We start from the raw sequence: 115,343 nt of genomic DNA, 5'->3' as shown, positions 1-115,343 counted from the left end.
TTTGTTCAACATATGGATAAGTTAGGTCAGAAAGCTGGATTCGTGTTACCAAAAGGCGCAGGATCTCAAGTTGATGTTGCAGCAGCTCGGTTAATTAAGAGCAAAGGAGCCGATTGCTTACCTGAGTTTGTAAAACTTCATTTTGCCAACACGGATAAAGCGATGAAATTGGCGAAGAAGGGCTAAATACGGGTTAGTAGTGAAAAAGGAGTTTGCGAGTACTTACTAGAAGTGTAGCGCAAACTTCTTAGCATTTAGACAGCGATGGCCTAATTGATGACCTAGGTATTTTCTATTTCCTCCAGATAGGGCATCTATTCACCTGATTGGTGACCTTTCTCTTCTGCTTTCCCTCCACTTAGGGTACCTATACAACCGATTGGTTACCTTTCTCTTCTGCTTTCTCTCCACTTAGGGCACCTATACAACCGATTGGTTACCTTTCTCTTCTGCTTTCCCTCCACTTAGGGCACCTATACAACCGATTGGTTACCTTTCTCTTCTGCTTTCCCTCCACTTAGGGCATCTATACAACCGATTTGTTACCTTTCTCCTCTTTTCCCCTCCAGTAAGGGGACCAAAGATATTCTCTGTAATCCCATAGTATTAAGAAGTAATCTAAGATCTAAATACTTAACACTAATTCATTTACCTCCCCCCAAAAAAAGAAGAGGAAAACCCAAATAGTATCTTTAAAACACTACTAGGATTTCCCTCTATTCTTAACCCCTCAATACTGCTCCAGCCTGTTCTTCAACAGCTTTTAACACTTTTTCATGGGTTTTGGTTACATCTTCATCTGTCAATGTTCTTTCAGGATCGAAGTATTTCAATGAGAAGGCAATGGATTTCTTACCTACTTCCATTCTCTCTCCTTCATACAAGTCAAACACATAAACATCTTTCAACAGTTTGCCGCCTGTTTCTACAATGATTGATTGTAGCTCAGCTGCGGATTTATTTTTATCGACCACAAGTGCGATGTCTCTTGTGATTGATGGGAAACGTGGAATTGACTCATACTGAAGTGGCGCAGTGCCTGCTTCTAAAACCGTCTTTAAGTTCAGCTCAAACACATAGGTTTCTTTTAAATCCATGTCTTTTTGAACGGTAGGATGAACTTGACCTACAAAACCAATTGCTGCTCCATTAAGGGTTACCTCAGCTGTACGTCCAGGATGCATGCCTTCTTTTTCTGCAGCACTGAAACTAATTTTATCCGCCAAGCCTAGTTTCGCGAAAAGTCCTTCGAGAATACCTTTAATAACGTAAAAATCAACCGGCTTCTTTTCGCCTTGCCACTGATGGTTTTCCCAAAGACCAGTGATTGCTGCAGCTAAATGCTCTTCTTCTTCAGGAAGATCTTCACCATCGTTTTTCAAGAACACAGCACCTGTTTCATAAACAGCTAAGCTATCATTCTGGCGTGCTGTATTGTACTTTAACACCTCAAGCAATTGTGGAACAATACTTAGGCGAAGAAGGCTACGATCCTCACTCATCGGCATCGCCAATTCAACTGGCTGACGCTTCTCCAAGGCAAATTGAGTTGCTTTCTCTTGGTTTGTCAGGGAATACGTAATTGCTTGGTATAAACCTGCTCCTTCAAGATAGCGGCGAACGAGACGACGCTTCAGCTGGTACTCAGACAAACGACCAGGTGTAGCAGCTCCTTGCGGCAATGTTTTTGGTACATTGTCGTAGCCAAAAAGACGAGCAACTTCCTCTATTAAATCTTCTTCAATTGTAATATCACCACGGCGTGTAGGGACCGTTACCGTAATGGTGTCGTTATCGACTGTTGATTTAAACTGAAGACGCGTAAAAATAGCTTCTACTTCCTGCATCGTTAACTCTGTTCCAATGACGGAGTTAATCTTCTCAAGCGTAACAGAAACAACTGCTGGCTCTAGCGTTAAGCTATCTGCTGTAGCTGTGCCGTCTAGAACCTCTCCACCAGCATATAAAGCCATCAGCTCTGCTGCTCTTTCAGCTGCTGGGCGCACGCGTGCAGGATCAACGCCTTTTTCATAACGAGAGCTTGCTTCGCTTCGTAATCCATGGTCCTTCGATGCTTTACGAATCACTGGTCCAGTGAAATAAGCGGATTCAAGTAATACGGTTGTTGTATCTGCGTTCACCTCGGAGTTTGCTCCACCCATTACTCCAGCTAAAGCGACAGGTACACTGCCGTTTGTAATCACAAGATGATCTTCAGTCAACGTACGCTTCGCATCATCAAGAGTCGTAATTTCTTCGCCTTGTTTCGCACGGCGGACAAGAATTTCTTTTGAACCTAGTAGATCATAATCAAACGCATGGAGAGGCTGACCATATTCAAGCAAGATGTAGTTGGTAATATCAACCACATTATTATGTGGACGAATTCCCGCTGCCATTAATCTTGTTTGCATCCAAAGTGGGGATGGCCCGATTTTCACATTTTTAATCACTTTAGCTGTGTAAAGTGGGTTATCCTCTTTTGCTTCGACACTTACTTTGATGTAGTCTTCAGCCTTTTCAGTGGCAGAAGCTGTCTTGGGCTCAGGTAATTTCACATCCCGCTCAAGAATCGCGGCTACTTCATAGCCAACACCAAGCATGCTTAGGCAATCCGCACGGTTCGGTGTTAAGCCCAGCTCAAGAATCTGATCGTCTCTTCCAAGCAAAGCTAAGGCATCTTGACCAACCTCAGTATCTTCAGGGAAATTAAAAATTCCTTCAGAGAATTCTTTTGCAACTAATTTCGCTTCAATCCCAAGTTCTTGGAGTGAGCAAATCATTCCGTTCGATGCTTCACCGCGAAGCTTTGCTTTTTTAATTTTAAAATTGCCAGGTAGGACTGCTCCGACAGTTGCAACTGCAACCTTTTGTCCTTTAGCCACATTTGGCGCACCGCAAATGATTTGAACAGGCTCTTCCCCACCAATATCCACAAGTGTTTTGTTAAGCTTTTCTGCGTTTGGATGTTTTTCACATTCCAACACATGGCCGACAACAATTCCTTTTAGACCTTCGTTTAGTGTTTCGACGCCTTCAACTTCAATCCCGCTTTTAGTAATTTTCTCTCCCAATTCTTCTGCTGATACGCCGGTTAAATCGACATACTCCTGTAGCCATTTATATGATACAAGCATTGTTATTCCTCCTAATCCCTATTCAGTTACCGAAAATTGCTTTAAGAAACGGATGTCATTTGTATAGAAGTGGCGAATATCATCGACGCCGTATTTTAGCATCGCAATTCGTTCAGGTCCCATTCCAAATGCAAACCCTGTATATTTTTTTGAATCATAACCAGCCATTTCCAATACATTTGGATGAACCATTCCCGCACCAAGAATTTCAATCCAGCCTGTTCCTTTACATGTGCTACAGCCGTGTCCGCCACACATTTTACAAGAGATATCCATTTCTACAGATGGTTCTGTGAAAGGGAAGAAACTTGGGCGAAGGCGAATCTCACGATCAGCTCCGAACATTTTCTTTGCGAAAACATCAAGTGTTCCTTTTAGGTCACTTAAGCGAATGTTCTCATCAATCACAAGACCTTCAATTTGTGTAAACTGATGGGAATGCGTTGCATCGTCATTATCGCGGCGATACACCTTGCCCGGACAAATGATTTTAATTGGTCCTTTTCCTTGCTTTTGTTCCATTGTTCTCGCCTGTACAGGGGAAGTATGGGTACGAAGCAAAATTTCCTCGGTAATATAGAAAGAGTCCTGCATATCACGAGCTGGATGACCTTTTGGAAGGTTCAACGCTTCGAAATTATAGTAGTCCTTCTCTACCTCTGGTCCTTCAGCAACTGTATAGCCCATGCCGATAAACAGATCTTCAATTTCCTCGATGATTCTTGTTAGTGGGTGATGATTCCCTTCTCTAACAGGTCGACCTGGTAAAGTAACATCAATTTTTTCAGCAGCAAGTTTTTGCTCAACAGCTGCTTTTTCTAACGCAATTTGCTTTTCTTCAATTGCTCCGGTAATCATATCTCGAACTTCATTCGCAAGCGCACCCATTTTGGGTCTTTCTTCAGGAGATAATTTTCCCATCCCCTTTAACACTTCCGTAATCGGACCTTTTTTCCCAAGATAGGAAACGCGAATATCGTTTAGTTCTTTCAAGTCCGCAGCTTGGGTAACTTTTTCAAGTGCTTCAGCCTGCAGTTCTTTTAATCGCTCCTGCATGTTTAAATCCTCCTTCAATTTTAGGCAAAATAAAAAGACTCCATCCCTATAAAGGGACGAAGTCTGGTTTCGCGGTACCACCCTTTTTAACAGGCAATACAAATATGTACGGTCTGCTCACTTCATTCGGATAACGGCATATGCCGGTGCATCTTTACATTCGATTTGAATGGTCCCGATGCCAGCTCTGGAGGTGAATTCACGTATCTATACCATAAAAATGCTTTCAGTCTAACGGCATTTTCTCCCTTTAATGGCCTTTTGACAGCTACTCTTCTCCGTCAACGCTTTTAATCATTTTTGCGTTTATTATAGTATATTCTTTCCATTGTGGCAAACCCATTCTAAAAAAATGTTCGATTTAGGCGATTTTTAGATAATAAAGCAATATCCCCGTAGCAACCGCAACGTTTAAGGATTCACTTTTACCGAGAATAGGGATGTAAAGGTTTTGGTTCGTCTTTGCCAATAAATCTGGGCTCACTCCGCTCCCTTCATTTCCGACAAGCAGAGCAAATCTACCACCTGCTTGGACCTCCTTAAAAGTCGTTGCGTTTTCTAGCGCAGTCCCATAAATTGGTGTGGCTTGTTCCTTGAGTTTATCCACCCACACATGAAGGTCATCACTGATTACTGGTAAATGAAAATGACTTCCCTGTGCGGAACGAAGCACTTTAGGATTGTAGATATCCACGCTGCCTTTTCCTACGATGACAGCATCAACTCCAGCGGCATCGGCGGTCCGAATCATCGTACCAAGATTGCCTGGGTCCTGAGCAGAATCAATTAATAAAAAGGTCTTCCCTTCAGGATTTACAGACGATGGCTGCTGACATACAGCAAACACCCCCTGAGTTGTTTCCGTATCTGCTAGTGAGCGGACGATTTCATCTGTCACTTTAACGAGTGGAACGGAACCGTAATCAAGCCCAGGAGGCAGGTCCACATTTTCCGCTAAGATGATGGTTTCAATCTCTGCTTTATTTTTCAACGCCTCTTCAACAAGATGAAAACCTTCTATAATAAATGTTTTCGATTTGTCTCTTTCTTTTTTAGTTAAAAGCTTCTTCCATTGTTTTACCTGTGGGTTTGTTGCCGACTGGATATATTTCAACCAATGACACTCCTCTTCTTGTTCATCAATTTTTTTATTATAACGCAAATTTTTTACATAATAAAAGCAAATTTGTTCATCCTATATTTAGATTAAGGTTTTGAAAGGAGTTTTTATACATGAATTTGAATTTACGTAATGCGATTATCCAAAATGTTACCGGTAATACACAAGATGAGCTTAAAGATACAATTGTTGATGCGATTCAAAACGGGGAAGAAAAGATGCTTCCTGGCCTAGGTGTTCTGTTTGAAGTCATCTGGCAAAATGCATCTCCTGAGGACCAACAGGAAATGCTGTCAACGTTGGAGAATGGGTTAAAAAGATAGTTTGATGCTTTCACTTCCCTCGACTTATTGCCGGGGGTTTTTTGTTGGCTAATGTTGGTTAAACGCGGTAGTTATTTCCGCTCCAATCAACGGTATATGATTCAAAACGAACATCATTGCATACTAAAAGGGAGCCTACACGAAGCTCCCTTTCCCCTATTAATCAAATGTAATTTTATCGACTGTATCCTGGTCCAAACGTTTAATAACTTCTACGATCAGCTTTACGGCATTTTCATAATCATCACGGTGAAGAATCGCTGCATGAGAGTGAATATAACGAGTTGCGATTGTAATAGATAGGGACGGCACTCCACGATGAGTCGTGTGAATTGCACCGGAGTCTGTTCCACCACCTGGGATTGCATCAAATTGATAAGGAATGTTAAGTTCATCGGCAACATTTGTTACAAACTCACGTAACCCTTTATGGGATACCATACTTGCATCATACAGAATGATTTGTGGACCATCACCCATTTTACTATTTGCTTCTTTTTCAGAGATTCCTGGAGTGTCACCAGCAATTCCGACATCAACTCCAAATGCAATATCCGGCTGAATTGCTTGTGCAGAAGTACGAGCTCCGCGAAGACCGACTTCCTCTTGAATGGTTCCAACTCCATAAACCGTGTTATTTATGTTCTCATCTTTTAACTGTTTCATCACATCGATAGCAATCGCACATCCGATACGGTTATCCCAAGCTTTTGCTAGGAGCATTTTCTCATTGTTCAGAACCGTAAATTCAAAGTAAGGAACAACCATGTCTCCAGGAGATACGCCCCAGCTCTCTGCTTCTGCACGACTTGTTGCACCGATATCGATAAACATATCTTTAATTTCTACCGGCTTTTTGCGCGCCTCAGGAGATAGGATATGTGGCGGCTTGGATCCAATCACACCTGTAACGTCTCCTTTGCTTGTCACGATGGTCACGCGTTGTGCCAGCATTACCTGTGACCACCAGCCTCCTACTGTCTGAAAGCGAACAAATCCTTTGTCATCAATCCTAGTGACCATAAAGCCTACTTCGTCTAAATGGCCTGCAACCATGATTTTTGGACCTGTTTGCCCCTTCCTAGCAATTAAGCTCCCTAGACCGTCAACGGTTAATTCATCTGCGTATGGTGCTATGTATTTGCTCATAACCTCGCGAACTTCGCGCTCGTTGCCGGGGATCCCTCTGGCGTCGGTTAAATCTTTTAGCATTGTTAATGTTTCATCTAATTTAGCCATTATTTCGACTCCCTCAATATGTAGTTTCGATTTTAATTATACAGAAACATGAAGGTAAAGTACAAAAGAAGCTCTAATACCCTTTTTGTTGCCTTTCATAATTTACTTCATTTTTCTCAATATATGCCTGCTCTATTTCATTTTCAGTAAAACCAAGCATATCTGCTAAATCTAAATAATCTCTAAACAATTTTGTGTACACTTGAGAAGTCTTATTTGTTCGAAACTCATGAATGGTTCCATATATTTTTAAAAATTGTTCAGTCACGCTGCTTTCATGAGTTTTTTCGTACTGGTCACCTTTATACCGAAACCCCGATTCAAGCCCTAACGATAGAATAAAGTGAACTCCATCAACGAATTCTTCTAAAATAACCTCTTTATCGGAAGCGGGCTTAAGGCTCCAAAATTTAAAACTTCTTGTTTCATTCGCGAGTTCGCCAAGTTCCACTAATAAAGCAAGCATTTTGCGATCAAATAAATCCTCTTCTTTTAAACCATGTTTTACTTCGATATGTGTATCAAGACCGGCCTGCATACTATAAAGCTTTTCTACATTCATAATGTTCCTCCTTTTTATAAAAAAATTATATAGGAAATTTGCATTTAAATGAAACTATTCTACATGTAAATACGTAAATAAGGAAAATGAGTAGTGGAGGAACATTCTATGTTATGGATTTTTCGACTTCTTCTATTTGCCGCAATTATTTTCCTTCTATATAGTACAGTTCGGTACTTGGTGAATCCAAAGAGGAAATTAGAGCTTGCGCATGAGCAAAAGCGCTTTTATTTCCATGATGATACCGAAAATGTCAGGAAAAACTTTCATATCACCTACAAGGGCGTTTTATTTGAAGGTGAAAAATATTTAGGAACAACAGAATATGCCTTTGAAGTCGTTTCGATTCACCTTTGGCCAAAGAGTAACAATGCCTTGAAGGGCTTGGCCTACGAAGATTTTATATTTATCGAGGATCAAATCCTTGAGGTATACCCGAATGCAGAAATTAACTGGAAAAGCCCTGTGAAGGAATTCATGAACAAAAAGCCAGATATGGATTAAAAAAGCCAACGCAAAAACCGTCTAGCATTTTGAGCTGACGGTTTTTTATCGCTATTGAGTTACAAATACTATCCCTATTATATGAATTAATACAATTAAAGGTAATCCATACTTAAATTGTAGATGTTTAGTTTTATGACGAAAGTACAGCATCCCGACTGTTACCCCAACTGAGCCACCAAAAATGGCCATCATCCATAGTGTTCTTTCACTAATGCGATACTGCCTCTTTCTCGCCTTGCTTTTATCTACTCCCATGAGTATAAATCCTACTAAATTCATAACTAATAGGAAGAACACAAACTCAATCCTCATCGCACTCATTCCCTCCATGAGAAAAAGCCATCCCAGATGGAATGGCTTTTACATTCTTACTTGTTGTATTGAGCTTTTGCAACATCAGCTAATTGAGCAAATGCTTTTTCATCAGAAATAGCAAGCTCAGCTAGCATTTTGCGGTTTACTTCAACACCTGCAAGCTTAAGTCCGTGCATTAAACGGCTATAAGAAAGACCGTTCAAACGAGCAGCTGCATTGATACGAGTAATCCATAGCTTACGGAAATCGCGCTTCTTCTGGCGACGATCACGATAAGCATATTGTAATGATTTCATTACCTGCTGATTTGCAACTTTATATAATGTATGTTTTGAACCGTAATAACCTTTTGCTAATTTAAGAACCTTTTTACGACGCTTGCGCGTAACTGTACCGCCTTTAACACGTGGCATGTAATTTCCCTCCTATATAAATCGAGCTGTCTCGATGATTACTTAATGTTGTCTAATAGGTGACGGATACGCTTGAAATCACCTTTTGAAACCATTGCACCCTTGCGAAGCTTACGCTTTTGCTTTTGGGATTTGTTTGCGAACATATGGCTAGTGAAAGCGTGAGAACGCTTCAGTTTGCCTGATCCTGTCTTCTTGAAACGCTTTGCAGCGCCACGGTGAGTTTTCATTTTTGGCATTAGGGACTTCCTCCTTGTTACTTTTCGTTTTTAGGGGCTAAAACCAGAAACATGCTGCGTCCGTCCATCTTTGGATGGGACTCGACTGTAGCAACATCCTTGCATGCTTGAGAGAAACGATCTAAAACACGCTGACCAATTTCTTTGTGAGTAATCGCACGACCTTTGAATCGAATCGAAGCTTTTACTTTGTCGCCTTTTTCCAAGAATTTGATAGCATTACGTAACTTTGTGTTAAAGTCATGCTCATCAATTGTTGGGCTCAGACGCACTTCTTTAGTTGTGATGATTTTTTGATTTTTACGTGCTTCTTTCTCTTTCTTTTGTTGCTCGAATTTAAATTTACCATAGTCCATGATCCGGGCTACAGGTGGTTTTGCATTCGGTGCCACAAGGACAACATCAAGATTCACACGAGAAGCAATTTCGAGTGCTTCAATTTTGGTTTTAATTCCTAGCTGATCGCCATTTTGGTCAATAAGACGAAGTTCACGGGCACGGATGCCCTCGTTTAACAGCATATCTTTGCTAATAGTTAGCCACCTCCAGGTTTTATCGGAATACATAGTTTGGGCAAAGAAATAATCGCAAGGGCTATAGTCAGGCTCCAACCGCTAACCGACTGCAGCATTTTCGCAAATAAAAAAGTGCGGGCGATACACCCACACTTTACGAAATCATACTTAATGACAGTTGTTAACGTAAAACCTGTCAACTGCCTCATTAGCGTCAATCAGGTGAGAAGCGGGTGCTTCTTCTTTCCACAAACCGTATTCAATTTTACCTTTGTAACTATATCATAACGTTGATAGTGTGTCAACGAATTGCTAGTTATTGTTGCAACGTTTAGTATTGTATCAAATTAAATCATGTGATGCAATCCTTTTTTGCTTAAAACCTTTTTGCTTCTTGTCGGAAAGCATCTAAGAATGCTTCAAAGCTGATTGTTTCTGACTTCTGTTCTCCATATTTACGAACATTAACGGCATTTTCTTCGATTTCTTTATCACCGACAACGAGCATATATGGAATTTTTTGCATTTGAGCTTCGCGGATTTTATAACCGATTTTTTCTTCACGGGCATCTAATTCAACGCGGAATCCTTCTGCCTTTAATTTTTCTTGAACTTGCTTCGCATAATCGAAATGAACGTCTGGAGAAACCGGAATCACTTGTGCCTGGATTGGTGCAAGCCATGTTGGGAATGCTCCTTTGTATTCTTCAATCAAGAAGGCAACAAAGCGCTCCATTGTGGATACAACCCCACGGTGAATAACTACTGGACGATGATGCTTGCCATCTTCTCCGATATAAGTTAAATCAAAGCGCTCAGGAAGTAAGAAGTCTAGCTGTACAGTGGAAAGAGTTTCCTCTTTTCCAAGTGCAGTTTTTACCTGAACATCAAGCTTAGGTCCGTAGAATGCTGCTTCACCTTCAGCTTCATAATAGTCATGACCCATCTCGTCCATCGCTTCTTTCAGCATGCTCTGTGCTTTTTCCCACATCTCATCATCATCGAAATATTTCTCTGTATCTTGTGGGTCACGGTAAGATAATCGGAAGGAATAGTCATTTAGATCGAAATCCTTATAAACCGCAAGAATTAATTCCACAACGCGCTTGAATTCTTCCTTAATTTGGTCTGGACGAACAAATACATGGGCATCATTTAATGTCATTCCACGCACACGCTGTAGACCTGATAATGCTCCTGACATCTCATAACGGTGCATTGTCCCTAGCTCAGCAATTCGGATTGGCAATTCGCGATAGCTGTGCATGCTGTTTTTATAAACCATCATATGGTGCGGGCAGTTCATCGGTCTAAGAACTAACTGCTCGTTGTCCATATCCATTGTCGGGAACATATCTTCTTGGTAATGATCCCAGTGACCGGAAGTTTTATAAAGCTCAACGTTTGCCATGATTGGAGTATATACATGGTCATAACCAAGGCTTACTTCTTTATCGACAATATAGCGCTCGATAATGCGGCGAATGGTTGCTCCTTTTGGTAACCAAAGTGGAAGACCTTGACCGACTTTTTGCGAGTTTGTAAACAAGCCTAACTCTTTTCCTAGTTTGCGGTGATCACGTTCTTTCGCTTCTTCTAAAAGACGTAAGTGTTCAGCAAGGTCTTCTTTTTTGAAGAATGCTGTTCCATAAATACGCTGAAGCATTTTATTATCGCTGTCACCACGCCAGTATGCTCCGGCGATGCTTAGAAGCTTAAACTCTTTCAATTTACCAGTCGATGGAACATGAACACCACGACAAAGGTCAAAGAAATCACCTTGTTCATAGATTGTAACAGTCTCATCAGCAGGAATAGCCTCAATCAATTCAAGCTTATATTCGTCCCCAATTTCTTTGTAGCGCTGAATGGCTTCGTCGCGACTAACCTCATTTCGAACAATTTCAATATTCTCATTGATGATTTTTTTCATTTCTTTTTCAATTAAAGGCAAATCTTCAGGAGTTAAGGATTCCTCAAGATCCATATCGTAGTAAAAGCCACCATCAATAACAGGACCAACGCCAAGCTTAACATTTTTATATAAACGCTTGATTGCCTGAGCCATTAAATGCGCTGTACTATGTCGAAGAACTTCAAGCGCCTCGTCACGATCTGGAGTGATGATTTCAATTGGTCCATCGGTTTCAATTGGACGTCTTAAATCATACATTTCACCGTTTACTTTACCGGCAATCGCTTTTTTCTTAAGTCCCGGACTAATGGAAGCTGCAACATCTTCAATTGTCGTACCGGCAGAAAACTCCTTTACTGCTCCATCTGGGAATGTCAATTTAATCATGTCTGCCATAATGTTTTACCTCCTGATTTTTATTTGCAAAAGCTCTAACAGTTTCCATTTTCTTCCACTTAATAAAAATAAAAAAACCCATCCCTATAAAAAAAGGGACGAGTTTGATATCGTGGTTCCACCCATTTTCCCGTTCATGGCATATATACCCAAAAACGGCTCTGGTTTAGATAACGGCTACTACCGTCAGAAACTACTAACATATGCGTTCGTAACTGAAGTTCAGAGGTGGTAAGCTCTTTCTTTTGTGTTAGGAAGGTTTCAGCCCTTGCCTTCCCTCTCTGGAAACCATTAAAGATAAGCCCATGTCCTCATCGATACTTTTGCTTTGATTCATATTATGTAGGTTATTATAGATTGTAATCTTTTTAAAATCAAGAGGACTACTGGACTTTTTCGTTTTCTACCTGTTTATTTTTCAAAAATGAGTTAACTGGACTGATTATTACGCGTTCTTCAAAGATATTTCTAATCGTTCGAACCAACGGTTGCTCTGGTTGGTTTGTATAGAGATAAATCCTCGTTGGCGCCATTGACAGTAAAGGGGCAATCGTGACGGAATCAACATAGATTGGATGATTGCCAAGAAGCTTACGGTCGATTCCTTTAATAAGCTCATTCCGTTTCATTTCAATAAATTCATGATTATAAAAGGCTGTTTCCTCATCAAGAATCAAGTGAATCGTCTCTTGCTGAGCAGGTCTACCTAACAAGAAATCCCTTAGGGTTTGTACAAACATTTGGTAATCCTGCTCTAATTTGTATTCATCAATGGCCACTTCAACATAGTTCTGCAACTTATCAAGAAATGGTTTCAAACGAAAGACAACAAAGGAATCAAATGAAAAGCTTACACTCCCTTTAAAGAAGTCATCAATGGCTTGGAATACATATTGCTTTTCATCTGTGTCTTGCAAAAAGTGGGCTAGGTCCTCCCTACTTCCCTCTATCACCGAATAAATGATTTCAAGAATCTGCTCTTGTTCATTGGGATCTGTGTAAAAAAACCGTTGAGATAAAATCTCTCTGAACCAATCGTCACGCTTTTTTAATGCGATAAATTCATAGACGCTTTCCTTAATACTATGAAAAGCCGTTTTTGGCATATTTTTTGTAAGAATTTTAATTATTTTTCTGTCTTTATCTATTTGGATTATTCCATTTTCATGTTGGACTTCTGGTAATTGTCCAGTTATGTGCCCATACATCCGCTGGGCATCTTGATCTTTTTGGAAGATGATTTCAATCAACCATATCCCCCCTTTTGTTAAAATCTCCTGATTTAATATATGGGGGACATGTTCAATTTAGAAGCATCTAAATGAACCCAATGCATATTTCCATTGTTTTTTTTGGAAAAGTCGTTGTTCTTGAGTTAACTGGGGAGGAATTGCCTAGTTGGTGACCTTCCTCTTCATCTTTAACCCCGCTTAGGTCACCAATAGCACCGATTCATGACCTTTCTCTTCTACTCTCATCTCACTTAGGGCATCAATATCACCGGTTCGTGACCTTTCTCTTCTACTCTCTCCTCACTTAGGGCGCCAATAGCACCGATTCGCGACCTTTCTCTTCTACTCTCTCCCCACTTAGGGCACCAATAGCACCGATTCATGACCCTTCTCTTCTACTCTCTCCTCACTTAGGGCGCCAATAGCACCGATCGTTGGCCTTTCTGCTTCCGTTCTTCATACTTAGGGCACTCCATAAACTATAAAAAAAAGAAACCACAATCTATGTGGTTTCCATCATAACAAGCAGCCTATACCCGTCGATTTTTCCCTTCCACTCGCACTGGAGCAGCTAGGTATCGAATTCTTTCAATAATCCTTGCCGCCTTCAATTGCTCGACTTCCCCACGTTGACTGTAGGTTAGATGATGAGCTAGCCCTTCAATATCAAAATTAGAGGTAAAGAAGGTCGGGAGGTTTTCAGACATTCTAAATTGGAGAATCGGTCCTAAAATCTCATCACGTGCCCAGCTACTCATCGTCTCAGCTCCGATATCATCGAGCATCAGGATAGGAGCTTTTTTTATGACCTCAAGCTTTTCATTAACGGAGTTATCCCCGATTGAGTTTTTCATTTCACGGAAAAGTTCAGGCACGTAGACCAGCATTGAACTAATATGCCTGTTAGCAAGTTCATTCGCAATTGCACCAAGCAAGTACGACTTTCCCGTACCAAATGGGCCATGCAGATAGAGGCCTTTTTGCTTTTCACCAGTATGATAATTTTTTATAAAGTCCTTTGCCATTTTTATCGCCATTAACCGTCCGGGATCATCAAGGTCAATATCACCAAGTGAGGCTTTTAGTATTTCCTTAGGCACATAAAGACTAGAAATCAAACGCTCATTTTTCTTCTTTTCATCACTCATGATTTTTTTCTGACAGCGATCATACGTAACATCAATAAACTTACCATTGAATACAAGCGTTGGTTCATAGCCTTGAATCATATTTTTACAATTCTCAAGACTGCTACACTCACTACAGCCTTTACTTTGATTGATAAATTCATGTAGCTTCATCAAACTTTTATCAACGATATCTCTTGTGATTTCCCCTTGATGTTGCCGTAAAAAATCCTTTACGAGAGGGTCACTCAACACTTCATTTTTAAGCGCATCATAACGTTGTTGAAAGTTCTGGTTATTGGCAAGCTTTCGCAATGAATCATTAATGTTTTGCACACCTCTCACCTCCCTGATTTAAATTCCTTTAGTTCTTCTTCGAGTAGTTTCTTTTCCTTTTCAAAATCAAAGTCTTCTTGTTTCTTATCTATTTTACCTTCTTGATTTCCTTCAAACCAGTCTGGCAGCACTTCTTTTCGTATTGTTTTCTTCTGCTGAGTCTGAGCAGGACGAGATTTTTTCTCTTCTGCCCAATCCATGTATTGCTTGTGTTCTTTCTTCGCTAAATCCATGGCGTCTTTGACACTTTTGATTTGCTTCCGTGCCCAATGACCGGCGATTTTTTCCATATAAGCCTTGTTTAGCTTCATATCCGTCCTGAGCATAACATACTCAATTAAAACATTCACCACACCCGGCTGGAGTTTTTGTTTAAACATAATGTCTTCAATGATTTGTAAATCTGCTTTTGATGGTGTGGCACCAGCTGAAATTTGAATCAATAGTTCTCTTGGAGAGGTGCCTTCAAAATATTGCATAAGCTTGTCTTCCTGCGTGACTGGATTACGAATCCCAGATTGAAACTCAGCAGGTTGCTTTCGATCAAGCAGTTGTGGCAATTGGTCTTGATTCTCGAACTGATACCAGTCTCTTGCAGCTTTGCGAAGCTCCTCAATATCAATTTCATTATCTGGCGTCAGTGCACTTAGAATAATATTCTTCATTTGTATGGAGTCAATCCCATATAAAAAGGCAAGATTGCTAATGGCTTCTTTGACTTTATTTGTTAACGCCTGCTTCGGAACAAGTGATTCTTTCAAACCTGCAGTCAGAAGGTCAAAGTCAAAGGTGGCTTGATCAATCTGAATTCCGACCGAATCTTGACGACCAATAAACTGCTGGTCCTCTTGAGGTTCAAGCTCTCCGGGCGAAGCACTATGATACCGAAGTGCGTCTGGCGAAACTGAAACAAAGACATCCTGAAACGCTCGAGTTACATCCGAATACTGTTCTTGTTTGCTCACCGCTTTGTCTGTGAAAAACCGTTTCAATCTAAAAAATTGGTTTTTGCCTATTTTACGATATAAATAAATATTTAAAAGACCATCCAAAAAGAATTGCTCAGCTGTTAATGGTGGTTGTAGTTCGTAAATAAATGAACGTTCTTCATCCTCATTTTTAACATAAGTCTTTAAAAGGCCGATTCCCTCAAGCTTTAGACGCGCCTGATAAATATCATTTAAATTTAAACCGAGAAGACTCATCAAACCATGATGTGAGGATGTTGCCGACCAGAGACGATTTTCCTCTAGCTCTGCCCAGAGCGTCATATATAAACTGAGACAAACCGGTCCAATTAAAGGCTGATATAAGAAAGTCAGCACTTTCCGGTCATGTTCATGCAACAACCCGTTCGACGCCACGACGTATTGGTCAACAGGCAATAACTCTTGCCAATGTTGTGCCATATCCATCCCTCCCTGATGATAAAAAAAGAGCCAAGGATTCCCCTCCAGCTCAGGTTATGACTGTTCTTTCTTAATGAGTTCCTTCAACTCATCTATAAAGACATTGATATCTTTAAATTGACGGTAAACGGATGCAAATCTGACATAGGCTACCTCATCCACTTTAGCTAACCGATCCATTACCATTTCTCCAACTAGTTCACTTTTCACCTCTGAAACTCCATTGCTCCGAAGTTCTTTTTCAACCTCTGAAACAAGGTCTTCCAATTGTTTTAAAGCAACAGGGCGCTTTTCACAGGCTTTGATTAATCCTCTTAATAGCTTGTCTCTATTAAATTCTTCTCGAGTTCCCTCTTTTTTGACGACAATCAATGGGGATTCCTCTACTTTTTCAAAGGTAGTAAATCGATATGAACAAGCTTCGCATTCCCTTCGTCGACGAATGGACTTCCCCTCGTCAACCGGACGGGAATCAAGGACACGACTATTATTATTGTGGCAGGCTGGACATTTCATACCAATCTCAACTCCGGATTTCAAATATGTAATCACGTATCATTATGCTTTAATTATATCTTAAAAGAAGGAAAATGTCTGTACAACTCATTTATTCGATTTCTTGGATAAGTTGTATCAAGGTTTACCTTACTTAGGAGGTGTGCACCTCCACCTCTAAGCTATTTTATATCTATTATCGTGCATTCACCTGATTCTGCTTTATTTATACAGGTTCCCTCCCACCGTGGAAGGTTAGTCCAGAGAGAATCCTACCCCTTTAGGTAGTTAATCTTCCCCTTAATGATTAAGTTCACATGACTAGTATACTTTGAATGTATTGGCAACTGAGGAAACACATCATTCACGCCGTATTTTTATTTTCACCCTGTAAATAAGCACAATTAGCTAGGGATTTTTATAAGATAATAGGTGCCTTCCACAAGGGAAAAAGCCTGCCACATTTGTTGGCAGGCCTCTCTTGTAAACCCAATTAAGGTTCAGCTGACTTTCATTTTTGATGATTGATGTAACTCTTTAGCAACGTAGTTTGCAAGGTCAACCACTCGGCAAGAATAACCCCATTCATTGTCGTACCATGCTAGTACCTTTACTTTATTGGCACCTATCACCATCGTTGAAAGTCCATCAATTATTGCGGAGTGGTCATTTGTATTAAAATCAATGGAAACAAGTGGTTCATCTGTAAATTCAAGAATGCCTTTTAATGATCCTCGTGAGGCACACACAAATGCTTCATTGATCTCATCTATCGTAACTTCTCGCTTTAAATCAACCACAAGATCAACAAGGGAAACATTTGGAGTTGGGACTCTTAAAGCCATCCCATGGAGTTTTCCCTTTAATTGCGGAAGAACAAGCGAAAGCGCTTTAGCTGCACCTGTCGATGTTGGAATAATCGACTGGCCACACGATCGAGCGCGGCGCAAATCCTTATGCGGATTATCGATGTTCTTTTGATCATTCGTATAGGAATGTATGGTGGTCATTAAGCCATTTTCAATGCCGAATTCGGAATCTAATACCTTGGCAACTGGCGCTAGACAATTTGTTGTACAGGATGCATTTGAAATCACATCATGTTTTTCAAGATTTAACTCCCCTTCATTTACCCCCATTACAATCGTAATATCCTCATTTTTCCCAGGTGCTGTTAAGATGACCTTTTTAGCTCCCGCGTCAAGATGTAGGCTTGCTTTATCTCTGGAATTAAATTTACCTGTAGCTTCTATGACTATATCAATCTCTAATTCTTTCCAAGGTAATAGTTCTGGATTACGGTTGCTTAAGAGCTTAATTCGCTTGCCATTAACGATTAATGCATCGTCTTCTGCTTTTACATCTGCTTCAAATTTCCCGTGATTAGAATCATATTTAATTAAGTGCGCCAATGTTTCTGCCGGATAGCTGGCATTAACCGCCACAACTTCTAGATTATGATCAAGAACGGCCTTCCTAAACACCATTCTTCCAATTCTCCCGAAACCATTAATTGCAATTTTAGCCTTCATTCTACGGCTCCTTCCACATTAATGTTATACTTTAATACCCCTTATTTGCTAATAGTATAACATATTTATTTCTTTTTGTGATAATTAAAAGCGTACATTTTAAAATATCATATAACTCTTAAAAGTATTCCTTAGAAAATAAGAAAACAAAGTAGAATTACCTGGGGGGATGCTCCATTTTTTTCATAAGCCCTTGCTGTTGATTTCTTGTACCAGGCACTTAGCTTCTACACATATAAAAAAAAGGAAACCTATTTAGGTTTCCTTAAATTCCCCATTGCGCTAATATCTCTTCTAATTGTTGCTTTGTTTCGGCAATCGTTCCATTATTATCAATAACCTTATCGGCATGTTGAACTTTTTCTCCAATAGGCATTTGCGATTTAATCCTCGCTAGCGCTTCTTCTTCACTATATTGATTACGTTCCATTAATCTCTGAAGCTGTGTTTCTTCATTTACGTAAACAAGTAAAATTTTATCAGCCATATATTGTAGGTTCCCTTCAATTAAAAGAGGGATATCAAGAACAATCGCTATTTCACCGTTCTGTTTCGCTTTTTCAGCCTTAGAAAGCATCCTCTTGCGTACCGCAGGATGCACGAAAGAGTTTAGGGCCTTTCGCTTTTCTTCATCACGGAAGACGATTGAGCCAAGCTTTTCTCTGTTTATGTTCCCATCTTGGTTGAGGATTTCATCCCCAAAATAACGGACAATGTCATTATAAGCTGCTTCTCCTTTTTCAACTGCAAGCCTAGCTTCGATGTCTGCATCAATGACTGGAATTCCCATATCTGTCAGCATCTTTGACACCGTGCTTTTTCCACTTGCAATACCACCAGTTAATCCGATTGTTAACGACATATTTTAAAGTCCTTTCTAGTCTAGAGTTTAAAAATTCCAACAATTATTAACAGCAGTCCAGGTAGAAAACTAATTTTCTGTACCCAGCTATACCCTGATAAAAAGATTCCCGCTCTCATCCCCGCGAACACAAAGGTAGAACTCATCACAGCTGCCGCTACCGCAAGGGCAAAAGGAGAAAAACCGAGCATTGCTGCTCCTATTCCGGCTCCAAACGCGTCCAATGATAAAGCCATCCCAAGCATAAGGGCTTCAATTCCAGTTATCGTCCCCGAACGGTCGAAGTCGGCTGACATCGGCTTTTTCAAAATATTGATGACGATTCCCAGAGATTGAATCTCCAAATTAATTAAAGTTTTCTCATCGTCATCTGGTGATTCTATTTGTTCTGGGCGAAAGAATTGATATAAAATCCACGCACCCAGCAGGATTAAAATAAAACCGCCAAGCTTCCCTGCTATTTCTTCTGGGAGAACCTCCCCTAGAGCTTCACCAATCGTCATAGCCACAATCAAGACACCAGCGGAACATATGGCAATGGTGATAATTGACTTTAAAGGAATCTTCACGTTTCTTAATCCATAAGTAAATCCTACACTAAAACTGTCAAGACTGACAGCGAAAGCAAGCAAAAGTAATGAGACAATCTGAACCATGGAAAAGCCTCCTCCTGTCAATCGCTACCTTAGTATATGGAGTAGGCTAATCCAAGGTTAAACTTAAACTGAATATGGGACGTTACAAAAAAAACACCCCTATAATAAGATAAGTCACTTTCCATTAAGTTTTTGGCAGTTTGGACAAAAATGAGTCCCTCGTCCACCGACCACTGTTTTTTCCAGTAGAGTCCCACATTTTTTACAAGGTTCATTTTGGCGTCCATACACATATAATTCAAGCTGAAACATCCCAATCTGCCCTTGGGAATTAATATAAGAACGAATGGTACTGCCGCCTTTTTCGACCGCCTCAGCTAATGTTTGAATGATTTCTTGATGAAGAGTCTCGATTTCTTTCTCAGATAATGAAGAAGCGATTCGTTCAGGGTGAATATTTGAGCGAAACAGCGCTTCATCCACATAGATATTGCCGAGACCAACTAGAACCTTTTGATCAAGCAAAGCGGGCTTAATTTTACGAGATGTCTTCGCTAATTTTTCTTTTAATCCGTCAAGGGTAAACTCCTCTGAAAATGGCTCCGGTCCCAGTCCAATTAAAGGAGGTTCTTTAAACTCCGAACCCTTGAGATAAAGATGAAAAGTACCAAATTTCCGTACATCCTTATATCGCATTTCACTTCCATCAGTAAAAGAAAAAATGGCGTGTGTATGCTTTTCCACGGGCAATTCACTAGAATATACTCCGTATTTGCCTTCCATCCTCAGATGGGAAATCATCGCGAAATCCTCAGTATAGAAAATAAGGAACTTTCCTCTTCTCCCAATTTCTAAAATATGTTGTCCATGAAGAGCATCAGTAAACTGTTCGACCTCAACAGGGTGCTTGACCATTTTCGGCCAATAAATGGACACCTTACTGATTTCTTTTCCAATCACGAGTGATTCTAATGTCTTTCTAACTGTTTCTACTTCTGGAAGCTCTGGCAAGTCATTTTCCCTCCGTTATTACTTTGCATCAAACCAGGTTGGACCGTAAGCATAATCCACTTTCAAAGGAACTTTCAATTCAACAGCATTCTCCATGACATCTGGTACAATCTTCTTTAAAATTTCTACTTCTTCTACCGGTGCTTCAAAGATCAGTTCATCGTGTACCTGTAACAATAAACGCGATTGAAGTTTTTCTTTTTTAAGACGAACCGCCATTTCAATCATCGCTTTCTTTATGATATCAGCCGCGCTCCCTTGGATTGGTGTGTTCATTGCGGTCCGTTCAGCAAAGCTTCTAATATTAAAATTACGGCTTGTAATTTCAGGCAAATATCTTCGACGATGAAGCAGGGTTGTTACATATCCCTTTTCTTTAGCATCAAGGACAATCTCGTCCATATACTCTTTAACACCAGGATAACTTGTTAAATAGCGATCAATAAATTGACCTGCCTCTTTCCTGGTAATTCCGAGACTTTGTGATAAACCGTAATCACTAATACCATAAACAATTCCAAAATTGACAGCTTTCGCGTGACGTCGCATATTATCTGTTACTTCATCGGCCTCAACATGGAAAACTTCCATTGCGGTCTTTGTATGGATATCATGGCCTTCTTTGAATGCTTCAATAAGCTTTTCATCCCCAGCTATATGAGCCAGCACTCTCAATTCAATTTGTGAATAGTCCGCCGCAAACATCACCCAGCCTTTCTCAGATGGAACAAAAGCCTGGCGGATTTTTCTTCCTTCCTCTAAACGAATAGGGATATTTTGTAAGTTAGGGTCTGTCGAGCTTAGACGGCCTGTTTGAGTGAGTGCTTGGTTAAACCGGGTATGAACCTTTTCCGTTTTTTTATTTACAACCTTTTGTAGTCCTTCGATATACGTTGACTGCAGCTTGCCAAGTTGACGATAGTGAAGGATTTCCTGAATAATCTCGTGCTTTGGAGCCAATTGTTCTAGGACATCTGCACTGGTTGAGTAACCCGTCTTTGTTTTCTTCAACGGTGGAAGACCAAGCTTTTCAAATAGAATAACCCCTAGTTGTTTAGGTGAGTTAATATTAAAAGCTTCGCCAGCATGACGGAATACTTCTTTTTCAAGCTCATCTAGCTTCTGCCCGATTTCTAGTCCCATATTCGTAAGGCGCTCCATATCAAGCTTAACACCTTGATATTCCATGTCAGCTAAAACGAGGGATAGTGGCATTTCAAGGCCATTAAAAAGCTCATCTTGTTCGTTTTGATGGAGCTCTTTCACAAGTCGCCCTTTTAGTTCGAGAATTGCCTCGGCCTTACGTGCTAAATGTTCAGACAAGTTAGCCTCATCTGGAATTCCTCGTTTCGCACCTTTGCCATAAACAACAGTGTCTGGCTGTACATGAGGGTAGCCATGGAGCTTTGCCACAGCTGCTAGGTCATCAGCTGACTCTGATGGGTTAATCAGATAAGAAGCAAGGAAAAGATCAAACTCCACTCCAACTAGATGAATGCCATGGTGTCGTAACGAGACCTCTGATCTTTTTGCATCAAAAACAGCCTTTTTCTTCGTTTCATCTTCTGCCCACTTCTTAAACACTTCCGACTGAATTGCCTTTTCTGCTGGAAAATAAAAACTTCCATTTTCATTGGCAATTGAAAAGCCAATAATGTCTGCATAATGGTAATTATCCTCGAGGATTTCAACATAAAAGGCATTGTCCTCAGCAAATAAGTCGTCCGTTATTTCTTCAGGAATGGTAAATTCAATATCCATCAGTTCAGTGCTTTCCGGTACATCTTCACCACCGACTTTTTCTATTAAAGAATTAAATCCTAACTCTTTGAATAGTTTCACTAACTCTTCTGTTTGAAATCCTTCATATTCAAGCTCGGAAAGCTCTAGCTTAACTGGAGCCTCCTTTGTAATTGTTGCTAGTTGCTTACTCATGACAGCCTGATCCTTGAATTCTTGAAGCTTTTCTTGAAGCTTCTTTCCACTAACCTGTTCAATCGACTCTAACAAATTTTCCAACGAGTGGAACTCTTTAAGCAGTTTAATGGCGGTCTTTTCACCAACTCCAGGAACACCTGGAATGTTGTCAGAGGCATCGCCCATCAAGCCTTTCATATCGACAATTTGCTCAGCAGTCAGACCGTACTTCTCCTTAATATGTTGAGGTGTATACTCCTCAATTTCTGTAATCCCTTTTTTCGTAATGCTTACAGTCGTTTTATCTGAGCTGAGTTGGGTTAAGTCTTTGTCCCCTGAAATGATTTTCACTTCAAACCCATCTTGCTCTGCAACAGTTGACATCGTGCCGATAATATCATCCGCTTCATAATTCTCAAGCTCATATTGTGGAATGCTATAAGCCTTTAATAATTCACGAATAAACGGGAACTGTTCGGATAACTCAGGTGGTGTCTTTTGTCTGCCACCCTTATATTCAGTAAAGGTTGAGTGCCTAAATGTTGTCTTTCCTGCATCAAATGCAACTAAAATATGTGAAGGCTTCTCGTCTTCGAGAATCCTCATTAACATCATCGTGAAGCCATAAACGGCATTCGTATGTATCCCTTTATCATTATTAAGTAATGGAAGCGCAAAAAAAGCGCGATAGGCAATGCTGTTACCATCAATAAGGACCAGCTTCTTGGCCATAATTCCTCCTCCTTCTCTAACCGTCAAAACGGTATGAAAATCATCATGTGTCCTTCACTTGAGCCTCAAAAAAGAAGGCCGTTATTTTCTTTCTTTATTCTATCATGAGCTAGAATAGAAAGAAAAATAACGGCCTTTCAATCTTAAGAAAAGGGTACTATTTGATTTTTTTAATCGATATATCCTGTTAGAATCCTCGCATATGGTGAGTCAGATGGAAGGATAATGACGGTATCCTCTCCGATTGTTTTCTTGTAAGATTCTAGAGTTCGATAAAGTGAATAGAACTCAGGGTCTTTTGAAAAGGCATTATTATAGACCTTAGCTGCTTCTGCTTCACCCTCACTTCGAATCTCCTCTGCATCGGCTTTTGCTTTCGCAAGCATTTCATTTACTTCTTTATCTGTTTCTGCCTCAATAATGTTTTTTCTAGCATCACCTTGTGACAAATAATCTTGAGCAGTTGAGTGACGCTCAGAAATCATACGAGTAAAAACAGAGAGTTCGTTTTCTTCAGGCAGGTCGGTACGCTTCATCCTAACGTCCGTCACGCTAATCCCGTAATTATCTTTTACTAGAAGCTCATTTACCTGCTCTGTAATGCGGTCGTTCAAGGAACCCCTTGATGATTTTTCATCATTAATGATTTCATCATAGTTCAATTGCCCAAGTTCCGTTCTAGTTACAGAATAGATAAATTCTTCCATCCGTGATTCGGCTGCTTCCAGCGTACGAGCATTGGATATCATTTTCTTTGGATCCTCAATTCTCCAAACTGCATAATTATCTATTAGAATACGTTTTTTATCCTTCGTATTAATTTCCGCTTGAGAGACGTCATACGTCATTTGATATTTTGGTAGCGATGTTACACTTTGAATAAATGGGATTTTATAAGCCAATCCTGGACTGCTCTCAATCCTTACAACTTCACCGAACTGACGAATGACCTTATATTCTCCCTCTTTGACGACAAATAAGTTATTAAAAATAAAGATCAACAACGCTAGCAAAAGGACAATAAAAAGACCAAACTTTGTATACTTATTCCACCCATTCATTTTTCCTGGGCGTTCGTTCATATCAATGATATTATCATCAGCCATTGTTCTCTTCGCTCCCTTCTACTGCGGGCTTCGGCTGTTCTCCTTCAAGTGGACGTAACGGGAAATACTTTAGCGTATTGCCATCATCATTCATAATATATATCTCAGCCCCTGGAAGTACCTGTTCAAGGGTTTCAATCACTAGACGTTCTCTTGTAATTTCGGGATCCCCTTTATATTCACCATATAGAGCATTGAATACCGCAACGTCTCCACGTGCTCTCTCAATTCTAGCAGCTTTTTCCCCTTCTGCTCTTGAAATGAGAGCATCCTTTTCCCCTTTAGCTTCATTCACTTTTTGATTTCGGTATTTATTTGCTTCATTGATTTTAGTATTCATGGTTTCACGTGCATCTGTTACATCTGTAAAGGCTTTTCGAACATCATCATTAGGTAGTTCGACATCTTGGAGCTTAACTGCAAGAATTGAAACACCTATATCATATTTTTCTATCAGACTAGACAAAAGGTCGCGAACCTCTGCTTCAATTTCCGCTTTTCCGGATGTTAATGCATCGTCTATTTTTGAGTTTCCGATGATACTCCTAACCGATGCAGACGTTGCATCATATAAAACTTCTTTTGGAGAATCAGCATTGAATAAGTACTTTTCCGGATCGGTAATTTTCCATTGCACGACTAGGTCTGCAAGGACAATATTTTCATCCCCAGTAATCATTTTGGTTTCATCAGGAAAGTCTTGGATCTCTCCATTCTTTTCCTCATAACCAAATTGTAAACTGAATGTTTCCTTCGATAAGGTTTCAACTGATTGAATCGGCCAAGGTAATTTGAAATGAAGACCTGGTTCACTAATTCCTTCTTCGACTTCTCCAAATGTTAAGATAACTGCTTGTTCTGATTCATCTACCGTATACCAGCTTGTTATAGCAACAAGAATAAGCAACGCAGCAAGAATCACAGCACCGGTCGTTATATATAGTTTCCTTAAGCTCACCTATCTCTCCCCCTTCTTTTTCTATAATTGTTATTACGGTTCTAAGAACGATTAGGTTTCATTTTTCGCCTTCAAAACTTATCCATTTCTTTTTTGAATTTAAGGGTGAACATTGTTCCTTTGCCTACTTCGCTTTGTACTTCAATTGCGCCCTTATGAGCTTCCATGATATGCTTTACAATTGCCAGGCCAAGACCAGTCCCTCCTGAGTTCCTGCTTCTCGCTTTATCTACGCGATAAAACCTCTCAAAAATCCTTGGAATTTCACTACTGTCCATACCAATTCCAGTGTCTCTTACATGAACAATCGCATTCCCTGGTTGATTGATTATTTCAACCGAAACGGCACCACCACTTGGTGTATATGCAATCGCATTGGTCAATAAATTAATGAATACTTGTTTCAGCCTATTTCCATCTCCTGGAATCATGGTACTAGAACGATCAGCTTTCAATTCAAGAGTTATCTTTTTCTCTGAAGCCCTCGCTTCTACCATCGTAACCGCTTCTGAGATGTGTTTATTTAAATCTAGATTTTCTATATTTAAATTAAAACCATGCTGTTCTATTCTAGAAAGTTCTAATAAATCCTCTACAAGCATCTGCAGTCGATCACTTTCTTTTAAGATAATGTTTATAAATGCTTCGAGAGTCTGCTTATCTTCCATTGCTCCGTCAAGCAAGGTTTCAGAAAAACCTTTAATAGAAGTGATTGGTGTTTTTAACTCATGAGAAACATTCGCAACAAAATCTTTCCGGACTTGTTCCAATTTCTTGAGCTCTGTTATTTCATGAAAAACCAGTAAAACGCCCTTCCATACATTATGTGAACTAATAATTGGTACTCCGTAGACTTCAAAGTAGCGCCTTTCGATACTAAGTGGAAGCACCACTTGTTTTTTTATCTTTTTTTCAGTCATAAAGATTTCTTCTACAAGGGAACTAATTTCTTTATGCTCAATTACCTCATGATAAAGCCTGTAAAGGTATTCTCCCGGGTCAACCTGAAAGGTTTCTTTGTATGTTTTATTAATTAAATTGATATACCCCCGTTTATCAATGAGAATAAGACCGCTTCCCATATTTTCAATTAATGTACTAAGTCTGTCCTGCTGCATTTCTTGTGACTTCATTAATTCCTGTAAGTTGCGAGCTAATACATTAATAGAGGCACTTAGCATACCTGTTTCGTCAATATGATCTTCATAGGTTCTTGCACGATAATTTCCCTTAGCTAACTCAATTGCCACATTTGTCGCTGATTCGATTGGCTTTGTGTACCTTGAAGTGATTTTGGAACCAAGCAAAATAATCACTAATAATGCTAAGCCAAGACTAACACTTAAAACCCACCACAAATGATTATAGACGTCTCTCATTTCGTTAACCTTTGTTGAAAGGAATAGATATCCTTCTATTTGTCCATTACGTTCAATGGTTTTCCAAAAATACTGTACCTGGGAGCCATAAGAATATTTCCCTTCCCTCTCTTTTTGCCCTTTACCTGAGAGAACCTCTTCAATAATCTCGACGTGTTTGGACATCCTTGTTTTATCCGATTCTGTATCAAATAGAATCACACCATGATCATCTACAATGGTAACCCGAGTTTTTAACACTTCTCCAATCTCATCAATCTCTTGTACTTTGAGAGAAGAAATCCCACCTTTATCCTCTATAAAGTATGAAACAATATTAATTTCATTTGTAAGACGGTCATTAAAATTATTGAAGTAATCATTTTTATAAAGCTGCCCCAAAACAATTCCCAAGCCAAGTAAAACAACGATGATAAGAGTAATTAGAGCAATGAGAAGTCTGGATCGATATTTCGTCATGCCTTCTTTGGTTCCTCAAGCTTGTAGCCTAATCCACGAATGGTTTTAATATAGACCGGTTTCTTTGTGTTTTTTTCGATTTTATCCCTTAAATGACTGATATGTACATCTACGATTCGTGAATCACCAGCAAAATCATATTTCCAAACTGCACTCAATAACTGATCTCTTGTTAGGACTCGTCCCTTATTCTTCGCTAGATAAACAAGTAATTCAAACTCTTTAGGAGTTAACTCAAGAAGATTTCCCAGAAAGTATGCTTCATAGTTTTCTACCAGGATTTTTAAGTCTCCTATGCGAATTTGATCCTTATCTTCCTCCAGATCCCTCTGTGTCTCTGGCATCAACTTTGACCTACGTAAAATTGCTTTTACTCGTGCCACAACTTCTCGCGGACTAAAAGGTTTTGTCATGTAATCGTCTGCACCTAGTTCAAGACCAAGAATCTTATCAAATTCATCATCCTTAGCTGTCAGCATTAAAATTGGGGTCATCACCCTTTGCTGACGCAGCCGTTTACACACTTCAATACCATCTAATTTTGGTAACATTAAATCAAGAATAATTAACTCAGGCTCTTTCTCCAATGCCAAAAGTTCCCCCGCTTCTCCATCCATTGCGGTTAACACTTCATATCCTGATTGCTCAAGATTATATTGAAGCAATGTTAAGATTGATTGTTCATCATCCACTACAAGTACCCTTGTCATATTATCCTCCAATATAAAAAAATTTAGAATCTTATACAATTATAAACCTAATAAAACAACTTCTTAAAGAGAAATCCCTATTTTGTGAAAAAAAGAGCAATAAAAAAAGATGCATCTATTGCATCTTTAGAAATTTTCCAGCGCTTGACCCTCATCTTGTTGTGGAGGATAAGGAGGACATACAGTTAATTTTCCTTTTAATACCTCCACCTCTTCTTCATTTGTAGCATTGACCGTTATTTCCACCGTGTGGCTATCTCGGTTAACCAGTGTAACCTCAAATAAAAACTGAACTGTACTGTAATGATACACTGGAGATACATACTCCATTTCTTGTTTTAAAATATAACTACCTGGACCTGGTAGATATTTTGATACTGCTGATGTGATAATCCCATTTAACATAATAGCAGGTACAACCGGTTTCTTGTGTGGGGTCTGAGATGCGTAGTCATGCTGAATGTATAAAGGATTTGAATCATTTGTTAGACCTAAAAACAACAAAAGATCTTTATCCTCAATTTTTTCTGTTAAGGTAAGTTTTTCCCCTACAGAAATATCTTCAATCGTTCTCCCAAGCTTTCGTTTTTTTCCTAGCAACATAGCAGTTCCTCCCCCCAAAAAAATCAATATAGCTATTATTATTTGCAAAAAAATCGGGGAGCATCCCCGATTTTTCTTTTAGGTCTGTAAGACGATGATGTTAATTTCCGCTCTAATCAACCGTATGAAACCAATAATGGCCATAACATTAGTAATTAACTAAGCTAATACTTTCATTACATTGCGAACGGCATCCGCGGACTTATCAAGGGCCGCTTTTTCATCGGACGTAAGTTCTAACTCAATCACCTGTTCAATTCCATTGGCACCCAGAATAGTTGGTACACCTAAGTAAATTCCATCATAACCATATTCTCCTTCTAGATAGGCGATTGAAGGAAGTACTCGGCGTTGATCTTTTACAATGGCTTCAACCATCTCAACAAGTGAAGCTGCTGGTGCATAATAGGCACTGCCGTTTCCGAGAAGATTAACGATTTCCCCACCACCCTTACGAGTGCGTTCAACAATTGCTTCTAGGCGATCTTTAGGTATTAATGTCTCGAGGGGAATACCACCAGCATAGGAGTAACGCACGAGGGGAACCATGTCGTCACCATGCCCACCTAACACGAAACCAGTGATGTCTTTTACAGAAAGGTTTAGTTCTTGAGCAACAAATGTACGGAAACGAGCTGTATCAAGAACACCAGACTGACCGATTACTCGATTTTTAGGAAAACCAGATTCCTTAAATACAGTGTATGTCATTGCATCAACGGGGTTTGTTAATACAAGGATATGACAGTTAGGAGAATATTTTACTATTTCTCTTGTTACTGCTTTCATAACCTTTTGATTTGTTTGCACCAAATCATCACGACTCATCCCTGGCTTACGTGCGATTCCAGCCGTAATTACAACAACGTCAGATTCCTTTGTATCTTCATAATTAGATGTCCCGGTAATGTTTGCATCAAAGCCTTGTACTGGACTAGCCTCCAACATATCTAACGCCTTACCCTTTGTAGGATTCTCAGCTTGTGGAATGTCGACCAACACAACATCCCCCAGCTCTTTTTGAGCAAGAATGAATGCAGTAGTAGCTCCCGTAAATCCCGCACCAATTACAGATATCTTTTTACGTTTTAAAGACATAAACAAACCTCCCAGAAACATTATTTTGAATCTTCTAACTCTTTTATTTATTTTTAAAGAGGGGTTTCTGCTAGAATCCCCTCTTTAATTGCCTTGCTTATTCCATATTCTTGATTAGCTCATCGCCAAACTCAGAGCATTTCACTTCAGTAGCTCCGTCCATCAAACGAGCGAAGTCATATGTTACTACTTTAGAAGCGATTGTGTTTTCCATTGATTTTAAAATCATGCTAGCTGCTTCAGTCCATCCCAAATGCTCAAGCATTAGTACACCTGAAAGGATAACAGAAGAAGGGTTAACCTTATCTAATCCAGCATATTTTGGAGCTGTACCATGTGTTGCTTCAAAGATTGCATGTCCTGTTTCATAGTTGATGTTTGCTCCAGGAGCAATACCAATACCACCTACTTGTGCAGCAAGTGCATCAGAAATATAATCTCCGTTAAGGTTCATTGTTGCAACAACATCAAATTCTTTTGGACGAGTAAGGATTTGTTGTAGGAAGATATCAGCGATAGCATCTTTAACGATGATTTTTCCAGCAGCTTCAGCATCAGATTGAGCCTTGTTCGCCGCGTCAACACCTTGCTCATCTTTAATACGGTCGTACTCGGCCCAAGTGAACACCTTATCACCGTATTCTCTTTCAGCAAGCTCATAACCCCAGTTCTTGAATGCACCTTCAGTGAACTTCATGATATTGCCTTTATGTACCAAAGTTAGCGATTTACGTCCTTCTTTGATTGCATATTCAATAGCGGCACGTACTAAACGGCTTGTACCTTCTTCAGATACTGGCTTAATTCCAAGACCAGAAGTCTCAGGAAAACGAATTTTATTTACTCCAAGTTCGTCTTGAAGGAAGGAAATTAATTTCTTTACTTCATCAGAACCTTTTTGATATTCAATACCTGCATAGATATCCTCAGTGTTTTCACGGAAAATAACCATATCTGTATCTTGAGGACGTTTTACTGGAGAAGGTACTCCTTCAAACCAGCGAACTGGACGTAAGCATACGAATAAATCAAGCTCTTGGCGCAATGCTACGTTAAGGGAACGAATTCCACCACCGATTGGAGTTGTTAGTGGTCCTTTAATCGCAATTAGATACTCATCAATTGCATCTAGAGTTGCTTGTGGTAGCCACTCTCCAGTTTGATTGAACGCTTTCTCACCTGCTAAAACTTCTTTCCAAACAAGTTTGCGCTCTCCTTTGTATGCTTTCTCAACAGCTGCATCTAAAACTCTACTAGCAGATGCCCAAATGTCAGGACCTGTGCCGTCTCCTTCAATAAATGGAACAATTGGATTGTTTGGTACGTTTAGTACTCCGTCTTTAACTACGATTTTTTCACCTTGTTGTGTCATGTTATAAATCTCCCTCCAAATTATTCGCTAGAATAGAAGGCTTTTATGCCCCCTATTCTATTTTAAAGAAAAGCAACTAACTATTCTCTCTATTGCTACTTTTCTTTCTTCACCCTTATTATTAGAACAATTTTCAGCTAATAAGTAAATACTAACCTCTAAGTTCAATTGAAACATATTTTTGCATACCAGGTCCAGTGTACTCAGCACGTGGACGAATCAAGCGGTTGTTTGAGTACTGCTCAAGAATATGTGCTAACCATCCTGAAACGCGGCTCACAGCAAAAATTGGCGTGAACAAATCATGGTCAATTCCAAGGCTGTGGTAAACAGAAGCAGAGTAGAAGTCCACGTTAGGTGGTAATTTTTTCTCGCCCGTTACAATTTTTTCGATTTGAGTAGACATTTGATACCAATGTGGCTCACCTGTTAATTCTGTTAACTTGGCAGACATTTCACGAAGATGCTTCGCACGTGGGTCACCTTGACGGTAAACACGATGTCCGAATCCCATGATTTTTTCTTTATTTTCTAGTTTTTGACGGATAGCAGGCTCAACGTTTTCTAGAGTCCCGATTTCTGTCAACATTTTCATAACAGCCTCATTGGCTCCACCATGAAGTGGTCCTTTTAAGGCGCCGATTGCTGCAGTGACTCCTGAATAAACATCAGACAAAGTAGCCACACATACGCGCGCTGTAAAAGTCGATGCATTTAACTCATGATCAGCATGCAAAACAAGTGCCTTATTAAAAGCTTCGATTGCAATTGGCTCTGGTTCTTTTCCACTTAGCATATATAAAAAGTTTGCCGCAAAGCTCAAATCTGTTCGAGGAGCTACCGGCTCTAAGCCTTTACGAATTCGTGCAAAAGCAGTAACAATTGCTGGCATTTTCGCTTGAAGACGGATTGCCTTACGGTAGTTTGCTTCTTCGTCCATCACATCTGATTCTTCATCGTGCAAGCCTAAAAGCGAAACCGCTGTTCGAAGCGCACCCATCGGATGAATTTTATCAATTGGATACAATTCGAAATGTTCTAACACTTCTTTTGGCAATGCCATATTTTCTGCTAATTGTTTTTTCAACTCATCAAGTTCGGGAGCCAACGGCAGTCTACCATGCCATAATAAATAAATAACTTCCTCAAAACTTGCATTATCAGCAAGATCATCAATGTTGTATCCTACATAAGTAAGTGTGTCATCAATAATAGAACTGATGGAAGATGTTGTTGCCACTACCCCTTCAAGACCACGTGTTACTGTCATACTGAATCTCTCCTTCTCTTGGTAATTTTCCCCACATCGTATTTGTCTTTAATTTACCTACTGGAGTTATAGAATGATAGCTTTCAGATAAAAGAAATTTCCCTAACACCTGGCAAATACACAGTCAGCCTTTCCATTCTCCAGTATCACTATAGACCGAGCGCTTGCTCAGAAATAGACCAAAAAAGAAAATGCTTACATTATCCTTTAATGAAAAACCCATTTAAATGGGCTTTGCGACAATGAAAGGAAGAGCAAGTATAATTACAAGTCCTATTATAAACAATTCTCTGACTTTTGTGAACGAAAAGTACTTAAATCGTTGAAAATTTGTTATTTCACAAAGTCTGTTTTCGGAAGTAATCTGCTAATATCCTAAAGCCAATTTTAACGAAAGATAAGTTATTTGGAGCGTTTTTGTAAGTTTGCAAGCCCTTTCCTCATGATTCGAAATCTATTTTCACTGTGAAGTTAAGCTTACTAATCATGGTTCCTACACAATAAATACCAAAATTTGAGAAAAGAGCCCTTACAAAAACTATTTAAAAAACTCAAAGAATCTCATCGCTGCGTAAGCAATCCCAGCACCAATTAAAGGTCCAACCGCGACACCTTTAAAAATTGATACAGCCAAAATAGTTCCGAGAACTAGTGCTGTCGTAATATGCGGATCTGCAGCAAGTAACGTTACCCCTCCTTTGGCAAGTAGAGCCACAAGGATTCCAGAAATAAGCGCAATCCAAGCATATGGAGTTTTGAACGCACCTGTTAAATCTTTAAAGCCGATTTCCCCACTTGCTATTGGAGCTAATACTGCGATTGTTATAATGGTTACTCCCCAGTTAATGCCTTTTCCTTGAATATATGAAAAAATCTTTGAATCAAACCCTAAAATTTTCAGGACAAACAGGACACTGACAGCGATAATCAAAGATTGGTTTTTCGCAACCAAGGCAATGACTAGCAGTAATCCTAAAAAGAGAAATGGTTCAACTACCATTTATTCCGCCCCTTCCGAGGTATTTACTATTGTAACATAGTTTATTCAGTTTCATCAAAATTTTCTTTTTTCTTTGGTCTTCACCTTTATCCCTTTCCAAACAGAGGAGGAATTCCCATACATTTGGCGAACTCTTTGTATAAACAAATTGTGAGAGGGGATATTCTTGAATCCAATCTATGTAAATAGAACCCTAAGATTTTTATTCGTTGCCGTACTTTTTATTGTCTTCCTTTTCACTTTCTATTATGTATCCAAAGTCACCTATCCATTTATTATCGGATTGCTCATTGCTTTTTTTCTCAACCCTATCGTTAATTTTTTCGAAAAAAAAGCAAGGCTGCCAAGAGGATTCGCAGTACTATTGTCACTGTTACTAATTTTTTCTGTATTCGCTGGATTAATCACGTTGTTAGTCGTTGAAATTGTTGCAGGAGCTGAATACCTCTCTAAGGTGGTACCAAATCATGTTCAAACATTAATTACCTATATCGAGATATTCTTTGCTGCCCAAGTGATTCCACTATACAATCAGCTTTCAGGCCTTTTTATGAACCTTGAGACCGGGCAGCAGGATACCATTCTCGAGAATATCCAAAATGTCGGGACACAAGTTGGTACGACCTTAGGAAACTTCATCCAAGGATTTTTTGAAAATATCCCCGCCATTATAGGTTGGTTCCCAAGTGCAGCTACAGTCATCATTTTTTCTCTCCTCGGGACCTTTTTTATCAGCAAGGATTGGTACAGACTTTCTACAATGGGTAATCGCTTTTTACCAAAAAAAGCTAAGGCAAGCGGGAAAACGGTTTTTGCTGATTTAAAACGTGCACTATTCGGGTTTGTTACAGCACAAGTAACCCTTATTTCTATCACTGCCATTACCATATTAATTGGTCTATTAATCTTAAAGGTCGATTACGCCATTACCATTGCCCTTGTTACTGGTCTCGTGGATATTGTTCCTTATTTAGGAACAGGAGCCATCTTTGTACCTTGGATTATTTTTGAAGCAGTGGCTGGCGAGATGCACCTCGCAATCGGTCTAGGGATATTATATTTAGTGGTTTTAGTACAGAGGCAGCTTATGGAGCCAAAAGTTCTTTCATCCAATATTGGGATAGATCCATTAGCTACGTTAATCGCTCTATTTGTTGGCTATAAACTAATGGGCTTTGTCGGTTTAATTGTTGGTCCTGTAGTACTTGTAATCATTAATACACTTCACCGAGCTAATGTGTTTCACGACCTTTGGGCTTTCATCAAAGGGGATGAAAGCCACAATGTGTAACCATTATTAAGGGAAGTAAATTAACGAATAATCGTAATCGTCCGTCTGTCCATTCTATTTTTAAAGAATTTCATTAGCCACATTTTGAAGTATTTTCTTGGTGCTGGGATTAACAATAAAAGTCCAGTTAAGTCTGTCACAAAACCTGGAGTAAGCAAAAGTGTGCCACCTACTAGAATACACACCCCATCCAAAAGTGCGTCTCCAGGCATATTTCCTCTTTGCAAGCGTTCTTGAAAATCTCGAATGGTAGCCAAACCCTGTTGTTTCGCTAAGTATGCACCTACTATCCCTGTGAAGATAATTAATGCAATGGTAGGAAAGATTCCTATCGTTTGTCCGGCTAGCAATAGAATAGCTATCTCAATCGCAGGAACCAAAACGATAACTAAAAAAAGATACCTCATAAATTTCTCCTCTCCATGCTTGTCTGTTTCTCTATTATATGCATAAAATATCGCATATACACAACCTTACAACGACCAGGGATTGCAAAAAGGAACGGGCTTTTTTTTAGCCCGTTCCTCTATTTATGTTTATTACAGTACGTTAGCATGTCCGTTATAGACAACGCCTCTTTGTGCATCTACAGTAATTTCTTGACCTTCTTTAAAGATTTCCATTACGTTCTCAACACCAACAATTACTGGAATCCCTACATTCAAGCCTACAACAGCTGCATGGCTCGTTAGTCCACCCTCTTGAGTGATGAGTGCTGCACATTTTTCAATTGCTGGAACCATTTCACGATCAGAACCGACCGTTACAAGGATACTGCCTTCTTGGACCTTGTTTAAAGCTTCTTTGGCATTATTTGCAAGAACCACTTTTCCATAAGCAGTTTTTCGTCCAATTCCTTGCGCCTTAACAAGAACATCTCCGACAACATGAATTCTCATTAAGTTTGTTGTACCTGACTCACCAACTGGGACACCAGCAGTAATGACAACTAAGTCACTATTCTTTACTAATCCGCTATTCTTGCTATCCTCAACAGCATTGGTAAGCATCTCGTCTGTTGTACTTGCCTTTTTCCCAAGTTGTGGATATACACCCCATACTAGAGCAAGACGGCGCTGTACGTAATCATTAGAAGTCACAGCAACAATCGGTGCTTTTGTACGATATTTTGAAATCATTCTTGCTGTATGACCACTTTCAGTCGGAGTAATGATGGCCTTAACATCAAGATTTAAAGCAGTATGAGCAACAGATTGTCCGATTGCATCCGTAATACTGTGCTCATTCGTTTTACTACGAAGTGAAAGAAGATTTTTATGATTTAAAGCTGTTTCCGCGCGAGAAGCAATATTGTGCATCGTTTGAACAGCTTCAATTGGATATTGCCCTGCAGCTGTCTCACCAGAGAGCATGATTGCATCCGTACCATCAAAGATTGCATTTGCAACATCACTTGCTTCTGCACGTGTAGGTCTAGGATTTCTTTGCATGGAATCAAGCATTTGTGTAGCTGTGATAACAGGCTTTCCAAGGGTGTTACATTTCTTGATTAGTTCTTTTTGTACCAATGGAACTTCTTCCGCAGGAATTTCTACCCCTAAATCTCCACGTGCAACCATAAGACCGTCAGAAACTGCAAGAATTTCATCGATATTATCGACACCTTCTTGGTTTTCAATTTTAGGAATGATGTTAATATATGTAGCATTATTTTCTTTCAGTAATTCACGAATTTCTAGTACATCAGAACCTCTACGCACAAAGGAAGCTGCGATAAAATCAACACCTTGTTCAATTCCGAACAAAATATCCTTAGCATCTTTTTCTGTGATACCAGGAAGCTGAACTGATACACCTGGAACATTTACACCTTTTTTGTTTTTTAATGTACCACTATTTAAAATCTTTGTTTTGATTTCGCCATTTGCCCTATCTAGTTCAAGGACTTCAAGTCCGATTAAACCGTCATCTAATAAAATTTTATCGCCAGGTTTTACATCATGAATCAATTGTTCGTAAGTAATTGAAAATTTCTCAGTAGTACCAAGAACCTCGGTCATTGAAACAATAATTTCTTTCCCTGCCTCAAGTTCAAGAGCCCCGTCAGTCATATTGTTTGTCCGAATTTCTGGACCTTTCGTATCAAGAAGGATTGCAACATTTTTCCCTGTTTTTTTAGCTGCTTCGCGGATGTTTTTAATTCTTGCACCATGTTCTTCAAAATCTCCATGAGAAAAGTTAAGCCTAGCGACATTCATGCCCGCTTCCATTAAACTTGTTAAATTTTCAATACTTTCACTAGCCGGTCCAATGGTACATACAATCTTAGTTTTACGCATAAATAATGTGACCTCCTGATTTAACTGTTGCTTTTATATTGATAGTTCTTTAGAGAGCTTATACAAATTCATATCAAGATTATGAGGCTTAGATAGTGCCTCAATGATATCATAATCAACCAACTCATTCTTTTCGATACCAACAGCTCGACCGCCTTTATTTTCCAATAAAAGCTCAACTGCCCTTGCTCCAAGTCTACTAGCCAGTACGCGGTCTGTCACGGTAGGAGACCCTCCACGTTGGACATGACCTAATACAGTTACCCTTGTATCCATGTCTGTTTCCTGCTTGATTTGTTTACCTGCCTCATAGCCACTCATTACACCTTCAGCTACAATAATAATACTGTGTTTCTTTCCGCGCTCCTGACCGCTTTTCAGACGCTGAGCAATTTCCTTGATGTCTTGCTCTGCTTCCGGAATCAAAATCGTCTCAGCACCACCTGCTAGCCCTGACCATAAAGCGATATCTCCAGCATTTCTGCCCATCACTTCAATGATAAACGTTCTTTCATGGGAGGAAGCGGTATCTCTAATTTTATCGATCGCGTCAATAACAGTATTCAATGCCGTATCGAACCCTATTGTAAATTCAGTTCCTGAAATATCGTTATCGATGGTACCTGGAACCCCAACACAAGGGAAGCCCTGTTCAGTCAAAGCCTTTGCGCCTCTATATGATCCATCTCCGCCAATCACTACGAGACCATCAATGCCATGTTTCTTTAATTGTTCAATTCCTTTTTGTTGCCCTTCTCTGGTCTTAAATTCTTCACTTCGGGCGGATTGTAGGAATGTTCCGCCACGATGGATAATATCTCCCACCGAACCTAGTTCTAGCTGTTTAATGTTTCCACTCATCAAGCCTGCATACCCACCAATAACGCCATATACTTCTATATTATGGTAAATAGCTTTTCTGACTACTGCACGTACTGCGGCATTCATTCCAGGGGCATCTCCGCCACTTGTTAAGACACCAATTCGTTTCATAGTCTATCACCTCTTTACTTTTATGTATTTATAACTGTGAATCATTACCAATTTAGCCCTAGGTTGGTTTCAATTCACAACATCAATATTTTTAAAATACCATGAAGAATAGCCTATCACAACATTTGACGTAAAATACTCATAAAGACAGAATAATAAATTTAATGGAAACGCTTAATATACAAAAAACTCTTTCGATACAGCTTTTTAAAAGGAAAAAGAACGTGCCGTTGCACGTTCTTAATTTACCCCGATATACTCATTTAATGACGTATATTCTCCAATCAATTTATACTTTTTATAACGGTGGTCTACTAACTCTTCTTCTGATAGACAAGAAAGTTCTTTCAATGAAGCTTTCAGCACCCTATTGATTTCCCCTGCCTGCTGATTTACATCCCGATGTGCACCACCCCGGGCTTCAGATATTATCTCATCAATAATCCCTAACTCCTTTAAATCTGGCGCAGTAATTTTCATGGACTCAGCTGCTTTTTTTGCAAGCGAAGCATCGCGCCAAAGAATAGAAGCTGCACCTTCGGGGGAAATTACAGAGTAAGTAGAGTTCTCGAGCATATGAACATGGTTTCCTACTCCAAGGGCAAGTGCTCCCCCACTTCCTCCTTCACCAATCACAATACAAATAACCGGCACTTTCAGTCCTGCCATCTCAAATAGATTACGAGCGATAGCCTCACTTTGTCCTCTTTCTTCAGCAGCTTTCCCTGGATATGCGCCCTTGGTATCAATAAAGCAAATAATTGGGCGTTTAAATTTTTCAGCTTGCTTCATAAGCCTTAATGCTTTTCGGTATCCCTCTGGATGGGGCATCCCAAAGTTTCGTCGAATATTTTCCTTTGTATCTTTTCCCCGCTGGTGGCCAATCACTGTGATGGGTAAACCGTGAAACTTCGCAATCCCACCGACAATTGCCTCATCATCTCCAAATAATCGATCCCCATGACACTCGAAAAAATCAGTGAAAAGGAGTGAAATATAATCAAGTGTTGTTGGACGCTCTGGGTGTCGAGCGATTGAAACACGGTCCCAGGGTTTTATATTTTCATATATTTCCTTTTCTACTTTCTCTAAACGGGCCTCAAGTTTTTCAATCTCTGAAGACAAATCCATCTCTGTATTCTTTGTATATTCTCTTAACTCATTAATTTTTTTCTTTAACTCTATGACTGGTTTTTCAAACTCTAGATCTCCTGCCAACTGATACTCCCTCCCGGCTGATGAATTTCCAAAATGGATATGATCCTATCTCTTAACTCCTGCCTTGTAATAACGGCATCAAGTTGACCGTGCTTTAAAAGAAATTCTGCTGTTTGGAAATCTTCGGGCAGGTCTTCTCTTATCGTTTGTTCAATAATGCGTCTACCTGCAAATCCAATCAATGCTCCCGGTTCTGCAAAATTATAATCACCTAGAGATGCAAAACTTGCTGATACCCCACCAGTAGTCGGATGGGTCATGATTGAAATAATTAACCCCCCGTGATCACTAAACCTTTTTAGAGCAACGCTTGTTTTCGCCATTTGCATTAGACTTAATACGCCTTCTTGCATTCTGGCACCACCTGAAGCAGTGAAGATGATAAATGGCACCTTGAGCTCGTCTGCTTTTTCAATTGCCAAAGTGATTTTTTCACCGACAACAGAGCCCATGCTCCCCATACGGAAAGAGGCATCCATGATTGCCACAACAACTCCCATGCCACCTATCTCAGCGACCCCTGTTACAACTGCTTCGTTTAAGTGTGTTTTTTTTCGATCCTTTTCAAGTTTCTCTTCATAAACAGGAAAGTTTAAGGGATTCCCGGAAACCATTCCTTTATTTAATTCCTGAAAACTTCCTGAATCTACAAAGCTTTGTATCCGCTCCTTGGAATTCATTTGGTGATGGTATCCGCAATGAAAACACACCTTTAGGGTTTTCACTAGTTCCTTCGTGTACATGATCTTCTTACAGTTTGGACACTTGGTCATAATCCCTTCAGGGACGTCCTGTTTTGCTGTTTCCGAAGGGATGGTAGCATATTTCTTTTTCTTTGTTTTCGTAAATAATTCTTTCAGCAAGGTGATACCTCCCTTATTTTTAAAGGCTTAAACTGTTAATCACGTTCCAATCAACAGCAGAAAAATTCAAGATAATCCTTGAAAACAGCCCTTTTTAAATGACTGACCGTTTCAAGAAAAGTGGCCAGACCACTAGAGAATACATAAACATGCCCGAAATCCCGTTTTATAAGTCTGTCCTTTACTATAAAACACCCGGGAGGTGAATTCTGTTGAATATTGTCATGATTCATCCGACAAATTACGTAATATCCTGTATGCATTGAGGACCCATTCCTCATCGCCCTTTTCCAATGCTTCAGCTAGTTCAAGATATCGCTCTTTTGTCGGCTTATGGAAATCATTTCTATTTAGAGAACGATAGTAGTCTACTAATATTTTCCAAATTCTATATATTAGATGATTATCTGCTAAGTCAACAATTCTTGTAAAAAAATCAATATCCTCAACGTTATGTTCAATCGTCCACTGTTTTAAACGTTGAAAATCATTTTTAGAACGTTTAGAGAGTGCAAGCTGAAGGCAGTCGAGTTCAATCATATGCTTGGTTTCAACTACGTCCTGAATCGCTTTTTTATCTTGCAATATAAAGGTACTTAGTAACTGAACAAGTTGATTGCCGCGAAAATCCCTAATATATGTCCCTTCGCCGCGTCTTGTTTCAATTAATCCTAGCAACTCCAATGCTCGCAATGCCTCCCGAACAGAGGAGCGTCCCGCATTGAGACGCTCCGATAATTCCCGTTCAGAAGGAATTTTGTCACCAGCCTTTAATCCATCTTTCTCAATGATTTCTCGAAGCTGTCTGACAATTTCTATATATACTTTTTTAGACTGCTCATTTGGGCTCATCAACATCTATCACTCACTTTTTTCAATGATTGAGAGCCTTCTTGTCCGTTGTTTCACTTCATCAGGATCAATCTTTATCCTCGCCACACCTGTTTCCATCGCAGCCCTTGCTACAGCAGAAGCAACTTCCGGCGCAACTCTCGGGTCAAAAGGTCCAGGTATGACATATTCACTTGACAACTCTTCTTCGCTAATCAATCCTGCTATCGCTTCGACAGCAGCAACCTTCATCTTTTCATTGATATGAGTTGCGCGGGCATCTAAAGCTCCGCGGAAAATCCCGGGAAAAGCTAGGACATTATTTACTTGGTTAGGGAAGTCAGAACGACCTGTTCCAATTACTTTAACTCCTGCAGCCTTCGCCTCATCTGGCATAATCTCCGGATTTGGATTCGCCATAGCAAATACAATTGGATCTGAGTTCATGGTCTTTATCATTTCAGCTGTTAAGGCTCCAGCAGCTGAAACGCCGATAAATACATCAGCTCCAACAATTGCGTCTGAAAGACTTCCTTGCACATTATTTCTGTTTGTATATTTAGCTACTTCGGCTTTAATGTTATTCATGCCTGTAGGACGCCCCTCGTAGATTGCTCCCTTAGTGTCACACATAATAATGTCGCGAACACCATAGGAATAAAGAAGCTTAATAATCGCAATTCCTGCAGCACCTGCACCATTGGCTACTACCTTAATTTCGGTCATTTTCTTGCCAACAATCTTTAATGCATTGACAAGACCGGCTACCGTAACAATGGCTGTCCCATGCTGGTCATCATGAAATACAGGTATATTGGTTTCCTTCTTTAACCGTTCTTCTATTTCAAAACAGTTTGGGGCGGCAATATCTTCAAGATTTACCCCTCCGAAAGTCGGCTCCAGCAATTTGACAGTCTCTACAATTTTGTCAATGTCCGTTGTGTTAAGGCAGATTGGGAATGCGTCTACCCCAGCAAAACTTTTAAATAATACAGCTTTTCCTTCCATGACTGGTAGTGAAGCTTCCGGTCCAATATTACCTAATCCTAGCACTGCTGTTCCATCTGATACGATGGCAACCATATTCCCCTTCATCGTATAGTCATATACGGTTTCAGGCTTATCATAGATTTCCTTACATGGTTCTGCTACTCCAGGAGAATAAGCAAGGCTTAAATCTCTTGCCGTTTTAACAGGAACCTTCGACTTTGATTCTAGCTTCCCTTTGTTCTCTCTGTGCATATGCAGTGCTTCTTCTCTTAAATTCAACTAAGTCCACTCCCTTTTCTAATTAAAAGAGGTCCTCATTGTGCAAGTCAAAAATCTTTAGGTGGTCAGACCACATTTTCTTTTTACCAATATAACACATTCCAGAGACTTGTAAAGGTCTATTTCTTTAGGACTACCTTTTTTTCTCCTAGAAAAATCAGAAGATCATTTAAACAACTTTCTGTCCCATTCACCTTATATTCTTTACTCAATAGTACTGTCTTTTCTAACTCAGCATAGTGTAGGATGACTGGAATAGTTCCAGGATGTTTTTTAAGGATTTCTTTTAGCTCATTCAACCTGTCTGTTTTTTGATCATTGGCATCAATCTTTAAAAATAAGGTTGCTGACCTTTGCCTTTTTTCCTTAATAGCCATTTGGATATCAAGGACATTTTGAATAATGAATTGGCTCTTCCCGTCTCGTTCTTCCATTTTGCCATCAAGTAGTACAACTTCACCTTGATTCAAGAGGTGACCAGAGCGTTTATATACTAATGGAAATGCAACTGCCTCTATTTCTCCGCTAGGATCACTTAGAGTTAAAAACGCCATGGCTTCACCTTTTTTTGTCCGAATCATTTTTGTATCGGTGATGTAGACACCTACTCTAGCTTTTTCTCCCGCCCGATAGCTCGCCATCAGACGAGCTCCTGCTTCGGTTAGCTCTTTCTTTTTTACCGATATGGGGTGCGTGGAAAGGTAGATGCCCAGTACTTCCTTTTCAAAAGAAAGCTTGTCTTCTACTCTCAAGGGGTCCACCGTAACATATTTAGGTTTTAGGTCGAATTCATTATCGAAAAATAAGCCGAATTGCCCTGTATCTTCAGGAGCCATCAGTTGGGCATGTTCGGCTGCAACATCCAGCGTCGCAAGCAGGGTGGCGCGATCATGTCCAAATTCATCAAAAGCTCCAGAATGAACAAGTGCTTCCATTGTTTTTCTATTTATAGCCTTTTGAGGTACCCGAAGACAAAAGTCAAAAAGGTCTGCAAAAGGTTTCTGCTTTCTTACCTGAAAGATTTCTTTCAAGGCCACTGCTCCTACCCCTTTAATTGCTGCAAGGCTATAGCGAATGGATTTTCCTTCTGCTTGAAAACTAAACTGACTCTTATTAATCGAAGGGGGGAGAAGCGTAATCCCCTTATAAGTAAGCTCTCTTGCATACTGCGATATTTTTGCTTCATTCCCAATTGACGAAGTCATAAGGGCCGCATGAAAAAATAATGGGTAATGCGCTTTAAGATAAGCAAGCTGATAAGCAATAAAGCTGTATGCCACAGCATGACTTCGATTGAAACCGTAGTTGGCAAATCGAACGATTAAATCATAGATTTGATTCGCTGTTTCCCGCTCATAGCCTTTTCTTAAGGCCCCCTCAACAAAATGAGTTCGCTCTTTATCTAATACTACCTTCTTCTTTTTGCTCACTGCACGGCGAAGCAAATCGGCTTCTCCAAGCGAAAAACCAGCCAATGTAGAGGCAATTTGCATAATTTGCTCTTGGTAGACAATGACACCGTACGTATTCTCTAAAATCCCTTTCAAATCCGGATGAGGATATTCGATTGACTCTATCCCGTGTTTCCTGTTGGTAAACAAAGGAATATTTTCCATTGGGCCTGGTCGATAAAGGGCATTTACCGCAACAATATCCTCAAACCTGGAGGGTTTGAGTCTGAGTAAGACCTTTCTCATCCCTTCAGATTCCAATTGAAAGACACCAGTAGTATCGCCGGTACTTAACAGTTCAAAGGTTTGTTTATCTTCGAGGGGAATCTTCCGTATGTCAACTCTCTGCCCCGTTTTTCTATGGATTGATGTGAGTATAGACTCAATTAACGTTAAATTTCTCAACCCGAGAAAATCCATTTTTAATAAGCCTGCTTCTTCAAGATGTTCCATTGAGTATTGTGTTAGAAGAATGTTCCCATGGCCAGTTTGGATTGGAATTAAATCCGTCAGTGGTCTTTCACTTATGACGACACCTGCAGCATGTGTGGACGTATGACGCGGGAGTCCTTCGAGCTTGACTGCAGTCTGAAATAACCTTTGATTCAAGTCTGATTCATTGACAAACTTTCTTAAATGATCTGACTCTTTGTAAGCCTCATCGAGTGTTACGCCTAGGCGAGAAGGAATTAACCTTGAAAGCCTGTCTAATTCCTTTGTGTTTAAACCAAAGACCCTGCCCACGTCCCTAGCAGCAGCTTTTGCTGCAAGGGTTCCAAAAGTAATAATTTGAGCAACATGTAACTCTCCATATTTATTGGCAACATATTCAATCATTTCATCTCGGCGATGATCTGGAAAATCAATATCGATATCGGGCATAGAAATTCTTTCAGGATTTAGAAAGCGTTCAAATAATAATTGATGACCAATTGGATCCACATCTGTGATATACAAGGCATAGGCTACAATCGATCCTGCTGCTGAGCCTCGCCCTGGGCCTGTTAGTATCCCCCTATCTCTAGCAAACTTCATGAAATCCCAGACAATTAAAAAGTAATCGCTGAATTTCATCTTTTTTATCACCGAAAGTTCGTACTTTAATCGACGAATATGTTCATTGGAAGGATTGGGATATCGATTGGTTAATCCAGAAAAACAAAGTTGCTCAAGTAATTTGTCAGCCGTCTGTCCCTCTGACACAGGATATTTGGGCAAATGCTTCGTTTGTAAATCAATCATTACATTGCAGTCTTCACTTATCTTCAACGTGTTCTCTAAAGCACTTGGATATTCTGAAAATAACTCAATCATTTCTTCAGAGGTTTTTAAATAGAATTGATCGCTCCCTAATTTACTGCGGTCATCATCTTGAAGTTTATGACCATTTTTCATAGCAAGCAAACATTCTTGTGCAAAGGAATCCTCGGGTTTTAGATAATGAACACTATTAGCAGCAACTAGTTGGATTCCCGTCTCCCCTGAAAGAGCTGCTATTTGTTCCACCAAATCAACCTGTCCAGTCACACCTTGATTTTGCAAGGAAAGGAAAAAGTGGTTCTTTCCAAAGATTTCGGAGAAGAGATTCGCTAGCTGGGTTGCCCGCTCGCGCTCACCTTTTAATAAGCTTTGTTCAATTTCCCCTTCAATCCCTGGAGTAAATGCGTATACTCCTGCTGCATAATGTCGTAGCCACTTTACTGGTATTCCCTCAGGTGATTTTGTTTGAACTGCACTCGTAATTTTAATTAGATTTTGAAATCCTTGGTTATTCGAGGCAAGCAGGACAAGTGGTCCTACCTTCTCTTCATCTATTCCTAAAATATCAACAGTCAGTCCAATAATTGGTTTTATCGAATTCCGTAGACATTCTTTATAAAAAGCAATGGTTCCATACATGACATTTCGGTCTGTAAGAGCGATTGCCGGAAACCCCTTTTCTTTTGCACTTGAAACAAGTTCGTCTATTTTAATCGTGCTTGTTAAGAGACTATAAGCACTGTGTACTTGTAAATGTAGATAAGACAACGGAATCACCTCCTTAAAGGTTTATCTTCTTATATTATATGGCTTGCGTAAAAAAAAGAAAATATGTTCTCCTTTTTTCACTACTGAGTTTAATCTTAATGTTATTTGACTGAGAAACATAACAATTTCTTCGCATTTTATCTCAAAAGTACCTATTTAAGAAAAAGAGCCATCATATTTGGCCAAGTTTGTCCATACGATTTAATGAAGAGATTACTTCCCAAAGGGGTCTATTATATGAATCAACCATTTATTTCACACTTATTTGAGAGTTACTTCATTGCACTCGGTGTTCTCCTTGGTGGATCACTGATAGGAGGACTTGCTTCTTTCTTAACAGGACAACCCTTGCTCACTCAGGTTTCTCGGATTTCAGAATTAATTAGGATTTGGGCAATCATAGCGGCAATTGGGGGTACCTTTGACACCGTATATAGCTTTGAGCGGGGCTTAATGGATGGCGAGACCAAAGATATATTCAAGCAATTTTTACTAATTCTATCGGCAATGGGAGGAGCTCAGACTGGGGCAACGATAATTAAATGGTTAACATTGGAGCATATTTAACATGCGAATCCCACCCTATTATCGAAAACCCTCCTGGCAACGTTTTTTCTCAGGGATGGCCATTGGTGCCTGTTTAAGCTGGTGTATTTTTCTATATATGAATGGGGTCATTTTAGAGGATAAGTCAGCACAGATAAATAAACTAAAAAGTGATCTTGAGACAGAAAAGAACAATGTTAAAATTTGGCAAGAGGATTATAAAGCGCTTAACGAGAAAAATCTTAAACAGCTGACAATTCAAGATATAAAAGTTAAGATTACAAACGGCGAAAAATATGACCTTGATTCCCTCGCAGTTTACCAGGCCGAGGAGGATATCAAGGAAGATCTTAATTATTTCTTAGCCAAGGACTTAGAATTCGTCTATAAAAGCAGAGATTTAATTTCAAAGATTATTAAAAACAAAGTGATTCGTCTTAACGGCAAACGCTATCGGCTCAAGACCACTTCAACATTTGTCTATACCACCGTCAACCTCCAGCTCCAACTACAATTAGACGAATAGAAGGCCCTCGAATACAGGGCCTTCCTTTTTTTATTAGAAGAGAAAATATATAAGTTTTGACTTAGAATATTGTCTAGCACCAGACCCTGCACCGTTGAACAGGAGGCTCCCGCTTTTTTTATTTACATAGCTCAATTAAATCATTAACTACGTTTTTAGCTTCGTTCCATGAGTAAATGGAAGCACCTGAGGCAAGTGGATGACCGCCTCCACGATATTTGCGGGCAAGTACATTTATGATAGGCCCCTTAGAGCGTAATCTTACTCGAATCTGATCGTCTTCCTCAATAAAGAATACCCATGCCTTAATTCCTTTTACCGACCCTAGTTCGCTAACTAACAGCGACGCATCTGCTGGCTTGACACGAAATTCTTGTAAAAGCTCTTTATTCAATGTAACAGAAGCAGCTCCGTTAGCTAGGACTTCAAAGTTTTGCAGCACATAGCCCTTCAGTTTCACCACATTGGTATCGAGCTCATACATTTGGTCAAACAGTTCTGTTCGCGAAAAGTTATAATGGATTAATTCTCCCGCATAAGCAAAAGTTTTATCAGTTGTACTTGGATATATGAATCTTCCAGTATCCCCAACAATTCCGGCAAAGAGTAATCGTGCCGCTTCATCAGATAATTTCAGACCACGACCTTTAAATGCTAAATAAAACTCATAAATCATTTCGCTAGTCGAGCTTGCACTTGTGTCTACCCAAACAAGATCACCATATGGATCTTCGTTTGGATGATGGTCAATTTTAATTAATTTATCGCCAAAATTGTATCGTTTATCGCAAATCCGTTCTTGGTTAGCTGTGTCGCAAACGATAACAAGGGCACCTTGATAGACTTCGTCAGAAATCGTATCGAGCCTCTTCATATAATGGAGGGACTGTTCTTCTTTTCCTACGGCATAAACCTTCTTCTCCGGGAATGATTCTTTGATTACTTCAACAAGTCCTCCTTGTGATCCGTATGCATCCGGATCCGGACGAACATGTCGATGAACAATAATGGTCTCGTATTTTTCGATTTCACTCAATATTTGCTCTTTCATCCTATTCTCCTTTAAAAGTATTCTCATTACCTTCAATCTAATCATAGAATTTAAAAAATAAAAAGAAATAGTGATATTATAGTAATTTGGAACAAATAACGTTAAAATAAAATGAAGATTTTATAATGGAGGAAATATCTATGCCTTTACTAGTTTTCTTGATTGTTGTCTCTTTTGCCATGTATGTATTCTACAAAATTAAATACGTACGAAGTTCACGACCTATTGAGCGAAAATGGTTATCTACTAAGTCAAGTATTGCTTTAGGACTTTTCGTAGCCTTGTTCGGAATGAATCAATTATTTTTATTTCAAACAACTATAACATATATCATTTCTGGTTTATTTATTCTACTGGGTGCTTTAAATGCTGTTTCAGGTTTTAAGAGGTATAAACATTATCTTCCTTTTGCCATTCAAGAAGCAGACGAAGCTAATAGCCATTTATGAGAAAAGCATTTCTGCTAAGCTGATTGTGAAAGAAGCCGACCAATGGTCTGGCTTCTTTTTTATCTAGCTGCGGCTCCTAGGGACTCGAGACATAAGCCACTCCCTGTAAGAAGGTAAAAAGCACCTTCTTAAAGGGCGCGTCTTATGCTTGTCGTCCCTGGGCAGTCGCCTCCGCTTTTCTTATTGTCTATCAATTAGCTGACATACCATCATGGCCTTGCCAACAAGAACTCCATCGTTGTATACTTCTACATCTACTTTTCCAAACTTTCTTCCTACTTCAAGGACTCTTGGATAAATCTCAAGGACGCTATCAATTTGAACTGGCTTTAAAAAATAAATGGTCATGTTTTCAACAACGAGGTCGCCTTTTTTATAGCCTCTTAAAATACGATTTGCTGCTTCAGACACTAAGGTTGTAAATACCCCATAAGAAATGGTTCCAATATGATTGGTCATTTGCGGGGTTACAGTGCAGCGGAAACTATCTTCATCTTTCGTTTTTCCTCGAGTTACAATCATTTGACTTGTCACAGCGTCATCTAATGTATCTCCTACCTGCGGTTGACGTTGAATCATTTGGAGTGCCTTCAGTACATCCTGCCTACTGATTATCCCTACGAGACGATTTGAATCGTCTACAACAGGAAGCACCTCAATTCCTTCCCACACCATCATATGCGCAGATGAAGCAACACTCGTCTTTCCACTAACAGTCATTGGTTGTCTCGTCATAACCTTTTCAATCGGGGCATCCAAATTATCCCCCATGATATCTTTAGATGTAATCATTCCCTGAACCTTCATATTTCGGTCAACAACAGGAAAGCGACTGTGTCTAGTCTCTTCTTTATACCTATACCAATCCGCCACCGAATCATCGGTCTTAAGATAGGCAGTCTCTGTAATTGGGGTAAGAATATCTTCTACTAAAACGATTTCTTTTTTAATCAACTGGTCATAAATCGCTCTGTTGATCATCGTTGCCACTGTAAACGTGTCATAACTGCTAGATATAATCGGTAGCTGTAATTCATCGGCAAGCTTCTTAACACTATCTTCCGTATCAAAGCCACCCGTTATTAACACAGCAGCGCCAGCTCTAAGCGCTTGTTCATGGGCTTTATCACGGTTCCCGACAATTAATAGGTTGCCAGCACCCGTATATCTCATCATGGCTTCAAGTTTCATGGCACCAATAACAAATTTATTTAAGGTCTTATGTAGACCTCCCCTACCTCCTAGTACTTGACCGTCAACAATATTAACGACTTCAGCAAAAGTCAGTTTCTCAATATTTTCTTTCTTTTTCTTTTCAATCCTAATCGTACCGACTCGTTCAATTGTACTTACATAGCCTTTATTCTCGGCATCCTTAATAGCCCTGTATGCAGTTCCCTCACTTACACTCATTGCCTTGGCGATCTGACGGACCGAAATTTTTTCTCCAATCGGGAGTTCATCAATATATTGTAAAATTTGTTCATGCTTAGTTGCCAAGACTTTCACCCTTTATCAAAGTAATACCGTACGAAAATAAGTTCCATACTTTATTATAAAGTGAAAAAAGTCTTGATTCAATTGTATACTTGGCTTATCTAAGCTGTTTTTCATAACTTTTCATTTTAATTAGATAGTCCACGGCTTCTTCTAGGCTTAGTCTCAACTCCCAGCTTTGCCACCTTTTGTTTTTTAGGTGTATAAAGAAAAGCCGATAGATTTCCCGCAATAACAAATAACGCAAATAACAACCATGCTCCCGCAAACAAACTTTCGAGTCCGAGCGATTCAAAAGAGATTCGTGGTAAGGCATAGTAAAGCATCAATCCACATAGCAACAAGTATAGTAGATAGCGGTTTTTATTCATTATCTTCCCCCCTATTTAATAGCTTGTTCTATGTTTATGCGAAAACATTTAAAACATTAATCTTTCCCCTATGAATATGAAAAGATAAAAAAACTGCTACCTATAAATGAAGGCAGCAGTCCCTTATTATAATTCAATTTCCTCTCCTGGTTGAAGTACTCGACCTTTTTGTTCTTTTAGAAGCCCAATAAATTTTTGTGGGTCCTGTTTAATTGGAGGGAACGTATTAAAATGGATGGGTACTACCTGTTTAGCTTGAAGGAATTCGGCAGCAATCGCCGCATCCTCAGGTCCCATTGTAAAATTATCTCCAATTGGCAAAAAGGCAAGGTCAATCGGATGAAGCTCCCCAATTAACTTCATATCTGAGAACAACCCAGTATCACCTGCATGGTAAACTGTTTTTCCTTCAGCAAATAATAATACTCCTGCCGGCATACCTCCATAAATGATTTGTTGGTCAGCAGTTGTATAACCAGAGCCATGGAAGGCTTGAGTCATTTTCACTTTTCCAAAATCAAATTCATAAGCCCCACCAATATTCATTCCATGGGTACGAATACCTTGCCACCCGAGATAGGTAGCCAAATCTGCATTGGTAATGACTAAGGCGTTATTTTTTTTGGCGAGTTCTACTGTATCCCCGACGTGATCATTATGAGCATGCGTTAAAATGATGACATCCACTTTCACTTCACTCACTTTAAGGTCAGTGAGCTCGTTCCCGGTAATAAAGGGATCAAACAGAATTGTCTTTCCACCTGTTTCAACTTTTACAACAGAATGACCGTGATACGATAATTTCAAACTTCATCTCTCCTTCCCATTCTCCTAAGTAAGTTACTTCTACAATTCTTATATAAATCCTTTTCTTATATACCCAATTTTCATCGTTAAAAGTTTCTTTTTCTCTTCTCGTTTGATAGTCTCTATTTGGAGCCTCCCTTAATAAAGTCAGAGGCATTGGTAAACTTAGTGTTGATTTCTTCACAAAGGACTTGTTCATAAAATCAACACGAACTTAACACAGGCTTTTCAATAATAAAAGTATCATTAGGAGGGAATACTTAACATGTTAGAACGAATCAAAAAGTTATCAGGCTGGTTGACTGAACAAGAAGCAGAAGTCGCTTTCCTTACTTCTACAGATAATGTTTTTTACCTTAGTGGTTTCCTTAGTGACCCACATGAGCGGTTACTCGGTGTCGCCATCTTCCAAGACGCCGAACCTTTCTTAATTTGTCCAAGTATGGAAAAGGAATCTGCTAAAAACGCAGGGTGGTCATATGAGGTAATCGGTTATTCTGATACCGACAATCCATGGGACTTAGTTGAAAATGCGATCACATCAAGAGTTTCAACGGTACATACAGCGGCAATTGAAAAAGAGCATATGAATGTCGAGCGTTATGAAAAATTAATAGAAATGTTTCATCAAGCCAATTTCATTTCTGCCGAGGAGAAATTAAGGCAACTACGCTTAAAAAAGGACCCTCACGAGCTCGAAAAAATAAGAGAGGCCTGCGCTCTTGCAGACTATGCAATTGAGGTTGGCGTAGCAGAAATAGCAGAAGGAAAAACGGAAATGGACGTTCTTGGTGCTATCGAGTATGCCCTAAAGAAAAAAGGTGTGCTAGAAATGTCCTTTTCCACCATGGTCCTGACCGGGAAAAATGCTGCTTCCCCGCACGGGACACCAGGAACAACAAAAATTCAAAAAGGCGATTTGGTTCTTTTTGACTTAGGAGTAGTGGTCGATGGCTATTGCTCTGATATAACTAGAACGGTCGCTTATCATGACATTAATGATGAACAAGAAAAAATCTACCAAACGGTCCTAAATGCACAATTAGCAGCAATAAGGACTATTCATCCTGGTGTAGCTTGTTCAGAGGTTGATTTGGCCGCGCGAAATCTCATTTCCTCCGCTGGCTACGGTGAGTATTTTCCCCATAGGCTTGGCCATGGTTTAGGGATTAGCGTTCATGAATACCCATCTTTGACCGAGACCAATCCTTTAATTTTAGAGGAGGGTGCTGTATTCACTGTTGAGCCAGGAATTTATGTACCTGGGGTGGCTGGAGTCCGGATTGAAGATGACCTTGTGGTGACAAAATCAGGCATTGAAATATTAACAAAGTATCCAAAAGAGTTGCAAATTATTAGATAACTCTAACATAAATATAGGGTTTAACATTTGTTCAAATGTAAATTTACTTTTGTTCAAGGAATTGGTATATTATTTAATGTAGATATAAATATCTAAAAAAAACGATTTAGTTTTTTTATCAATAGGAGGACAACACTACATGACAACACAACTAGCACAAATGATCGATCACACTCTACTAAAAGCCAATGCAACTGAGGCAGAAATTATTAAATTAGCTGAAGAAGCTAAAGAACATAAATTTGCTTCAGTATGTGTCAATCCTACTTGGGTGAAAACTGCAGCAGAAATCTTAAAAGATACTCCTGAAGTAAAGGTTTGTACGGTTATCGGCTTCCCACTTGGTGCAAACACTTCTGATGTAAAAGCATATGAAACGAAAAATGCAATTGAAAATGGTGCTGGTGAAGTCGATATGGTCATCAATATCGGCGCCCTTAAAAGCAAGCAATTCGAAGTAGTTGAGAGGGATATCAAGGCAGTCGTTGAGGCAGCCAAAGGGAAAGCTTTGACAAAGGTTATCATCGAGACATCCCTTTTAACAGATGAAGAAAAGGAGACTGCTTGCAAACTCGCTGTTCAAGCAGGCGCTGATTTCGTAAAAACTTCTACTGGATTCTCAACTGGCGGAGCAACGAAAGAAGATATCGCTTTGATGAGAAAAGTGGTTGGTCCTTCCATTGGTGTAAAAGCATCCGGGGGAGTAAGAAGTCTTGAAGATGCACAATCCATGATTGAAGCTGGCGCTACTAGAATCGGGGCAAGCTCTGGAATTGCCATCGTTAATGGACAAATCTCTGATTCGGCTTATTAATAGTAAGTCAATTAGTGCAAGTCACTGCAAAAGATAATAAATTTTTTCACAAAAGACGTTTGGGTGGGTCCAAGCGTTTTTTCTTTTAGCGTTAACCTATCAGGAAGTTTATCAAGGACAAAACTATTATTCTCTAGCTTCTTTTTGTCCTTGAGACTCTTTTTCATGGACAACACTTTCCCTTTTTCACTTCATTTTGTCTTTGAGACACACCATTATAGACAATTTCTCCTTTTTTCAATTCATTTTGTCTTTGAGACACACCATCATAGACAATTTCTCCTACTTTCAATTCATTTTGTCTTTGAGACACAACATCATAGACAATTTCTCCTTTTTTCACTTCATTTTGTCCTTGAGACACACCATCATAGACAATTTCTCCCTCTTTCACTTCATTTTATCCTTGAGATACACCATCATAGACAATTTCCTCCATTTTCACTTCATTTTGTCTTTAAGACACACCGTCATAGACAATTTCTCCTTTTTTCACTTCATTTTGTCCTTGAGACACACCATCATAGACAATTTCTCCTACTTTCAATTCATTTTGTCTTTGAGACACACCATCATAGACAATTTCTCCTTTTTTACAATTCATTTTGTCCTTGAGACACACCACCATCTGGACGAAACCAACCTTTCTTGCTCCACTTTGCCTTTCAGGCACACCCCCAAGGACAAAACTCCCCAAATAAAAAACCGTCCCTTCATAACTTAAAGGAACGGTTCACCTCTATTATCCTCTTGCAACAAGGGTATCTGTTAATACAGGTACAACTTGTTTCTTACGAGAAACGACACCTTTTAAGATTGCCGTATTGTTTTCCAAAGTCACCTTAAACGCTTCTTCAACTGCACTTGACTCTTTCCCTAACGCAAGCGCTGCAGAATCATTTGTTAGGATATCTGTAATAACTAAAAGGAATAAATCTAACTCTTTTTCAGCAATTACCTTTCCAATTACATCTTCAAGCTCTGCTTGGCGCGCCAACACTTCGTTCACATCAACTGTATTAACTTGGGCAATTTCAACCTTTGAATTTCCCATTGAAAATTCTTTTGCATCTAGGGAAATTAGTTCTTCTGTTGTTTTACTACTCAAATCAGCACCAGCTTTTAGCATTTCAAGTCCATACTCCTCAGCATTGACACCAGCAATTTCTGCAAGCTCTTTCGCAGCGGCTACATCTTGCTCTGTGCATGTTGGAGATTTAAATAATAAAGAGTCAGAGATAATCGCTGATAACATTAATCCAGCTGTTTGCTTATCAAGCTCCACATTATTTTCTTTATACATTTTGTTTAGAATTGTTGCCGTACAACCAACAGGCTCTACACGGAAGTATAATGGATCACTAGTTTCGAAATTAGCAACGCGATGATGATCAATTACTTCGGTAATTTTGACTTTTTCAATTCCGTCTGCACTTTGCTGACGTTCATTATGGTCAACTAGAATGACGCTTTTTGCCTCATCCGCTATTTGTTCAACAAGTCGAGGCTCTTCAGCCTTAAAATAATCTAACGCATAGGCTGTTTCACCATTGATTTGACCAAGACGAACAGCTTCTACATTTGCGCCAAGTTTCTTTTTTAAATTTGCATAAGCAAGCGCTGAACAAATTGAATCAGTATCAGGGTTCTTATGCCCAAAAATAAGTACGTTTTCCATCGTGACACTCCTCATGATAAAAATTAGCTATAGCCTACTGCTCTTAGACTGCAGACCATTTTTCCACCATTAACAATATACTATAAATTTACTCTAATTGACATATTTCACAATCTAATAAAAAGAAATGGCTGTTTTCGTAAAGGTTATTGTTAAAATCCGAAACAAAACAATCCAACCTAATATGTATCCAAGAGCAAGAAAAGAGCCAAAGAAAAAGACCCAGAGTATCCTGAATCTTTTTTACCTTCTAAGATTGTAGTAAGAATGCTCGGGCATCCGAGTAGGACAAATTCTGCGCCTCGGCGACTGCTTTATAGGTTATCTGTCCATTAAGTGTATTAATCCCTTTTAATATCGCTTCGTTTTCAAGGCAAGCTTGTCTATACCCTTTATTCGCAATTTGAGCAGCATATGGGACCGTTACATTTGTAAGCGCAATGGTTGAGGTTCTCGGAACAGCTCCAGGCATATTTGCCACAGCATAGTGAACGACTCCATGTTTTTCATAGGTAGGTTGGTCGTGAGTGGTAATTCTGTCCGTGGTCTCAAAGATTCCTCCCTGATCAATGGCAATATCGATGACAACTGATCCAGGTTTCATTGACTTAATCATTTCTTCAGTGACCAATTTAGGGGCCCGTGCACCTGGTATGAGCACAGCACCAATTACTAAATCAGCGTATTTTACAGCTTCAGCAATATTATAAGGGTTTGAAATAAGGGTGGTGATATCGTGTCCAAAAATATCATCAAGCTGCCGTAACCGGTCAGGATTTAAATCAATAATTGTGACCTCTGCGCCGAGTCCAATAGCCATTTTCGCCGCATTGGTACCAGCGACACCGCCCCCAATGATGACCACCTTTCCTCTTTGAACACCAGGTACACCTGCAAGAAGAATCCCTCTTCCCCCATGTACCTTTTCTAAAAATTGCGCTCCGACTTGAGGTGCCATCCTCCCTGCTACTTCACTCATAGGGGTAAGGAGCGGCAGGCTCCCGTTTGGTAGTTGGATGGTTTCATATGCAATTCCAATTACCTTTTTCTCTGTTAATGCCTTTGTTAATGCAGGCTCGGGCGCAAGATGTAAATAAGTAAATAAAATCAACCCCTCGTGAAAATATGAGAACTCTTCTGCGAGGGGCTCCTTCACTTTCATAACCATTTCCGCACTCCATGCATCCTTAGCAGTTGAGACAATCTTTGCACCAGCTTGAAGGAAGTCATCGTCTGTAAACCCTGATCCGAGACCAGCATTTTTCTCAACCAAAACCTCATGACCAAACTGAGTAAGGTTCACAACTCCAGCAGGTGTCATGGCAATCCGGTTTTCATTATTTTTTATTTCTTTAGGTACACCGATTCGCACTAATTAGTCCCCCAATACGAGAAAGAATAGTCTAAATTTTCACTCTCCACTTGAGGTTATTTTAGATGAAAAAACAGCAAAAAACAAGCTGAGTTTTTACAGCTTGTTCTCAAAACCTATTCTTCGCTTCTTAGTGAAATCTCTGCTTCTCCACTGGTTGGGTCTATTACTCCACTATTGTATGAGTCCATAATTTGCTGAGTAACTTCCAAGCTTCCTGAGTCATTGTAAGTATACGTTTCACGGTCATTGCGTTTAGGTTTTCCCATTATTTCGCCCCCCTTCCACTCTATATTGTTCGTTAGTTTGTAACATCCATACTATAAAAATTACTGTATAATTAAGGTAAAGGAGGAGGATAACAATGGGACTGACATATAAAAATGTATTAGTTGCTGTTGACGGATCCAAAGAAGCGGCTTGGGCATTCAAAAAGGCGGTCGAAGTAGCTAAAAGGAACGATGCAAAGCTGATTATGACTCACGTTATTGATTTGAGGACCTTTGCTACGGTTGAGGCCTATGATCGAACCATCTCTGAACGCGCAAAAGAATTTGCCAAAGAACTCCTTGAAAACTACAAACTACAAGCAATAGACGCTGGAGTAAGAGAAGTGACCTATGAAATTGAGTACGGTTCTCCAAAAGTCAAAATTGCAAAAGAAATCGCTAAAAAGTTCAACGTTGACTTAATCATTTGTGGTGCCACAGGTATGAACGCAGTTGAACGCTTCTTTATCGGCAGTGTTTCCGAACACATTGTTCGATATGCTCCTTGTGATGTTATGATTATTCGAACAGAAAAGGAAGAAGAATAACGATTGAACCATTCTCTTCTTAAAATAAACAATAAATCTTGAAAAAGCACGCGGCCTAGTAGGCGGCGTGCTTTTATTATTCCTATGATTGGTCTGCTTCGATGAGAAGCTTCCCTTTTTTAATTTGCGCATTTACTTCAGAGAAGCCTGTACCCCCGGCAGAATTTCTACGAACGACAGCGTTATAAGGGTTCAATGCATCATAAATATCTTCTTCAAATAATGAACTAGATTGCTTAAATTCATTAAAAGATAAGTCCGCTAAGTAACAACCTTTTTGGATGCAGTGTAGTACTAGTTTTCCTACTACCTCATGTGCTTCTCTAAAAGGCATCCCTTTTGCAGCAAGGTAATCTGCTAGTTCTGTAGCATTGGAGAAATCTTTTGTTACCGAAGATTCCATATTGTCTTTGTTCACGGTCATGCTTTCTACCATGCCAGCAAAAATTTTCAAGGAGCCTTGTACTGTTTTCACAGTATCAAACATTCCTTCTTTATCTTCCTGCATGTCCTTATTATAGGCTAGCGGAAGTCCCTTCAGGATTGTCAGCAGGCTCATCAAGCCTCCATAAACTCTGCCAGTTTTTCCTCTAATCAACTCTGCCATATCTGGATTTTTCTTCTGCGGCATGATGCTTGATCCTGTCGCAAAAGTATCATCTAATTCAATAAAACGGAACTCTTGGCTAGACCAGAGAATGATTTCTTCAGCAAACCTAGATAAGTGCATCATCATAATTGAACTTGCAGACATAAATTCAAGGATAAAGTCCCGGTCACTTACCGCATCAAGACTGTTCTGGTAAATACCTTCAAATCCAAGCAATTCAGCACTATACTCACGATCAATTGGGAAGGTCGTCCCTGCAAGAGCGCCGGCTCCTAGTGGGCTTATGTTAATACGCTCTAAGGCACTAAGAAAACGTTGCTTATCTCGCTCAAGCATCCAGAAATAGGCCATTAAGTGATGCCCAAATGAGATTGGTTGTGCTCTTTGCAGATGAGTATAGCCAGGCATTATCGTCTCAACATGCTCCTCTGCCTTCTTAAGTAAAACAGATTGAAACTCGTTGATAAGTATTCCTGTTTGTTTTACTTGTTCGCGCAAGTACAAATGCATATCTGTAGCTACTTGGTCATTACGACTTCTTGCAGTATGGAGCTTGCCGCCTACTGGCCCGACAAGCTCTGTTAACAAGTGCTCCAAGTTCAAGTGAATATCTTCATATTTAGTAGAGAATTCTAGTTCCTTTTTCTCTGCTTTTTCCTTTAATGTTTTTAAACCGGTAACGATTGTACTTGCTTCCTCTGCTGTTAAAATTCCACACTTAGCTAACATGGTTGCATGGGCGATACTTCCTTGGATATCTTCAAGAACTAGTTCCTGATCAAAAGAAATTGATGCTCCAAATTCATCGACCCATTCTTCAGCGGAAGCCGTGAACCGGCCGCCCCATAGTTTTTTCACACATTCACCTTCTTGCCTTGTACCATGCTTTGCACTTTTGTTGGAAGTCCCCATAGGTTGATAAAGCCTACGGCTGCAGCATGATCAAATTCATCTTCTTTTGTATAAGTTGCTAGTTTTTCATTATATAAAGAATAAGGAGACTTTCTTCCTTCAATAATTGCATGACCCTTAAATAGTTTCACTCTTACGGTACCTGTCACATATTTCTGCGTTTCCTTTAAGAATGCTTCAAGTGCTGGACGCAATGGAGAGAACCATAAGCCTTCATAAATCATTTCGGTAATCTTCTTTTCAATAACTGGCTTAAAGTGTGCGACTTCTTTTACTAGAGTAATATCTTCTAGTTCTTTATGAGCCTTTATCAGTGTCAATGCACCTGGTACTTCATAGACTTCACGAGATTTGATACCAACTAGACGGTTTTCAACATGGTCAACACGACCTACACCATGTTTCCCAGCAAGGATATTCAGTTCAAGGATAAGCTGTGCTAAAGAGAAAGATTTCCCGTTTAAGGATACAGGTACACCTTGTTCAAACTCAATTTCAACGATTTCTGGTGTATCTGGTGTATCTTCAAGTTCATTCGTTAGCTCAAAAGCTTCCTTTGGTGGAGCAGCCCATGGATCTTCAAGAATTCCACATTCGTTGCTACGGCCCCATAGATTTTGGTCAATAGAAAATGGACTATCAAGATTGATTGGAATCGGAATATTATTTTGAACCGCGTATTCAATCTCTTCTTCACGAGACCATTTCCAATCACGTACAGGTGCAAGAACTTCCAAGTCAGGATTTAAAGCTTTAATGGATACTTCAAAGCGAACTTGGTCATTTCCCTTTCCAGTACAACCATGTGCCACTGCAACAGCACCTTCTTTTTCAGCTACTTCCACGAGCTTCTTTGAAATAAGTGGGCGGGAAAGAGCTGATACCAATGGGTACTTTCCTTCATATAATGTATGAGCTTGAAGAGCGATAAGGGCATATTCCTGAGCATACTCTTCTTTCACATCAAGAACATATGATTTAACGGCGCCAACTTTTAAGGCCTTTTCTTTAACAAAGTTTAAATCTTTTCCTTCACCAACATCTAAGCAACAAGCGATAACGTCGTAACCTTTTTCTTGAAGCCATTTAATTGCAACAGATGTATCCAGCCCGCCTGAATAAGCAAGCACTATTTTTTTATTTCCAGTCATTTATGATTCTCTCCCTTTGAATATTTATACAATCTCATATATGTTTATTCATTATAATAAAACTTAACAGGTTTTGCTTCACTTTTCAATGCTTAAAGGCTAAATTTTTTTAAAATTTTTTAACTAAGTGGATTCTTGAGCAATATCCATAAATAAATGGAAGCTATTTACCTATTGATGTAAAATGGAAGCAGGATTAGAACGGGGTGAAGCTTATCATGAAGGAATATTTTAAAGAGGATAAAAGGTTAGGTATATTGTTACCTGCTTTTAGTACAGAGTGGGATACCTTTTCTGAGGAAACCCAATATGGAATTTTACTTCATTGGGAAAAGATCCGTGGCAGCATTCCTGACCGTATTGCAGATTTGGAGGACTTGATTAATAGAAAGCAAGCAGCATTAAACGACGAAGCAGACTTTAAACAATCCTGCAAGTTAAACAGTGATATTGCCGAACTTGCATCAATTATCAATGACCTCTGGCTCTGGTATCGGACCCATCAAGACGTAACAGCAAAAGCACATATGTAGTCAAAAGACCGTTACAATAATGGCATAATCCATTTTGTAACGGTCTTTGTTAAAAGGTAATCTTTCTGTGTTAGAGGTCCTTTTTTAACTCTCTCACGATGTGACCAATCTCTGGAAGAATTAACTTTTCCATTGCTAGTCGAACAGCCCCGGTGGACCCAGGGGTTGAAAATACAGCTTTATCATTCACAACTCCCGCTGCAGCACGTGAAAGTATTGCAGCTGATCCAATATCTTCTTGATAGCTTAACATCCGAAAAAGCTCGCCAAATCCGGTAATTTCTTTTTCAAATATACTTTGAACTGTTTCGATGGTGACATCTCGTTTGGCAATGCCTGTTCCACCGTTTGTGAGAACAACGTCAATATCTGGATTGTTGCAGCCTTTTAAGACTTCGTTTTTGATAGGCTCTGCCTCATCTTTAACAATTACATAATCTGTTATGAGATGCCCAGCATTCTCCAGCATTTCAATCATCAGCTTACCACTTTTATCTGTATCTTTGTTTCTTGTATCACTGACGGTGATAATTTTACAGTGCACTTGATTTGGCGCAGCCTGTTTATGTTCTTGTGTGCTCATTGGCTACACTCCTCTATGTAAAAAATAACGCATTTGATAATATTTATGAGTAAAATCGGTTACCTTCCTAGTCAATTGATAATTAGAGCTTGCCCCAATTGCCATACTAATCACTGGGACTCCTTGCAGCTTTCTTTTCCTGAACATGAGAATCAAGATGGCCTTCATGATTTGTTTAATCGGCTGTTCGATCCAGGTAATATCCGTCAATTCTTCCTTTCCGTGATAGAAATATAAATCGTCATCTCCCGCTTGCTGCAAATCATCCTTCAACTCATTCCAGCCGCTGTATTGCAACCTTTTTGGCATCATAGCAGTATGGAAAACCTTCAAGGCTGTCATCATCTCAAAAGGAGTATTAACCTCGAATCCATATGACATGGCAATCAGTTGGACGGACCGTAGATTTATTACTGCCATAGCAGGGATATCTGCGCCTAGGACAAGGTTGCCTCCACTTCCAGACATGCCACCTTGAACAAAGGAATATAGCCGGTGCCTGGCAATCTGCTGATCGGCAATGAATTGGATTTGCTCAATAGACAAATGTTTCATATCCGCTATGGACTCCATATCAGGATTAAATACGCGACCTGCTGACATAATTCTATCCTTCGCGTCCATCTGTAATTGTGAACCTTGAATAAGAGAATGGAGATGGAAAAGCCAACTATCGAACTTAACAAAAAACTGTTCCTGTACTTCTTCCGGAAGCATTGAGAATGTTCGTTCTAAATACCTGTCATAGACCAACTCTAAATCATTTGGTACATATTCAGAAAGGGATACCTCCCAATCCTTTAACTCTTCAAGTACCCTCAGTTCCCTTTCGGTTAATGACATTGTGAACCCTCCAGCTAACATTTTATCTTTAGTATAGCACATCTTTAGTGGTCAAATGCTTGGACACCCTATAAGAAAGCGGAAGCGCACTAGTCAGCTGCGTATTACTATGAACGCTCAACTGAGATAGGTGAACCCTTAGTCAACTAGTCCTTTACTGCCGATTGATAGTCGAGTTAATTGGTCATTACGGGCAGTCCTAGAAACTTCTCCTCGTGTAAGGGGAACACCTTGCACAATGGGCTCCTAAAAGCAAAGCTCAATCTTATTTATAGAAAGGCTGTGTTAAAGGTGGAGTTGATTTTCGCCACAGGTACATCGCTTTTCAGGCGTGCCGTAGAGTGTCTACTCTGTCCCGTACTGGGTTGTGTTCGGACTGTCACAGGTAGAAAATCGAAAATGGAGTCCGAATGACAGCCTATAGAAAAAAGGCAAAAGCGAAATGCTTTTGCCTTCTCAAAAATTTATTTTGTCAATCTAACAATATCCCTTGCAATCATGACTTCTTCATCTGTCGGAATAACCATAACTTTTACAGGAGAGTGAGGATAACTGATGAACGCCTCTTCTCCACTGATTTTGTTTAAAGCTGGATCCCAGTATACGCCCATGAACTCTAAGCCTTTTAGAATGCGTGCACGAATGGATGCACTATTTTCCCCAATACCAGCGGTGAAGATAATTGCATCAACACCACTCATACGAGCCGCATAAGATCCAATGTATTTATGAATTCTATTTGCAAATACTTGAAGAGTTAATTCTGCACGCTCATTCCCTTTTTTCGATTCTACTTCGATATCACGAAGATCACTTGAAAATCCGGAAACACCCAACATTCCACTCTCTTTATTCAAGACATCCAAAACTTCATCTGCAGTCTTATTCGTTTTTTCCATAATATAAGGAATAAGTGCTGGGTCAATATTTCCAGAACGGGTTCCCATCGTAACACCAGCTAACGGGGTAAAGCCCATTGAGGTGTCAATTGATTTTCCCCCTTCAATCGCCGCAATACTAGCACCATTTCCTAAATGACAGGAAATCAAACGTAAATGTTCAATTGGTCTTCCTAACATTTCTGCTGCACGTTCTGAAACGTATTTATGAGATGTACCATGAAAACCATACTTACGAACTCCGTAATCCTTATAGTAATTGTATGGTAAGCTGTATAAAAATGAATTCTCAGGCATTGTTTGATGGAATGCTGTATCAAAAACGGTGATAGCTGGAACATTTGGCAATGCTTCTTGGAAGGCACGAATTCCAGTTAAGTTCGCTGGGTTATGAAGTGGAGCAAGCTCTGCTAGCTTTTCAATCTTCGCAATGACTTCGTCTGTAACGACAGCAGAATCACTAAATTCTTCTCCACCATGAACAACTCTATGACCAACGCCTTCAATTTCATCAATTGACTTAATAATTCCAAGAGTCGTTAATTTATCTAAAAGCATCTTAACTGCTACTGCATGATCTGGGATATCAAGTATATCCTTCTGCTTTTCACCGTTCACAGATATTTGGAATACTGAATCTTTCATCCCGATTCTTTCAACAATCCCTTTAGTAATTACTTCTTCACTTGGCATTTCAAAAAGCTGGAACTTTAACGAAGAACTACCAGCATTAATTGCAATCATTTTAGCCATATAACTTTTACGCTCCTTTATTAAACAACTTGTGCCAAACTAGTGGAACATTCTCACTTATTCTGTGCAACAAGCCCATTTTCTATCTCTCCATTCACAATTAAAGCATTGTCTATTTTACATTTCAATGGTGTTATCGCTTACATAAATAATGAGTTTTTATTCAGATACTTTGAAAATTTAGTTAATATCAGATGGCCCCGTTTTATTATATAAACACCTTAAAAACACACAAAAAAATCGGTGATTACTCACCGATTTTTCCACTTCTTCTATTTTTTATTTTCGATAAACCAGGTATCAATTTTTGTAAGGATATTGCTCATCGCCTGACCATCGGAGAGCTTTGGTAAATCAACCAATAGTGCTTGCTTTGGCTGTTTAATGTTCTCCCCTTTTTTCTGTAATATCAAGATGCTTTTTGCTGCTTGTTTATTTTTAAACATCGCTAAAGGCAGTTGGACGATACCCTGAATGTTCAAGTGATTCTTAACAAATTCATGGAGGTTAGCAGATTGCTCACTTTCAAACATCCCGTTCGGAATAATAAAGAATAAATAGCCTCCCTCTTTCGTATGCTTGGTGCTTTGTTCAATAAATAGATGGTGAGCATAAGTATGACCCGTTTTTGCATGTATCTCATATTCTGCTGCTCTGACATCATTCGGATAAAATCCAATTGGCAAGTCACAAACCACCGCATCAACTGGGTCAATAAACAAGCTTTCGAGGCTATCCTGATTAAATAACTCCACCTCATGCATTTGCAGGTTTGCATTTACATAAGCCAGTTTAATCAGAATATCATCAATATCACTTCCAACAGATGTAATTGTCTTATCTGTCTGGTGATTTAGAACAGTGGAAAGGAGGTTCCCTGTTCCAATAGCAGGATCTAATAACCGATAGGCTTGCTTATCAACAAATTTACTCACTAGGTACCCAATAAACATCCCGACTGAGTCCGGGGTCATTTGATGATTAGGCTGAATGTTTTCTTTCATCCCTTTTAAAATTGCCAGTTGAAATGCCTTTCGAATTTCTTCCCGCGAATAATCAGCAAGCTTAATTTCGCTATAGGCCTTTTCAAGTCTTTTATAAGTGAGCTCACTTAAATCCTCTTGGAGAACCTTTCCGTGAAATAGATTTTCTCCTGTCTCCGCAAGAGCTTCTAAATATGTACAAGCTAATTCTTCTCTCATCATATCAGCTGTTTCGTTAAAGGCAGTAAACAACTTTTCTACAGGTACAATACTCAATTCTTTTCCTCCTGTAACTTTTATTTTTTCATTTTAGCTTTCGTTTTCTTATTGGACAAGTATAATGGTTCCTTACTCTTAAGAAAGATTCTGTTATCGTAATCGTTACCCTATTAAACAAAGACAAAAGCCGCAGAATTGTTCTGCGGCTGTCTGGAATAAAGTTTACTCTGCTTGTTTCGCGGCTTCAAGTGCAGCTTCATAGTTTGGATGATCAGTTGCTTCACTTACGTATTCAACATAAGTTACTTTATCATTTGAATCTACTACGAAAACAGCACGAGCTAAGAGGCGTAATTCTTTAATCGCCACTCCATAGGCTTCTCCGAAAGATAGAGCACGGTGATCAGACAATGTCTGAACGTTCTCGATTCCATTCGCTCCACACCAACGCTTTTGCGCGAAGGGTAGATCCACACTAACTGTTAAAACCTTGACATTTCCAAGGCTTGCAGCTTCTTCATTAAAACGGCGGGTTTGTGCATCACACACTCCTGTATCTAACGAAGGGACAACACTGATCAAACGTACAGAACCTTTTGAATCCTGTAGTGTCACCTCTGATAAATCGTTAGCTAAAACAGTAAAATCTGGCGCCTGGTCCCCAACCTTTACTTCGTTACCAAGCAATGTAACATTGTTCCCCTTAAAAGTAATGTTAGCCATATTCCTCATCCTCCTTGTCCATATATGTACAGTGTTAAATATAGCTGTTATCGGTAAATTTTTCAAATATTTGCTATGGTTTTGCCTGACAAATAAATTTCAGTCTCAAACAAAAAGATGTTTTTTATTTACAAATAAAAAGTTAACTTTTCATAAAGAAAAGTTAACTCAATCTGTTAAATATCCAAGTCTTGTTTCGGACCATCATATGCACCAGGATTCGTAGGCTGTAAATCCCCTTGGTTATTTTTGCTCTTGTTTTCGCCACCTTTTGAAAGCATTTGTTGAATTTTTTCAACTGCCTGTGGGGCAACATCCATAATTTTCTCAATTAGATGAGTATTTTCATCGAGATGTAGCATTTTTACGCCTGAAGAGCCCACAATTAAAAAGGCAATCGGTGTAATTGAAACTCCACCACCGCTACCACCACCAAAAGGTTGTGAACCACTCTCTCCCTCAATGCTAAATTCACTTCCCCCAGCTGCAAAGCCAAAGCCTACTTTTGAAACCGTCATGATGACACTTCCATCAGGCGTTTCAACTGGGTCCCCGATGATTGTGTTAACATCAATCATTTCCTTTAAATTCTCCATTGCAGTTGTCATAAGTCCTTGAATTGGATGATCTGACATCTTTATTCCTCCTTATGAAATTGAATTTGTTTTATTGCCAGAAAGGACAGACAGCGGCTTGGTTTTAAACTTTGGCATTCCGCCCTTCCAGTATTTAAGCAGTTTCATTCCTGTCCATATAGCATGCCCGACCCGAATTTGAAAGATACATTTTAACTGAATTTGGGAGGCAAATTGTTGAAAGTTTGGGGTAACGGTTAGAACCGGCCTAACGGTTAACATCATATAATGACTTAGTAGTCCTAAAATTGCTCCTTTTGCTGCCCAGATGGCTCCACACAAAATAGCAGTCGAAGCAGCGTCCCCAATTCCAACGCGAGTGTGCCATTCAAACTTTTTAATCTTCACCTTGCTTAAAAGTTTTCGAATAAGGATATGTAAGCCAAAAACATGTTCGAGGAGCGATTTCGTATCGTTTAGACTGTTCGCTAAATCCTGCTTTTCAAAGCTATTCTCTTCTGTATGCATGGTTTCGTCTGTTGGACCCATTTTTGATTTTTCCTCTACAACGATGGCAGGAGAATCATCATCAAGCTTAATTACTGGAACTTCTTTTTTGTATTTTATCAATCCTCCCCAAGCCTTCAGCATAATGGTTAGATGATCATTATCTTTCCCATGATAGAAATCAATATGAATTTTTACATTGGTTAAAATGATGATAACGAAAAGTGCAATTAAAACTAGTAGCAATAAGAATAGCCATTTCAAATTTGCTCACTACCTTTCAGCCTATCAGTATAATCAACTGAAAAAAAAATAAACCTGCCTATAGACAGGTTTATCTTTCATGAATCACTGTTGTATCTGCAAATAAATCATGTAAGCCCTGCTTTTTAGGCAGGAAGGCAACTACAATGTAAAGGATCACAATCGCGCTAGAAATAAAACGACCAATCCATTCTCGAAAGAGAACCGTTCCCCAAGAAAGTGTATCTCCCTTAAGATTAATAACTTTGATGCCAAACGCCATTTTACCAAGTGTTTGCCCAAGGAATTTCGTCATTAACACAAAATACAGGTAAAAGGTTAGAGCCGTTAGAATGGCAATCGGTGCAAACATACTATCTTCTGATAATGGGAGGTCGAAGGCACGAAACACTGGATAAAAAACTAGGCGGTTTATACTACCAATCACGACTAAGTCTAACAAATAGGCCCAAAATCTCATCCAAAACCCTGCGTATCTTAAGGTAGAAAAGGAGTTTGACCCCAAAGGCTGAGGCGTTGCTTCTTGTATTGAAGTTTGACCATGGTCTAATTCTTTCTGACTAACGAATTCGGCATCCTCTATTGTATCTGACTTGTTTTCATCATAGCCGTTTGTACTCACGTGTAACTCCCCCCTTATTCAGCATATAAGTACATCAGTCGAGGTGAATTCGGTTGAGATAGGAGCTTCATCAAACCAGCCATCTCCAAATCCTTCCCCATCAGCTTCTGTGTCCCCATGCTCAATAGAGAATTCAAACCAAAGCTCTCAGTATACTGAATTACTTGAGCATCATTAAGCTTCTCGTCCTTTTTAACAACTTCAATGACATCTTCTAAATGTCCAAATCCATCAATTAAATTTACTTCTAGGGCTTGACGGCCATCATAAATCCTTCCATCGGCAATCCTTTTCACTTCATCAACTGTCATACCCCGTCCTTCTGAGATTACCTTAACAAATCCTTCATAAGAATTATTAATCATCTCCTGGAGGATTTCTCTTTCCTTCTCCGTCATTTCCCTTGAACCACTCATAATATCCTTATAAGGGCCGCTCTTTATTGTTACAAACTCGACACCATACTTTTCTGCAAGTCCTGAATAATTGACTCCTTGCATAATAACTCCTAAGGAACCTGTCATCGTTTCAGGGCTAGCATAAATTTTCTTAGCTGGTGCAGAGATATAGTATCCTCCTGATGCAGCCATGGACCCCATCGATACATAGACAGGTTTTTTCGTTTCTTCTTGAATCTCAACAATTTTGTCATGAATCTCTGCACTTTCGACCACTCCACCTCCAGGAGTGTTCACCCGCAGAATAACAGCCTTAACGGTATTATCTTCCTTTAGGTAATTAAGTTGCTCCATAAATTGGCGATGACTATATCCTGTAGAGTCAAGAAACGGACTAGTGCTACCAGTATCCTGAATGGTACCATTCACAGTCAGTACGACAATTTTGTTAAAAGCATCTCCTTCTTCCAAAACTTCTTCCATCATGCCCTCGTCCGTAACAAACATATCGGAAAACGCTGAATCCATTTCCGAAAAAGCAAAAGATGACAAAAAGTTTACGAATACTGAGATAACAAATAATATACTTGCAATCCCTAGTGCAGCCCACCTTTTTCCATTCATGTAATTCCTCCTTTAAATGCTTTCCAAATAAAATTTAGCTTTTTCATAAAATATTAAAATGAATCACCCCTATTTTAGCAAAATATGTGAAAGAATGGGTAATATAACAAATATTCCATTTAAGTTGGAGGAGAGATCATGCAAAACCGTCGAAAGCTTTATTTTTATCATAAGCCAGATCCTGATATGAAGGACACTGTTGCTCCACTTTACGAATTAGCCAAAAGATATGATTTCCAATTAGAGAAAGATTATCGAAACGCAAATATTATCGTTAGTGTTGGAGACGATGAGACGTTTCTTCAAGCTGTACGAAATACCGGGTTTCGAGACGATTGCTTGTATTTCGGAATCTCTACGAGCGGGAAACGAACAATGTATTGTGACCTCTATTCCGAAGACCACTCTGCTATTATTGAAGCGATGACAAATGATAATCTAGAGGTAAGACGCTATCCAACGGTGAATGTGACGATTGATGGAGAAACAAGCTTTCAATGCTTAAATGAGTTTAGTGTACGCTCATCGATTATCAGGACTTTTGTCATGGATGTATTCATTGACCAGCTTCATTTTGAGACCTTCCGTGGCAACGGATTGCTTGTATCTACACCAACAGGTAGTACAGGCTATAATAAGTCTGTTAATGGATCAATTGTTGACCCACTACTCAAATGCTTACAAGTGAGTGAAGTGGCGTCCCTCAATAACAATCAATATCGAACATTGGGATCTTCGTTTATCTTAGCAGGGGACCGAAAGTTAACTCTGAAGGTGGTTCAAGACGGAAATGACTACCCAATTATGGGGATGGACAATGAAGCACTTAGTATCCAACATGTTGAGAAAATTGAGGTTCAGCTTAGTGATAAACAAATAAAAACACTTAAATTGAAGGACAATTCCTTCTGGGAAAAAGTAAAAAGGAATTTTCTATAAAAACACTTTAACAAAGCCTTTCACCTACAAAAAAAGATTGCTCACAAAAAATGAAAGAGCCCTGAATTGGGCTCTTTCATTTTAAATATGAGTACTTTTTTCTTTTCGCAACTTCATTTCGAGATTGGTGGCAAGCTTTGTTTTTGAAACTGAATAAATGGTAAGCGCCGACCAAATAAAGATAAAAGCTAGCAAATCAGACTTTGAAAAGGTCTCATGATAAACAAAGATTCCTAGAAACAACATAATAGTCGGAGCTATATACTGTAAGAAACCAAGAGTTGATAACGGAATCCTTTGTGCACCCTTTGCAAACAGTAATAAAGGTATAGCCGTTGCGGCACCTGCTCCTATTAGAAGGAAACTCATCTCCCAATCACCTGCAATAATCATATTGTCAGAGCCGATAAACCACCACATATAAAGGGCTGCTATTGGAGTCATAACCATGGTTTCAAGTGCCAAACCAACTGCGGAATCCATTTTTATGAGTTTCTTAGCCATCCCGTATAACCCAAAGGAAAGTGCTAATGTAATAGCAATCCATGGAAAGCTCCCATATGAAGCAGTCATAATAAGGACCCCAACGGTCGCCAGTATGAAAGAGACGATTTGTGCATGAGAAAGTTTTTCTTTAAAGAAAATAACCCCTAACATGACGGATACAATCGGGTTAATATAATAGCCTAAACTAGTTTCAACCATTTGTCCGCTATTGACACCCCAGATATAAACAAACCAATTAATACTAATTAATACAGAGGCAATGACGAGTGCTAATAACTGTCGTTTGTTTTTAGCGAAACCTTGAATCGTTTTAATAAATAACGGCCATTTTTTAGATAGAAATAATAGCAATAATATAAATAAAAACGACCATAGCACGCGGTTAGCCAATATTTCTTCTGCTCCTACACGATCTAGCATTTTCCAGTAGAAAGGAAGAAATCCCCATAAAATATAGGCGATTGCAGCATACATAATGCCACTTTGTTGCTCATTTTGACTTCCCATTTCCATCCCCCCTTTATTCTTTCTAGTCACGAAATAATTCCATTATATCGGTGGATGAACAGGGCTGACAATTCTTTTTTATTTTACTTGCGTTAAAAAGATATACTGTTTGATTACATCAAGCCTCTCAATCTAAAAAAATGCAGGGATAACTTCCCCTGCATTTCATTTGGAAAATATTAAACCTCTTGTTCTTTTTTACGGAGCTCTATTCTGCGAATTTTTCCAGAGGTGGTCTTAGGTAGTTCTTCAATGAATTCAATTTTCCTAGGATATTTGTATGGTGCCGTAAGTGTCTTAACATGGTTTTGTAACTCAGGAATTAGGTTTGGATTATCTTGTTCCAAAGGATTCTTTAAAACGATAAAAGCCTTTACTATGTTTCCGCGGACTTCATCAGGAGATGCCACCACTGCACATTCTTTTACTGCAGGGTGCTTTACAAGGGCATCCTCGACTTCAAATGGACCGATTGTATACCCCGAGCTAATAATGATATCATCACCGCGACCTTCAAACCAAAAGTACCCTTCCTCATCCTTTTTGGCTTTGTCGCCAGTAATATAATAATCTCCGCGGAACTGCTTTGCAGTCCGTTCTGGATCTTTATAGTAGTTTTTAAACAATGCAGGAGTATCAATATGAACAGCGATATCCCCTACTTCTCCAACAGAACAAATATGGCCATCATCATTAATAATTTCGACTTTATTTCCTGGTGTCGGTTTTCCCATTGACCCCTCTTTAAGGTCCATCCCTTGGGTAACCCCAACAAGTAAAGTATTTTCCGTTTGACCGTAGCCATCACGCACATCTAGATTGAAATGCTTCCTAAAGATATCAATGACTTCGCGATTTAGCGGCTCTCCAGCTGAAACAGCACTACGTAATGCTGGAAGTTGATATTGATCGATATGATCCACTTTGGCCATAATGCGATATTCCGTTGGAGTACAACATAACACATTTATCTTATATGTCTGCAAAAGCTCAAGATACTTAGTTGGCTCGAACCTCCCATTAAAAACAAAACCTGTTGCACCCGAACCTAATACAGATAGGAAGGGACTCCATATCCATTTCTGCCAACCTGGTGCCGCGGTTGCCCAAACTGTATCGCCTTCCTCAATTCCTAGCCAATGTTTCGCTGCAGTCTTTAAGTGGGCATAGGCCCATCCATGGGTATGAACCACCCCTTTCGGATTTCCAGTTGTGCCAGACGTATAGGATAAAAACGCCATATCATCCCGGTCGGTATCCGCCAACTCTAGTGAATCCGAGGCACCGTCTAGCTCATTGTCTAAGTAAATCCATCCAGATTCCTGGTTTCCAACAGAGTATTTCACGAGATTTTCTGCCTCTGAAATTCCTGAGAATTGTTCAACAAACGGATAGTAACTAACCACAGCTTTTACGTCTCCGTGGGTTATTCGATATTGTAAATCTTTTGTTCGTAACATTTCTGAACTTGGAATAACCACAAGTCCCATTTTCAAGGCTGCGATATATACTTGATAGGCTTCAATAAGCCGAGGTATAACAACTAACACGACATCTCCTTTTGTTAAACCACTCGCCTTAAATACATTTCCAATCTTATTAGCATTTTTTATTAAATCCTTGTATGTGATATTCTTTTTATCCCCATCTTCATTTTCCCAGTGAAGAGCCAATTTCCCTTCCTGTTGTGCAAATCGTTCAAATTCAGAAATTAAGTTATACTTTTGTGGTGCAATCAATTGTTCCCTCTTCATATTGCCCCTCCTCAAAATTAGTACCTAGTAATAACACCTAATAATATTATACAGAAAATCCATCCTTTTTGTAGGATTTTTTTATATGTACATTGAGGGACAACAAAAAGAAGCGGGAATTGCTTCCCGCTTCTGTAGCCATTTTATATTTAATTATTGTTGAGAAAATCCGCTCATTTGCTGTTGAGCCATAGAAACCAAACGCTTAGTGATCTCTCCCCCAACAGAACCATTGGCACGGGAAGTAGTTTCAGCGCCAAGGTTTACGCCAAATTCAGATGCAATTTCAACCTTCATTTGATTAAGAGCTTGCTCAACCCCAGGTACTAAAAGGTTGTTTGAGTTGTTTGAGTTGTTGTTAGCCATGTGATTTTCACCTCCTTGTGAGTATAGAGTGTGTAGAATCACATGAACTAATACAAATCAATTGTTGGTAATTATTCACATTTGAATCACGATATCGTACATACTTGCAAAGGTTAAAATAAATCTTCTTCGAGTTGCTGACCCATCCCTGGTTTCACGATAATTGTTTCTGTGTCATTGACAGCTTTTTCAATCAGCGGTTCAAAATCAAAATAGCTTTCAAAATGTTGGACTTTTTCTAGTTTTGGTTTTGTTTTAGGCGATGATGGAACAAAAACTGTACAGCAATCTTCATATGGTAAATTTGAGATTTCAAGCGTATCAATCTTTGCAGCTATATCCATAATGTCCGTTTTATCCATGGTAATAAGCGGTCTTAAAATAGGTGTTGATGTCACTTCGTTAATCGCATACATGCTTTCAAGGGTTTGGCTAGCCACCTGCCCTAAACTTTCCCCGGTAATAATGGCTAATCCTCCATTCCTTTCTCGTATACGATCCGTTATCCTTAGCATCAGTCTTCTTGTTGTTGTCATGGTGTAATTTGCGGGAACTTGCTTATGAATGGTTTGCTGAATCTCTGTAAATGGGATAATATGCAGGACCATCTGTCCACTCACTTCAGCAAGCTTTTGGGTAAGGTCAATTACTTTTTGCTTAGCTCGTTCACTTGTAAAAGGCGGGCTGGCAAAATGAACGGCTTCAACCTCCACCCCACGTTTCATTGAAAGGTATCCTGCAACCGGACTATCAATTCCACCTGAGAGCATCAACATCGCTTTGCCACTAGACCCAACAGGAAGTCCAGCAGCCCCACGGATGGTTTCTGCAGAGAGGTATGCCGCCTCTTCACGCACTTCTATTTGAAGGTTGATATCTGGATTCCTGACATCAACCTTTAAACCAGAAATGCGGTTCAGCAGATATCCTCCAAATTCATGATTAATTCCATTGGTATCCAACTCAAAAAATTTGTCAGATCTTTTCCCAGTGATTTTAAAGGTTTTTCCTTCACTAAATAAGTCATTCACTAAAGCTAATGCTGCCTGCTTCATTTTTTCTATATCCTTTTCAACCTTAATAGCAGGGCTAAATGACTGAATTCCAAATACTTTTTTTAATCGATCAGATACTTGGATTCCATCTTCTCCATTTAATAACACATACATTCTATCTCTGTCTGCTTGGATAACAGCATTCGGAAATTCTTCGATTGCTTTTCTGACACTTTTTCTTAATTTATCAATAAATTTATTGCGGTTCCGTCCCTTTGTCGAAATTTCCCCATATCGTATTAGAATTCGGTCATACATCATTTATTTCATTACCTCTCTTAATCGTTTTACACTATTTTGTATAGCCTTAACTGCTCGTTCTGCTTCCTGCAATGTATTTTCATAAGAAAGGCTAATTCGAATAGCGCTCTCCGCTTGGTCTGTGGACACTCCCATTGCAATGAGTGTTTTACTTGGTGCATTTCTTTTTGATGAGCATGCACTTGTGGTAGAAACATAAATACCTTCCTGTTCAAGGGCATGAACAAAGACCTCTGCTTTAATTCCCTTCAACGAAAAATTTAAAATATGCGGAGCCTCGTTAGTTTCAGGCGTATGGATGGTAGCTTCAGGTATTTGCTTTAACCCGGATTTTATTGTACCCAAAATTTGCCTTAACTGATCAACTTTTTGTTTTCGTAAATCCTCAGACATCCTTAAAGCCTTTGCCATGGCAACCATACCGGCCACATTCTCTGTACCATTTCGTCTTTTCCCTTCCTGCCCTCCACCAGATAGCAGCGAAGAGATCCGAACTCCATCTTTTACAAACAAAGCTCCCGTCCCTTTTAATCCATGAAACTTATGCCCTGAAATGGTGCAAAGGTCAATGCCATAACGATAAAAATCTAATGGAAGCTTTCCGACACCTTGAACATGGTCTACATGAAAATAAATTTTTGGGAAATCCTTAAGAAGTGTCCCAATTTCTTGAATCGGCTGAACGGATCCGACTTCGTTATTAATATGGATGACCGACACAAGAATTGTATCATGCCTAATTGCTCGCTCTATGTCTGCTGGATTTACACGACCATCCTTCGTTACTGGAATATACGTAACTTCGAACCCAAGTTCTTCTAACTGTTTTACCGAGTTGCGAACAGAGTCATGTTCTATTTCGGTGGTAATAATGTGCTTCCCACGCCCTCTATGCTCCATGGCAATTCCTTTAATGGCAAGGTTGTTCCCCTCAGTACCCCCAGATGTAAACACTATTTCAGACGTTTTTACTCCAAGAATCTTGGCGATTTGTGCATGTGCCTGCGAGAGGAGCTTTTCTGCTTGGCCTCCTACCTGATGCAAAGAAGAAGGATTGCCAAAATAGGAAGAAGAAACCTTCATGAATGATTCAAGCACTTCAGTAAAAGGTTTTGTTGTTGCACTGTTATCAAAATAGATCATTGTTCTCCTCCTCCCCTTTATTCCGATATGCTAACAAAAAATTTTAACATACAAACCAGGGTTTGAAAATAATGGACCATTGCTATTTAAAATGTAACTTATCCCAATTGTAAAAACGTAGAAAGGCCTCCAACTCAATTGGAGGCCATCAATTATGCATTTGTTTCAACAAAGATATTCTCAATTTTCTTTAAAGCACCTGGTTCGACTTCTTCAATCGCTGCAGCTGCTTCTTCAAGAGCTTGACGATAATCATAGTTCCTAAATGCTTCCTCTGCTCCCTTTAATCCTTTCGCAACAGATGGGTGACTGCTACGATAACGATTTCCGTACTGAATGATACGTTCGGCAAGCTTAACATTATCTACGGTTTCCTCTGTAGTAGTTGCCAACTTTTCGACTGTCAGCTCAGCAATTTCTAGATATTGCTGAATAGTTGGGATGTTCAGTGGTTTTTGTTCAAGCTTTTCTGCTACATTCTGGATACTCTCTTTTGTATCCTCAAGAAGATATTGATAACTTTGTGAAAGACCAGGTAAATTACTCTTTGTAATTAATTTAAGCATTTCTGTCATCTTTTTAGAAAGTTCTCTGACTTTTTCTCGTGCGACCATTTCGTCTTTTCTTAAAGCATTTAGTTTTTCCTTGAACTCCTGCTGTTCAGCATTACAAAGCTCTAACTCTGCCTTAAGTTCTACCACTTCTTCGCTTAAGAAACTATACGCCGTTTCTCCCTGCCCTAATCGTGCTATGAGCAATTGATACCTTTTCACTAATTGCTCGAGTTTGCCCTCAGCTAGAACATGAGCATCAAGCTCTTGGTCAGATAATTCGTAGCTTTGTTGAATGTTAAAGATTTCTTCTTGTATTTTATCGTTCTCGTCAACAGCTGTATGGAACAACTGATTTAATTCATGTTCACTCTTTTTAATGAACTGTTTCGATAACGCCTCTTTTTCAAGAAGGTCAAAAAGATGATCTATCTTCTCTTTAAGTTCCTCTATCCCCTGCTGGATTTCTGCTACTTCCGTTTCGTCGATGAGCGCTTGAAACTTACTAAGCTGCTTTTCAATTTCTTCTAGCTCTTCTTCAGTACTTAGGTGATCAAGAATAAATCCCTTTTCAACCATTTCCCTACAGCCTTCTTTTAATTCGCTCATCTGTGCAGGTATTCCTAGCTGACAGTCATGAATGAGTTGGGGAATCATTTCCATCTTAACGATAATTTCCTCAAGGCTAAGCTGAATTCCAATTACGATTTCTCTTGCCTCTAGATAATTACCACTTTCTGTCTTCTCATCAAATTTCTCGAATTCCTGAAGGATTTCATTCAGTTGGTCCTCTAACCCTTTTTCAGCTTTCCCAAAACTATGACGATGTGCTAACAGGTTCTTTCGACAATCGCGATACTGTTCCTTTAGCAGCTCAATCTCATTTCTGTTTTTTTCCTCACTACCAACTAGTTCATTCAATTCTTCGAGGATTTTATTTATTTTTTCTTCAATAGTGGTTAGTTTGTTATCAATCGTTGCTAAAGACTCTTTTGCCTTCCCGAAGCGAAGTTTATCCGTATAATCTTCTGCATCAAGTAGGAATTCCTCAATATCAGGTAGCTCAGAAGTGACAATATCGTCCCATTCCTTGCGCCAGCGCTCAAAGAGCTCTTCAGTTTGCCCTGTCATATTAAGCTTCTTTACTTTAGACATTTCATCCAGCACTGGCCGGTTCATGATATCGATTTTCCAGGCCTCAAATCGGTCCACTTCATTAAAATATTTTCGTTTCATCAAATACCCTATTAAAAACAGGCACAATATGACGCCCAAACCTACTATTATAAACTCCATACTAACTAATCCCCCTGGGTTTCAGACAAAAATCAGATTCTATTGATCTATGTTAAAAAAGAACTGTTTTTTTTATGTATTTATGATACCATGTAAACGACATTTTTTGACCAGTAATTTCAATTTTTTGTTTAATTTATTATCGAAGATTATCAAATTGTGTCACGATAGCTATAGAAATGGGGGAAACGGAAGTGTTTAGAGATGGTCACGTACACACAAAGTTCTGTCCACATGGATCAAAGGATTCCTTTGAAAACTATGTAGAACGGGCATTAACGCTCGGATATACCGAAATCTCCTTTACTGAACATGCTCCACTACCCGAAGGATATGTGGATCCTACACCTTTATCAGATAGCGCCATGAAAAAAGCAGACTTAAACGCTTATTTTAATGAAATTTCGCAACTAAAAAAGCAATACGCAGGTAAAATCACTATCAATGCCGGCCTAGAAGTTGATTTTATCGAAGGATATGAAAGAGAAATTACTCACTTCTTAAATGAAGCTGGTCCCATGCTTGATGATGCCATCCTGTCTGTTCACTTTCTCAAAGAATTAAATGGGTATTCTTGTGTAGATTATAGCCCTGAGAACTTTCAAAGAATGATATCGGATTATGGATCAATTGAAAAAGTTTACCAAAACTATTTCCGGACAGTTCTAAAATCCGTTGAATCCGATTTAGGACCCTACAAACCTACTAGAATCGGACATATCACTCTTGTACATAAGTTTCAGTTGAAATACCCAATAGATCGCCTCTTCAATGATGAGATAGGTCAAATTTTGCAGGCTATAAAAGACCGAAACTATGAACTTGATTACAATGGTGCGGGGACCGCTAAGCCTCTCTGTAGAGAACCTTATCCTCCGGCTCATATTATAAAAAAAGCGAAGTCGTTAGCAATCCCACTAGTATATGGCTCTGACGCCCACCAAGCTAAAGAACTTGGGCAAGGGATACCTTTAATGGACTTTTCCTAATAGAATAGCTGAATTTATCCACGCTAAAAACCGGCAGTCAATTCATTGCCGGTTTTCTATATGTTAGCAAAAGCAAATGAACAGGCTGCAGACACTTTTAAAATTTTATACTGATAAGATTCTCCTGTTATCAAATGACCTTGGTGCACGTAAGGCAGAATCAATCCATTGGAAAATTTCACGGCTATATTTTTCGACGAAATAAGATTCATGTGGAAGAATGTGTAGTACTTCATTAACGTAATGAATATTTAAGAATGGAGTATTCAACAAACTTTTAAGCTGCAGGATGATATAAGGAACGGAATGGTTGCGAAACTCTTTTGTCCTCATGCCTCTTTCAAGGACTTTTTTAAAGTAATAACGTTCCTTGACATGATAGGTTGACATCACTTCTCTTACCATTTGGGAATCTAGTGTCAGTTCCCTTAAAATAAATCTTGTAAGCTGGATATTCTGAGACTGATATTTAAGTAAATTAACGACGATCTTCTTCAAAGACACTTCCGCACCTTCATCAAGCAAGGCATATCCTTTCTCTAATTCCTTTAAATAATTCTCAAAATACGCGGTAAAACAATATTCTAGTAGTCCTTTCTTATTTTGAAAATAATAGGCAATGTTGGCCGGATTAACCCCTGCTTTCGCAGCAATATCACGAATCGAAGTGCCACTGAAGCCTTTCGTATTAAACAGATACACAGCTGCTTCGACGATTGACTCTTTCGAATTTTTTCGCATTCTCCTTACCCGCCCCTTATCATGTATTTCCCTAGTCAGCCAGCAGTGAAATGAAACCTAGCTCTTTTTCTCTATATTTTTAATACTTCCTTCCAAAGTCTGATTTTCCTTTAAAAACCTGTCGACAAATTCAACCATAATCCATGCATTTCTGGTAAAATGGGTAGTGCATTTTTAGAGAAAAGGGGGAAACATCATGTTTGAGGTCGAATCATACAAAGGAAATCGTGAAGACAACTACAATTTACTTATAAAGCAGTTAACAAGCCTGTTGGAAGGTGAACCAAATCCGATCGCGAACTTTAGTAACGCCTCCGCACTCTTAAACCAATTTCTAGACCGAATTAACTGGGTTGGTTTTTATTTAATGGAGGAAGGTGAACTTGTGCTTGGACCTTTTCAGGGATTACCAGCATGTGTAAGAATTCCTGTCGGTCGTGGCGTCTGTGGAACCGCTGCTGCTCAACTCAAGACAATTCGTGTCGAGGATGTCCACCAATTCCCAGGACATATCGCTTGTGATGCTGCGTCTCAATCTGAAATCGTTATTCCAATGATTGATAAAGGAAAACTTATTGGGGTTCTTGATATTGATTCACCCGAGAAAAATCGCTTTGACGAACTAGATCAGCAAAAGCTAGAAGCGTTTGTCGCTGCTTTAATGACCGTTTACAAAGGCTAATATCAATAAAAGCTGCGGACTCAACTGTTCGCAGCTTTTTAGATTCATGCCTTATCTAGACCTTGCTTTAAATCTTGCCAAATATCCTCCCATGCCTCTAGGCCCACTGAGAGTCGGAGCATTGTATCAGAAATCCCCATTTCCGTCCTATCGTCCTTAGGTACAACAGAATGTGTCATTGTCGCTGGATGCTGAATAAGGGTCTCAGCATCACCAAGACTTACTGCAATCTTAATCAGTTTTAATCGATCCATGAATGTTTGCGCATCTTCCTTGGACCCTTTTATGGTAAACGAAATTAACCCACCAGGCTTACGCATTTGTTTCACTGCTATATGATAATCCTGATTGCTTGGGTCTCCAGGATAAATGACTTGTTCAACCGCTGGGTGTGCCGCGAGAGCTTTGGCCAATTTCTCTGCATTCTCGCAATGACGATCCATTCTGACAGGCAAGGTTTTTAACCCTCTTAAAAGTAACCATGCATCGAACGGGGAAATGATTCCTCCAATATCCTTTTGAGTGGTACGTGCTACTTTGTTGAGAAAATCCTCGCTTCCTGCCACTAGACCAGCGACGACATCTCCATGACCACAAATATATTTCGTTGCACTGTGAATGACTACATCACACCCAAGTTCGATTGGTTTTTGTAAATAAGGCGAACAAAAGGTATTATCCACAACAACGGGGATTCCTTTCTCACGTGCTACCTTAGCCACCATTTGTAAATCCACTAATTTCATAGTTGGGTTAATGGGGGTTTCAATATAGATGCAGGCAGTATTGGGACGGAGAGCATTCTGTACATTTTCTTCAGTTTCCATTAATGAAAAATCATGCTGAATATTAAACTTCTCCTCCATTAGCTGTAGTAAACCAAAGGTACAACCGTATACACCTTTCGAGCATAAGATATGATCTCCTGATTTTACAAGTGAAAACAGGACTGCCGAAACGGCTGCCATACCCGATCCAAAGGCAAGGGCTTTCTCTGCTCCTTCTAAAATGGCTAGTCTTTCTTCAAGAATTTTCACTGTAGGGTTTCCAAGGCGAGAGTATATAAATCCCTCTTCTTCACCTGCAAATCTTCTTTCACCTTGTTTTGCGTTTGAAAATGTAAAGGTACTCGTTTGAAATAATGGTGGTACAAGACTATCGTGATAGTCTTCTGTATTGTATCCTCCATGAATAACCTCTGTTTCAAACTGTTTCTTTTTCATTCTTCTTCCCCCTTATTTTTAGGCACCGTTTAAACTTGGTTGATGATTTCCACTTCAGGCACTTCGCTTTCCGTGGGCTTGCCGGGGAGCCGGGGAGCATCCTCGGACTGTAGCGCCTGTAGGGTCTCCCCGGCTCCCGTACTCCCGCAGGAGTCTTCGTGCCGTCCGCTCCAATCAACGGTTTGAATCAAAAATACTTAACAAAGCATTTTTAAAAAAAAATTGTCCCTCTGTTTACACAACACTTTTTCCTATATAATTATGATATTGTTTTCTAGGTGAAAATGTTTTTCCGACTTTTTCTTGACTTATGCATAAAAAAAGGAATATAATACTCTTTGTGTAAAATATCGCAGCCTATGTGAAACACTTTATGAGTTTATTTTGTTCCTCAAAGTGACATTTCCTTTGATGGTGCATCGTGTAACCCGCTGCTGCTAGGGCGAAGGTGCATGAAAACAAAATATCCATAATTGAAGTCTCACAACTGTTTTTATTTTACAAAATAAAAACTAAGGAGGAGTCATTCATGGCTCGTTATACCGGCCCAAGCTGGAAATTATCCCGCCGTCTTGGAATCTCTCTAAGCGGAACAGGTAAAGAATTAGAAAAGCGTCCTTACGCTCCTGGACAACATGGTCCAAACCAACGTAAAAAGCTTTCCGAATACGGATTGCAATTACAAGAGAAGCAAAAGCTTCGTCATATGTACGGAATGAACGAGCGTCAGTTCCGCACTTTATTCGACAAAGCTGGCAAAATGCAAGGTGTACTTGGTGAAAACTTCATGGCTCTATTAGAGTCTCGTTTAGACAATGTTGTTTACCGTCTTGGTCTTGCACGTACTCGTCGTCAAGCTCGCCAGTTAGTAAACCATGGTCACATTCTAGTTAACGGATCTCGCGTAGATATTCCATCTTACCGCGTTGCTCCTGGTCAAACAATTGGTCTTCGTGAAAAATCACGTAACCTTGACATCGTTAAAGAAGCAATTGAAGTAAACAACTTCGTACCTGACTTCTTAACTTTCGATGCTGACAAGCTAGAAGGAACTTTCACTCGCGTACCTGAGCGTTCTGAACTTCCAGCTGAAATCAATGAAGCTCTTATCGTTGAGTTCTACTCTCGTTAATAGTTTCAGTAACAAACCCTTGCCAATATTGGTAAAGGGTTTGTTTTTTTATGTAGTTGAATAAACTAGTAAGGTCATTAGGTTTTGAGCTTTTGATTTTTTGAATAGTCAAGACTCGCGGTAGGATACGGTACGGTGTATAGTATTTATTCCCTGTACAGGGAATAAACCCCTCCAAACGGGGAATATAATGCTCGTAACAGAGAATAAAAAATCCTTTCATAGCAAAAAGGCCCAGTGTTGAGGGTATTTTAATTAGGTTTATATATCTTAATAGAGGTTTACCGGTCGATTCAGGATAAAAATACCCACCTGAAAAGTCATATTCTAGTAAGGTCATTCGTTTTTAAGTGAATTAACGTATATTTTGGTTATTTAAGAGCAGTTAGCAGTCGTCTTAGGTTTGTTTTACTTGCATATACTCTACGGTGCTATAGTATTTATTCCTATATAGGGAATAAACTTCGCTATAAGAGCAAAGAAACACCCGAGTTTTCTCGGGTGTTTCTTTGAATTAATATTTAATTAGGAAGTATTTCTTCTTCCCACGGCGAATAATCGTGAATTGGTCTTCAATACGATCTGTTTCACTTAGAACATAACCTGTATCGGTAACTCGCTCTCCATTAATGTAAACAGCACCATTAGCAATATCTTCACGTGCTTGACGTTTCGAAGGAGAAATTTTCGCTGAAACTAATAGCTCAACAAGCCCCAAGTCTTCCACAGTAGAAGCATCAAATGATGGGACATCCTTAAAACCTTGCTTGATTTCTGCTGCAGACAAGTTTCTTACCTCTCCACTAAAGAGGGCGGCAGAAATTTTTATGGCTTGTTGCAATGCTTCTTCCCCATGAATTAAACGAGTCATTTCCTCAGCAAGCGCTTTTTGAGCCTTACGTAAATGAGCTTCCGCTTGCAGAGAGGCTTCAAGTGACTCAATTTCTTCTTTTGAAAGGAATGTGAAGAATTTTAAGTATTTCACAACATCGGCATCAGCAGTGTTAATCCAGAATTGGTAGAATTCATAAGGAGAAGTCTTTTCTGGATCTAGCCAGATTGCGCCACCTTCTGTTTTCCCAAATTTTGTGCCATCTGCTTTTGTTACAAGTGGGATGGTAAGTCCGTATGCTTTAGAGCCCTCGGGAGCCATTTTACGAATCAATTCAAGACCTGTGGTGATATTCCCCCATTGGTCACTTCCACCAATCTGTAATTTACATTGATGGTTCTCATATAAATGAAGAAAGTCCATTGCCTGTAGAATGGTGTATGTGAACTCTGTAAACGAAATCCCCGTCTCAAGTCGTGATGAGATAGTATCTTTAGCAAGCATGTAGTTTACGCCGACATGCTTTCCGAAATCACGTAAGAAGCTAACCACATCCAGCTTGCTGGTCCAATCATAGTTGTTCACCATGATAGCACCATTTTCACCATCAAAATTAAAAATTTGTTGAAGCTGTTTTTGAATCCCCTGCACATTTCGATCAACATCTTCAGTTGTTTGTAGCTTTCGTTCTTCACTTTTCCCACTCGGATCCCCAATTAAGCCAGTTGCTCCACCAACGAGTACGATTGGACGATGCCCATGGTTTTGGAAACGTCTTAATGTTAAAAAAGGTAATAGGTGACCTATATGCATACTATCTGCAGTGGGGTCCACACCACAATATAGAGAGATTTTTTCAGTTTCAAGTACTGTCTCAAGTCCCTCTTCATCTGTTTGCTGGTAAACTACTCCACGCCACTTTAAATCTTCTAGTAACTTCATTTTAACTTCCTCCATTAATTAAAAATACTTACCGGTTCATTGCATAAAAAAGCACCCCTGCAACAATGCAGGGGCGCTATTATGCGCGGTACCACCCAGCTTGAAAACACAAATTCGTTTTCCACTCAAAAATATAACGGTTTTCCCGTTCGTTGCTATTCTTAGGTTCACAACGACAGCTCAGGGAGGTAATTCATCTTTCTATTTGTACCGACTCACATCACCCGCCGGCTTTCTGAAACAGGGATAGAAACATTACTGGGTCCCATCAAAGCTTTAGTATGTAGTTATTAAAGCATTTTTACCATACCTAGTCGATAATTGTCAAATAATCTATGAAAAATTAGGAAAATACCTCCTGGAATGATTTCCACCCTTGTCTTTATGCTATAATGTATGTGATTTTAGGGGGAATGAGAATGAACCAAGAAAAAAAAGGATGGAAAGATATTTTATCCTCTTTGCAGTCATTTTTTACAAATAAGAAAACAGTAAAAAGTGCTAGAATCACCTATAATGTCGTTTGGAATCTTATATTACTTTTTATTATTGTAATGGTCATTGGGGCTGGATTTGCCGGAGGTGCCGCGGCCGGATATTTTGCTTCGCTTGTAAAAGATGAGCCAATTCGTTCTTATGAGCAGATGAAAAAGGACATCTACAATTACGAGGAAACCTCTGAGTTGTATTTTGACAAGGACGTCTATCTTGGAAAACTTAGAACGGACCTTTATCGAGAAGAGGTTAAACTTGAGGATGTATCCCAATACCTCATCGATGCTGTCGTAGCAACAGAGGATGAATACTTTTATGAGCATGATGGAGTGGTCCCAAAAGCAATCTTACGGGCAGTCTTCCAGGAAGTAACGAATTCTTCGTTGCAATCAGGTGGGAGTACGTTAACGCAACAGCTTATAAAAAATCAAATTTTAACAAACGAAGTCTCCTTCGAGCGGAAAGCGAAGGAAATTTTACTTGCCCTCCGCTTAGAGAGGTTTTTTGATAAAGAAGAAATTCTTGAAGCTTACTTAAATGTTTCTACCTTCGGCCGGAATGCTGCAGGGAATAACATTGCTGGTGTCCAAGCCGCTGCAGAAGGAATCTTTGGAGTCGATGTAAAGGATTTAACACTACCACAAGCCGCGTTTATCGCTGGTTTGCCACAAAGTCCATTTGGTTATACACCTTATAGTAGCGATAATGGCAAGATTAAAGAAAACCTTGAACCTGGGTTAACGAGAATGAAAACCGTGCTCTCTAGAATGTATACTGGAGGGGCAATAACACAAGCGGAATATAATGAAGCAATTGAGTATGATATCACAAAGGATTTCATAACAGAATCAGAAGATGGCCATACCATTGAGGAGTATCCTTGGCTAACCTTCGAGATTGAAAAACGAGCTGTTGATGTTCTTTCTTATATTCTTGCCGAAAAAGATGGCTATGAAAAAGACGACATAGATTCAGATGAAAACTTAAAAGCTGAATATCGTGCTCTAGCAGATCGTGATTTACGTCAAAATGGTTATAATGTCCATACCACAATTAACAAAGATATTTATGACAAAATGCAAGATGTTACAGCCAATTTCCAACTCTATGGATACGATAAAACGGAAGTAATCGTCAATCCTGAGACTGGTGAAAAAGAAGAAATTAAAGAGCCTGTAGAATTAGGAGCTATTCTAATTGAAAACAAAACAGGTAAGATTATCAGTTTTGTTGGAGGTCGTAATTTTAAGCGTGAACAAATCAATCATGCTACTGCTGCGAAACGTGCGAATGGATCAACCATGAAACCATTGCTTGTCTATGCTCCAGCAATGGAGCTCGGAAAGCTACAACCTGGGTCGGTACTTCCGGATGTTGAAGCTTACTTGAATGGTCCTGGTAGTCCATGGCCGAGCAACTATGACAAGAGATATAGCGGATTAACTTCAGCTAGATACGCACTGACACGATCTTATAATGTCCCTGCAGTGATTGCCTATAAAAATATTGTTAATCAAAGACCGACTACTTTCCTTGAAAAAATGGGTTTCACCTCATTAGAAAAAGATGACCATACGAATCTCTCAGCAGCACTTGGTTCGATTGCTGGTGTCACCGTCGAGGAAAACGTTAATGCTTATGGAACCTTTGCGAACGGTGGTCAATTTGTTGATGCTTATATGATTGATAAGATTACCGATAAAGATGGCAACGTGGTCTATCAACATGAAGTGAAGCCTGTTGATGTGTTCAGTCCTCAAACCGCTTATTTAACCATTGATATGATGCGGGATGTTATCAATCGAGGAACAGCAACCTCTCTTCATAATCGCTTAAAGTTTAGTTCAGACTGGGCTGGGAAAACCGGAACTGGACATAATTATTATGATTCCTGGTTCGTTGCAACCAATCCAAATGTCTCTTTTGGTGTTTGGAACGGATACGATACACAGAAATCATTAGATCTCAATTATAAAGGCGTCAGTTACGGAGCAAGGAATATTTATCTATGGGCCGACTTAATGAATGCTGCCTATGATGTGGATCCTAAACTTGTTGATCCGGCAGAACGCTTTGAAATGCCTGGTGGAATTGTAAGAAGATCCTACTGTGGGGCATCTGGTTTATTGCCATCACAAGCCTGTTCAGATGCTGGCCTTGTTCAAACCGATTATTTCAATGCAAAATATGTTCCGACGAAAGTTGATGACACATTGTCTTCAAGTAAATTTGTAAGAATTGGAGATAAACAATACTTTGCTTTAGATTCAACCCCGGCCGAGTTCGTTGAAAACGGCGGTGCGACTTTGGATCCAAGCTATATGGAAAGCATTCTTGGCCATAAGATTAGCAACCCCTCACAGCTTGTTCCAAATAGAGGAGCATGGGCAAAAACACTTGTTTCAAATTCAAGGATGTCAGAAAATGGTCGAACTCCAGCTAAGCTAGGAATCAGCAATGATGGAAAGACCATTAAATGGAATGCTCATCCAGACAAAGATGTAATTGGATATCGTGTTTATAATGATGGAAAGAAAGTTGGAACGCTAAAAGCAGGTTCGAAACTTACTTTCAAGGCCGGAAATGGAAACTTCCATGTGACCGCTGTTGATATTGCTGGGCAGGAATCTCCTCCATCCAATGTGATTAAAATAGGTGAGGAAAAGCCGGAAGAACCAAAAGAACCAAAAGAAACAACAGAGTCAAAAAAAACGGAAACACCTGAAAAACCAGAGAAAGAAAAACCAACAGACAAAGAAAATGATAATGAGTAATTAGAAAGTTGCTCAATCAACACCGAATGCACTGGAGCTCTTCGAAGTCAACAGAAAGAGTGACAGTGCATTCGTACTGACTTATACTAGGGAGTCTATTTGTTGCTTCATTTACATCTCGCAAAGTTAAGCCCTTATACTTTTCTATTTGTAAAACACACAAAAGAGAACCGCGTCCAACAAGGCGCGGTTCTCTTTTGTCTATTTGGGTCAGTTTACTAATCTTCCATTGTTGATAAATCACCCGTTGGTAAATCAAGCTCCCAAGCCTTTAAGACACGGCGCATAATTTTTCCACTTCGTGTTTTTGGAAGTTTATCACGGAAATCAATTTCTCTTGGGGCAGCGTGTGCAGCCAAGCCTTGCTTTACGAACTGACGAATCTCTTCCTTTAGCTCATCGCTTTGCTCATAACCAGCTCTTAAGGCAATAAACGCTTTAATGATTTCTCCTCTTACAGGGTCAGGTTTCCCAATAACCCCTGCTTCTGCGACAGCTGGGTGCTCTACGAGTTTACTTTCTACTTCAAATGGTCCAACACGCTCGCCGGATGTCATGATAACGTCATCAACACGCCCCTGGAACCAGAAGTAGCCTTCTTCATCCATATAAGCAGAGTCACCAGAAACGTACCAATCACCTGGCATAAAATAGGACTCATATTTTTGCTCATTATTCCAGATAGTATGCATCATCGCAGGCCAACCTTTTTTAATCGCCAAGTTCCCCATGCGATATGGTGGTAATTCTTCACCACGATCGTCGACGATAGCCGCTTTTACACCTGGAATTGGTTTCCCCATCGAACCAGGCTTAATTTTCATACATGGATAGTTGCAGATTAATTGGGCACCTGTTTCAGTCATCCACCATGTGTCATGAACTCGAAGATTGAACACTTTCATTCCCCAGCGGACAACTTCAGGATTCAATGGTTCTCCAACACTTAAGATGTGACGAAGACTAGATAAGTCAAACTGTTTAATCACTTCATCCCCAGCACCCATCAACATCCTGAAGGCGGTAGGTGCACTATACCAGACTGTGACACCATATTCTTCAATCATGCCATACCAGGCCTCAGGGCTAAAACGTCCACCCACAACAACATTTGATGTACCTGTTAGCCAAGGACCAAAGATTCCATAGGAGGTTCCTGTTACCCAACCTGGGTCAGCCGTACACCAATAAACATCCTCTTCTTTAAGATCTAGGACCCACTTTGCAGTTTGGTATTGCTGAACCATCGCATTATGGACATGTAGAACTCCCTTTGGTTTCCCAGTTGAACCTGAAGTATAGTGAAGAATTAGTCCATCATTCTTATCTACCCATTCAATTTGAAGTGATTTACTTGCCTCAGCGAGTTTCTGATTGAAATGAATGAAATTACCGGATTCCTCCACATCGCTGCCAACAAGGAAAATATGCTTTAGTGCAGGTAGCTCCTCAACTGGTACTCTTTTTAAAAGTTCAGGGGTTGTCACAAGAACCTTTGCTTCACTGTCTTGAAGCCGATCACGGACAGCCCCCTCCATGAACGCTTCAAACAACGGACCAACGATGGCTCCAAGTTTGATTGCTCCAAGTACAGTAAAATATAACTCAGGCGACCTCGGCATAAAGATGAATACTCGATCCCCTTTTTCAACGTTTCCATAGGTTTTTAACACGTTGCCTGCTTTATTCGAGAGTTCCTTCATTTCCTTGAACGTATACTTTTCTTTTCTCTCTCCATCTTGGTAGTATAGCGCTATCTTATTTTTGCGTGGGCCCTCAACATGGCGATCGATTGCTTCATAGGCCATATTTACCTTCCCAGTTGAGTTCCAAGAAAAGTTTTTCTCCACTTCCTGCCAGTCGAACTGATTGTATGTTTCTTCATAGTTTTCTAGATTATGTGCACCTTGAATTACTGGTAGCGCTTCCACTTTCATTGAATCATCTCCTTTTCTATGTATGTTTATCGTCTATTATAGTATAGATTTTTTATTTTCACAATTTTAAAATTTTTATAATTGCTATTTAAAACTATATTCCTATTGTTTGTATCCTCATATACTGAAAGTTTTGTGAAAACGCTTCAATTCCGTAGAATTCATGTATAATAGAGAGAACAATTTCTAATGGTTTGGTGGTGAACGAATGGAACATAAAAAAACTTATAATGCAAAAGAATTAAAGACTGTGCATGGAAGCTTGATTATTGAGGGCCCTGTTCAACCAGAAAAGCTTGCCAAACTTGAATTTCACCATGACTTAGTAGCCTTTCGTCCCCCTGCACAGCAGCATAAGGCTCTGGTCGAGATTGCGGGGCTTCCGGAGGGACGCATTATTATTGCAAGGCACGGAGATATGGTCGTAGGATATGTTACCTATTTATATCCGGATCCGCTCGAGCGCTGGTCTGAAGGCGGGATGGAGGATTTAATCGAGCTTGGAGCGATTGAGGTTATCCCCAAATTTCGCGGTTGCGCCGTAGGCAAAAACCTTCTTATTGTCTCCATGATGGATGATGCGATGGAAGATTATATTATTATAACGACTGAATATTATTGGCATTGGGACCTTAAAAATACGAAGTTAAATGTATGGGACTACCGTAAAATGATGGAAAAAATGATGAATGCTGGCGGACTTACTTGGTATGCTACGGATGATCCCGAAATAAGCTCTCACCCTGCTAACTGTCTAATGGCGAGGATTGGCTCAAGAATTGACCTTGACTCTGTCGAGAGGTTTGACCGTCTGAGATTTATGAATCGTTTCATGTACTAATGCGAACGAGGGGGGATACACATGATTGTAGAAGAAATTATGAAGACCGAACTGACCACTCTTAGAAAACATCACACCATCGAAGAAGCCTGTCGACTAATGGAAGAAAAGCGAATTAGACACCTTCCTATTGTGGATGAAGATAACCAATTGGTTGGCCTAGTAACAGATCGCGATATCCGTGATGCTATGCCATCAAGGTATCTTTGCAATCCTGATCAGGAAGTTCTTAATCATACACTTGAAACCCTTATGACAACTGATTTAATTACCTGTCATCCTCTTGATTTTGTTGAAGAGATTGCAGCCCTTTTTTATGAGCATAGCATTGGTTGCCTTCCAATTGTAAAAGAACATAAACTCGTTGGAATTGTTACAGAAACAGACTTGCTTCATACGCTTATTGCTTTAACAGGAGCACACCAACCTGGTTCTCAAATTGAAGTAAAAGTCCCTAATAAAGGGGGAATGCTTAATCAGGTTGCTTCGATTATTAGCGCTCGAAAAGCAAACATTTCAAGTGTCCTAGTTTATCCATATGAAAAAGACGAACAATACAAAATACTCGTTTTTCGGGTTCAAACCATGAATCCGATTAGTATGATTGAAGACCTTAAAAAAGCTGGTTTTCATGTTCTATGGCCAAATTTGCCGGGTGTTTCATCATGAGTGACCGTTCCGTCTTCGTCTATTCAGAGGATTTACTAAAGTATAAGTTTAGTAGTCATCATCCTTTTAATCAAATCCGTTTAAAGATGACACTTGATTTATTAAAAAAAGCACATGCAATCAGTGATCAGGATATTATTCCACCTCGTCCAGCTACCTACGAGGAGTTGCTCTTAATCCATGATCCTAATTATGTTGAAGCCGTTCGCCTAGCAGGAAACGGACAACTCCGTGAGGAAACAGCGGAAAGCTATGGCCTCGGAACAGAGGATACTCCTATATTTGCCAATATGCATGAAGCTAGTTCACTTCTAGTTGGTGGTACTTTGACAGCGGTTGACCAAGTTATGAGTGGCAAAGCGAACCACGCCCTTCATCTGGGGGGAGGATTGCACCACGGTTTCCGTGGCAAAGCTTCTGGCTTTTGTATTTATAATGATAGTTCTGTTGCAATCAAATATCTATTAGAGAAATACAATGTTCGAGTACTGTATGTTGATACTGATGCTCATCATGGGGATGGCGTTCAATGGTCCTTTTATGATGAACCTAATGTTTGTACCCTTTCAATCCACGAAACAGGACGCTACCTATTCCCAGGAACGGGAAATGTAAATGAGCGAGGGCAGGGGAAAGGCTATGGGTATTCATTCAATGTGCCAGTCGATGCCTTCACTGAGGATGAGTCATGGCTAGACGCCTATTCTAAGGCGATTATGGACGTTGCAGACTTTTTCAAGCCTGATGTTATCCTAACTCAAAATGGGGCCGACTCGCATTACTTTGACCCACTCACACATTTATCCGCAACCATGAAAATCTATCGAGAAATACCAAAACTAGCACATAGAATTGCACATAAATATTGTAATGGTAAGTGGATTGCGGTCGGTGGCGGCGGGTACGATATTTGGAGAGTTGTACCGAGAGCATGGGCCCTAATCTGGATGGAAATGACCGAAAACTCAAACTGTTATGGCAGTTTACCTGAGGATTGGGTTCAGTATTGGCAAGAAAAGAGCACCGTTACCCTGCCTCGTGAATGGGATGACCCGGAAAATCTATATCCGCCCATCCCTAGGAAAGAGGAGATTACCGAGAAAAATAGACTTACACTAGAAAAGGCTCTGTATCCCATTCATCAGCAAAAAGATGCGAAGGAACATATAAAGGAATAGAAAAATGACCGCTTTTTAGGCGGTCATTTTCTTAGTTTTTCGTTGAGTCACGAAACTCGATTCTATGTGGAAGAAGGACAGTTTGATCATCTACTTCTTCCTTATTCATCAATTTAGTTAAGAGCCTCATCGCCACAGCCCCGATGTCATACAATGGCTGAACAATTGTTGTTAACTGTGGACGAACCATCGTCGCAAGCCTTGTGTTATCAGAGCTGATTACCTCAAAGTCCCCAGGTACGTTGTAACCCTTATCTACCGCCCCATGAACAACTCCAAGGGCCATCTCATCAGAACCAACGATAATAGCAGTAGGCTTATCCTCCAACTCAAGCAATTTTTCAATCGCTTCAATTCCAGAATCATATGTGTAGTCGCCTTCTACTACCAATCCCTCATCAACTTCAAACCCTGCCTGTTGGATTGCATTTTTATAGCCTGAGAGCTTCTTTCCCTGATTAATCGGTTCTAATAATGGACCTACTACAAAGGCAATCCGTTTATGTCCCTTTTCAACCATTAGTTGCACGGCATCAAACGTACCCTGTTCATAATCAATATTCACAGAAGGTACAGACTCAGATTCCTCAACGGAACCAGCAAGAACGATTGGTACAGGTGATTTTTTAAATTCCTCAACATGTTCTTCGGTAATATTCCCACCCATAAATACAATGCCATCAACTTGCTTTCCAAGCATTGTATTCAATAAGTGTAGCTCTTTGTCTTTATTTTGGTCTGAGCTACTCAGTATGATATTGTATTTGTACATTGTGGCAATATCTTCAATCCCTCTAGCAAGCTCTGCAAAGAAAATGCTTGAGATATCTGGAATGATTACCCCAACTGTAGTCGTTTTCTTACTCGCTAGTCCCCTTGCAACTGCGTTTGGTCTGTATCCTAGTCGATCGATAACCTCCATTACCTTTTTACGTGTAATAGGTTTCACGTTAGGGTTTCCATTCACTACACGTGACACCGTTGCCATCGATACATTTGCTTCTCTTGCTACATCATATATTGTAATATTCATGACTTTCACTCCTTTAAGTCCGTACAAAGCTTTCTTATATTTTACTGCATAATGGGTTCATTTAAACATTTTTTAGATTGTGATTGTATGTACAAGAACATTTTATTAATTAATCATACGCTATCCTTTCAATTCTCGCAATGTAGACGTGAAATAATCTTTCATATTTCCCCTAAAAAGCCTCCCCATTAGGATGGGAAGGCTAGGTTTACATGTTAAATTTGTACGAAAGCTGATGAACGCAAGGATTGTACGAATTCATCAAACTGCTTAAGATCCATCTGTTGAGCATTATCTGATAGTGCAACCGCAGGATCTGGATGTACCTCTGCCATTACTCCATCAGCGCCAATTGCTAGTGCTGCCTTTGCGGTAGGAAGGAGCAAATCCCTTCTACCTGTTGAGTGAGTCACATCTACCATAACAGGCAAGTGTGTTTCTTGCTTTAGAATTGGCACTGCGGAGATGTCCAGGGTATTTCTAGTTGCTTTCTCGTATGTGCGAATTCCTCGTTCACAAAGGATGATTTGTCCATTCCCTTGTGCCATGATGTATTCCGCTGCATTAATAAATTCTTCAATCGTTGCTGAAAGACCACGTTTTAATAGAACTGGCTTGTTAACCGCCCCTGCTGCTTTTAAAAGCTCAAAGTTCTGCATATTGCGTGCTCCAATTTGAATCACATCGATATAATCTACAGCTGTTTCAATATCATTCGGGTGAACAATCTCACTGATAACAGCCATATCGTATTCGTCGCCGACTCTTTTAAGAATTTTCAAGCCCTCTAGTCCTAGCCCTTGGAAATCATACGGAGAGGTTCTAGGCTTGTATGCACCACCACGAAGCAATTTAAAGCCTTTTTCCTTAACGGCTGCCGCTACAGTGGCTACTTGCTCATAGGATTCAACTGAACATGGTCCGAATACAAATTGTTGGCTACCATCTCCAATTTTAACCCCTTTCACTTCAATAATGGTATTATCTGGCTTTTTCTTTCTTGAAACAAGTAGGGCTTTACGGTGATCATCTTCCTGAAGCTCTAGACCAGCTTTAAAAATCTGTTTAAATATATGTTCAATAGTCGAGTTTTCAAATGGCCCATTATTCTCTTCCTTAATTAGGTCTAGCATATGACGTTCACGAACAGGGTCATAGCGATGTACGCCTTGTGTTTCTTTTGCTTTTCCAATTTCCTGAACAAGCTGTGCTCTTTCGTTGATTAAAGATAGCAATTGCAAATTCAATTCATCTACACGATCCCTTAGTTGATCGAGCTTATTATTCGTCATCATTCCCGCCCCTTTATTATCATTTATTCAGAAAGTACTGCATTTTCTATAATTAGGGTTATTATATCTGAATTTGTTTCGTTTGTCACGAAGTATTTCTTTATTAATTAAACGCTTTTAAGCGCTAAAGTATGCAATGTTACCTATATAGTTTTTGCAGTCACAGTACTTATTGTAAAAGGATGGTTGATTTGCGCTACAGGATGCTCCAATCAACCGATGCTTTCCTAACGTTTCTTTCAATAACAAAGAACCCTTTATAAAGAAAAACACCCATGAAAATCATGGATGTTTATTTGTTTTCTTCTAGGGCAGCTGCCAGTGATTTTTTTGTTATTTTCCAATGGGATGCATGCCAAGCGACATCAGCTTTACTAAAGAGTATCGCTTGTGGTGATTCATGTTTTACGTGATAGGTCTCCGCAATATGATTTGAAAGAGGTTTTGCCTCTTGAACCGCTAGATAATAACATGGCACGTCACTCTCACCAGCAAACTGTTCAAATTCAGTAAAAGCCGCTTGGCTTATAGGACATGTTAAGCTATGTTTAACAAAGAAGAACGGGTCCTCCCCTTCCGCAAGCTTGTTGAATTCCTCGATAGAGTCTAGTTTTTTCATTTCACTCACTCCTAATGGTAATTTTAAAATAAAAATGATAGTAAGGTCCTATGTAATAATAAACGGTGAAGTAATCTTATCACTTCACCGTTTTGTTGACAAATTTAGTGGTTCAGTTTCAATTCTGTCTCATCGAAAGCTCTTTGTGTTTCGGCTAGTTTTCTTTGGATTTCATCACTATTCATAGATGAAGGGTCTTGGGAATCAGCCCCCTCTCCCTCAGCGCTTTCATTGCCTATCTGTTTATCTTTCACTTTCTCTAATAACTCATGAGACTGATGTGAAACAGATTGTACCACTGAAGTAGCCTTCTCCTTGGCAACTGTCGCCAATTCATTACTTTTACTTAAGGCTCTCTCTTTCACTTTATCGGTTTTTTCAAGGATATTGTTGGTTTGGCCATTAATGGTTGTCCGTAAATCTTTTCCTGATTTAGGAGCAAATAATAAGGCTGCTGCTGCCCCTGCAAGTGCCCCGATAAACGCACCGGCTAGAAAATCCCGTGTTTTTGAACCTTCCTTACCATTCATTTCTCTACTCGCCATTTCTTTTTCACCTCTTTTATTGATTTGCTCTTTCCCTTTTTCTTACAAGGATTTCTTCCGCATCTGCCTGGTATTCAACCGGAGAATTCTTTCTTGCATTCCATTTTTGCTTTAGTTCTAAAAAAACATTGCTCCACTGAACAACTTGAGAAATTTTGTCTTGGCTCTTGTCAATTTGCTGATCCACCATAGAAGTAATGTTCTGGATTGAGTGGTTAAAACGTTGAACAGAATGACCAACATCTTTAACCGCAAGCACAACTGAATTTAGGTTTTCGGACTTCTCTTGAATATCTTCTGCAAGTGAATTAGTCTTATGTAGTAATTCTGTCGTTTCACGTGTTACTCCATCAAGCTGCCTTTCTAGACCCGTAAGCGTATGAGCCACACTATCAAGCGTACCTTGTAGTGATTTTAAGGTCTTTGCCAAGAAAATGACTAGAACCAAAAAAGCGATGGCTGCAACTGCAGCACTTAAATAAAGTATTATTTCCACTATCACACCTCCGTTAGCCTTATCCTACATTTTCCCTAAATGTAAGGGAAACAAACCACTCCCTAGTATGTATTCCAATATAAGGCTTCCCATTTCATGTTCTCTTAATCATAGGATAACATTAACAAGTAAAATCGGGTACAATTATAATAGGTTTTTCAGAATGAATATGGAGGGTAAACCAAATGAAAGATCACCGTATCGAGAAATTAGCAAAGAATTTAATCAATTATTCAATCAAGTTACAAAAAGGGGAAAAGGTCCTCATTGAAAATTTTGGCCTCCAACGGGAACTAGTTACAGCACTTGTAAAGGAAGCCTATGAGGCAGGCGGTCATCCTTTTGTTTTGCTTAAGGACAACCAAGTTGACAGGGCACTTTTAATGAACGCTAAAGAAGAGCATTTTAATATGATGGCTGAATTCGAAGCCAATGTCATGAGGAACATGGATGCTTATATCGGGCTTCGCTCAGGGAATAATATCAATGAACTTGCTGATGTACCTGACGATAAAATGAAGATTCATGGTCAAACCATTGGGAAGAAAGTACATAGTGAAATTAGAGTTCCAAAGACAAAATGGGTCGTGCTCCGTTACCCGACATCTTCAATGGCTCAGCTTGCAAAAATGAGTACAGAGGGATTTGAAGATTTTTATTTCAACGTATGTAATCTTGATTACAGCAAAATGGACAAAGCAATGGACAATCTTGTTACCCTTATGAATAAAACGGATAAGGTTAGACTCACTGGACCTGGTACAGATCTAACTTTTTCCATCAAGGATATCCCAGCCATTAAATGTGCTGGAGAGGCGAATATTCCTGACGGTGAAGTATATACAGCCCCGGTCCGTAATTCTGTGAATGGTAAAATCACTTATAATACCCCATCTCCATACCAAGGTTTTACGTTCGAGAATGTGAGCCTTACATTTAAGGATGGTAAAATTGTGGAAGCAACAGCCAATGACAGCGAGCGAATTAACAAAATTTTCGATACTGATGAAGGGGCACGCTACGTTGGGGAATTTGCGATTGGGGTTAATCCTTATATTCTTCATCCCATGCAGGACATCCTGTTTGATGAAAAAATAGATGGTAGTTTTCATTTCACCCCTGGACAAGCGTACGACAATGCTTACAACGGGAACCAATCGAATATTCACTGGGATATGGTAAACATCCAACGTCCAGAATATGGTGGTGGCGAAATTTATTTTGATGATGTTCTCATTCGCAAAGACGGTCGCTTTGTTCTTCCTGAATTAGAGGTTTTGAACCCTGAGAACTTGAAATAACGATGCTACATCATAAAAAAATAAGAAAAAGGATGCGAACAATCATCGCATCCTTTTCTCTTTGTCCAGTTCAAGCGCCCATTTAGCAATCAGAAAGATCGTTAAATGACACTTGAACAGAATACCTAATTGATTTTTTTCTCATATGCTTCCTGAAACTTTTGAATATCTCCTGCTCCCATGAAAATAATTACTCCATTTTCATATTTCGTGAGCTCAGATGTATCTTCCTCAGTTATAATTTCAGCACCATTTATTTTCTCTTGAAGATTTTCAATCGATAATTTTCCATGGTTTTCACGAGCTGAACCAAAAATTTCACATAGATAAACCTTATCTGCCTCACTAAGACTATCAGCAAACTCTTGAAGGAAGGTTTGCGTTCTTGTAAACGTATGAGGCTGGAACACAGCAATGATATCTCTGTCTGGATATTTTTGATTAGCTGCTTGAATGGTTGCCTTAATTTCCGTTGGATGGTGCGCATAATCATCAATGATTACCTGACCGCCAATTTCTTTTTCAGAGAATCTTCTTTTCACACCACTGAAAGTGTTCAATTGCTCTTCAATGATCTTCGCATCGATACCTTCATAATTACATAATGCAATAACACCAAGTGCATTAAGAACATTGTGATCACCATAGGCTGGGATCGAGAAAGTGTGGTAAAAAGTATTTCGGACAAACACATCAAAGGTAGTCCCATTTGTCGACTTCACCACATTTCGTGCTTGGAAATCATTCTCTTCAGCAAAACCGTAAAAAACAACTGGCACTTTTGCTTGAATTTTTTGAAGTTGCTCGTCATCTCCACAAGCAATGATTCCTTTTTTCACTTGCCAAGCCATTTCCTGAAAAGCGGAAAATACATCTTCTAAGTTAGCGAAATAGTCCGGATGATCGAAATCAATATTGGTCATAATCGCATAGTCTGGAAAATAAGACAAGAAGTGGCGACGATATTCACACGCTTCAAATACAAAGTATTCTGCTTCCTTATGGCCTTTTCCCGTTCCATCTCCTATTAAGAAAGAAGTGGGTTTCGCACCTTTAATTACATGTGCGAGAAGACCCGTAGTCGAAGTCTTGCCATGTGCCCCTGTAATGGCAACACTTGTAAAGTTTTCCATAAAGTCACCAAGGAAACGATGGTAGCGAACAATTGGTAGACCAAGCTCCATTGCGCGTTGAATTTCCTCGTGTGTGTCCGGGAACGCATTCCCAGCAATAATAGTCATTCCAGGTTGGATATTATCCTCATTGAACGGAAGGATCTTTATTCCGGATTGTTCAAGGGCAATCTGGGTAAAAAAGTGTTTCTCGACATCAGAGCCCTGGACATGATAGTCCATATCATGGAGAATCTGCGCAAGCGCGCTCATACCAGACCCCTTTATACCTACAAAATGGTAAATAGTCATATAAAGAACCTCCAACAAACGTCTGTATGTAACACAGTATATGACGGTAATTATAAATTGCTCATTATCAAGCTATCGTTAAATATACTTTCATTTACTATTGAATATTGAAACATTATATCATTTTTCACTTATAAAAACTATCGTATTATCTAATATTCATTTTTACTGCTAAAAGAATACCTCATTTAAGTTAATGAATGGTTTTCTTGAAAAGAATCTAAATCTTCAATTGAAATCAGGACATCTCTTGGTTTACTACCACGCCCTTCGGATATAAACCCGTTCTGCTCCATCATATCAATTAATCTGGCTGCACGATTGTACCCTATTTTAAATCGCCGCTGAATACTAGATGTGGATGCCCCGTCCTGTTCAATGACGTATAGGCAAGCCTCATAAAAGAGCTCATCTTCGTCTTCTGTTATTTGCGATTTTTTTATCAATTCATCCTGCTCAAATAAATACTCAGGATCTCTTTGCTTACGGACAAATGCTACAATATCATCAATTTCTTGATCAGACACAAACGTTCCTTGTAATCGAAATGGTTTTGACTTTCCATTTTCTAAGAACAGCATGTCGCCTCGACCTAGAAGTTTTTCTGCACCACTAATATCAATGATTGTTCTCGAATCAACTTGAGAGGATACCGAAAAAGCAACCCTTGTCGGAACATTTGCCTTGATTAACCCCGTAATGACATCAACCGACGGCCTCTGAGTAGCGATAACTAAATGTATCCCACAAGCCCTAGCTTTTTGAGCAATCCGACAGATAGCTTCCTCAACATCTGCTGGTGACATCATCATCAGATCCGCAAGTTCGTCAATGACAATAACGATGTACGGTAGTTTCTCTGAGTAGCGTTTGTGTTCAAGGGCAAGTTCATTGAACCTACTAATATCCCTAACACCTGTGTGGGCAAAGAGTTCATACCGGCGTTCCATTTCCTCGACTGCCCATTTTAACGAGGCTGTCGCTGCCTTTACATCGGTTATTACGGGACTTACAAGATGCGGTATTTGATTATAAGGTGCAAGTTCAACCATCTTCGGGTCAATCAACAATAATTTTACATCATCAGGGTGAGCCTTATATAAAAGACTCACGAGCATGGTATTGATGCAAACACTTTTACCTGAACCAGTAGCACCAGCAATGAGGCCATGCGGCATTTTCTTTAAATCCGTGACAACTGGAGAGCCCGCAATATCAAGACCAAGTGCAACCGCGAGAGGAGAAGTGTTTTCATTGAAACCACTTGTTCGCAAAATCTCACTTATCAGTACAGGTCTACTAGTCTCATTTGGGACTTCAATCCCTATCGTATGCTTCCCCGGGATTGGAGCCTCAATCCGAATATCTCTTGCCGCAAGACTTAATTTGATATCATCTGATAGATTGGTAATCTTGTTAACTTTCACACCTGGTTCTGGTTGGACCTCAAAACGAGTAACTGCGGGCCCTTGAGTAACATTGACTACCCGCGCTCCTACATTAAAATTTTTCAGTGTCTCATTTAATAGCATTTCCTGACTTTCTAACCATTCTCGGCTCGTTTCAATCATAACCGGAGGCTGCAGCAAATTCAGTGGTGGAAATTCATAGTTTGATGGTTGAGCTGTCTCTAAAGCTTTCGCTTCCGTTTCTTCGTTTATGACTGTTTCTGTGTCTTTTTCAGTTTCGTTTCCTGTTGCTGTTTCTTTTTCTGAAACAGCACGGGAATTTTTAACAGGATTGAATTTTTGTAGAATCGTGTCTGCTAGATTTTTTTGTTCTTCTAGCTTACGCTTATCTTGCTTCAACATCAAGACATTAAAAGGCAACTGTCTTTTTTTGCGTTCCGGAGCAGCTTCAAGTGAAGCGGCGACAGGTACATCTTCAATCGCCTTTTTAATTTTTTCATCCGAGTCTGGTTTTTCCAATAGTGACTCCTGCACCTGTTTCGGTTCAGTCTCTGTGTATTCAAGACTATTATCTTTCTCGAACACACGCCTTTGATCCTCTTGCTTTATCCTGTCTACTTCGTTTCGGGCACTCATCTCTGCCTCTTGAACTAACTCATTTCTCTCAATTGGCGTTGCCTGTTGGAGATAGTCAGCAGCCTCGCCTCGTACGTCTCCTTGAGCTTCCTCAGCGGTCAAGATGGTTGCTTTACGGGCTTCTTCATCTAACAAGATTGGAGTTTCTACTTGAGTTACATCCTCTTTAATAATTGAGGCTTCCTCTCGAACTTCTTCACTAGGAGGTTCAAATTGAGTTGCTCTAACCGCTTCAATTGGTGCTTGTTCTGAAACTACTTCAACCTCTTCGTTTGATGTTTCTTGAGGTCCTTCTACCTCTTTAATCGATATTTGCTCTTGAGCTGCTCCGACCTCTTTAATCTGCGCTTGCTCTTGAGCTACCTTAGCCTCTTTAGTCGGCGCTTGCTCTTCTTGAGCTACCTCAACCTCTTTAGTCGGCGCTTGCTCCTGAGCTACCTCAACCTCTTTAATCTGCGCTTGCTCTTGAGCTACCTCAGCCTCTTTAGTCGGCGCTTGCTCTTCTTGAGCTACCTCAACCTCTTTAGTCGGCGCTTGCTCCTGAACTACCTCAACCTCTTTAGTCAGCGCTTGCTCCTGAGCTACCTCAACCTCTTTAATCGGCGTTTGCTCCTGAGCTACCTCAGCCTCTTTAGTCGGCGTTTTCTCTTGAGCTCCTACAAATTCTTTTCTTTGTGTTTGCTCTTCATCCGATACATCAGTATTAAATCCTTTTAATTCATATTCGATTTCGTCAGATTTAGGCCTATTGAAAGCAAATATAGGGGAAGGAGTTTCTGTCCTTCTAAACGGTTGACGATTCATGTTTGGTTTAGGTTTAGGTGCCTTAGGCTGAAATACAGGCTTCACGGGTGTAGGTTCTTTTTCAATTGGCTTTTCCTTATGAGCCGGCCTTTCCTTATGAATCGGAGTGACGGTCTTCGTTCTATTTTCCGTCCGCCGAACATTTTTAGGATGTGCTTTTTTTTCAATTTCTGCGTCCGGGATTAAAGGAAATTTAAATTGACCCTTCGGGTACTTATACAAAACCCGCGCTTCAACTTCCTTTTTTGGCTCTATCTTATTTTGTTCTGTAAACTGGCGTTGCTGCCTACCACTGTTGTTGTTCGTTCTAAGAGGTTCAGATTGTTTCATTTCACCTTCTTCACCATTGAACATTTGTAAAAGCCTTTTAATCCAACTCAAAGTTTATCACTCTTTCTATAATCCTTATATCATTCCTATTTTAACAGTTATTGGCCAATTTTCGAGATAAACTTAAAAGATAAGTCATATCGATTAATATAAGGATGAAAATAAGAATACAAAAAGCCCTATTTTAGGGCTTTTATCATGCTGTAAGAGTGATAAGTTATTTCTTTTTATTTTGACCAAGAATAAAGATAGGCTCAAGCTCCCCTTCTTCGTAAAGGAAGGACAATGCCGTTATCGGCACTCGCCCGCTTGTAAAAAAGCTCATCGTCATTTGCGCAAGGACATCGAACCCTGTGTCATTCCGGATATCTGCAACAATTAAGACATCTTGATGGGGTACCGCAATAGCAAGACTCCCCTCAACTTTGTCTTTCATTTTGCTTAAAAGGCGATCATTTAAAATTCTACTTGCATCATATCCATCATTCGAATTTAAAAAGTAAAATAGATTACCTGCCACTTCATCTGTCTTGAATTCTGCCGGAAGTGAACGCAGATTGAATAATGCGGTCTCTCTTATATGGCTTTCTTCCCAACCTTCCTTTTCAATTAGCCTTTTATCAATAAGTCGGTAGGTTTTCCCCATATCAAGTGCATAATAAATTCTAGTTTCCGCAGTATGGTCATCAAAGAAAAATGGAACTCCCTCTTCAGCCTCTGCTGGAAAAGAGGTAGAACGGATGACAGGAAAGATATTTCGCTCTTGACCCGAAAGCTGAGCTTTCTCTTCCATCGCATTTAATCCTTCAACCACATAATAGACCGTCTCATCAATTGCCTTTTCTTTTTGCTCATTCCATTTAGCGATGATTCCAGGCAAAGCGACGGTAATCCCTCGTCCTGTTTCTTTGTTTTCTATGCGTAAGGTATCCTTTTCACGGTCAAAAACAAACTTTCGATTGGGGTGCTGAAGCTTTTCCTCCAACATTTTTCTCATTTTCTTACTATCCATTTTTTAGGCTAGGCCTCCAATAAACTGCTCGATTTGTTCTTGTGTTTTGCGATCTTTATTAACAAAACGCCCCAACTCTTCCCCATCTTGGTAGGCTAAAAAGCTAGGGATTCCGAATATATCCAACTGAATACATAGGTCAATATACTCATCTCTATCAACATAAACAAAGGTAAACTCAGAGAATTTAGCTTCAACTTCTGGTAAAATAGGATCAATAAATCGACAATCTGGGCACCAGTCTGCGGAGAACATAAATACATGTTTCCCTGATTGTTTCATTGTTTCAAATTGTTCAACAGACTCAAGTTTTTTCATTGTTTTTCCTCCACTTCTACTTAACACTGTGTAACTATTTTAAACTTGTAGAATTAAAAAAGAAACCAAACTGATTTTAAATAGCTGTGTTTCACCTAGCTTTTGATTTAGGGCCACCGATAAAGTAAGCTAGGTCCAATGAATAAGCCTATAAATTAATAAGGGCGCCATCAATGTGATGGCGCTCCCCTATTTTACCTTGACTGAATTAGCAATTTCCATCATTGTCACAGCATCTGATTTAAGGTTTTTTGTTTCGGTTGTTAGTTTTACTCCTCCAACCCCTGTTACTATTTGATAATTGTCCTCATCAAGTTGCTTAACAAGCAAATAACCAAAATCTCCGTCCTGTTCAAAGGTTATATTTGCATCCCATTCAGTGTGCTGTTCTAGCGTGGACTCATAGACGACTTTACTTCCACTTTCTTCATACTGATTATAAAATAAGATATAAGTTCGAGAACCATTTTTAAGTAGAATATTGTTCGGTGTCTCTTCTTCCTTCTCTACTCCAAAAGGCAAGCGGTACTTTATATCATCATTACTATTATTGGTTTTATCTGCTTCCTTGTTAAACTCTGCTTCTACAGCCGTTTTCGTTTCTTCAAGTACTTCCTCAAAAGAGGCAGAACAAGCCGACAACCCAACTAAGGCAATGAATATAAATAAGGCCTTCACGCCGAATAATTTCATTATGAATATCCTCCTTTATTCGGACAAGCAATCCTTATCTATCATAACGTTACCTTAGAACTAGTGACAACCCCTATAACATAAATTCCTCATTTTAGCATTAATATTTCAAAAAATCGCCCTAATTATGCCTCTTTAGATTTCATATACTGGTTTATTTGTTGAATTCATACTGTCCTAGCAGTAATTTCACCACATGAGAGAACATTTCAATGCGATCAATTTTACCATTTGTAAAAATGCCAATAGCTCCTTCTTTTTTGCGGACATTTTGTTTTTGGGCAAACTCATCCATTACTGGACCTAGTTCTTCTCCTGCTAGCAGGCGACTTGCAATTTCATCCGGTAAAGCGATTCTCGCTCCACCTGCAAGAATGGGTTCTTTGTCTTTCGCTAATAGTGCCCCCCAATTACATAAAAACAAGCCGTGTTTTGTTTCTTGTACGCCACCTTCTAGGCCAATCCCGATATCTGCACGAGATACACTTAAGGCGGAAACTGCGCGGTTGATTGCCCCCTTAATCGTTTCTTCATCAGACAGAGGCTGTGCGCTTACTCCAGATTCTGTATCGACGGAAATTAATTCAAAGCTATAGCCTTGTAATGCCTGCTCAACCGCGGCTATTTTCGCTGGATTTTTTGAACCGATAGAAATGAACATAGTGTTACCCCTTTCTTCTTCAACAAAAAGAGGCAGCTTAACTGCCTCTTCTGGTTTAACTATTTTGTTTGATCGTATCAATTGTGGTTTTATCACATGCTTTTACTAGCTTAACTATTAGCTCTTTTGCTGCTGCATAGTCATCAACATGGACAATGGATCCGTGAGTATGAATGTAACGGGAACAAATTCCAATTACTCCACTAGGAACACCTTGATTGGAAATATGCACGCGTCCTGCATCTGTTCCTCCTTGAGAAACGAAGTACTGATATGGAATGTTATTGGACTCAGCGGTATCAAGGATGAATTCTCTCATGCCACGATGAGTCACCATGGAACGATCTAAAATTCTTAATAAAGCACCTTTGCCTAATTGACCGAATTCATTTTTATCGCCAGTCATATCATTTGCCGGGCTCGCATCTAGAGCAAAAAAGATATCAGGATTGATCATCGTCGCTGCTGTCTGAGCGCCTCTTAATCCAACTTCTTCCTGCACGGTAGCACCAGAATAGAGGATATTTGGCAATGTTTCATCTTTAAGTTCTTTCAATAGCTCAATTGATAACCCGCAACCATAACGGTTATCCCAAGCTTTGGCCAGGATTTTCTTCTCATTTGCCATTGGTGTAAACGGCATAATAGGAACGATTTGTTGCCCAGGCTTAATTCCAATATTCATTGCATCTTCCTTATCGTCTGCACCGATATCAATTAGCATATCTTTAATATCCATCGGCTTATTGCGTTTCGCATCATCTAGCAAATGAGGCGGGATAGAGCCGATGACTCCGACAACTGGCCCTTTATCTGTGATGATTTGAACGCGCTGTGCCAAAAGAACTTGACTCCACCAGCCTCCAAGCGTTTGGAACCGAATCATCCCGTTCTTCGTAATAGAGGTCACCATAAATCCAACCTCATCCATATGTCCAGCTACCATTACGGTCGGACCAGCTGGATTTCCTCTTTTTACCCCAAAGATACTTCCTAAATTGTCCTGAACCATCTCATCAGCATACTGCTCTAATTGTTCACGCATGAACTTTCGCACAGAATGCTCGAAACCAGATGCTCCAGGAAGCTCGGTAAGGGTTTTAAATAACTGTAGTGTTTGTTCATTCATATTCCGCAGCTCCTCTAAGTAAAAAAATTTAGACTCTCTAATTATGTACAACATGTATTTTACAGAAATATTTGTTAGGATGCCAATAGTATTGTTTCCTCACGCTTCCAAATCCAGACAATAGTTCTTTTGTGAGAATGGAATTTTTGTTATGATTAGTTTTAAAGGATTATTTTTACAGATTAAAGGAGGGTCCGCAATGAACTGGAAGTATTTTTTTCTAGGAGTTAGTGCTGGAGTTGCAGGTGCATACATTGTAAATGAGGCAATATCCCGTAAGGAAACGATTTCTCCTGAAGAAATTCTAAATCAGGTAAAAGAGGCCTTTAAAAAAGATGGTCCAATTAGTGGCTCATGGATTAATATGAGTGCTGAACCTTTTTTGCGGTCCCCTATCGAACATCAAGTGTATAAAGGTGGGATTACCCGCAGTATTAACGGGCATTCTGAGCTGTTTGAGTTTATTGCTGATGCAAAAACCGGAACAATTATTGAAACGAAACCTATCGGTTAAAAGCCTGCGAGTATGTACGCAGGCTTTTTCTTTACTTTTCCCGTTTTACAGCTGAAATGATCTCACCTTGTTCATCTAGCTTTATCGCTCGGTAGAAAGCATCATGGTAAAAGGTGAACCATGCCTTCTTATCTGCGGCAAATTTCATCCATTTTTGTTTGGCAGCAATCGAATCCATCGGATAATCATCATAGGCCATGACCCATAGAACATTCTGGTGAGCATGAGTTCCCATTAAATCAGCCATATGAACGACCGTCTCACCCTCTGATTCAATGATTATGATAGAATGCCCGTTGCTATGGCCACCTGTGTGAACCATTTTAAATAGGCTGTGATTCCATTCTTCTTTGAACGTCAAAATTTGATTTTGAATAGGCTCCCAGTTTTCTTTCCAGTATGTAGCTTTTGAGCGGATATTAGGGTTTTTTAATTCCTCCCATTCCACCTCGGAAGTTACAATGGTCGCGTTTGGAAAAACGGAAACGAACTCACCATTCACCTCTTTAGTCAGCCCATTGGCGTGATCATAATGCATATGCGTCATAAGAACATAGTCAATGTCCATAGGAGTTAATCCTAGAGCTTCTAGCGATTGTTCAACTTCAGATTCTTCCTCTACACCGAAATTTCGCTTTTGTTTATCAGTTAATTTTCCATTTCCAATCCCTGATTCGATCAGATAGTTTTTTCCACCTGTCTGAATTAAGATTGGATCGGCCCTTAATTCAATTTGATTTTTTTCATTCACTGGGTATTTCCGTGTCCATAATGGCTTTGGTACCACCCCGAACATAGCCCCTCCATCAAGATGCGAGACCCCTCCCTTTAGCCAAGTAAAAGTGACATTTGCCAATTCAAGTTTCTCCATGCACATCCCCCTAGTAACCATTTTCAGTTAATTCTAACATTTTTAGAGACAACTTAATATATATACGACCTGAGACATTATGACTATTTAGTTTTTTGGGGGAGGTGAGCATAATCCGGTTTCCACCTATTCACTACGATTTTCAGGTGCGGTGTTTTTTCATCGTGACCTATTGACCTTTTCTAGCACTTCCACACAGCTTTTGGGCACGCTGGGCTTTCCTCCGTTACCTTTTCACCTCTTCCCTACAGCTTTCAGGCACGCTGGACTTTCCTCCGTTACCTTTTCACCTCTTCCCTACGGCTTTTGGGCACGCTGGACTTTCCTCCGTTACCTTTTCACCTCTTCCCTACGGCTTTTGGGCACGCTGGACTTTCCTCCGTTACCTTTTTTTACTTCCCCACAGCTTTCAGGCACGCTGGACTTTCCTCCGTTACCTTTTCAGCACTCTCACTCGGCTTTCGGGCACGCTAGGCTTACAACGGTTACTTTATTCAACTCTCTAAAATCAAATACGACCACAGCACAAAAAAACACACGATTTCAAAATGAAATACGTGTGTTTCCTTAGTTCTTATAAGTATGTAACCTTAAAGTCATTCTTATAGACCTTAAAGATTACCGCTAATTCTGGTATTGTACTTCGCAACGATAGATCCGGTTGCCTCTTGATGAAAATTTCTCCTCATACTCGGTCATGATATTGCCTTCAAAGTCACTTTGATGCAAATCAAGGCTAACATACTTTAAAAGTAATCCATATCGAGAAAAACTCATGAGTGAGTATTCAAACAGCCCTTGATTATCGGTTTTAAAATGAATTTCTCCTTTTTTCCCAAGAATTTCTTCATATACAGCTAAGAAGCTTTTAAAGGTTAAGCGACGCTTCTCATGCCTCGCTTTTGGCCATGGGTCAGAAAAATTTAAGTAAACTCTGTCAACATCTCCTGGAGCAAAGTATTTTCCAAGCTCAGCAGCATCAACATTCATCAGTTTACAATTAGGTAGTTCAGACTCAATCAGCCTATCTAGTGCAGAAATAATGACACTTTTTTGTAATTCAATTCCAATATAATTTACATTAGGATTTGCTTTCGCCATTTCAGTAATAAAGCGGCCCTTACCTGTACCAATTTCAATGTGGAGGGGCTGTTCTACTGCAAATAACTCGCTCCATTTTCCACGATGATTTTCAGGTTCATGGACAACATATTGGGGATATTCCATGAGCTTATCCTCAGCCCATGGCTTATTTCTTAATCTCATTAAGACACCTCTGTAAAATTCATATCGTTCAAAACATATCATGGGTAGGTACTATTTTTCAAGCTATAGTGGGGATAGAGTATAAAGAATAAAGGAATCCGCAAAATATAAACGTGGATTCCTTTTTCCATTACCTTATTTGAAAGGGTGATATCTATGCCACTTAGTTATCAAGATCAGGTCAATCTTTTAACAGATATCCTGTCAAATCAACAGACCGACTGCTGCGGCTCTGTCGCAGAATGCGAACAAGTAGAGCGACTTGTAAAATCATTAATGGTTAACACAAACCTAGACAACAATGTGAAACCAGTACTGCAAGAGATTTATCAGTACAGCCAAAACGGAAAATATTCATCCGATTTAGATGAGCATATATTGTCCAACCAAGAAAACCTGAACAATTGGGTTGATAATATAGGTCAATTTTCTTAAAAATGCGGAAGCACCCAACGTCACTCAAAAACGGTGATGCTGGTTATTTTTGAAAAGCATTTTTCAAAAATTCAATCCAGCTATCCATTTCAGCGAGGCGATCCTGGTTCTTATGCCATTGAATGGACGATAAAGCCTGAGCCAGCACATACCATTTCATACGCAGCATTAAATTCTCAGTCAATGGCAGACCATAGCGCTCAAGCCAGTTCTCCCAATCTTCTCTTGGGATATAAGAATAAAGCAACAAACCTAGATCAATGGCAGGGTCTGCAATAATTGCACCATCCCAATCAATCAAATACAACTGGTTGTTTTCCGTAAGCAACCAGTTGTTATGATTGACATCACAATGGCAGACAACTTTTTCATGATGATCAATATTTTCTAATTCGTTTGTTAAAAATTCAAGTGCTGCCGCAACAATTGGAAGACCAGTAACACCTTCATCTAAGTCTTTATTAATAAGATGAAAGACGGTCTCAGGCTGAATTGGGGTTTTCCCAAGCCTAGTTAGCATGTTAAGAAGCGGTTTAGAGCGGTGTATTTTATTTAATAATTTGGCAACACTATTATCAGCCATGTCAATGGACTTTAGCTCTCTCCCGTTCAACCATTGCTGGGCGGTAATGACATCACCGTTTTCCAGTCTCTTTGTCCAAACTAGCTTAGGGACGATTCCTTCAGCAGATAAGACCGCAAGAAAAGGAGAAGAATTCCGTTTTAAAAACAAACGCTGTTTTTCATGTTGGGCAAAATAGGCGGTACCAGTGGCCCCACCTGCAGGAATAATCTCCCAATCCTGTCCTAATAAATCTTCCAAAGTTGTTCACCTTCAATTTATGTCACGATCTCTAAAATACGAGATTCTTTTTAATGATAGTATCCTAATGAATAAAAAAGACAGCTATTGAAGAGATTGACACAATAGCTATCTTAATAAATTTTATCTCCAATATGGTTACCCCGTCAAGTCCACCTTCGTTATTCTTTATTTCGTGAAAGAGGTTACTAAACAACTTTTTATTTACCTTGCAGCAATTAAAAGCGAACAAGCCTCTATATTTACGCATTTCTCGCGAATTTCATCAACCGGTGTAGCAGATGCACACTGAGAATTAGCTAATATTTTCCAACAAGTTTTTTCTGGAAAATGGACAATCTTTCTTTCATTTGTGGGATTTATAAAGGTGATAATCTCCTGCCAATCCCCAAACTTTTCCACTTCTGATAATCGATAGCCAATTAGCGGCGGAGGAAGTGGTAAAAAATGCAGGTGTTTCCGTACAAGTGCTGCCTCAGGTAAACGAAAGGCCTGATGGGAATTTCTAATCGATATCATTCCCTTAAGGTAACGAATGTTTTCCAAATGAGCATCTCTTCGATTCCAATCCAACCAATTGATTTCATCAGGTGATTTGTAGCTATTGCCAATCCCTTTTTTGGTCCTAAAAAATTCTTGGCCACTGTGAATAAAGGGTATACCTTGAGCAAGAATCACTAAAGCTGTCGCCAATCTATGCCTTTGTTCAATGTTATCTTGTTCACAGGCTTCGAGCTTATCCCAGAGAGTATGGTTATCATGTGATTCTACATAATTCACTGTCTGAGTGGGATTTAAGAACAAACCTGTTTTACGCCTCTCTACTCCGATACTTCCTGCTAAAACCTGCTTGGCCGCCTCTGTATATCGCTCGTTTCCTAAAGCATATCCACGATCATAAAGGTTAAATGTGCTCCCTTTAATCGTATCTCGGAACCAATCGTTGAATTGACCTATAGTTGGGATTTTCTCCTGATTGCCGATGGTCGCTTTTTCATCATGAGGAATTGGCGTATTTAAATCCCACCCTTCCCCAATAATGATTGCAGCAGAATCCAACGATGAAACAAGCTCTCTTACTGCTTGCATGGTCGTGATGTCAAGGATTCCCATTAAGTCAAATCTTAGCCCGTCAATTTGATATTCTTCCATCCAATACCGTACTGAATCAAGAATAAACTTTCTGGCCATCAACCGTTCTGACGCAAAATCATTTCCAACACCTGTTCCATTTGACGGGAGCCCATTTTCTCCATGACGGAAATAATAGCCGGGTACAAGCTTTTCAAAAGGAGAATTTTCACGGATATATACATGATTGTAAACCGCATCCATAATAACCCTTAGTCCTTGAGAATGAATGGTGGCAATTAGTTGCTTCAACTCTATTATTCGCTTGTAAGGATCACTTGGATCAGATGAGTAACTACCGTCTGGAACATTAAAATGAACAGGATTATAGCCCCAGTTATATTCATGATTTGGATTTAGCTCATCTACTCCTTCAAAGTCATGAAACGGGAGGAACTCAATATGTGTGACCCCAAGGTCTTTAATATAAGATAATCCAGTAGGCTCGCCTGAAGAGCTTTTCGTTCCTAGCTCTGCGGCTCCTAAATAGGTTCCTTTATGTTTCACTCCACTACTAGGATGGATTGTTAGGTCTCGGATATGTGTTTCATAAATGATAGCATCACATGGATTAGCTAAGTTTGGTAATTGGGGCTTAGACGTCGCAGTTTTCTCTAGGTCAACGACCACCCCCATTTGACCGTTAACACTTACAGCTTTCGCATATGGATCGACAGCTTCCCGCCACTCGAGATTGATGCAAGCCTGGTAGCTATAACGATACCCTTCCAAGTTCTTTTCGACCTCAACCATCCAGATTCCCTTTGCTTCACGATTCAACATTACATACTCTGGGCTGCTTTTTTCATCAGCGCTAATCTTTAATTTCACCTGCGTCGCCGTAGGTGCCCAGACTTTAAATACGGTCTTGTTTGACCGAAGAGTAACCCCTAAGTCATCTCCGGAATAATAAAAAGCTTCATCAAATTCTTTCGTGCGGATAACAGCACCGACTTGGAGATCTGTTTGTCCTCCGTATTCATCCTTAATGTTGTATGAACTTCCAATTTGCGGTGTTATTTGACTATAGCATACATACTTTAAAGACTGTGGTAGGTGAATTTTTTCACGTATCTCTAAGGGAATCATCTCAGCCTCATTTAGTAAGTAAAAGGCGGATGACTCTCCCTTATGATAAGAATAAGGAAGTAAAATTGTAATCATCTGCATCTCATCTAGATAGGCATAAAATAATCGGTTGATGGCTTCCATATGTCTTTTCAGCTCCTCAGCCTGTTCCTTCTAATTTACCTGTAATGATGGTGAGAGAGTCGCAAACCGCTTCAACCTCCATTGGTGTGTTTCCAATTATTTCACCATCAGCATGCGCGATAACAGGCTTTTGCGTTTGGATTGAGACCTTCTTTCCTTTTAACATACATACTTCTTTGAATTCAGTATGTCCACCCCAAAAAACGGATATAAAAACGGATAATAATTTCCATCTTGATAAGTTATGGACAATAATGACATCAAGTAAACCATCTGTGGCTGAAGCATTCGGTGCTATTTTCATCCCACCACCATAATAGACCTGATTGGCAAGCGTCACGAACCAAACTTGTTTAAACTGTTTCTCTTGTTCATCTATTTTGATCCACATATCTGTACTTTGATAGGTGAATAACTTTTTAATGACAATGAAGGCATAGGCAAGACTCCCGAGCGAAAGGACGTTTAATTTTGCTTTTAGTTTCGAGTGGTTGGCATCATCGCTAATCGCTGCATCAAAGCCAACTCCCATATTGTTAATAAAATAGTGACTCGTGGTCCCTGCAGAAATCCTTCCAATATCCACAACATTTTTGGGTGACTCATCAAGAATTAATTTTAAGGCTGCAAGAGGATCCTGTGGAATCCCAAAACCTCTTGAGAAGTCATTGCCAGACCCACCAGGGATAAACCCAATCGTTAGTTTTGAATGGCCAATAGCACCGTTGACCACTTCATGCAGAGTGCCGTCGCCACCAACGACGACAATCGTTTTTTCCTCTTCATATTCTTCTTGGGCAATTGCTTTGGTTAGCTCAACAGCATGCCCTGAGTATTCCGTATAACATGCTTTGTAAGGAGTTCCATATTGAGTTAATTGTTGTTCAATCTGCTCCCAGACTTTGCGGCAGCGCCCATTTTTTGCTTGTAAGTTGATAATAAAATACATCTGTTTCATTTGTTTCCGCCTTCAAATTTCATTTTATTACTAAATGTATGTTAGGGAGCTAGAAAGAAGCCTATTTCTTTAGCTTTGAAGTGGAATTTTTAATACAGCCTCATATTTAGGTTCTTTCCCCAAATGCGTCTTGTATAAAACTATATTTTTAGCTTCAAACTCCATTTCTTTACCTAAAAAGGGATCTGCTTGTCTTAGCCACTCGTTAGTGAAAGGGAGATCCCCGTCCCACTTTCTTGCTAATGTAATATGAGGTTTAAACGGTCTAGTTTCTAGTTTAAAACCCGAGTCAATGCATGCTTGGTAAACAATCTCCCTAGCATCCTTTAATAACGGCTCCTCGTTCACCCCAGCCCAAAAGATTCGCGGGGAATCACTTTTTCCAAACACACCTAGGTGTCGTATTTTTAGAGTGAAAGCAGGGCTATCAATTCCTGACTCTAACTTTTTTATAGAATCTGCAAGCATATTGTCAGGCGCATGCCCAAGAAAAGCGAACGTAATATGATAATCATGTGGATGCACCCACCGTTTGAAGTGCAATGTCTCCTTCAATTCTCCGCAATTCTCCCCAAGCTTCTGCTTTGTTCCCACTGGCAATTCTAACGCATAAAAATAATGTTGATTTGACTGCGACATAGAGTCTCTTCCTTTCTAGCTCTTTTATTTTATCAAAATAGACTAACAATAGAACGGATTTTGAAACATGATACCTCTATTATTTCTTAGGCGGGTCCGATTATGTTTCTTGGACAAAGATAAAAAGAGAGGGATTGCCCAAGTAGCAATCCCCCATTAACCATTCTTATAATTTTCCGCACTGGAGTTCAATTTCGTTTTTAAATAAATCTTGGAGTTTTCTAGTTAAAGGGCCTGGTTTCCCTCCACTAATCTCTTTGCCAGCCAACTCTACAACCGGCATAACCTCTACGGTAGTTCCTGTCAGAAACACTTCATCTGCTTGGGTTAATTCCTCTAAAGTAAATGGTTCTTCAATCACAGAGATATTTTCTCGCTTACAGATTTCTAGCATTACACGCCTTGAAATCCCATTTAAAATAAAATGATTCGCTGGATGGGTATGAATCTTGCCGTCTTTTACGATTGAAATATTTGAATGACTTCCTTCGGTCACTCTTCCTTCACGATGAAGAACAGCTTCATCACAACCAGCTTCAGCTGCCTTTTGGTTCGCTAGTAGGTTTCCTAATAAATTCAAACTTTTGATATCGCAACGCAACCAACGAATGTCATCCGTAATAATAGCTTTTACACCTGCCTGTAGCTTTTCGACAGGGCGACCAACTTCCCTCGTATAGGCCACAAATGTTGGAGTTACTCCACCTGCAGGAAAGGGATGCTTTCGTGGCGAAATTCCACGAGTGAACTGCAAGTACACCGTACCTAAAGACAGCTTGTCTTTTTCAACTAGCGCTTTCAACTGTTCTTGTAATTGTTCCTTAGAATAAGGAATTTCAATTCCAATACTAGCAGCACTTGCCCATAATCGCTCCAAATGCTCTTCCTCTGTAAACATTTTTCCGTTATAAACTCGGATAACCTCGTAAACTCCATCCCCAAATTGATATCCACGGTCCTCAATATCGATCGAAGCTTCTCCTCTTTCTAGTAATTCTCCATTTAAAATGACATTTTGCATGTCTTCTCCCCCTATTCTATTTTACCAGCTAGTTCATATATTGCCTGAGCATAGATAGCCGTAGCCTTAAGCATATCCTCTATCAAAATGTACTCATCCTTTTGGTGAGCACAATCAGGTCTGCCAGGGAACAATGGACCAAATGCAACTCCTGATTCAAGCGAGCGCGCATACGTCCCACCACCAATTGAAATAAGTTCAGCTTTCTCACCGGTTTGCTCTTCATAGACCTTTTTTAGCGTCTGAACGAGGAAGTCATTTTCATTCACATGATGTGGCTTTGAATCATCAAAGTTCTCAATGGTAAACCCTTTCTTGGTTACAAGGCTTTCTAAGGTAGATTGGACCTCTTCAAGATTTGTGGTAACCGGGTACCTCATATTCAAACCTAGTACTCCACCATCTGCTTGTGAAAAGCTAAGTTTTCCAACATTAATGGTTAGATCCCCTGTAATTTCATCGGAATATGCAATCCCCAATTCATTCCCGCGTGATTCTTTTCCAAAATAGGTAACGACAAATTGAAAGAACTTGGCTGCCTTTTTATCTAAGTTTAACTCCGACAAGAAACGCGCCATGAAAAGTCCCGCATTTTTCCCGTTATCTGGCTCCATTCCATGGGCCGACACGCCCTCCATGGTTAGAACAAACACCCCGTTATCTACATGACAGTTCCCACCCAGACCATGTTGTTGTTTATAGGCTTCGTAGCGCTGAATGACCTCTGTTTGCATGGTTGGTATTTGCAAGGAAACAGACGCCAAATCTGGCACCATATTATATCTTCGACCTGAGGTGTACTCAATGACCTTAACATCAGACTCTACTACTTCTTCCTCCGCGCCTCTAAAAACAAGGTCAAAATCAGCAATGCCTTTCTCCGCATAGATAATTGGGAAGTCTGCATCTGGAGCAAACCCCATCTGTGGCATTTCCTCATGCTTAAAATAGTGGTCCACACAACGCCAATTGCTTTCCTCATCCGTTCCAATAATCATACGAACCCGTCGTTTTAACGGCAGACCAAGCTCTTTGACAATTTTCATTGCATAATAGGCGGCCATTGTGGGTCCCTTGTCATCTATTGCACCGCGAGCAAAGATTTTCCCATCACGAATCTCAGCGGCATACGGGTCACTTGACCAACCATCTCCCTCAGGGACAACATCGACATGGCAGAGAATCCCGACAATTTCTTCCCCTTCACCGAACTCAAGATGACCAGCTAAATTCCCGGTATTTTTAGGAGTAAATCCATCCTCTTTACCAAGCTTCAGCATGAAGTCCAATGCCTCTTTTACGCCTAGTCCAAGCGGTGCATCTGAGGTGCTATTCTCTTCATCGAGAACACTCTTTATTTGTAATAATCTTTGAGTATCCTTAATCAGTTGCTCTTTCCGTTTTTCGACTTCTTCTTCCCACTGAATGTTTGTCATGTTTATTCCTCCAGTTAAATTGCCTTAGGCTCAGTATGTAGAAATATTATTTTATTACCTTATCTTACCGCTCTCCATCTCATTTTCAAACTTTTTTCCTAACAGCTTGTATATTTCTTAATTTTCAATTATTTTTACTCATAAAATACCTACCCAATACCATAAGGTAAACTAACACCATTGCAAAGGAGGGATATTCCGAACAATTCCTACCAAATTTTGATGAATTTTTTGTTAATTTAGTTAATTTGCTAGAATTTTAGCTTAATAAAGGGTAAAATAGTTAAAAAGAGGTCAAGTAATGATGCCTTTGAAAAGGAGATGGCTGATAGAAGAAACTACATAAGTCGCAAGATTCATCACAATGAACTGTCGGTTGTAGTAAATGTCAAGGGTTTAATTTAGGATAGGGAGTGGTTGTTTGAAACCTTCAACTAACCGGATGATAAACCGAATAAAGTCCATTTACATGTTCATTCACGAGCATGGAACTGTAACAACCCAGGACCTTGTAGAAGAATTTGGCATTACCCCACGAACCATTCAGAGGGATCTAAACGTCCTCGCCTATAACGACTTAGTAGAAAGCCCAAGCCGAGGAATGTGGACAACAACACAAAAAAAAGTAAAAATGACATCGTAAATAGAATCGAGTAGGAGGGGGTGACTAACCCCCGACCTCTCACACCACCGTACGTACCGTTCGGTATACGGCGGTTTCAATTAAGTCGAACGTAATATTTGATACCTTGCAAGCAAACTTTTGAGCCCTTGTTTTAACCAGTAGTGGTTATCAAGGGCTCTATCTAGTATTGGGCTTTTGGCGATACGCCAATAACCCAGCCT

The 115,343-nt window shown here is 39.6% G+C and carries 109 protein-coding genes and 4 other annotated features (1 of these 113 running past the window's edge); of the genes, 23 read left to right on the top strand and 86 right to left on the bottom strand.

What is annotated here, in order from left to right; genetic code table 11:
• Positions 1–186: the final stretch of a ribonuclease HIII gene (rnhC, locus tag H0185_RS20040; protein ID WP_221875270.1), read on the top strand. Its footprint begins 744 nt before the window's first position; only the last 186 of its 930 coding nucleotides appear in the window; the start codon falls outside the window, past its left edge; the stop codon is at positions 184–186.
• A gap of 536 nt (positions 187–722) precedes the next feature.
• Here rnhC and pheT read toward each other — a convergent pair.
• The 3 genes from pheT to H0185_RS20025 form a co-directional block, all read right to left on the bottom strand.
• The gene (pheT, locus tag H0185_RS20035) at positions 723–3,137 is read right to left on the bottom strand and encodes a phenylalanine--tRNA ligase subunit beta (RefSeq protein ID WP_221875269.1); all 2,415 of its coding nucleotides are present in this window, start codon (positions 3,135–3,137) and stop codon (positions 723–725) included.
• A gap of 18 nt (positions 3,138–3,155) precedes the next feature.
• Entirely contained in the window at positions 3,156–4,193 is a 1,038-nt protein-coding gene (gene pheS, locus H0185_RS20030; protein WP_221875268.1) for a phenylalanine--tRNA ligase subunit alpha, read from the bottom strand.
• Positions 4,194–4,242: 49 nt separating this feature from the next.
• Positions 4,243–4,487 (bottom strand) — a binding site (T-box leader).
• A gap of 67 nt (positions 4,488–4,554) precedes the next feature.
• Positions 4,555–5,307, bottom strand: coding sequence for a TrmH family RNA methyltransferase (locus H0185_RS20025; RefSeq protein ID WP_221875267.1), 753 nt, complete (start codon positions 5,305–5,307; stop codon positions 4,555–4,557).
• A gap of 119 nt (positions 5,308–5,426) precedes the next feature.
• On the opposite strand from H0185_RS20025, the gene sspI reads away from it, so the two are divergent.
• The gene (gene sspI / locus H0185_RS20020; RefSeq protein WP_221875266.1) at positions 5,427–5,636 is read left to right on the top strand and encodes a small acid-soluble spore protein SspI; all 210 of its coding nucleotides are present in this window, start codon (positions 5,427–5,429) and stop codon (positions 5,634–5,636) included.
• Positions 5,637–5,795: 159 nt separating this feature from the next.
• Here the strand turns inward: sspI and H0185_RS20015 are convergent, their stop codons facing one another.
• The gene (locus H0185_RS20015; protein WP_221875265.1) at positions 5,796–6,875 is read right to left on the bottom strand and encodes a M42 family metallopeptidase; all 1,080 of its coding nucleotides are present in this window, start codon (positions 6,873–6,875) and stop codon (positions 5,796–5,798) included.
• Positions 6,876–6,948: 73 nt separating this feature from the next.
• Positions 6,949–7,437, bottom strand: coding sequence for a dUTP diphosphatase (locus H0185_RS20010; RefSeq protein ID WP_221875264.1), 489 nt, complete (start codon positions 7,435–7,437; stop codon positions 6,949–6,951).
• A gap of 108 nt (positions 7,438–7,545) precedes the next feature.
• Between H0185_RS20010 and H0185_RS20005 the strand changes: the two genes are divergently transcribed.
• Positions 7,546–7,941 carry a sigma-w pathway protein ysdB gene (locus tag H0185_RS20005; RefSeq protein WP_221875263.1) on the top strand — a complete coding sequence of 132 codons (396 nt, stop codon included), beginning with the start codon at positions 7,546–7,548 and terminating at the stop codon, positions 7,939–7,941.
• A 51-nt stretch (positions 7,942–7,992) separates the two neighbouring features.
• Here H0185_RS20005 and H0185_RS20000 read toward each other — a convergent pair whose 3' ends face one another.
• The 23 genes from H0185_RS20000 to H0185_RS19890 all read right to left on the bottom strand — a co-directional run bounded on the left by H0185_RS20000 (position 7,993) and on the right by H0185_RS19890 (position 32,941).
• Positions 7,993–8,274 (bottom strand): DUF1294 domain-containing protein, encoded by a 282-nt coding sequence (locus tag H0185_RS20000; RefSeq protein WP_246629312.1) that lies wholly within the window; start codon positions 8,272–8,274, stop codon positions 7,993–7,995.
• A 38-nt stretch (positions 8,275–8,312) separates the two neighbouring features.
• Positions 8,313–8,672 carry a 50S ribosomal protein L20 gene (rplT, locus tag H0185_RS19995; RefSeq protein WP_221875262.1) on the bottom strand — a complete coding sequence of 120 codons (360 nt, stop codon included), beginning with the start codon at positions 8,670–8,672 and terminating at the stop codon, positions 8,313–8,315.
• A gap of 38 nt (positions 8,673–8,710) precedes the next feature.
• On the bottom strand, positions 8,711–8,911 hold the full coding sequence (gene rpmI, locus H0185_RS19990; protein WP_221875261.1) for a 50S ribosomal protein L35: 201 nt from the start codon (positions 8,909–8,911) through the stop codon (positions 8,711–8,713).
• A gap of 17 nt (positions 8,912–8,928) precedes the next feature.
• The gene (gene infC / locus H0185_RS19985; RefSeq protein WP_139195378.1) at positions 8,929–9,432 is read right to left on the bottom strand and encodes a translation initiation factor IF-3; all 504 of its coding nucleotides are present in this window, start codon (positions 9,430–9,432) and stop codon (positions 8,929–8,931) included.
• Positions 9,433–9,546: 114 nt separating this feature from the next.
• Positions 9,547–9,677: a sequence feature (ribosomal protein L20 leader region), on the bottom strand.
• A 125-nt stretch (positions 9,678–9,802) separates the two neighbouring features.
• Complete coding sequence (thrS, locus tag H0185_RS19980; RefSeq protein ID WP_221875260.1) at positions 9,803–11,737, bottom strand: threonine--tRNA ligase; 1,935 nt, start codon at positions 11,735–11,737, stop codon at positions 9,803–9,805.
• 91 nt (positions 11,738–11,828) lie between these two features.
• Positions 11,829–12,064, bottom strand: a binding site (T-box leader).
• A gap of 56 nt (positions 12,065–12,120) precedes the next feature.
• Positions 12,121–12,987, bottom strand: coding sequence for a sporulation protein YtxC (gene ytxC, locus H0185_RS19975; protein ID WP_221875259.1), 867 nt, complete (start codon positions 12,985–12,987; stop codon positions 12,121–12,123).
• A gap of 512 nt (positions 12,988–13,499) precedes the next feature.
• Positions 13,500–14,432: a primosomal protein DnaI gene (gene dnaI / locus H0185_RS19970; protein WP_221875258.1), complete on the bottom strand. Its 933-nt coding sequence runs from the start codon at positions 14,430–14,432 to the stop codon at positions 13,500–13,502.
• A 5-nt stretch (positions 14,433–14,437) separates the two neighbouring features.
• A complete protein-coding gene (locus H0185_RS19965; RefSeq protein ID WP_221875257.1) occupies positions 14,438–15,841 on the bottom strand; it encodes a replication initiation and membrane attachment family protein in 1,404 nt (467 codons plus the stop codon).
• Positions 15,842–15,895: 54 nt separating this feature from the next.
• Positions 15,896–16,357 carry a transcriptional regulator NrdR gene (gene nrdR, locus H0185_RS19960; RefSeq protein ID WP_221875344.1) on the bottom strand — a complete coding sequence of 154 codons (462 nt, stop codon included), beginning with the start codon at positions 16,355–16,357 and terminating at the stop codon, positions 15,896–15,898.
• 479 nt (positions 16,358–16,836) lie between these two features.
• Positions 16,837–17,868 carry a glyceraldehyde-3-phosphate dehydrogenase gene (locus H0185_RS19955; RefSeq protein ID WP_221875256.1) on the bottom strand — a complete coding sequence of 344 codons (1,032 nt, stop codon included), beginning with the start codon at positions 17,866–17,868 and terminating at the stop codon, positions 16,837–16,839.
• Between the two features lie 265 nt (positions 17,869–18,133).
• A complete protein-coding gene (gene coaE / locus H0185_RS19950) occupies positions 18,134–18,730 on the bottom strand; it encodes a dephospho-CoA kinase (RefSeq protein WP_221875255.1) in 597 nt (198 codons plus the stop codon).
• A gap of 20 nt (positions 18,731–18,750) precedes the next feature.
• Complete coding sequence (gene ytaF / locus H0185_RS19945; RefSeq protein WP_221875254.1) at positions 18,751–19,386, bottom strand: sporulation membrane protein YtaF; 636 nt, start codon at positions 19,384–19,386, stop codon at positions 18,751–18,753.
• Positions 19,387–19,500: 114 nt separating this feature from the next.
• Positions 19,501–20,337 (bottom strand): DNA-formamidopyrimidine glycosylase, encoded by an 837-nt coding sequence (gene mutM, locus H0185_RS19940; protein ID WP_221875253.1) that lies wholly within the window; start codon positions 20,335–20,337, stop codon positions 19,501–19,503.
• A gap of 18 nt (positions 20,338–20,355) precedes the next feature.
• A complete protein-coding gene (gene polA, locus H0185_RS19935) occupies positions 20,356–22,986 on the bottom strand; it encodes a DNA polymerase I (protein WP_221875252.1) in 2,631 nt (876 codons plus the stop codon).
• A gap of 170 nt (positions 22,987–23,156) precedes the next feature.
• Positions 23,157–24,092, bottom strand: a complete 936-nt coding sequence (hflC, locus tag H0185_RS19930; RefSeq protein WP_221875251.1) for a protease modulator HflC — start codon at positions 24,090–24,092, stop codon at positions 23,157–23,159.
• The gene (gene hflK, locus H0185_RS19925) at positions 24,085–25,050 is read right to left on the bottom strand and encodes an FtsH protease activity modulator HflK (protein WP_221875250.1); all 966 of its coding nucleotides are present in this window, start codon (positions 25,048–25,050) and stop codon (positions 24,085–24,087) included. The genes hflC and hflK overlap by 8 nt, the downstream gene beginning before the upstream one ends.
• Positions 25,051–25,121: 71 nt before the next feature.
• Positions 25,122–26,888, bottom strand: a complete 1,767-nt coding sequence (pnpS, locus tag H0185_RS19920; RefSeq protein WP_221875249.1) for a two-component system histidine kinase PnpS — start codon at positions 26,886–26,888, stop codon at positions 25,122–25,124.
• Entirely contained in the window at positions 26,885–27,598 is a 714-nt protein-coding gene (locus H0185_RS19915) for a response regulator transcription factor (protein WP_221875248.1), read from the bottom strand. Before H0185_RS19915 ends, pnpS begins: the two co-directional genes overlap by 4 nt.
• Before the next feature lie 126 nt (positions 27,599–27,724).
• A complete protein-coding gene (locus tag H0185_RS19910; protein ID WP_221875247.1) occupies positions 27,725–28,201 on the bottom strand; it encodes a MaoC/PaaZ C-terminal domain-containing protein in 477 nt (158 codons plus the stop codon).
• 159 nt (positions 28,202–28,360) lie between these two features.
• Positions 28,361–29,299: a malate dehydrogenase gene (gene mdh / locus H0185_RS19905; protein ID WP_221875246.1), complete on the bottom strand. Its 939-nt coding sequence runs from the start codon at positions 29,297–29,299 to the stop codon at positions 28,361–28,363.
• Between the two features lie 97 nt (positions 29,300–29,396).
• On the bottom strand, positions 29,397–30,671 hold the full coding sequence (gene icd, locus H0185_RS19900; protein WP_221875245.1) for an NADP-dependent isocitrate dehydrogenase: 1,275 nt from the start codon (positions 30,669–30,671) through the stop codon (positions 29,397–29,399).
• A gap of 151 nt (positions 30,672–30,822) precedes the next feature.
• The gene (gene citZ / locus H0185_RS19895; protein ID WP_221875244.1) at positions 30,823–31,941 is read right to left on the bottom strand and encodes a citrate synthase; all 1,119 of its coding nucleotides are present in this window, start codon (positions 31,939–31,941) and stop codon (positions 30,823–30,825) included.
• A gap of 538 nt (positions 31,942–32,479) precedes the next feature.
• A complete protein-coding gene (locus H0185_RS19890) occupies positions 32,480–32,941 on the bottom strand; it encodes a DUF441 domain-containing protein (protein WP_221875243.1) in 462 nt (153 codons plus the stop codon).
• Positions 32,942–33,107: 166 nt separating this feature from the next.
• Here H0185_RS19890 and ytvI point away from each other — a divergent pair, with 166 nt between their 5' ends.
• Positions 33,108–34,232, top strand: coding sequence for a sporulation integral membrane protein YtvI (gene ytvI, locus H0185_RS19885; protein WP_221875242.1), 1,125 nt, complete (start codon positions 33,108–33,110; stop codon positions 34,230–34,232).
• 20 nt (positions 34,233–34,252) lie between these two features.
• Here ytvI and H0185_RS19880 read toward each other — a convergent pair whose 3' ends face one another.
• From H0185_RS19880 to dnaE, 8 genes are all read right to left on the bottom strand, one after another.
• Entirely contained in the window at positions 34,253–34,639 is a 387-nt protein-coding gene (locus H0185_RS19880) for an FxsA family protein (protein WP_221875241.1), read from the bottom strand.
• Between the two features lie 132 nt (positions 34,640–34,771).
• A complete protein-coding gene (pyk, locus tag H0185_RS19875; RefSeq protein ID WP_221875240.1) occupies positions 34,772–36,532 on the bottom strand; it encodes a pyruvate kinase in 1,761 nt (586 codons plus the stop codon).
• A 33-nt stretch (positions 36,533–36,565) separates the two neighbouring features.
• Positions 36,566–37,525, bottom strand: a complete 960-nt coding sequence (gene pfkA / locus H0185_RS19870; protein WP_221875239.1) for a 6-phosphofructokinase — start codon at positions 37,523–37,525, stop codon at positions 36,566–36,568.
• A 240-nt stretch (positions 37,526–37,765) separates the two neighbouring features.
• A complete protein-coding gene (accA, locus tag H0185_RS19865) occupies positions 37,766–38,743 on the bottom strand; it encodes an acetyl-CoA carboxylase carboxyl transferase subunit alpha (RefSeq protein WP_221875238.1) in 978 nt (325 codons plus the stop codon).
• On the bottom strand, positions 38,728–39,606 hold the full coding sequence (gene accD / locus H0185_RS19860; RefSeq protein ID WP_221875237.1) for an acetyl-CoA carboxylase, carboxyltransferase subunit beta: 879 nt from the start codon (positions 39,604–39,606) through the stop codon (positions 38,728–38,730). The genes accA and accD overlap by 16 nt, the downstream gene beginning before the upstream one ends.
• Positions 39,607–39,828: 222 nt before the next feature.
• A complete protein-coding gene (locus H0185_RS19855; RefSeq protein ID WP_221875343.1) occupies positions 39,829–40,458 on the bottom strand; it encodes a FadR/GntR family transcriptional regulator in 630 nt (209 codons plus the stop codon).
• Positions 40,459–40,467: 9 nt separating this feature from the next.
• On the bottom strand, positions 40,468–41,706 hold the full coding sequence (ystJ, locus tag H0185_RS19850; RefSeq protein WP_221875236.1) for an NADP-dependent malic enzyme: 1,239 nt from the start codon (positions 41,704–41,706) through the stop codon (positions 40,468–40,470).
• 119 nt (positions 41,707–41,825) lie between these two features.
• Entirely contained in the window at positions 41,826–45,185 is a 3,360-nt protein-coding gene (gene dnaE, locus H0185_RS19845; protein WP_221875235.1) for a DNA polymerase III subunit alpha, read from the bottom strand.
• 237 nt (positions 45,186–45,422) lie between these two features.
• Between dnaE and ytrH the strand changes: the two genes are divergently transcribed.
• Positions 45,423–45,752, top strand: coding sequence for a sporulation membrane protein YtrH (gene ytrH / locus H0185_RS19840; RefSeq protein WP_221875234.1), 330 nt, complete (start codon positions 45,423–45,425; stop codon positions 45,750–45,752).
• A gap of 1 nt (position 45,753) precedes the next feature.
• A complete protein-coding gene (gene ytrI, locus H0185_RS19835; RefSeq protein ID WP_221875233.1) occupies positions 45,754–46,257 on the top strand; it encodes a sporulation membrane protein YtrI in 504 nt (167 codons plus the stop codon).
• Between the two features lie 118 nt (positions 46,258–46,375).
• Here the strand turns inward: ytrI and H0185_RS19830 are convergent, their stop codons facing one another.
• A complete protein-coding gene (locus H0185_RS19830; RefSeq protein ID WP_221875232.1) occupies positions 46,376–47,308 on the bottom strand; it encodes a DHH family phosphoesterase in 933 nt (310 codons plus the stop codon).
• Between the two features lie 140 nt (positions 47,309–47,448).
• On the opposite strand from H0185_RS19830, the gene H0185_RS19825 reads away from it, so the two are divergent.
• A complete protein-coding gene (locus tag H0185_RS19825) occupies positions 47,449–47,757 on the top strand; it encodes a YtpI family protein (RefSeq protein ID WP_221875231.1) in 309 nt (102 codons plus the stop codon).
• A gap of 180 nt (positions 47,758–47,937) precedes the next feature.
• Here H0185_RS19825 and H0185_RS19820 read toward each other — a convergent pair whose 3' ends face one another.
• The 3 genes from H0185_RS19820 to H0185_RS19810 all read right to left on the bottom strand — a co-directional run bounded on the left by H0185_RS19820 (position 47,938) and on the right by H0185_RS19810 (position 50,432).
• Entirely contained in the window at positions 47,938–49,257 is a 1,320-nt protein-coding gene (locus tag H0185_RS19820; RefSeq protein WP_221875230.1) for a CBS domain-containing protein, read from the bottom strand.
• 125 nt (positions 49,258–49,382) lie between these two features.
• Positions 49,383–49,625 carry a hypothetical protein gene (locus H0185_RS19815; protein WP_221875229.1) on the bottom strand — a complete coding sequence of 81 codons (243 nt, stop codon included), beginning with the start codon at positions 49,623–49,625 and terminating at the stop codon, positions 49,383–49,385.
• A gap of 126 nt (positions 49,626–49,751) precedes the next feature.
• On the bottom strand, positions 49,752–50,432 hold the full coding sequence (locus H0185_RS19810) for a metal-dependent hydrolase (RefSeq protein ID WP_221875228.1): 681 nt from the start codon (positions 50,430–50,432) through the stop codon (positions 49,752–49,754).
• A 265-nt stretch (positions 50,433–50,697) separates the two neighbouring features.
• Between H0185_RS19810 and H0185_RS19805 the strand changes: the two genes are divergently transcribed.
• Together H0185_RS19805 and deoC are read left to right on the top strand one after the other, a co-directional pair.
• On the top strand, positions 50,698–51,795 hold the full coding sequence (locus H0185_RS19805) for a M24 family metallopeptidase (RefSeq protein ID WP_221875227.1): 1,098 nt from the start codon (positions 50,698–50,700) through the stop codon (positions 51,793–51,795).
• A gap of 139 nt (positions 51,796–51,934) precedes the next feature.
• Entirely contained in the window at positions 51,935–52,609 is a 675-nt protein-coding gene (gene deoC, locus H0185_RS19800) for a deoxyribose-phosphate aldolase (protein WP_221875226.1), read from the top strand.
• A gap of 163 nt (positions 52,610–52,772) precedes the next feature.
• Here the strand turns inward: deoC and H0185_RS19795 are convergent, their stop codons facing one another.
• The 5 genes from H0185_RS19795 to H0185_RS19770 form a co-directional block, all read right to left on the bottom strand.
• Positions 52,773–53,003 (bottom strand): hypothetical protein, encoded by a 231-nt coding sequence (locus H0185_RS19795; RefSeq protein ID WP_221875225.1) that lies wholly within the window; start codon positions 53,001–53,003, stop codon positions 52,773–52,775.
• 63 nt (positions 53,004–53,066) lie between these two features.
• Positions 53,067–53,306 (bottom strand): hypothetical protein, encoded by a 240-nt coding sequence (locus H0185_RS19790; protein ID WP_221875224.1) that lies wholly within the window; start codon positions 53,304–53,306, stop codon positions 53,067–53,069.
• A 45-nt stretch (positions 53,307–53,351) separates the two neighbouring features.
• Positions 53,352–54,287: a manganese-dependent inorganic pyrophosphatase gene (locus tag H0185_RS19785; RefSeq protein WP_221875223.1), complete on the bottom strand. Its 936-nt coding sequence runs from the start codon at positions 54,285–54,287 to the stop codon at positions 53,352–53,354.
• Positions 54,288–54,537: 250 nt separating this feature from the next.
• Positions 54,538–55,659 carry an alanine dehydrogenase gene (ald, locus tag H0185_RS19775; RefSeq protein WP_221875222.1) on the bottom strand — a complete coding sequence of 374 codons (1,122 nt, stop codon included), beginning with the start codon at positions 55,657–55,659 and terminating at the stop codon, positions 54,538–54,540.
• A gap of 116 nt (positions 55,660–55,775) precedes the next feature.
• A complete protein-coding gene (locus H0185_RS19770) occupies positions 55,776–55,928 on the bottom strand; it encodes a hypothetical protein (protein WP_221875221.1) in 153 nt (50 codons plus the stop codon).
• 95 nt (positions 55,929–56,023) lie between these two features.
• Between H0185_RS19770 and H0185_RS19765 the strand changes: the two genes are divergently transcribed.
• A complete protein-coding gene (locus H0185_RS19765; RefSeq protein WP_221875220.1) occupies positions 56,024–56,476 on the top strand; it encodes a universal stress protein in 453 nt (150 codons plus the stop codon).
• 82 nt (positions 56,477–56,558) lie between these two features.
• On the opposite strand, the gene argH is transcribed toward H0185_RS19765, so the two are convergent.
• Both argH and H0185_RS19755 read right to left on the bottom strand, forming a co-directional pair.
• Entirely contained in the window at positions 56,559–57,944 is a 1,386-nt protein-coding gene (gene argH, locus H0185_RS19760; RefSeq protein WP_221875219.1) for an argininosuccinate lyase, read from the bottom strand.
• On the bottom strand, positions 57,941–59,149 hold the full coding sequence (locus H0185_RS19755) for an argininosuccinate synthase (RefSeq protein WP_221875218.1): 1,209 nt from the start codon (positions 59,147–59,149) through the stop codon (positions 57,941–57,943). Before H0185_RS19755 ends, argH begins: the two co-directional genes overlap by 4 nt.
• Before the next feature lie 218 nt (positions 59,150–59,367).
• Between H0185_RS19755 and H0185_RS19750 the strand changes: the two genes are divergently transcribed.
• Entirely contained in the window at positions 59,368–59,682 is a 315-nt protein-coding gene (locus tag H0185_RS19750; protein ID WP_221875217.1) for a hypothetical protein, read from the top strand.
• Positions 59,683–59,752: 70 nt separating this feature from the next.
• Here H0185_RS19750 and H0185_RS19745 read toward each other — a convergent pair whose 3' ends face one another.
• The 9 genes from H0185_RS19745 to sppA all read right to left on the bottom strand — a co-directional run bounded on the left by H0185_RS19745 (position 59,753) and on the right by sppA (position 67,675).
• The gene (locus tag H0185_RS19745; RefSeq protein WP_221875216.1) at positions 59,753–60,265 is read right to left on the bottom strand and encodes a MogA/MoaB family molybdenum cofactor biosynthesis protein; all 513 of its coding nucleotides are present in this window, start codon (positions 60,263–60,265) and stop codon (positions 59,753–59,755) included.
• A gap of 3 nt (positions 60,266–60,268) precedes the next feature.
• The gene (locus tag H0185_RS19740) at positions 60,269–61,108 is read right to left on the bottom strand and encodes an EcsC family protein (protein ID WP_221875215.1); all 840 of its coding nucleotides are present in this window, start codon (positions 61,106–61,108) and stop codon (positions 60,269–60,271) included.
• A 464-nt stretch (positions 61,109–61,572) separates the two neighbouring features.
• Positions 61,573–62,760: an acetate kinase gene (locus H0185_RS19735; protein ID WP_221875214.1), complete on the bottom strand. Its 1,188-nt coding sequence runs from the start codon at positions 62,758–62,760 to the stop codon at positions 61,573–61,575.
• A 272-nt stretch (positions 62,761–63,032) separates the two neighbouring features.
• The gene (locus tag H0185_RS19730; RefSeq protein WP_221875213.1) at positions 63,033–64,019 is read right to left on the bottom strand and encodes a class I SAM-dependent methyltransferase; all 987 of its coding nucleotides are present in this window, start codon (positions 64,017–64,019) and stop codon (positions 63,033–63,035) included.
• Between the two features lie 165 nt (positions 64,020–64,184).
• A complete protein-coding gene (tpx, locus tag H0185_RS19725) occupies positions 64,185–64,685 on the bottom strand; it encodes a thiol peroxidase (RefSeq protein ID WP_221875212.1) in 501 nt (166 codons plus the stop codon).
• A gap of 176 nt (positions 64,686–64,861) precedes the next feature.
• On the bottom strand, positions 64,862–65,320 hold the full coding sequence (gene ytfJ, locus H0185_RS19720; protein ID WP_221875211.1) for a GerW family sporulation protein: 459 nt from the start codon (positions 65,318–65,320) through the stop codon (positions 64,862–64,864).
• Between the two features lie 12 nt (positions 65,321–65,332).
• The gene (locus H0185_RS19715; RefSeq protein ID WP_221875210.1) at positions 65,333–66,031 is read right to left on the bottom strand and encodes a DUF2953 domain-containing protein; all 699 of its coding nucleotides are present in this window, start codon (positions 66,029–66,031) and stop codon (positions 65,333–65,335) included.
• Positions 66,032–66,101: 70 nt separating this feature from the next.
• Positions 66,102–66,653 (bottom strand): RDD family protein, encoded by a 552-nt coding sequence (locus H0185_RS19710; protein WP_425515838.1) that lies wholly within the window; start codon positions 66,651–66,653, stop codon positions 66,102–66,104.
• A 14-nt stretch (positions 66,654–66,667) separates the two neighbouring features.
• The gene (gene sppA, locus H0185_RS19705) at positions 66,668–67,675 is read right to left on the bottom strand and encodes a signal peptide peptidase SppA (RefSeq protein ID WP_221875209.1); all 1,008 of its coding nucleotides are present in this window, start codon (positions 67,673–67,675) and stop codon (positions 66,668–66,670) included.
• A gap of 138 nt (positions 67,676–67,813) precedes the next feature.
• On the opposite strand from sppA, the gene H0185_RS19700 reads away from it, so the two are divergent.
• Entirely contained in the window at positions 67,814–68,614 is an 801-nt protein-coding gene (locus H0185_RS19700) for an NAD kinase (RefSeq protein ID WP_221875208.1), read from the top strand.
• Positions 68,615–68,695: 81 nt separating this feature from the next.
• Here H0185_RS19700 and rarD read toward each other — a convergent pair whose 3' ends face one another.
• The 6 genes from rarD to ezrA all read right to left on the bottom strand — a co-directional run bounded on the left by rarD (position 68,696) and on the right by ezrA (position 76,054).
• Positions 68,696–69,628: an EamA family transporter RarD gene (rarD, locus tag H0185_RS19695; RefSeq protein WP_221875207.1), complete on the bottom strand. Its 933-nt coding sequence runs from the start codon at positions 69,626–69,628 to the stop codon at positions 68,696–68,698.
• Positions 69,629–69,807: 179 nt separating this feature from the next.
• Complete coding sequence (gene mbcS, locus H0185_RS19690; RefSeq protein ID WP_221875206.1) at positions 69,808–71,382, bottom strand: acyl-CoA synthetase MbcS; 1,575 nt, start codon at positions 71,380–71,382, stop codon at positions 69,808–69,810.
• Positions 71,383–71,535: 153 nt separating this feature from the next.
• On the bottom strand, positions 71,536–71,748 hold the full coding sequence (locus H0185_RS19685) for an alpha/beta-type small acid-soluble spore protein (RefSeq protein WP_221875205.1): 213 nt from the start codon (positions 71,746–71,748) through the stop codon (positions 71,536–71,538).
• Positions 71,749–71,861: 113 nt separating this feature from the next.
• Positions 71,862–73,064, bottom strand: a complete 1,203-nt coding sequence (thiI, locus tag H0185_RS19680) for a tRNA uracil 4-sulfurtransferase ThiI (RefSeq protein ID WP_221875204.1) — start codon at positions 73,062–73,064, stop codon at positions 71,862–71,864.
• Positions 73,065–74,207 carry a cysteine desulfurase family protein gene (locus H0185_RS19675; protein ID WP_221875203.1) on the bottom strand — a complete coding sequence of 381 codons (1,143 nt, stop codon included), beginning with the start codon at positions 74,205–74,207 and terminating at the stop codon, positions 73,065–73,067.
• Positions 74,208–74,359: 152 nt separating this feature from the next.
• Positions 74,360–76,054 (bottom strand): septation ring formation regulator EzrA, encoded by a 1,695-nt coding sequence (gene ezrA, locus H0185_RS19670; protein ID WP_221875202.1) that lies wholly within the window; start codon positions 76,052–76,054, stop codon positions 74,360–74,362.
• Positions 76,055–76,248: 194 nt separating this feature from the next.
• Between ezrA and hisJ the strand changes: the two genes are divergently transcribed.
• Positions 76,249–77,043 carry a histidinol-phosphatase HisJ gene (hisJ, locus tag H0185_RS19665; RefSeq protein WP_221875201.1) on the top strand — a complete coding sequence of 265 codons (795 nt, stop codon included), beginning with the start codon at positions 76,249–76,251 and terminating at the stop codon, positions 77,041–77,043.
• A 105-nt stretch (positions 77,044–77,148) separates the two neighbouring features.
• Here the strand turns inward: hisJ and refZ are convergent, their stop codons facing one another.
• The gene (gene refZ / locus H0185_RS19660; protein ID WP_221875200.1) at positions 77,149–77,784 is read right to left on the bottom strand and encodes a forespore capture DNA-binding protein RefZ; all 636 of its coding nucleotides are present in this window, start codon (positions 77,782–77,784) and stop codon (positions 77,149–77,151) included.
• Positions 77,785–77,980: 196 nt separating this feature from the next.
• On the opposite strand from refZ, the gene H0185_RS19655 reads away from it, so the two are divergent.
• Positions 77,981–78,466 carry a GAF domain-containing protein gene (locus H0185_RS19655; RefSeq protein ID WP_221875199.1) on the top strand — a complete coding sequence of 162 codons (486 nt, stop codon included), beginning with the start codon at positions 77,981–77,983 and terminating at the stop codon, positions 78,464–78,466.
• A 44-nt stretch (positions 78,467–78,510) separates the two neighbouring features.
• Here the strand turns inward: H0185_RS19655 and megL are convergent, their stop codons facing one another.
• Positions 78,511–79,689 carry a methionine gamma-lyase gene (gene megL, locus H0185_RS19650; protein ID WP_221875198.1) on the bottom strand — a complete coding sequence of 393 codons (1,179 nt, stop codon included), beginning with the start codon at positions 79,687–79,689 and terminating at the stop codon, positions 78,511–78,513.
• A gap of 529 nt (positions 79,690–80,218) precedes the next feature.
• On the opposite strand from megL, the gene rpsD reads away from it, so the two are divergent.
• The gene (rpsD, locus tag H0185_RS19645) at positions 80,219–80,821 is read left to right on the top strand and encodes a 30S ribosomal protein S4 (RefSeq protein WP_221875197.1); all 603 of its coding nucleotides are present in this window, start codon (positions 80,219–80,221) and stop codon (positions 80,819–80,821) included.
• Positions 80,822–81,335: 514 nt separating this feature from the next.
• Here rpsD and tyrS read toward each other — a convergent pair.
• Entirely contained in the window at positions 81,336–82,595 is a 1,260-nt protein-coding gene (gene tyrS / locus H0185_RS19640) for a tyrosine--tRNA ligase (protein WP_221875196.1), read from the bottom strand.
• Between the two features lie 66 nt (positions 82,596–82,661).
• Positions 82,662–82,876, bottom strand: a binding site (T-box leader).
• A 138-nt stretch (positions 82,877–83,014) separates the two neighbouring features.
• Here tyrS and H0185_RS19635 point away from each other — a divergent pair.
• The gene (locus tag H0185_RS19635; RefSeq protein ID WP_246629311.1) at positions 83,015–85,864 is read left to right on the top strand and encodes a transglycosylase domain-containing protein; all 2,850 of its coding nucleotides are present in this window, start codon (positions 83,015–83,017) and stop codon (positions 85,862–85,864) included.
• Positions 85,865–86,082: 218 nt separating this feature from the next.
• Here H0185_RS19635 and acsA read toward each other — a convergent pair whose 3' ends face one another.
• Positions 86,083–87,801 (bottom strand): acetate--CoA ligase, encoded by a 1,719-nt coding sequence (acsA, locus tag H0185_RS19630; RefSeq protein WP_221875194.1) that lies wholly within the window; start codon positions 87,799–87,801, stop codon positions 86,083–86,085.
• 208 nt (positions 87,802–88,009) lie between these two features.
• On the opposite strand from acsA, the gene H0185_RS19625 reads away from it, so the two are divergent.
• The 3 genes from H0185_RS19625 to H0185_RS19615 are packed head-to-tail and all read left to right on the top strand — an operon-like array spanning position 88,010 to position 90,489.
• Complete coding sequence (locus H0185_RS19625; RefSeq protein WP_221875193.1) at positions 88,010–88,642, top strand: GNAT family N-acetyltransferase; 633 nt, start codon at positions 88,010–88,012, stop codon at positions 88,640–88,642.
• 21 nt (positions 88,643–88,663) lie between these two features.
• Positions 88,664–89,311, top strand: coding sequence for an acetoin utilization AcuB family protein (locus tag H0185_RS19620; RefSeq protein WP_221875192.1), 648 nt, complete (start codon positions 88,664–88,666; stop codon positions 89,309–89,311).
• Entirely contained in the window at positions 89,308–90,489 is a 1,182-nt protein-coding gene (locus H0185_RS19615; protein WP_221875191.1) for an acetoin utilization protein AcuC, read from the top strand. The genes H0185_RS19620 and H0185_RS19615 overlap by 4 nt, the downstream gene beginning before the upstream one ends.
• 31 nt (positions 90,490–90,520) lie before the next feature.
• On the opposite strand, the gene ccpA is transcribed toward H0185_RS19615, so the two are convergent.
• From ccpA to H0185_RS19590, 5 genes are all read right to left on the bottom strand, one after another.
• The gene (gene ccpA / locus H0185_RS19610) at positions 90,521–91,522 is read right to left on the bottom strand and encodes a catabolite control protein A (protein ID WP_221875190.1); all 1,002 of its coding nucleotides are present in this window, start codon (positions 91,520–91,522) and stop codon (positions 90,521–90,523) included.
• Positions 91,523–91,737: 215 nt separating this feature from the next.
• Positions 91,738–92,814 (bottom strand): bifunctional 3-deoxy-7-phosphoheptulonate synthase/chorismate mutase, encoded by a 1,077-nt coding sequence (locus tag H0185_RS19605; RefSeq protein ID WP_221875340.1) that lies wholly within the window; start codon positions 92,812–92,814, stop codon positions 91,738–91,740.
• Positions 92,815–93,106: 292 nt separating this feature from the next.
• Positions 93,107–93,433: a bacillithiol system redox-active protein YtxJ gene (gene ytxJ, locus H0185_RS19600; RefSeq protein ID WP_221875189.1), complete on the bottom strand. Its 327-nt coding sequence runs from the start codon at positions 93,431–93,433 to the stop codon at positions 93,107–93,109.
• 104 nt (positions 93,434–93,537) lie between these two features.
• Complete coding sequence (locus H0185_RS19595) at positions 93,538–93,978, bottom strand: YtxH domain-containing protein (protein ID WP_221875188.1); 441 nt, start codon at positions 93,976–93,978, stop codon at positions 93,538–93,540.
• Positions 93,979–93,994: 16 nt separating this feature from the next.
• On the bottom strand, positions 93,995–94,474 hold the full coding sequence (locus H0185_RS19590; RefSeq protein ID WP_221875187.1) for a DUF948 domain-containing protein: 480 nt from the start codon (positions 94,472–94,474) through the stop codon (positions 93,995–93,997).
• Positions 94,475–94,659: 185 nt separating this feature from the next.
• On the opposite strand from H0185_RS19590, the gene H0185_RS19585 reads away from it, so the two are divergent.
• Entirely contained in the window at positions 94,660–95,775 is a 1,116-nt protein-coding gene (locus H0185_RS19585; protein WP_221875186.1) for an aminopeptidase, read from the top strand.
• A gap of 125 nt (positions 95,776–95,900) precedes the next feature.
• On the opposite strand, the gene murC is transcribed toward H0185_RS19585, so the two are convergent.
• From murC to H0185_RS19550, 7 genes are all read right to left on the bottom strand, one after another.
• Positions 95,901–97,199 carry a UDP-N-acetylmuramate--L-alanine ligase gene (gene murC, locus H0185_RS19580; RefSeq protein WP_221875185.1) on the bottom strand — a complete coding sequence of 433 codons (1,299 nt, stop codon included), beginning with the start codon at positions 97,197–97,199 and terminating at the stop codon, positions 95,901–95,903.
• A 188-nt stretch (positions 97,200–97,387) separates the two neighbouring features.
• On the bottom strand, positions 97,388–100,429 hold the full coding sequence (locus H0185_RS19575) for a DNA translocase FtsK (protein WP_221875184.1): 3,042 nt from the start codon (positions 100,427–100,429) through the stop codon (positions 97,388–97,390).
• Positions 100,430–100,595: 166 nt separating this feature from the next.
• Complete coding sequence (locus H0185_RS19570) at positions 100,596–101,390, bottom strand: DUF1444 domain-containing protein (RefSeq protein ID WP_221875183.1); 795 nt, start codon at positions 101,388–101,390, stop codon at positions 100,596–100,598.
• 3 nt (positions 101,391–101,393) lie between these two features.
• The gene (locus tag H0185_RS19565; protein WP_221875182.1) at positions 101,394–101,708 is read right to left on the bottom strand and encodes a thioredoxin family protein; all 315 of its coding nucleotides are present in this window, start codon (positions 101,706–101,708) and stop codon (positions 101,394–101,396) included.
• 189 nt (positions 101,709–101,897) lie between these two features.
• Positions 101,898–102,401, bottom strand: coding sequence for a hypothetical protein (locus H0185_RS19560; protein WP_221875181.1), 504 nt, complete (start codon positions 102,399–102,401; stop codon positions 101,898–101,900).
• A gap of 154 nt (positions 102,402–102,555) precedes the next feature.
• Complete coding sequence (locus tag H0185_RS19555) at positions 102,556–103,062, bottom strand: DUF84 family protein (RefSeq protein ID WP_221875180.1); 507 nt, start codon at positions 103,060–103,062, stop codon at positions 102,556–102,558.
• A gap of 55 nt (positions 103,063–103,117) precedes the next feature.
• Complete coding sequence (locus tag H0185_RS19550; protein WP_221875179.1) at positions 103,118–104,191, bottom strand: M42 family metallopeptidase; 1,074 nt, start codon at positions 104,189–104,191, stop codon at positions 103,118–103,120.
• A 199-nt stretch (positions 104,192–104,390) separates the two neighbouring features.
• Between H0185_RS19550 and H0185_RS19545 the strand changes: the two genes are divergently transcribed.
• Entirely contained in the window at positions 104,391–104,705 is a 315-nt protein-coding gene (locus H0185_RS19545) for a PepSY domain-containing protein (RefSeq protein WP_221875178.1), read from the top strand.
• A gap of 31 nt (positions 104,706–104,736) precedes the next feature.
• Here the strand turns inward: H0185_RS19545 and H0185_RS19540 are convergent, their stop codons facing one another.
• The gene (locus tag H0185_RS19540) at positions 104,737–105,576 is read right to left on the bottom strand and encodes a YtnP family quorum-quenching lactonase (protein ID WP_221875177.1); all 840 of its coding nucleotides are present in this window, start codon (positions 105,574–105,576) and stop codon (positions 104,737–104,739) included.
• Positions 105,577–106,200: 624 nt separating this feature from the next.
• Positions 106,201–106,842, bottom strand: coding sequence for a tRNA (guanosine(46)-N7)-methyltransferase TrmB (gene trmB, locus H0185_RS19535; RefSeq protein WP_221875176.1), 642 nt, complete (start codon positions 106,840–106,842; stop codon positions 106,201–106,203).
• A gap of 156 nt (positions 106,843–106,998) precedes the next feature.
• Here trmB and H0185_RS19530 point away from each other — a divergent pair, with 156 nt between their 5' ends.
• Complete coding sequence (locus H0185_RS19530; protein WP_221875175.1) at positions 106,999–107,277, top strand: YtzH-like family protein; 279 nt, start codon at positions 106,999–107,001, stop codon at positions 107,275–107,277.
• Between the two features lie 43 nt (positions 107,278–107,320).
• Here the strand turns inward: H0185_RS19530 and H0185_RS19525 are convergent, their stop codons facing one another.
• From H0185_RS19525 to pepV, 6 genes are all read right to left on the bottom strand, one after another.
• The gene (locus H0185_RS19525) at positions 107,321–108,100 is read right to left on the bottom strand and encodes a phosphotransferase family protein (protein ID WP_221875174.1); all 780 of its coding nucleotides are present in this window, start codon (positions 108,098–108,100) and stop codon (positions 107,321–107,323) included.
• A 204-nt stretch (positions 108,101–108,304) separates the two neighbouring features.
• On the bottom strand, positions 108,305–110,443 hold the full coding sequence (gene pulA, locus H0185_RS19520; RefSeq protein ID WP_221875173.1) for a type I pullulanase: 2,139 nt from the start codon (positions 110,441–110,443) through the stop codon (positions 108,305–108,307).
• 16 nt (positions 110,444–110,459) lie between these two features.
• Positions 110,460–111,401: a diacylglycerol/lipid kinase family protein gene (locus tag H0185_RS19515; RefSeq protein ID WP_221875172.1), complete on the bottom strand. Its 942-nt coding sequence runs from the start codon at positions 111,399–111,401 to the stop codon at positions 110,460–110,462.
• A gap of 69 nt (positions 111,402–111,470) precedes the next feature.
• Complete coding sequence (gene thpR, locus H0185_RS19510; protein ID WP_221875171.1) at positions 111,471–112,040, bottom strand: RNA 2',3'-cyclic phosphodiesterase; 570 nt, start codon at positions 112,038–112,040, stop codon at positions 111,471–111,473.
• A gap of 166 nt (positions 112,041–112,206) precedes the next feature.
• Entirely contained in the window at positions 112,207–113,061 is an 855-nt protein-coding gene (gene dat / locus H0185_RS19505; protein WP_221875170.1) for a D-amino-acid transaminase, read from the bottom strand.
• A gap of 11 nt (positions 113,062–113,072) precedes the next feature.
• Positions 113,073–114,497: a dipeptidase PepV gene (gene pepV, locus H0185_RS19500; RefSeq protein ID WP_221875169.1), complete on the bottom strand. Its 1,425-nt coding sequence runs from the start codon at positions 114,495–114,497 to the stop codon at positions 113,073–113,075.
• A gap of 421 nt (positions 114,498–114,918) precedes the next feature.
• Here pepV and H0185_RS19495 point away from each other — a divergent pair, with 421 nt between their 5' ends.
• A complete protein-coding gene (locus tag H0185_RS19495; RefSeq protein WP_221875168.1) occupies positions 114,919–115,140 on the top strand; it encodes a DeoR family transcriptional regulator in 222 nt (73 codons plus the stop codon).
• The last annotated feature ends 203 nt before the right edge of the window (positions 115,141–115,343 follow it).

The sequence above is a fragment of the Mesobacillus maritimus genome, from assembly GCF_019749255.1.
In the GTDB taxonomy this organism is placed as follows: domain Bacteria; phylum Bacillota; class Bacilli; order Bacillales; family Cytobacillaceae; genus Mesobacillus_B; species Mesobacillus_B maritimus_A.
This window is presented reverse-complemented; position numbering and strand designations above follow the sequence as displayed.

What these genes read in the sequence shown, in the direction of transcription:
- pheT (WP_221875269.1), bottom strand. Translation starts at nt 3,137, where the DNA reads ATGCTTGTATCATATAAATGGCTACAGGAGTATGTCGATTTAACCGGC.
- pheS (WP_221875268.1), bottom strand. Translation starts at nt 4,193, where the DNA reads ATGCAGGAGCGATTAAAAGAACTGCAGGCTGAAGCACTTGAAAAAGTT.
- sspI (WP_221875266.1), top strand. Translation starts at nt 5,427, where the DNA reads ATGAATTTGAATTTACGTAATGCGATTATCCAAAATGTTACCGGTAAT.
- H0185_RS20015 (WP_221875265.1), bottom strand. Translation starts at nt 6,875, where the DNA reads ATGGCTAAATTAGATGAAACATTAACAATGCTAAAAGATTTAACCGAC.
- H0185_RS20010 (WP_221875264.1), bottom strand. Translation starts at nt 7,437, where the DNA reads ATGAATGTAGAAAAGCTTTATAGTATGCAGGCCGGTCTTGATACACAT.
- H0185_RS20005 (WP_221875263.1), top strand. Translation starts at nt 7,546, where the DNA reads ATGTTATGGATTTTTCGACTTCTTCTATTTGCCGCAATTATTTTCCTT.
- H0185_RS20000 (WP_246629312.1), bottom strand. Translation starts at nt 8,274, where the DNA reads ATGGAGGGAATGAGTGCGATGAGGATTGAGTTTGTGTTCTTCCTATTA.
- rplT (WP_221875262.1), bottom strand. Translation starts at nt 8,672, where the DNA reads ATGCCACGTGTTAAAGGCGGTACAGTTACGCGCAAGCGTCGTAAAAAG.
- rpmI (WP_221875261.1), bottom strand. Translation starts at nt 8,911, where the DNA reads ATGCCAAAAATGAAAACTCACCGTGGCGCTGCAAAGCGTTTCAAGAAG.
- infC (WP_139195378.1), bottom strand. Translation starts at nt 9,432, where the DNA reads ATGCTGTTAAACGAGGGCATCCGTGCCCGTGAACTTCGTCTTATTGAC.
- thrS (WP_221875260.1), bottom strand. Translation starts at nt 11,737, where the DNA reads ATGGCAGACATGATTAAATTGACATTCCCAGATGGAGCAGTAAAGGAG.
- H0185_RS19965 (WP_221875257.1), bottom strand. Translation starts at nt 15,841, where the DNA reads ATGGCACAACATTGGCAAGAGTTATTGCCTGTTGACCAATACGTCGTG.
- nrdR (WP_221875344.1), bottom strand. Translation starts at nt 16,357, where the DNA reads ATGAAATGTCCAGCCTGCCACAATAATAATAGTCGTGTCCTTGATTCC.
- H0185_RS19955 (WP_221875256.1), bottom strand. Translation starts at nt 17,868, where the DNA reads ATGAAGGCTAAAATTGCAATTAATGGTTTCGGGAGAATTGGAAGAATG.
- coaE (WP_221875255.1), bottom strand. Translation starts at nt 18,730, where the DNA reads ATGTCGTTAACAATCGGATTAACTGGTGGTATTGCAAGTGGAAAAAGC.
- ytaF (WP_221875254.1), bottom strand. Translation starts at nt 19,386, where the DNA reads ATGGTTCAGATTGTCTCATTACTTTTGCTTGCTTTCGCTGTCAGTCTT.
- polA (WP_221875252.1), bottom strand. Translation starts at nt 22,986, where the DNA reads ATGGCCAAGAAGCTGGTCCTTATTGATGGTAACAGCATTGCCTATCGC.
- hflC (WP_221875251.1), bottom strand. Translation starts at nt 24,092, where the DNA reads ATGGCTGATGATAATATCATTGATATGAACGAACGCCCAGGAAAAATG.
- pnpS (WP_221875249.1), bottom strand. Translation starts at nt 26,888, where the DNA reads ATGACGAAATATCGATCCAGACTTCTCATTGCTCTAATTACTCTTATC.
- H0185_RS19915 (WP_221875248.1), bottom strand. Translation starts at nt 27,598, where the DNA reads ATGACAAGGGTACTTGTAGTGGATGATGAACAATCAATCTTAACATTG.
- H0185_RS19910 (WP_221875247.1), bottom strand. Translation starts at nt 28,201, where the DNA reads ATGTTGCTAGGAAAAAAACGAAAGCTTGGGAGAACGATTGAAGATATT.
- mdh (WP_221875246.1), bottom strand. Translation starts at nt 29,299, where the DNA reads ATGTCTTTAAAACGTAAAAAGATATCTGTAATTGGTGCGGGATTTACG.
- icd (WP_221875245.1), bottom strand. Translation starts at nt 30,671, where the DNA reads ATGACACAACAAGGTGAAAAAATCGTAGTTAAAGACGGAGTACTAAAC.
- citZ (WP_221875244.1), bottom strand. Translation starts at nt 31,941, where the DNA reads ATGACAGTAACACGTGGTCTTGAAGGGGTAGTGGCAACAACATCTTCC.
- H0185_RS19890 (WP_221875243.1), bottom strand. Translation starts at nt 32,941, where the DNA reads ATGGTAGTTGAACCATTTCTCTTTTTAGGATTACTGCTAGTCATTGCC.
- H0185_RS19880 (WP_221875241.1), bottom strand. Translation starts at nt 34,639, where the DNA reads ATGAGGTATCTTTTTTTAGTTATCGTTTTGGTTCCTGCGATTGAGATA.
- pyk (WP_221875240.1), bottom strand. Translation starts at nt 36,532, where the DNA reads ATGCGTAAAACTAAGATTGTATGTACCATTGGACCGGCTAGTGAAAGT.
- pfkA (WP_221875239.1), bottom strand. Translation starts at nt 37,525, where the DNA reads ATGAAACGAATTGGTGTCTTAACAAGTGGCGGAGATGCCCCTGGAATG.
- H0185_RS19855 (WP_221875343.1), bottom strand. Translation starts at nt 40,458, where the DNA reads ATGAGCCCAAATGAGCAGTCTAAAAAAGTATATATAGAAATTGTCAGA.
- ytrH (WP_221875234.1), top strand. Translation starts at nt 45,423, where the DNA reads ATGAATCAACCATTTATTTCACACTTATTTGAGAGTTACTTCATTGCA.
- ytrI (WP_221875233.1), top strand. Translation starts at nt 45,754, where the DNA reads ATGCGAATCCCACCCTATTATCGAAAACCCTCCTGGCAACGTTTTTTC.
- H0185_RS19830 (WP_221875232.1), bottom strand. Translation starts at nt 47,308, where the DNA reads ATGAAAGAGCAAATATTGAGTGAAATCGAAAAATACGAGACCATTATT.
- H0185_RS19825 (WP_221875231.1), top strand. Translation starts at nt 47,449, where the DNA reads ATGCCTTTACTAGTTTTCTTGATTGTTGTCTCTTTTGCCATGTATGTA.
- H0185_RS19815 (WP_221875229.1), bottom strand. Translation starts at nt 49,625, where the DNA reads ATGAATAAAAACCGCTATCTACTATACTTGTTGCTATGTGGATTGATG.
- H0185_RS19805 (WP_221875227.1), top strand. Translation starts at nt 50,698, where the DNA reads ATGTTAGAACGAATCAAAAAGTTATCAGGCTGGTTGACTGAACAAGAA.
- deoC (WP_221875226.1), top strand. Translation starts at nt 51,935, where the DNA reads ATGACAACACAACTAGCACAAATGATCGATCACACTCTACTAAAAGCC.
- H0185_RS19785 (WP_221875223.1), bottom strand. Translation starts at nt 54,287, where the DNA reads ATGGAAAACGTACTTATTTTTGGGCATAAGAACCCTGATACTGATTCA.
- H0185_RS19770 (WP_221875221.1), bottom strand. Translation starts at nt 55,928, where the DNA reads ATGGGAAAACCTAAACGCAATGACCGTGAAACGTATACTTACAATGAC.
- H0185_RS19765 (WP_221875220.1), top strand. Translation starts at nt 56,024, where the DNA reads ATGGGACTGACATATAAAAATGTATTAGTTGCTGTTGACGGATCCAAA.
- H0185_RS19755 (WP_221875218.1), bottom strand. Translation starts at nt 59,149, where the DNA reads ATGACTGGAAATAAAAAAATAGTGCTTGCTTATTCAGGCGGGCTGGAT.
- H0185_RS19750 (WP_221875217.1), top strand. Translation starts at nt 59,368, where the DNA reads ATGAAGGAATATTTTAAAGAGGATAAAAGGTTAGGTATATTGTTACCT.
- H0185_RS19745 (WP_221875216.1), bottom strand. Translation starts at nt 60,265, where the DNA reads ATGAGCACACAAGAACATAAACAGGCTGCGCCAAATCAAGTGCACTGT.
- H0185_RS19740 (WP_221875215.1), bottom strand. Translation starts at nt 61,108, where the DNA reads ATGTCATTAACCGAAAGGGAACTGAGGGTACTTGAAGAGTTAAAGGAT.
- H0185_RS19735 (WP_221875214.1), bottom strand. Translation starts at nt 62,760, where the DNA reads ATGGCTAAAATGATTGCAATTAATGCTGGTAGTTCTTCGTTAAAGTTC.
- tpx (WP_221875212.1), bottom strand. Translation starts at nt 64,685, where the DNA reads ATGGCTAACATTACTTTTAAGGGGAACAATGTTACATTGCTTGGTAAC.
- ytfJ (WP_221875211.1), bottom strand. Translation starts at nt 65,320, where the DNA reads ATGTCAGATCATCCAATTCAAGGACTTATGACAACTGCAATGGAGAAT.
- sppA (WP_221875209.1), bottom strand. Translation starts at nt 67,675, where the DNA reads ATGAATGGAAAAAGGTGGGCTGCACTAGGGATTGCAAGTATATTATTT.
- H0185_RS19700 (WP_221875208.1), top strand. Translation starts at nt 67,814, where the DNA reads ATGCAAAACCGTCGAAAGCTTTATTTTTATCATAAGCCAGATCCTGAT.
- rarD (WP_221875207.1), bottom strand. Translation starts at nt 69,628, where the DNA reads ATGGGAAGTCAAAATGAGCAACAAAGTGGCATTATGTATGCTGCAATC.
- mbcS (WP_221875206.1), bottom strand. Translation starts at nt 71,382, where the DNA reads ATGAAGAGGGAACAATTGATTGCACCACAAAAGTATAACTTAATTTCT.
- H0185_RS19685 (WP_221875205.1), bottom strand. Translation starts at nt 71,748, where the DNA reads ATGGCTAACAACAACTCAAACAACTCAAACAACCTTTTAGTACCTGGG.
- thiI (WP_221875204.1), bottom strand. Translation starts at nt 73,064, where the DNA reads ATGATGTATGACCGAATTCTAATACGATATGGGGAAATTTCGACAAAG.
- H0185_RS19675 (WP_221875203.1), bottom strand. Translation starts at nt 74,207, where the DNA reads ATGATCTATTTTGATAACAGTGCAACAACAAAACCTTTTACTGAAGTG.
- ezrA (WP_221875202.1), bottom strand. Translation starts at nt 76,054, where the DNA reads ATGGAGTTTATAATAGTAGGTTTGGGCGTCATATTGTGCCTGTTTTTA.
- refZ (WP_221875200.1), bottom strand. Translation starts at nt 77,784, where the DNA reads ATGCGAAAAAATTCGAAAGAGTCAATCGTCGAAGCAGCTGTGTATCTG.
- H0185_RS19655 (WP_221875199.1), top strand. Translation starts at nt 77,981, where the DNA reads ATGTTTGAGGTCGAATCATACAAAGGAAATCGTGAAGACAACTACAAT.
- megL (WP_221875198.1), bottom strand. Translation starts at nt 79,689, where the DNA reads ATGAAAAAGAAACAGTTTGAAACAGAGGTTATTCATGGAGGATACAAT.
- rpsD (WP_221875197.1), top strand. Translation starts at nt 80,219, where the DNA reads ATGGCTCGTTATACCGGCCCAAGCTGGAAATTATCCCGCCGTCTTGGA.
- tyrS (WP_221875196.1), bottom strand. Translation starts at nt 82,595, where the DNA reads ATGAAGTTACTAGAAGATTTAAAGTGGCGTGGAGTAGTTTACCAGCAA.
- H0185_RS19635 (WP_246629311.1), top strand. Translation starts at nt 83,015, where the DNA reads ATGAACCAAGAAAAAAAAGGATGGAAAGATATTTTATCCTCTTTGCAG.
- acsA (WP_221875194.1), bottom strand. Translation starts at nt 87,801, where the DNA reads ATGAAAGTGGAAGCGCTACCAGTAATTCAAGGTGCACATAATCTAGAA.
- H0185_RS19625 (WP_221875193.1), top strand. Translation starts at nt 88,010, where the DNA reads ATGGAACATAAAAAAACTTATAATGCAAAAGAATTAAAGACTGTGCAT.
- H0185_RS19620 (WP_221875192.1), top strand. Translation starts at nt 88,664, where the DNA reads ATGATTGTAGAAGAAATTATGAAGACCGAACTGACCACTCTTAGAAAA.
- H0185_RS19615 (WP_221875191.1), top strand. Translation starts at nt 89,308, where the DNA reads ATGAGTGACCGTTCCGTCTTCGTCTATTCAGAGGATTTACTAAAGTAT.
- ccpA (WP_221875190.1), bottom strand. Translation starts at nt 91,522, where the DNA reads ATGAATATTACAATATATGATGTAGCAAGAGAAGCAAATGTATCGATG.
- H0185_RS19605 (WP_221875340.1), bottom strand. Translation starts at nt 92,814, where the DNA reads ATGACGAATAATAAGCTCGATCAACTAAGGGATCGTGTAGATGAATTG.
- ytxJ (WP_221875189.1), bottom strand. Translation starts at nt 93,433, where the DNA reads ATGAAAAAACTAGACTCTATCGAGGAATTCAACAAGCTTGCGGAAGGG.
- H0185_RS19595 (WP_221875188.1), bottom strand. Translation starts at nt 93,978, where the DNA reads ATGGCGAGTAGAGAAATGAATGGTAAGGAAGGTTCAAAAACACGGGAT.
- H0185_RS19585 (WP_221875186.1), top strand. Translation starts at nt 94,660, where the DNA reads ATGAAAGATCACCGTATCGAGAAATTAGCAAAGAATTTAATCAATTAT.
- murC (WP_221875185.1), bottom strand. Translation starts at nt 97,199, where the DNA reads ATGACTATTTACCATTTTGTAGGTATAAAGGGGTCTGGTATGAGCGCG.
- H0185_RS19570 (WP_221875183.1), bottom strand. Translation starts at nt 101,390, where the DNA reads ATGGATAGTAAGAAAATGAGAAAAATGTTGGAGGAAAAGCTTCAGCAC.
- H0185_RS19565 (WP_221875182.1), bottom strand. Translation starts at nt 101,708, where the DNA reads ATGAAAAAACTTGAGTCTGTTGAACAATTTGAAACAATGAAACAATCA.
- H0185_RS19560 (WP_221875181.1), bottom strand. Translation starts at nt 102,401, where the DNA reads ATGAAATTATTCGGCGTGAAGGCCTTATTTATATTCATTGCCTTAGTT.
- H0185_RS19555 (WP_221875180.1), bottom strand. Translation starts at nt 103,062, where the DNA reads ATGTTCATTTCTATCGGTTCAAAAAATCCAGCGAAAATAGCCGCGGTT.
- H0185_RS19550 (WP_221875179.1), bottom strand. Translation starts at nt 104,191, where the DNA reads ATGAATGAACAAACACTACAGTTATTTAAAACCCTTACCGAGCTTCCT.
- H0185_RS19545 (WP_221875178.1), top strand. Translation starts at nt 104,391, where the DNA reads ATGAACTGGAAGTATTTTTTTCTAGGAGTTAGTGCTGGAGTTGCAGGT.
- H0185_RS19540 (WP_221875177.1), bottom strand. Translation starts at nt 105,576, where the DNA reads ATGGAGAAACTTGAATTGGCAAATGTCACTTTTACTTGGCTAAAGGGA.
- trmB (WP_221875176.1), bottom strand. Translation starts at nt 106,842, where the DNA reads ATGAGATTAAGAAATAAGCCATGGGCTGAGGATAAGCTCATGGAATAT.
- H0185_RS19530 (WP_221875175.1), top strand. Translation starts at nt 106,999, where the DNA reads ATGCCACTTAGTTATCAAGATCAGGTCAATCTTTTAACAGATATCCTG.
- pulA (WP_221875173.1), bottom strand. Translation starts at nt 110,443, where the DNA reads ATGGAAGCCATCAACCGATTATTTTATGCCTATCTAGATGAGATGCAG.
- H0185_RS19515 (WP_221875172.1), bottom strand. Translation starts at nt 111,401, where the DNA reads ATGAAACAGATGTATTTTATTATCAACTTACAAGCAAAAAATGGGCGC.
- thpR (WP_221875171.1), bottom strand. Translation starts at nt 112,040, where the DNA reads ATGTCGCAGTCAAATCAACATTATTTTTATGCGTTAGAATTGCCAGTG.
- dat (WP_221875170.1), bottom strand. Translation starts at nt 113,061, where the DNA reads ATGCAAAATGTCATTTTAAATGGAGAATTACTAGAAAGAGGAGAAGCT.
- pepV (WP_221875169.1), bottom strand. Translation starts at nt 114,497, where the DNA reads ATGACAAACATTCAGTGGGAAGAAGAAGTCGAAAAACGGAAAGAGCAA.